This is a genomic window from Streptomyces sp. SID12488 (assembly GCF_010548275.1).
Taxonomy (GTDB): domain Bacteria; phylum Actinomycetota; class Actinomycetes; order Streptomycetales; family Streptomycetaceae; genus Streptomyces.
Genome location: NZ_JAAGLT010000001.1, coordinates 170015 through 285357, shown reverse-complemented (window position 1 = coordinate 285357; position 115343 = coordinate 170015). Strand labels below are relative to the sequence as shown.

Sequence of the window (115343 nt, the reverse complement as noted above, 5' to 3'; positions counted from 1 at the left end):
GGTGCTGTTGGTCAGGACGGACACCGACAAGTGCTGCTCGGGCACGGTCACGACGATCGCCGCCACCCCGCCCATACCGCCACCATGGCTCCGCACCAGGGGACCGGTACCGCGCGACAGACACCAGCCGAGCCCGTATCCGACGCTCGGGGTGACCGGGCCGGCGTCGAGGACGGACGCCGCCGTCTCCGGTTTCAGCAGACGGTCGTAGGACTGGGCGAACAGCGCCAGTTGGGCGGCGGGGGCCCAGCCCAGGGTCGCGCCGGGGTGACTGGTGTCGCAGTACGGCGGGTAGGTGCGGCCGTCGGTCGTGTAGCGCGTCGCGTGGGGAGCCGGGCCGGGGTAGGTGGGGCCCAGGTGGAGGGCGGTGAGACCCAGGGGCTCGAACACCTGCTCCCGTACGAAGTCCGCGAGCCCCTGGCCTGTCGCCTCTTCCAGCAGGTGGCCCAGGGCCCGGTAGCCGAGGTTGGCGTACTCGAAGTCGGTGCCCGGTGGGCGGCGGAGCATCGCGTACGGGGTCGCGTCGATCCGTTCGCCGTCCCCGTGGCCGGCGTAGTGGAAGTCGTAGTGGGCGCCGAAACCGCCCCTGTGCTGGAGGAGTTGGCGGACGGTCGGGGTCGGCCACCCGTGGTCGCCCGGTACGGGTACAGGGACGGGGGCGTCCAGGTCCAGCAGGCCCTTGTCGGCCGCGACGCAGATCGCCGTTGCCGTCATGGGCTTGGTGATCGAGGCCAGGGCGTAGGCCGTCTCGGGGGTGGCCGGGCGGGCCGAGGTGACGTCCGCGAGGCCGTGCGCCTCGGCCAGTACCACTTCGCCGTGTTCGACGACGGCCACCGAGACCGACGGGCAGTTGTGCTCGGCGAGGGCCGAAGCACAGTACTCGGCCAGCCCGTTGAGCCCCTTCGGTCCGTTCAGTGCATGTGGCATCCACGCATTCTGGCAGGACTCAAGTCAGAGGTTTACGGCCGATGTCCCTCGTCCTGATCACTTTTCGGGTACACCGCATCCGTACAGGGGGTTGGCGCGTCTATGTCGGTATGGATCTGGAGAAACCGGCCGCCGAGGCGCGGCAGCCCGAGCGGCAGCCCGAAGGGTGTCTCGTCGTTGCGATTCGCATCCCTGTGCGAATCGTGGTGCTTGTGCTGGTCGTGCCGGTGCGCATGGTGTGGGACGGGCTCGTCGTTGGCGGGCGCCTCCTGACGGACGCGGTGCTGCGGCCCCTCGGGCGGGCGCTGGCCTGGGTCGCGCGGGCCGTCTTCGTCTGGCCGTTCGTCGGACTGTGGCGGTACGTCGTCGTGCCCCTCGGCAAGGCGCTCGGCTGGCTCGGGAAAGTGCTCGTCGTCGTACCGCTGGTGTGGCTCTTCCGGCATGTGCTGACGCCTCTCGGCCAGGGGGTCGTCTGGGTGTTCCGGGGGATCGGAGCGGGGTTGGGGTGGCTCTACGCGCGCGTGCTCACGCCTGTGGGGCACGGGGTGCTGTGGGTGTTCCGGGGGATCGGCGCGGGGCTCGGATGGCTCTACGCGCGCGTGCTCACACCCGCGGGACATGGGGTGCTGTGGGTGCTCAGAGGTCTCGGGGCTGTGATCGCCGCCGTCGGGCTCGGTGTGTACGGCGTCGCCGTGTGGCTCGTGCGGTACCTGGTCGTCGTACCCGCGCGGTGGCTGTACGAGTGGGTCCTCACGCCGGTCGGCAAAGCGATCGCCTGGTGTGTACAGGGGGTCGCGTGGCTCGTGGCCATGGGGGTCACGGGGATCGGGTTCGTTCTCCACTGGGTGCTGCGCCTGCTCCTCGTGCTGCCCGCGCTCGCGCTGTGGCGCTGGGTCCTGGTGCCCGTGGGACGCGTCCTCGCCGTGATCGGGCACGAGATCGGTACCGCGCTCGGGCATGCCTGGCGCATCGCCGGGTACATCTCCCTCGCTGTCGGACGGTTCCTGGGGACCCTCCTTCGGTGGACCTTCGTGGAGCCCGTGCGCTGGGCGTACCGGGCCGTGCTGACGCCCGTCGGGCATTTCGTGCGGGACGCCGTTCTGCGGCCCGCCGCCGAGGCCGCGCGCAGTGTGGGCCGGGTCACCCGGCAGGCGCTGGCCGCGGCGCGCGACTCGGCACGACAGGCGCGCGCCGACTTCCGCCGGATGGTCTTCGGGGAGCCGCGCGAGGAGCGTCCGCAGGCGGTCCCGGCGCCCCGTCGGGAACCAGGAAGCGCCGACGGACGTACTCTAGGTAGCAGTACGACCGCACTCACGAAGGACTGAGCGACACTGGGCAAGCGACAGCCCGAAGGCCCGCCGCCCGCACCCGCGGTGCAGCGCATCAGACTGCGCTACACCAAGCGCGGCCGCCTCCGGTTCACCAGCCACCGTGACTTCCAGCGCGCTTTCGAGCGTGCGCTGCGCCGTGCCGAGGTGCCGATGGCCTACTCGGCGGGGTTCACGCCGCATCCGAAGGTGTCGTACGCCAATGCCGCAGCCACCGGCACGGGCAGTGAGGCCGAGTACCTGGAGATCGCGCTCACCGAAGCGCGCGATCCCGACAAGCTGCGTGAGCTGCTCGACGAGTCGCTGCCCACCGGGCTCGACATCGTCGACGCGGTCGAGGCCCGGACCTCCGGGCTCGCCGACCGGCTCACGGCTTCCGTATGGGAGCTGCGGCTGGAAGGTGTGGCGCTCGAAGACGCGCGCCGCGCCGTCGACATCTTCAACGCCGCCGAGATCGTCGAGGTCCAGCGCCTCGCCAAGAACGGCATGAGAACCTTCGATGCCCGAGGTCCGGTAGAGGGCCTTGAGGCATGTGAAGCAGGCGTTGAGACACGTGTCGAGACGCACAGTCCACAGACTGATAGGCCTAGCGACCAGCCTTGTGCGATACTGCGGCTGGTTGTTCGGCACGTGACGCCTGCTGTTCGACCCGACGACGTTCTGTCCGGTCTTCGCGCCGTGGCCGACCTGGCGCCGCCGGTCCCCGCAGGGGTGACCAGGCTGGCGCAGGGGCTGTTCGATGAAGAGACCGGCACGGTGACCGACCCGCTCGCGCCCGACCGCGAGGCAGCGGTGGCCCTCTCCATGGCCACTTCGACTGCCGCCGCGTCGCAGGCGCCGGCGTAAGGAAGGTCCCGCGAAGGGACGCACGTCGTAGCGCCGCCCTCGGACTCGGGAGCCACCTGGGTCGGGCAGCGTACCGACCACAAGACTTTCGCCAGGCCGTACGCAACATGGCGTACGGAACCGGCGAGACAGGACACAGAGAGCTCCCGTGCGGCGCCCGCGCCCCGGACGGCGGCACCGCGCACTGCGCGAGCCGCGGACGTCACCGGCACCCAAGCCGGACCAGGTGCGCGGCGCCCGGGAGCCTGACGGGAGAACCGCCCGCATGCTCGAACCGACCGAGACCGCTTCGGAGCCCATCGAGGGTTCCGCACACGACACCCCCAGCGACACCCTGCCGCCGCGCCGTCGGCGCCGCGCGGCTTCCCGCCCCGCGGGACCGCCTGTCGCCGGGACCGAAGCCGCAGCTGTGGCCGAGACCACAGCGCCGGCCATACCGGCCGCCGAGGCCGCAGACACTGATCAGCACGCCGGGAACGCCGAGGAAGAGGCCGCGCCCGCTCCTCGTACGCGTCGTCGGGCCACCCGGCGCGCGTCCGCGCCCGCCGGTGCGCCCGCTGAGGCCGCCGCGCCCGCCGTATCCGCCCCGACTGCCGAGGAGAGCGGCGAGCAGGGCGACAAGAGCGACGAGGAGGGTGTGGCCGTCGAGGCCCCCGCCGCCGTGGAGGAGGCCGCGCCTGCTCCACGTGCCCGTCGCCGGGCCACGCGCCGGGTCTCCACGCCCGCCGCCGAGACCGAGGCCGCGACCCCGGAGGCTCCGGCCCCCGTTGTTGTCGCGGAGGTCGCCAAGGCCGAGGTGGCAGCCGAGCCCGAGACCGTTGATGCCGAGGACGCCGCGCCGCGTCGCGGGCGTCGTCGGGTCGCCCGTACGGCCGCTGTCGGTTTCTCCGCGCCCGCGCCCGCCGTCAAGAACGGTGAGAGCGAGGGTGGGCGACGCCCCGCGCGTCCCGCGGTCGCCGTGTTCCAGGCGCCCGTCTTCACCGAGCCGATGTTCCAGACGGCCGAGCGGGCCGCTGCGGCGGCTGCCGCCGAGGCGGCAGAGGACGTCGAAGAAGAAGTGCAGGAAGAGGTCGTCGAGGCCGCTCCGGTCGCCGAGACCGTCGTCGAGGAGCAGACGCCGCGCCGTCGGCGTCGTCGCCGGGGTGGCGACGAGGAGCCCGTGGCCGCCGCGCCCGTCGTGGTGGAGGAGCCGGAGGAGACCGAGGGCGTCGACGACGCCTACGAGTCCGCCGAGCCCGACGCCGACACCGACGACGACGGCGAGGAGGAGGGCCCCGGTTCACGCCGGCGCCGCCGCCGCGGTGGCCGTCGTAGGCGCCGGGGCGAGTCCGCCGACTCCGACAGCGACTCCGGAGACGACGACTACGCCGGCGACCAGGCCGCGCAGGCCGACGAGGACACCACCGACCAGGTGGACGAGGACGCCGAGGAGGACGAGCGCGACGAGCCGGGCGGTTCCGGTTCCGCGAGCAGCCGTCGCCGTCGCCGTCGTCGGCGTCGCGCCGGTGACTCGTCCGGCGAGAGCGAGCCCGTGCTCGTCGACAGCGACCCCGAGCGCACGATCGTCAAGGTCCGTGAGCCGCGCCCCAAGAGGGACGAGCACCCGAGCGACGAGGTGCAGTCCATCAAGGGCTCGACGCGCCTCGAGGCCAAGAAGCAGCGTCGCCGGGAAGGCCGTGAGCAGGGCCGCCGACGCGTTCCGATCATCACCGAGGCCGAGTTCCTGGCCCGCCGCGAGGCAGTCGAACGCGTGATGGTCGTACGCCAGTACGGCGACCGCACCCAGATCGGTGTCCTCGAGGACAACGTGCTCGTCGAGCACTACGTCAACAAGGAGCAGTCGACCTCGTACGTCGGCAACGTGTACCTGGGCAAGGTGCAGAACGTGCTGCCCTCCATGGAGGCCGCGTTCATCGACATCGGCAAGGGGCGCAACGCCGTCCTGTACGCCGGTGAGGTCAACTTCGAGGCGCTGGGGATGGCCCACGGGCCGCGGCGCATCGAGAGCGCGCTGAAGTCCGGGCAGCCGGTGCTCGTGCAGGTCACGAAGGACCCGATCGGCCACAAGGGCGCCCGTCTGACGAGCCAGGTCTCGCTTCCGGGCCGTTACCTGGTCTACGTCCCCGAGGGGTCGATGACCGGCATCAGCCGCAAGCTGCCCGACACCGAGCGCGCGCGTCTGAAGACCATCCTCAAGAAGATCGTCCCCGAGGACGCGGGCGTCATCGTGCGCACCGCCGCAGAGGGCGCGAGCGAGGACGAGCTGCGCCGTGACGTCGAGCGGCTCCAGGCGCAGTGGGAGGAGATCGAGAAGAAGTCGAAGGGCGCCGGCGGCAGCTCGAACGCCCCGTGCCTGCTGTACGGCGAGCCGGACATGACCGTCCGCGTCGTGCGCGACATCTTCAACGAGGACTTCACCAAGGTCATCGTCAGCGGTGACGAGGCCTGGCAGACCATCCACGGGTACGTGTCCCACGTGGCCCCGGACCTGGTCGACCGGCTGTCGAAGTGGACCTCCGAGGTCGACGTCTTCGCGACGTACCGCATCGACGAGCAGCTCGCCAAGGCGCTCGACCGCAAGGTGTGGCTGCCCAGCGGCGGTTCGCTGGTGATCGACAAGACCGAGGCGATGATCGTCGTCGACGTCAACACCGGTAAGTTCACCGGCCAGGGCGGCAACCTGGAGGAGACGGTCACCAGGAACAACCTGGAGGCGGCCGAGGAGATCGTGCGCCAGCTGCGGCTGCGCGACCTGGGCGGCATCGTCGTCATCGACTTCATCGACATGGTTCTGGAGTCGAACCGGGATCTCGTGCTGCGGCGCCTGCTGGAATGCCTGGGCCGCGACCGTACGAAGCACCAGGTGGCGGAGGTCACCTCGCTGGGCCTGGTCCAGATGACCCGGAAGCGGGTCGGACAGGGCCTCCTGGAGTCCTTCTCCGAGACCTGCGTCCACTGCAACGGCCGCGGTGTCATCGTGCACATGGAGCAGCCGACCTCCAACGGAGGCGGCGGCAAGCGCAAGAAGCGCGGCCGTGGCGGCGCCGAGAACGAGCACACCCACGAGCACGATGTGATCGTGGACGAGGCCGAGGAGGAGATCGAGGCCGTCGAGGAGACCGAGGCCGAGGTCGCCGCCGAGGTCGCGGCGCCGGAGCCCTTCTTCGAGCCCGACGACGAGCTGTACAACAGCGCCGCCGAGGCGGAGGCGGCGGCCGGCCGCGGTGGCCGTTCGAGGCGACGCGCGAGCAGGCGGTCCTCGGCTCCGGCGGGGGCGCCCAGGTCCGAGTCCCGCGCGGCTCACGGACGTGGCTCTGATGCCCGTACGGCCGAGGCCCTCGTCGCCGAGGCTCCGGTGGTCGCGGACACGGCTCCGGTCGCGGTGCCGGAGGTCGTGGCTCACGCCGAGCCCGTGGCTGTCGAGGATCCGGTCGTCGAGACGCCGGCCGCCGAGGCGCAGGTCGTCGAGGCTCCGGTCGCGGTGCAGGACGACGCGGCTCCCAAGGGGCGTACGCGTCGGCGGGCCACCCGCCAGGTGTCGGCTCCGGCCGGTTCGCCGAAGGCGGCCGACGAGGCCGCGGCCGAGACCGTGGTGACGGTCGTCGCCGAGACGGTTGTGGAACCCGTGGCGGCTCCGGCTCCGGTCGAGGCCCCCGTGGACACCGCGGCGGCCGTGGCGACCGACAGCGCGGCTCCGGCCCGGCCGAGGCGACGTGCCGTGCGCAAGGCCACCGTGTCCACCTCGTCCGAGGAGGCGGCCGTCGTGGTCGTCCCGGTGGCCACCGAGCCTTCGGCGCCTGCCGATGCGGCCGAGGCCGAATCCGAGTCCGAGGACGCGGTTCCCGCCAGGAAGACGCCGCGCAAGACCGCCGCCAAGAAGGCGACCACGGCCAAGAAGACCGTCGCGAAGAAGACCGCGGCGGTGAAGAAGACGGCCGCCAAGAAGACGACGACGGCCGCCAAGAAGGTGACGGCGAAGAAGACTTCGTCGGCGGCGTCGAAGAAGACGGGTGCGGCGGCCGAGCAGTCGGCGCAGACGTCGGTCTCGGCGGGCACGGAGGGCTGATCCCCTCCCCGGCTGCCTGAGCCGGTGGTGCGGCAGTGCGACGGTCCGTTCGGGTTTCTCCGGGCGGGCCGTCGTCGTGGAAGGCTGTAGGCCGTCGGAGTGGGCAGTGGGGTTTGTGAGCCTCGTGAGCGGGGGAAAGGGGCTCGGTTTGACCCCTTCAGGTCAGGCCCGTAATCTTCAGTGTCGGCGTGTCCATAGTTTTTTCCGTGACGCGCCACATCCCCGTAAACCTCGTCCTCCTGAGCACCGGGCATTTCGGTGCGGCGGGAGAGGCCACTCGCTTTTGCCGGGCGGCTGGACTGCGGGGGTGTCGTTCCCGAGCGAGAGAGTGAGATCTGCGTGTACGCCATCGTGCGCAGCGGTGGTCGCCAGCACAAGGTTGCTGTCGGCGACATCGTTGAGGTTGACAAGATTTCCACTGCCAAGGTTGGCGACACGGTCGAGCTCTCGACCCTGCTCGTTGTCGACGGCGACGCTGTGACCAGCGACCCGTGGGTCCTGGCCGGCATCAAGGTCCAGGCCGAGATCGTGGATCACCACAAGGGCGTCAAGATCGACATCCTTCGCTACAAGAACAAGACCGGCTACCGCCGTCGTCAGGGCCACCGCCAGCAGTACACGGCGATCAAGGTCACTGAGATCCCCGCGGCTGCGAAGTAAGGGTAGGGACTGAGACATGGCACACAAGAAGGGCGCATCGTCCACTCGGAACGGTCGCGACTCAAATGCTCAGCGGCTCGGCGTGAAGCGCTTCGGCGGTCAGGTCGTCAACGCCGGTGAGATCCTGGTCCGCCAGCGTGGCACCCACTTCCACCCCGGCGCGAGCGTCGGCCGTGGCAAGGACGACACGCTGTTCGCGCTGGCCGCCGGTGCGGTGGAGTTCGGTACCCACCGTGGTCGCAAGGTCGTGAACATCGTTCCGGTCGCCTGATCGGTTCTTTCGCGAGGCGGACCTCACTTCCCTCACGGGAAGCGGGTCCGCCTTTCGCGTGTTTTACCTGAGCAGAGAGCTCGTAGTTCTCTGCCCGAAGACTTTCGTACGTAACTGGAGGCACATCCCATGACCACCTTCGTGGACCGCGTCGAGCTGCATGTCGCCGCGGGTAGCGGAGGTCACGGCTGTGCCTCCGTCCACCGTGAGAAGTTCAAGCCGCTGGGCGGGCCCGACGGCGGCAACGGCGGACGGGGCGGGGACGTGACCCTCACCGTCGACCAGTCCGTCACCACGCTGCTCGACTACCACCACTCCCCGCACCGCAAGGCCACCAGCGGCAAGCCCGGCGAGGGCGGCAACCGGTCCGGCAAGGACGGGCAGGACCTGGTTCTGCCGGTGCCGGACGGGACTGTCGTCCTCGACAAGGACGGCAACGTGCTCGCCGACCTGGTCGGGCACGGGACCTCGTACGTCGTCGCGGAGGGCGGGCGGGGCGGGCTCGGCAACGCCGCGCTGTCCTCGGCCCGGCGCAAGGCGCCCGGGTTCGCGCTGCTCGGCGTGCCCGGAGGACTCCAGGACATCGTCCTGGAGCTGAAGACGGTCGCCGACGTGGCACTCGTGGGGTATCCGAGTGCCGGTAAGTCGTCGCTGATCTCGGTGCTCAGCGCTGCCAAGCCGAAGATCGCCGACTATCCGTTCACGACGCTTGTGCCCAACCTGGGTGTGGTGACCGCCGGCTCGACCGTCTACACCATCGCCGATGTGCCCGGGCTCATTCCGGGGGCCAGCCAGGGCAAGGGGCTCGGACTGGAGTTCCTGCGGCACGTGGAGCGGTGCAGTGTGCTCGTGCACGTGCTCGACACGGCGACGCTGGAGTCCGAGCGTGATCCCGTCTCCGACCTCGACATGATCGAGGAGGAGCTGAAGCAGTACGGCGGGCTGGGGAACCGGCCGCGGATCGTCGTCCTCAACAAGGTCGACGTGCCGGACGGTCTGGATCTCGCCGAGATGGTGCGGCCCGAGCTGGAGGCTCGCGGGTACCAGGTGTACGAGGTGTCCGCCGTCGCCCATATCGGGCTGAAGGAGCTGTCGTTCGCGCTCGCCGACGTGGTCGGCAAGGCGCGGGCCGCCAAGCCCAAGGAGGAGGCGACCCGGATCGTCATCCGGCCGAAGGCCGTCGACGACGCGGGCTTCACCGTCGTCCAGGAGGAGGACGGGCTGTTCCGGGTTCGGGGCGAGAAGCCCGAACGCTGGGTGCGCCAGACCGACTTCAGCAACGACGAGGCGGTCGGTTACCTCGCCGACCGGCTCAACCGGCTCGGTGTCGAGGACAAGTTGATGAAGGCCGGGGCCCGGTCGGGTGACGGCGTCGCCATCGGTCCCGAGGACAACGCCGTGGTGTTCGACTGGGAGCCCACGGTCATGGCGGGGGCGGAGATGCTCGGGCGGCGTGGGGAGGACCACCGGCTCGACGTGCCGCGGCCCGCTGCGCAGCGGCGACGTGACCAGCAGGCGGAGCGGGACGAGGCGCAGCAGGAGTTCGACGACTTCGAGCCGTTCTAGGGGGATCGGGTGGGGGCGGCGGGGTGTGTTTCGCCCCCGCCGCCCCCACCCGTCCCATCCTGTTTCTGGGGGCTGCGCCCCCAGACCCCCGCTTCGGCCCTGAAGGGGCCTCGTCCTCAAACGCCGGACGGGCTGGATGTGCGGGCCGGTGCTGAAAAGGTGCCGGACGGGCTGGATGGTTCCGGGCGGTGCTGAAGAGATGCCGCCCGGGCTGTAACGACCCCGCCTGCGGCGACGCACGCGCCGTTCCCTATGATCTCCCCCTGGTTCATTTCTCGGGGGTCTCCTGTTCGTCCTGTCGTGGGAGCTTCCGTAGGTCCAACGGGCCCCCCACGCAACGGAGTTCAGCGATGAGCGGTGTCGTTTCGCCCGGTAGGCGCAGGTTTCTGACCACCGGTGCCGCCACTGTCGGGGCCGCCGCGTCCGGGCAGCTTCTGCTCGCGGGGACCGCCCGGGCTGCGCAAACCCCCTTGCCCAGCGGGGTGTTCAGCCTCGGGGTCGCCTCCGGGGACCCCTTGTCCGACGGTGTCGTGCTGTGGACCCGGCTCGCCCCCGATCCGCTCCACGGCGGCGGGATGCCCGACCGGCCCGTGGTCGTGGAGTGGCAGATATCCGAGGACTCCCGGTTCCGGCGGAAGCTGCGGCGCGGATACGCCTGGGCCCGGCCCGAGCTCGGGCACAGTGTGCACGCCGACATACGGGGGCTACTCCCCGACCGGCACTACTGGTACCGGTTCCGGACCAGCGGACAGCTCTCGCCGGTGGGGCGTACCCGTACCGCTCCCCGGCCGCTGGTCTCCGGCAGTCATCTGCGGCTCGCGCTCGCCTCCTGCCAGAACTGGCAGCACGGCTACTTCACGCCGTACGCCGACATGCTCGCCCAGGACCCGGACGTCGTCGTCTTCGTCGGCGACTACATCTACGAGTCGACGTCCGCGATCACCGGCGTCCGCAAGCACGAGGGCACCGGCGAGCCGTTCAGCCTCGTCCAGTACCGCAACCGGTACGCCCAGTACCACAGCGACCCGCACCTCAAGGCGATGCACGCCGCCGCGCCCTTCGTCGTCACCTTCGACGACCACGAGGTCGACAACGACTTCGCCGGTGACGTCCCGCAGGACCCCGACAAGCAGTCCCCCGAGGCGTTCGCCGCGCGGCTCACCGCCGCCTACCAGGCCTACTACGAGCACATGCCCGTACGCGCCACGGCCGTGCCCAACGGGCCCCACATACGGATGCACCGGCGGCTCGACTTCGGGCAGCTGGTGCGGCTCAACGTGCTCGACACCCGGCAGTTCCGCAGCAACCAGGCCACCAGTCAGGCCGGTGCCCAGGACCCGGCGACGACCATGCTCGGCGCCACGCAGAAGCAGTGGCTGCTGAACAGTCTGCACGGGTCGCAGGCGCGCTGGAACCTCATCGCCTCGCAGATCATGATGGCCGAGACCGACCTCAAGATCGGTGACGGCAAGCTCTGGTACTACGACGCCTGGGACGGCTACCAGGCCGAACGCAACGCCCTGCTCGCCGAGTTCGCGAACATACGTAACCCCGTTGTCCTCTCCGGGGACCGGCACCTCACCATGATCAGCGACCTCAAGCGGGACTTCGCCGATCCCGGCTCGGCGGTCGTCGGATCCGAGTTCGTCGGTACGTCCATATCCAGCGGTGGGGACCAGGACCCCGTCGCCTTCCACAAGCAGTGGGACCCGCTCAAGGGTGACAATCCGCACTGGAAGGTCATCGACAACCACCGCGGTTACCACCTCTTCGACATCCGGCGCGCCGGAATCGACGCCCAGGTCCGGATCGCAGACACCGTGACCAAGCCCACTTCCGCCTCCCGGACTCTCGCCAAACTCCATGTGGAGTCCGGAAAACCGGGAGTACGGCAGGTCTGATCGACGCCGGTGAAAGGGCTTGCGGCCGACCGTGGGCGGACCCTAAGCAGAATCGCCGAAATATTCTCAGGTGAATGACAGGTTGCGCGCGGATATGCGACGGAGGGCGCTCACCTTGCACTGCGGTAACGGCAGGTGGGACGATTTCAGGGTTCTCCGTTGCCCCGAGGTAGGTCGCCCGTGTCCCAGCGCAAAGACAAGCCCCGCACCACCGCCGTCGTCCTCGCGGGCGGCACCGGTCAGCGGGTGGGTCTGTCGATTCCGAAGCAGTTGCTGAAGATCGCGGGCAAGGCGGTCATCGAGCACACCCTCAGCACTTTCGAGCACGCGGATTCGATCGACGACGTCATCGTGCTGATGACGCCCGGCTATGTGGCGGACATCGAGAAGATCGTCGCCAAGGCCGGTTTCAAGAAGGTCGTCCGGATCATCGAGGGCGGTGCCACGCGCAACGACACCACCGAGCTGGCCATCGAAGCCCTGGGGGAGGGCCTGGCCGAGGGCGAGGACCGCAACGTCCTGTTCCACGACGCCGTACGGCCGCTGCTGTCCCAGCGGGTCATCGACGACTGCGTGGTCGCCCTGGAGCGGTACCAGGCCGTCGACGTCGCGATTCCCTCCGCCGACACGATCATCGTGACGCGCACGCACGGCGAGGACGGTGAGTTCATCACCGAGATTCCCGACCGGTCGAGGCTGCGGCGCGGTCAGACGCCCCAGGCGTTCAAGCTGTCGACCATCCGGCGGGCCTACGAGGTCGCGTCAGGCGACCCCAACTTCCAGGCCACGGACGACTGTTCGGTCGTACTCAGGTATCTGCCGGACGTGCCGATCCACGTCGTCGCGGGCGACGAGTACAACATGAAGGTCACCCAGCCCGTCGACGTCTTCATCGCCGACAAGCTCTTCCAGCTGGCCTCCGCCGCCACGCCCGAACCGATGAGCGAGGAGGCCTACCGTGCGTTGCTCACCGGGAGGACGCTCGTCGTCTTCGGTGGGTCCTACGGCATCGGCAAGGACATCGCCGAGCTGGCCGAGGGGTACGGCGCCAAGGTGTACGCCCTCGGGCGCTCGACCACCGGCACGCACGTCGAGAACCCGGAGGAGGTCGACGACGCGCTGTCGAAGGCGTACTCCGAGACCGGGCGCATCGACTACGTCATCAACACGGCCGGCGTCCTGCGCATCGGCAAGCTCGCCGAGACCGACAACGCGACCATCGAGGAAGCACTGAAGGTCAACTACCTGGCCCCCGTGCAGATCGCCCGTTCGGCCTACAAGTACCTCGCCGAGACCAAGGGCCAGCTGCTGCTCTACACCTCCAGCAGCTACACGCGCGGCCGTGCCGAGTACAGCCTCTACTCCTCCACCAAGGCCGCGATGGTGAACCTCACCCAGGCCCTGTCGGACGAATGGGCGGGCGACGGTGTCCGCGTCAACTGCGTCAACCCGGAGCGCACGGCCACACCGATGCGTACGAAGGCCTTCGGCCAGGAGCCCGCGGGTTCGCTGCTCTCCTCCGAGGCGGTGGCCCGTACGTCACTGGACGTGCTGCTGTCAGAGCTGACCGGGCATGTCATCGACGTCCGCCAGCAGGACCCGACAGCCGCGGCCGGCCGGGCCTCCGGCTTCGAACAGGCACTCGCCGGCGTCCTGGACCGGCAGAACGACGACCTGGCATAAAATCCACATCAAATTCACGAAAACCACCGGACAGACAGCCAGATAATTCTCGCAATCCCCGAGTAATTCCAGATCGTTCCCAGGTCCTTTCCCAGATACAGGTTCTCCTTGATTTCCACTGCTATTCGCGTCGCCCGGGTGGGCAGCCCGGCCGAGCTGGCCGCGGCGGTCCTCATGATGCTGGGCTTCCCCTGTCTCATGCTGGCCGCGCTCCTCCCGAGCGTGCCCGCCTTCGCCGCCGCCGCCGCAGTGACCTACCTGGCGGACCACTATCTGCACCGCCGGGGCAGCTATCTGGTCAACCGCCTCAGCAAGGTGCGGGCGGGCGTCTCCATCCGGTTCCTGGTCCGGGAACTGCTGGTCCTGTTGCTGCTGGCGCGCGCGGACCTCTCCCGCAGCATGATCTTCTACGCCGCGATCGCCTGCTTCATCGCCTTCTACGGCTTCCAGGCCCCGCACGGCGCCCTGATCACGCTGATCCGCAACCGCCGCCGGATGCCGGTCGCCACCCGGAACGTCGACCTGGCCTCGCGCATCGCCATCCCCGACGCCCCGCCGCGCTTCCTGCTCGAACGCTCCACCGAGAAGATGCTCCACCTCGACCTGGCCGCGCTCACCGGCATCCTCATCACCACCGAGACCGGCTCGACGGCGTACGGCATGGTCGGCGTCGGCATCACCCTCGGACTGGCGTTCCTGTACGTGGTCGCTCTCGCGCCGTACGTCCGGGGGCGCCGCATCCCGCCGGACGCGGAGACGGTGCTCGCCGCGACGGACGCGTGGCTGCGCGAGTACCGGCCGCAGACGGTGCTGTACTTCTCCGGCTCCAAGGACTCGGCGTACCAGGTCAACATGTGGCTGGAGACGATGGAGCAGTTGGAGACCCGGCCGCTGATCGTCCTTCGTGAACGCGTCATCCTGCAGAACCTCGCGCCCACGACCGTCCCCGTCATCTGTGTGCCCGGCGGCATCCATCTGATGAACCTGGAGCTGCGCACGGTCCGGGTCGCGCTCTACGCGGCGAACGTCGGCAAGAACATCCACCTGCTGCGCGTACCGACCATGAAGCACGTCTTCATCGGGCACGGCGACAGCGACAAGATCGCCAGCGTGAACCCGTTCAGCAAGGCCTACGACGAGGTGTGGGTCGCCGGTCGGGCCGGGCGCGACCGGTACGCGATCGCCGACGTGGGCGTGCGGGACGAGGACATCGTCGAGGTCGGGCGGCCCCAACTGGCGCCCATCCGCGGGTCCCAGGAGGCGCCCGGGGCTCGTATCCCGACCGTTCTGTACGCCCCCACCTGGGAGGGCTGGGACGACGACCCGGGCAACACCTCCATCCTCCTCGCCGGCGAGAACATCGTGCGCGAACTGGTGTCGGCCGACCCGCCGGTCCGCGTGCTGTACAAGCCGCACCCCTTCACCGGCACCCGCAGTGACGAGGCCAGGGCCGCGCACGAGCGGATCACCGCGCTGGTGGAGAAGGCCGCGGTCGAGCGGGCCGCCGACCCGCGCTTCCTGGGCGACCTCGAAGAGCAGTCGCGGGCCAAGGCCGACCTCGCGCGTATCGAGGCGCGGCTCGCTGAACTGGCCGGGCCCGCCGGTGAGAAGGGCGACGAGGCGGAGGCGACCCGGGACGGTGTCGTCGACGTGGAACGGCACGAGGAGACCGAGAAGCTGCGCACCGAGTGGAACGACGCGTACTGGCGTTCGTTCGGCCCGGGGGAGCACCGGGTCGTCACGGGCGCCGAGCCACGGCTGTACGACTGCTTCAACGTGTCCGAGGCGATGGTCTCCGACATCTCCAGCGTGGTCTCCGACTTCATCGCGAGCGGCAAGCCGTACGCCGTGACGGACTCGGCGGCGCTGGGCGTGGAGGAGTTCAAGCGGCAGAACACCGCCGTACGGGCCGCCGTGATCCTCACCAACAGCGCCGGGGAACTGGGGCAGTTGCTGGCCGCGGTGCGCGACCCGGCGGCCGATCCGCTGGCCGGTGAGCGCGCGGAGCTCAAGCGGTATCTGCTCGGGCCCGACGAGCCGCCGTCCATCGAGCAGTTCAACACCGCGACGGCGGACCTCGCGGTGAAGGCCGAGGCACGCAACGCGGGCCAGAAGCGGCAGGCGGCGACCGCGCGGACCTGAGGGTGGACAGGGGTGGGGGGTGCGCGTTGGTCCGCCCACTGGACCAACGCGCACCCCCCACCCCCGTTCGCGTAAATTGCCCGTCAGCGCAGCCGGACGATCCGAGCAGGACGATCCGGGCCGGACGACCTGAGGGGACGGGAACGCAGGTGGCAGGGGCAAGGCAGGCCGTCGAAGAGGCCCACAGGATTGTCGTCAAAGTGGGCTCCTCGTCGCTGACCACGGCGGCCGGCGGCCTCGACGCCGACCGGGTCGACGCGCTCGTCGACGTCCTCGCCAAGAGCCGCAGCGGCGGCGAGAAGGAGATCGTTCTCGTCTCCTCCGGAGCCATCGCCGCAGGCCTCGCCCCCCTCGGCCTGCGCCGACGCCCCAAGGACCTGGCCCGCCAGCAGGCCGCCGCCAGTGTCGGGCAGGGGCTCCTCGTCGCGCGCTACACCGCCTCCTGCGCCCGCCACGGCATCCGGGTCGGCCAGGTGCTCCTGACCACCGACGACACCAGCCGCCGCGCCCACCACCGCAACGCCTCGCGCACCCTCGACAAGCTCCTCGCGATGGGTGCCCTCCCGGTCGTCAACGAGAACGACACCGTCGCCACGGACGAGATCCGCTTCGGTGACAACGACCGCCTCGCCGCCCTCGTCGCCCACCTCGTGCGCGCCGACCTCCTCGTCCTGCTGTCCGACATCGACGGCGTGTACGACGGCGACCCCGGCAAGCCCGGTACGGCACGGATCGCCGAGGTGCGCCGCCCGGCGGACCTCGCCCATGTCGACATCGGCAGCGCGGGCAAGGCCGGTGTCGGCACCGGCGGCATGGTCACCAAGGTCGAGGCCGCCCGGATCGCCGCCGCCGCCGGTATCCCGGTGGTCCTGACAAGTGCGGTGCACGCCGCCGACGCCCTCGCGGGCCGGGACACGGGCACCTACTTCCACGCCACCGGCAGGCGCTCCGCCGACCGCCTGCTCTGGCTCCAGCACGCGTCCACCCCGCAGGGCTCGCTCACCCTCGACGACGGCGCCGTGCGCGCGGTCGTCCAGGGGCGCAAGTCGCTGCTGCCGGCCGGGATCGCCTCGGTCGAGGGCGAGTTCGTCGCGGGCGACCCGGTCGAGCTGCGCGACAGCGCGGGCCACGCCGTCGCCCGCGGGCTCGTCAACTTCGACGCCAAGGAGATCCCCCAGCTGATCGGCCGCTCGACGCACGAACTGGCCCGCGAACTGGGTCCGGCGTACGAGCGCGAGGTCGTGCACCGGGACGACCTCGTCGTCCTGAACCCCTAGGACCTGCGGCTCGTCACCGGTGAACCCTCTCGTCGACTTCAGTCCCGCAAAGGCCGAAAACAGGGGGAACGCCCCGCAAATCCGCTCGCCGTGAGGTGGACGTTCCGCAAAAGTGCCCCATGAAGCGTGCGTACCTGCTTCTCTCTGTTTCAGGGAGATTCCGCACGACCATCGGGTAAAGGAGGCCGCCGTGAGACGAGTGCGCCCTGGGGCGGCGGCGTCCCGCGGTGGAACCGCCTCCCGCAAGGTCGGCGAGGAGCGCGCCCTGACGAGCGTCGCGGCCGGCGCGCGCTACGAGGAGACGTACGAGGAGCCCAAGGACATGCCGCGTCTGTGGCATGTCACGCTCAGTGTTTCCGGCGCCGAGGCCCCGCTGAAGGAGGTCAGGCGCGGTCTGGAGCAGCTCGCCCACGACCATCCCTTTCTGCTGACCAGCCGGTACGCCAACGACCACGCGGAGATCCGCTACTGGGAGGAGGCCCGCGATCTGCACGACGCCGCGGCCGTCGCCCTGCGCCTGTGGGGCGAGCACCGCCAGACCGCGAAGCTGCCACCCTGGGAGATCGTCGGCCTGGAGGTCATCGACCGCGAGACCTACCACTACCGCATCGCCGAGGGCTTCGGCCCACAGCCGGCGACCCCGGTGGGCGTCCACCCCTTCTAGGGCGCCAGGGCACTGTCTGGGGGCCTGTCCGGTGGATTTGCGGGCTCTGCGGGGCTTGTCTCGGGGTTTGGGATAGCCGGTGGACGGTTCCGTCCGGCGCACTACGCTTCCCCCATGACCACGCTTTCGCCGTACGACTCGATGTCTCCGGTCACACAGGCCGCCTATCGTGCAAAGGCCGCCGCCGCCGACCTCGCCCCCCTGCCGCGGGCCGAGAAGGACGACGCGCTGCTCGCCGTCGCGGACGCGCTGGAGGTCCGTACGAGCGAAATCGTCGAGGCCAACGCCAAGGACATCGCCCGCGCGCGGGAGGCCGGCACCAGCGAGACGGTCATCGACCGGCTGACGCTCACCCCGGAGCGGGTGCGCGCGATCGCCTCCGACGTACGGGACGTCGTGGCGCTGCCCGACCCGGTCGGCGAGGTCGTCCGCGGCTCCACCCTGCCCAACGGCATCGACCTGCGCCAGGTCCGTGTCCCGCTGGGCGTCGTCGGCATCATCTACGAGGCCCGCCCGAACGTGACGGTCGACGCCGCCGCCCTCTGCCTGAAGTCCGGCAACGCGGTGCTGCTGCGCGGCTCGTCCTCCGCGTTCGAGTCGAACACCGCCCTGGTACGGGTGCTGCGCGACGCCGTCGGCGGGGCCGGCCTGCCCGCCGACGCCATCCAGCTCGTACCCGGCGAGGGCCGCGAATCCGTACGGGAACTGATGCGCGCCCGCGGCCTGGTCGACGTACTGATCCCGCGCGGCGGTGCCTCCCTCATCCAGACCGTCGTGACCGAGTCCACGGTCCCCGTGATCGAGACCGGCGTCGGCAACTGCCACGTCTACGTCGACGCCCAGGCCGACCTCGACATGGCCGTCGACATCCTGATCAACTCCAAGGCACAGCGCCCCAGCGTCTGCAACTCCGCCGAGACCCTCCTGGTCCACCAGGACATCGCCGCCGAGTTCCTGCCGCTCGCCCTGGACGCCCTCGCCGAGGCCGGGGTGACCGTGCACGCCGACCCGCGGGTGCTGGCGTATGCGAAGGACTCCAAAGCGACCGTCGTCGAGGCCACGCTGGAGGACTGGGACACCGAATACCTGTCCTACGACATCGCTGCCGCCGTGGTCGACTCCCTCGACAAGGCCGTCGAGCACATCCGGCTGTGGACCTCCGGGCACACCGAGGCGATCGTGACGACCTCGCAGCAGGCCGCCCGCCGCTTCACCCAGCTCGTCGACTCGACGACGGTCGCCGTCAACGCCTCGACGCGCTTCACCGACGGCGGTCAGTTCGGTTTCGGCGCGGAGATCGGCATCTCGACGCAGAAGCTGCACGCGCGCGGGCCGATGGGGCTGCCGGAGCTGACCAGCACGAAGTACATCGTCACCGGTGACGGGCACATTCGCCGCTGACGGGCAGGGCCGAGGGGCCGGCCGCCGGGGCGCGCGACGGCGGCCGGCGTCGGCCCGCGCTGAATGAAACGCATCTCATCCGGTAGCTGAATTTCCCTACCGCCTGCCCAAATTGACACCCCCGGTCTACTCTGGGTATGTGCCGGAGGACGTGGGGGGCACGCCGTTCTTCCCTGACGGCTGGGAGCCCGACGACGACCACGACCGCGGGGTGTCGGACGAAGAGTTCGCCTCCGTGGTCTTTGACGAGGCCTTCGTACAGGCGGCCGTGGTGCACGAGCCGACCGCCGTCGAACGCCTCCTGGCCGCCGCACAGGCGAGAGCGGAGGCCTCCGAGGCCGAGGCGCGCCGGGCGCACACCAGAGGCCTCAGAGGGGACGACGAGCGCTACGAGGACGGCTTCGGGCCCGACGACCCCGCCTATTTCGGCCACGATCCGGATCTCGACGACCTGGACGACGCCCAGCTCATGGAGAGCCGCTACGGCGCTCCTGGCACGCACGGCAAGCAGGTCTCCCGCTGGCACCGCCCGGTCGCCTGGATGCTCGCCCTCGTGATGGGGATCGGCATGGTCGCGCTGGCTTTCACGGCGGTCTACCGCGGGGCGTCCTCCAGCCGTCAGGAACAGGTGCCGCCGCCCGCCTCGACCGGTCTTGAGCAGGGCGGCGGGCGGGGGAGCGCAGCGAGTCCCTCGGCCTCGGCCGACTACTCCCAGCCGGCCGTCTCGGCCATCCCTCGGACTCCCTGACCCGAACCCGCCCGTGCCCTGTTCCTTCCTGGTGAGAACCTGTCAGAACTTGTGGTGCAGCGGGGCGTTTACCGAGGCTTCCCGAGACCTACTCTGAATGTATGGGCGGATCAGGAGACCCACCTGAGGGGACACCCGAGGCTGTCCCTGGTGGCGGCGAGGACGAGTACCGATCCGTCGTCTTCGACGAGTCGTTCGTCCGCGCTGCCCGGCTCCAGGAGTTCTCCGCCCAGGAGCGCCTGGACGACCACGCGCCCGCCGTACGCCGTCGCCAGCCCCTGCACCGGGGGCTGTCCCGGCAGGCGCTGATCCTCGTCCTGCTGATCGCTCTCGCCTTCGGCACCGCGATCTACATGGGTGTACGGAACCCCTACGAGAGCCCGGTCGCCGAGTTGGCCCCCGAGCCGCTGCGGATCACCGTGATCCCGCTCGCGCCGCAGGGTGCCGTACCCGGCGCGATCGACCCCGAACAGCTGTTCGCGCACAGTCCGGCGGCCCAGTTCTCCATAGGCGCCGAGGGCATCGCGCTGCCCGCCACGCGGCGCACCGCGCACTTCTCGGACAGCCAGGTCGTCAGCGCCCTGACCGCCGCCAAGGACTACCTGGTCGAGTCCTCGCTGTATCCGGAGGTACTCACCGGTAGCGAGGTCCGGGCCGTGCGGGTGATGCTCGCTCCGGACCAACTCGACCAGTTCGACGCGAGCTTCGACCGCCCGGCCGCCGACGGCAGACACGCGCCCACCGGATGGCTGGTGCGCTTCGACCCGGCCCGCGTCCAGCTGGCCGACGACAGGATCCGGGTACAGGGCACGCTACGGGCCACCGAGACCGACTCGGCGACCCTGGAGGTCGTCGCGGACCACACCTTCGTGTACGCGCTGCGGCCGACCGGCGCCGGTGAGCAGGCGAAGGCGTCCCTGTTCACCGTCCGGCGCGAACTGCACTTCAGCTTCGACCGCGACGACCTGCGGGCGCACCAGGTCCGGCTGGTCGTCTCCTACGTCCAGGCCGGACCGCTGTCCTGCGCGGAGGACTCCGTCGGTTACCTGAGGCCGCTGCTGGCCGGTCAGACCGCGAAGGCGGGTGGCCCCGCCGGGACGGATCCCTTTGCCACGGGCAGTGCCACGGCGTTGTGCGGGTCGCTGGCGGCGGGGGCACAGCCGAAGGTCTAGCGCTCTGCGGGACGTGCGGTACTGAACCTGCGGGCCGATGGGGGCTTGTCGCGCCCACGCGGCGGAGCCGCAAATCGACACAGCCCCGCGCCCCTCAGGGGCGCGGGGGCTGGTCCTCGGGCGGTGTGGAGTCGTCGCCGGGTGTGCCGCCGGGTGCGGAGCCGCCGTTTCCGCCGAATCCCCTTCGTACCCGGCCACCGAGGTCGCCCGCCCCGCCGGCTATGTCGGAGACCAGCTTCATCAGCGGGTCCTTGGAGCTCTTGACGTTGCTCGCGTAGCTCGCCGCCGACTCACGGAAGGAGCCTGAGACGGAGGTGTCCTTGTCCTCGGTGCGGCGCGGGTAGTGGCCGTCCATGATCCGCTGGAAGTCGCGGGACTCGGCCCACCTCTTCAGCTCGGCGGCGCGCACGGTGGTGAAGGGGTGGGTGCGCGGGAGGACGTTGAGGATCTTCAGCACGGAGTCGCGCAGGTCGCCCCCCGCCTCGTACTCCTCGGCCTGGGCGAGGAACGCGTCCACGTTCATCTCGTGCAGGTGGTTGCCGCCGGCGATCTTCATCAGGCCGCGCATCGAGGCCGTGAGGTCCTGGCCGACGAGCAGACCCGCGCGGTCGGCGGACAGCTCCGACTTGCGGAACCACTCGCGCAGGGCGGTGACGATCGCCATGATCGCGAGGTTGCCCAGCGGGATCCAGGCGACGCGGAGGGCCAGGCCGGTCAGGAAGAGCAGGATGGTCCGGTAGACGGAGTGGCCGGAGAGGGCGTGTCCGACCTCGTGCCCGACGACGGCCCGCATCTCCTCCTCGTCGAGCAGCTCGACCAGGCCGGTGGTGACGACGATGATCGGCTCGTCCAGACCGATGCACATCGCGTTGGGCTGCGGGTCCTGGTTGACGTACATCGGCGGGACCTTCTCCAGGTCCAGGATGTGACAGGCGTCGCGCAGCATGGCGTTGAGGTGGGCGAACTGCTGGTCCGAGACGCGCACGGAGTCGGACAGGAACAGCAGCCGCAGACTGCGCTCGGGAAGCAGTCCGCTGAGCGCCTTGAAGACGGTGTCGAACCCGCTGAGCCTGCGCAGGGCGACCAGGGCGGAGCGGTCGGCCGGGTGCTCGTACGCCCGCGAGGAGATCCCCGGGAAGCGGGTGCGCTGTCTGCTCGGTACGTTCTCCTGGCCCTGGGGCCCTTCCGGCCCCTGCCCGTTGCTCTCATGACTGTCGTCGGACATGTGTTCCCCCACGCGTCTGATTGCCCTATGTGCCCCCCGGAGCGGAACCCAGCCCAGGCGGAGATACCGTGGCGGGGCAGCACACCGTAAGGAGCGATCCGATGGACCACACCCCCGTAACCGACTGGATCAACGAGGCCGCGAGCGCCGCCGAGAAGCAGGGATCCGGCGATCTGCTCCGGGTCGTGCTGATCGTGATGTTCTTCGGCTGCATCCTGACCGCGTGGTTCCTGCTGCGGGGGTACAGGCAGAAGGACGACTGAGACGGGCCGGAAGTTCCCTCGCCGCCCCTTCTCCCGGGCCTGTCGGCGGAGTCGGCGTGATCCCCGTCGGCGGGCACGCTTACGATGAGCCGACGTCTTTATCCCGCCCTCACCGGATAGGTCCTGCCGAAGATGAGCATCCACAGCACCGCAGCGCAGTTGGTCACCCTCGCAGCCGAGGGCGAGGAGCACGGCGGCAACCACGAGAGCCTCAGCCCCTACCTCACAGGTGGCGGCGCCTTCTTCATCCTGCTGCTCCTGCTGTGGATCACCACCCGCTTCAACCGCGACCGCTGATTCCGGTCCAGGAGGGGCCGGATCCTGTGGCCGGTGCCCTCAGGTCGGGCCGGTAGGGTCTGCCGCATGGGAGAGCAGGACATGCCTACCGGTCCGGCGAACAACGCCGGCGACCGTCCGGCACACGACACGGAGAACCGTCCGGAGCTTCGGCGTGTGCCCGGCAACGGCCCGTCGAACCCGGGCAAGCGCCGCCTCGGCGTCATGGGCGGCACATTCGATCCGATCCACCACGGGCACCTCGTGGCGGCCAGTGAGGTCGCCGCGCAGTTCCACCTCGACGAGGTGGTGTTCGTACCGACCGGACAGCCGTGGCAGAAGACCGACCGCAAGGTGTCGCCGGCCGAGGACCGCTATCTGATGACGGTCATCGCGACCGCCGAGAACCCCCAGTTCTCGGTCAGCCGCATCGACCTCGACCGCGGCGGCCCGACGTACACCACGGACACCCTGCGCGACCTGCGCGCGCTCAACCCCGACACGGACCTGTTCTTCATCACGGGCGCCGACGCGCTCGGCCAGATCCTCACCTGGCGCGACGCCGACGAACTGTTCTCCTTCGCGCACTTCATCGGGGTCACCCGGCCCGGTCACACGCTGACCGACCCGGGACTCCCGGAGGGCGGTGTCTCGCTCGTCGAGGTTCCCGCCCTGGCCATCTCGTCCACAGACTGCCGTGCGAGGGTCGCCAAGGGCGACCCGGTCTGGTATCTCGTGCCGGACGGTGTGGTGCGCTACATCGACAAGCGCGAGCTGTACCGCGGCGAGTGAGCCGAGAGGGGCACCGGTGAACGACCCATACGACTCGGGATACGACGGCGACCAGCAGTACGAGCTCGTCGGCTACGACGACTTCGGCCGGCCTGTCTACCAGCCGGCGGCGTCGCCGCAACAGCAGTACCAGCAGCAGCAACAGGCACAGCAGCCAGAGCAGCAGTCGTACGACCCCTACGCGCAGCAGACCCCCCAGACACAGGGGTACGAGGGGTACGGCTACGACCCGTACGCGACCGGGCAGCAGCAGCCCGTCCCGTCGTACGACCCGTACGGCGCCGGGAACCCGGCCACCGGATACGACCCCTACGGGCAGGCGGCGAGCAGCGGGCAGCAGCCCCTGGTCGCCGAGCAGGCACCGCCCGCGGTACCGACGGCACGGGCCGCGCAGGCCGGACAGACCGCCTATGTCCCGCAACAGGGCGGTCCGGTCGGGGGCGACGTTCCGCAGGCCCAGGAGAGTCCGCAGGACTCGGGTGAACGCGACTACAGCACCCAGCAGTTCGCCTTCGTCGAGGAGCCCACCGGCGACTCCGAGGACGTCATCGACTGGCTGAACTTCACCGAGAACCGCACCGAGCGCCGCGAGGAGGCCAAGCGCCGCGCGCGCGGTCGTGTCATCGCCCTGGTCGTCGTCCTCGCCCTGGTGGCGGTGGGCGGGACCGGCTATCTCTGGTACGCGGGGAAGCTGCCCGGGACGTCCTCCGCGGACGCGAAGACCGGCGGGGCGACCACCGCGGGGGCCCAGAAACGGGACGTCGTCGTGGTCCACCTGCACAACACCAAGAAGGGCGGCACCTCCACGGTGCTGCTCGTCGACAACGCCACCACCAAGCAGGGCACCACCGTCCTGCTGCCCAACACCCTCGCCCTGACCGACGACGACGGCTCCACGACCACCCTCGCCAAGTCCGTCGACGACGACGGCTCCTCCGGGACACGCGACGCGCTCGACACCGTCCTCGGCACCGACATCGAGGGCACCTGGCGGCTCGACACCCCCTACCTGCAGAACCTCGTCGAGCTGGTCGGCAACATCGACATCGACACCAACGCCGACGTACCCGACCCGGACGCCAGGAAGAAGGGCACGGTGCCCCTGGTGAAGAAGGGCGAGGCCCAGACCCTCAGCGGCAAGATGGCCGTCGCCTACGCCACCTACCTCGCCTCCGGCGAGGCCCAGGACGCCCAGCTGGAGCGGTTCGGGCAGGTCATGCAGGGGGTGCTGCGCAAGCTGTCCTCCGACACCCGGGCCGCGACGATCACCGTGCAGACGCTGGCGCAGATCCTCGACCCCTCGCTGACCGACAAGGACCTCGGCAGCTTCCTCGCCAGGCTCGCCGACCTCGCCAAGGGCGGCGACTACAAGACCGCCCTGCTGCCCGTCCAGGGCGACGGCACCCTGAGCGCCCAGGCCAGCTCCTCGGTCGTCAAGACCGTGCTCGGCGGCGCCGCCAAGAGCCCCGACAAGGGTGCCGCGGTCCGTGTCTCCGTCCAGAACGCCAGCGGCGACAAGGGCGACACCGACAAGGCCCGCATCGTCCTCCTCAACGGCGGCTTCACCTTCCTGGAGGCCGGTACGGCCGACACCGCCCGCGCCACGTCCCAGGTCAGCTACGCCGACGCCGCCGACAAGCAGAACGCCACCGAGGCCGCCAAGACGCTGGGTCTGCCCACGAGCTCGGTCAGGAAGGGCACGGTCTCCTCGAACGCGGACGTGTCCGTGATCCTCGGCCAGGACTACAAGCCGGCAACGTGACGGAGTGACGGCGGGCGCGACAGCGTGCGCACCCCGGGCCCGGCGCCGATGCCCGGGGTGCGATCCGCCAATGACGTGGGGCGGTGTCGGTGGTCCGTGAGACCCTTGGGTAACCCGTACGGGTCCCTGACCGCCGACCGAAAGCCTTGTAGTGACCGCCACTGACCGTTCCATCGAGCTCATCTCCGCCGCCGCGCAGGCGGCTGCCGACAAGCTCGCGCACGACATCATCGCCTACGACGTCAGCGACGTGCTGTCGATCACGGACGCCTTCCTGTTGGCCTCGGCACCCAACGACCGCCAGGTCAAGTCGATCGTCGACGAGATCGAGGAGCACCTCAGCAAGGAGCTCGGCGTCAAGCCGGTCCGCCGCGAGGGCGACCGTGAGGCCCGCTGGGTGCTCCTGGACTACGTCGACATCGTCGTCCACGTCCAGCACAGCGAGGAGCGCGTCTTCTACGCCCTGGAGCGGCTCTGGAAGGACTGCCCCGAGCTGGAGCTGCCCGACGACGCCAAGGCCACCCGCGGCAAGGCCGCCGAGCACGCCAAGCTTCGCGTCGAGGAGGACACCGCCGACTTCGGAGGCCTGCGGTGACCGCTCCCACGGGGGCCCGTCGCAAGCCGGGCCCGGGCCGCCGCCTCATCCTGTGGCGCCACGGCCAGACGGCGTGGAACGTGGAGCGGCGCTTCCAGGGCACCACGGACGTCGAGCTCACCGGGACCGGCGTCGGCCAGGCCCGCCGAGCCGCCCGGCTGCTCGCCTCCCTGAAGCCCGACGCGATCGTCGCCTCGGACCTCCAGCGCGCGGCGCACACCGCGCGCGAACTCGCCGAGCTCACCGGCCTCACGGTGACGCACGACGAGGGCCTGCGCGAGACGTACGCGGGCGTCTGGCAGGGGCTGACGCACGAGGAGATCATCACCCGCCACGGCGACGAGTACACCGCGTGGAAGCGCGGTGAGCCGGTCCGCCGCGGCGGCGGCGAACTGGAGACCGAGGTCGCCGACCGCGCCGCCCCGGTGGTGCTGCGGCACGCCGAGAAACTTCCCGAGGACGGCACCCTCGTCGTGGTCAGCCACGGCGGCACCATCCGGACCACCATCGGGCGCCTGCTCGGCCTGGAGTCCCGTCACTGGGAGAGCCTCGGCGGGCTCTCCAACTGCTGCTGGTCCGTCCTCGGCGAGGGCGCCCGCGGCTGGCGCCTCCTCGAGCACAACGCCGGCACGCTGCCCGAACCGGTCCTCGGCGACGACGACTGAGCGCCCCTCCCCGCACCCCGTCAGGGACCGGGACCCGGATTTCACTTTCCGGCTGGTCGCAGGCTAAAGTTCTTCTTGTTCGCCCCGCGGGTCCGGGCGGAACGCGAGGGGCTATAGCTCAGTTGGTAGAGCGCCTGCATGGCATGCAGGAGGTCAGGAGTTCAATTCTCCTTAGCTCCACAGGTCAAGAACATCGTGTGACGAGAGCCTCGCTCCCCTCCGGGAGCGGGGCTCTGGTCGTTCACCCGCCGCTTCGGCAGACTCTTCCCGGACCCGCTTGAGTCACTTGGGGTCCCGGAGGCGTATACCTCTGCGGAAGCTCTACTTGGATGCGTGTTTGCGCTGGCCGCGACGGCTGCGGTGAGTGCCGTGTCCGGACTGGTACGAAGGCGTCGCTGACCGTATTGGTCCGTCCGTGGCAGAATCAAACGGCCGAAGGGGGCGCGGCCCGACGGGAGGGAGTTGCGATGCCTGCGAGCATCCTCAGGGAGGTCGGTCATCTCCCTGAAGCGGCAGTCATACGGGGCAGGAGAACCCGTCTCAGCTGCCCTTCCTGCGGTTCCGGCCATGTCGCCCAGGTGCTCGGTGACAACGGTGGCGTTTCCTACGTGTGCACGGCCTGCGGCCACAGCTGGAGCTGATCGATGGGTGCACACAGGAGGACATGCGACTGGTGCGGCAGTGGTACGCCCATCGTCCGTGACATGGAGCCGGTGAACCACGACTACCAGTACTGGTGCGAGGAATGCGCGCGGGCGCTGATCATAAAGGGCGACCCGATCGAGACCTACCGTGAGCTGGAGGGCGAGCCGATCTACGGCCGGCTCCTCGAAGAGCACTGCACCCTCAAACGGTTCTACTCGTTCGTCACGGCCTGACCCCGGTACCCCTGCCTGGCAGGTCGGAAACGATTTGGTGCTGCACCGGGGGACCGGTAATGTTGGCGTCGCCGCCGGGGAAACCCGGCGGAACGCGAGGGGCTATAGCTCAGTTGGTAGAGCGCCTGCATGGCATGCAGGAGGTCAGGAGTTCAATTCTCCTTAGCTCCACAGAAATCGAAGGCGGGCCATCCGAACAGGATGGCCCGCCTTCGGCGTTGTGCCCGGAGACAGGTACGGGGACGCGTACGGGGAACGCGGACGGCGGGCCACTCGATCGATCGAGTGGCCCGCCGTGGTTGCTTTCGCGTGTCTCAGCGACCGCTGCCGAGAGCACGTCGGCCCCGGCCGCCGCGCTGGGACAGGACCGGCAGCCGGTCGGGGGCCGAGGCCCTGGTGTCCTCCTCCAGGCGCAGCGCCAGCGCCGGGCAACGGCGCACCGCGCGCAGTGCCTTCGCCTCCGCGTACCGGGGCACCTTCGCCTGCGCGACGGTCGGGAAGCCGTCGGCGCCGAGTTCGAAGACCTCGGGGAGGATGTCGGCGCACAGGCCGTGGCCCCGGCAGAGAGTCCAGTCGACGTAGATCTTCTGGCGGCTGGGGCCGCTCTCCTCCTCCGCCTGGCCGCCCGGGATGCCCGTGGGTGTCTGACCGCCCTCGAAGAGCGGCAGAACGCCTTCTACGGGCCTTCCGCAGCCGTTTCCGAGGACGTGGGCCGCGAGGTCGTCCGTGAACGCCTTGATGGTCGACTCCAGGAACATCGCCGAGCCGTCCGGGTGTGAGCACGCGCCGCGCCGTTTCACGGACTTGGCGACCTGCTTGACGGCCTCCAGCGCGGCCGGACCGCCGCCGTTGAGGATGTCCGCCATGCCGCGCGCGGCGGCGGGCAGACCGAGGTAGCAGGGGCCGCACTGACCGGCGCTCTCCTCGGCCAGCCACTGGGCCACGCGCAGCGACTCGCCCAGCGGGCAGGTGTCCTGGCTGATCGGCAGGATCGCGCCGGCGCCGAGCGCACCGCCCACCGCGTCCAGTGAGTTGCGCGAGACGATCGCCTCGTTGACCGTCGCCGAGTCGATCCACTTGCCGTGGTAGCCGCCGGTCAGCACACCCTGCGGGACCGGCGGGGCACCGGCGAGCTGAAGGACGTACCGCAGCGGCACACCCGTGGGGACCTCGATCACCATGGGGCGGGCGACCGCGCCGGAGACGGTGAGCATGACGGTGCCCGGCTCGTCGTACAGGCCGGTGTTGCAGTAGCGCTCGGCCCCGATGCGGGCGGCGATGGCCAGCTGGGCGTACGTCTCGGCGTTGGACAGCAGGGTGGGTGCGCCGCCGACGCCGCTCTGCGAGGCGCTGATCTTGCGGCCGGGGGGGATCGCCGGGCCGCCGTCGATGGAACGGATCAGTGAGGCGGCGGCGCCGGTGACCATCCGGATCGGATTGCGCTGCACGCGCGCGCGGAGAGCCGATCGGCGGCCGTTGTTGAGGCCGCGCTCGGCGAGCGCGGCCTCCATGGAACGCTGGGTGGATTCACGTGTCACCCCGATGACGAGGGTGCGGGCGCCCATGGCTTCGGCGCAGAGCAGGGCGCCGTCCAGAATCAGGTGCGGGGCACGGTTGACCAGCACCGTGTCCTTGCGGCAGGCGGGCTCGTCCTCGCTCGCGTTGACGACGACGACCGGCCGCACCCCGCGGCGGATCGCCGTCTCGGCGACCGACCGCAGCTTCTTGTGAAAAGGGAAGCCCGCGCCGCCGCGGCCCTTCAGTGAAATGCGTTCGGCGAGCTGTGCGAGCTGCTCGCCGCCCATCGGTTCGAGCGGCCCATGCACCTTGAGGTGCATGGGCAGGTCCAGTCGTTCGACAAGGTCGAAACCCGACGTGAGCTGGGGAAGCCCGACCACGCGGACTTCGGGTACGTCGGGCAGAGCCTCGTTCACTTAAAGCCTCCGGAAGGCGCGTTCCAAGGTTCGCCCGAACCCGGTGCGTCGAAGTCATAGGAAGCACCGGGGTTTACATCAGTGGCGGGACCGCTGTTGTACGTGTCATTCGCGTTGTACGTGCCGTAGGCGGCATTCGACTCACCGGTGTTGTACACATCACCCGTGTTGTACGCGGCAGCGCCCGGATTGTCATAGACCGGGATGTTGTATCCGGTGTCGTTCATCGGGTCGTACGCCGACACGGGAGCCTCGCCGAGGGGCGGCGGGGACGGGATCGGCCAGCTGCCCGACGTACTGCCGTCCATCCGCGGCATCGCCTCGGTGGACTGGATGTCCATGCGCGCGGTCTGGTCCATGTACGAGTCCTGCGCGCGCGCGGGCGGCGTCACGGCGCGGTAGGCCGCCGCGAAGCCGTCCTGCGCGGGTTCGGGTGTCATGGTGCGGCTGGCCGGGGCGTCGTAGAGCGGCGACGCGGAGGGCGCGCTGCGCGGTGTGGGTATCCCCGAGTCCCCGCGCGCGGGCCTGCCCGCGGACTGGCTCTCGTAGCCCGGCAGGGAGGACTCCCCGAGGCGTGCCCGGCTCGCGTCCAGGCCCTCGCGGCCCGGTCGCTCCTGGGACCCCAGGATCGCCATGATCTGGGCGGCCACCCTGCGCTTGAACGGGCGGGGCGCCGAGCGCAGCGCCAGGGCCGCGATGACCGCGGCCAGGCACAGGCCGTACATGATCGTGAAGACGGGCTTCGCCTGGCGGCCCGCGTACAGGCCGTGGACCAGCGCGAAGCACCAGGCCGGGTAGGCCAGCATGTGCATCGCGCGCCAACGGGCCGCGACCGGAGCCGGAGAGGCGAACCGGCTGCGCAGTGCGCCGGTGACCGCCGTGAAGATCATGAGCAGGCCGGCCATGGAGCCCATGCCGATGAGACCTGAGGTGCCGGTGACGCCGAGGCTGAAGGGGATCAGTGCGGCGACCAGTGTGACGTGGTCGAGCGCCAGCTTCACCGAGACGTGCAGCAGCAGGAAGGCGACCGAGGAGACGGCGGTCGTCCGGTGCACGGCCTGGGCGATCAACCGCTGACGGGTGTTCAGGAAGACCCGGTCGGTCGCGACCAGGCCCCAGATCACCGAGCAGGAGAGGGCGACCAGCGACAGCACGCCGGCACCGAAGTTGAGGAAGTCCTGGACCGGGTCACCTCCGACCAGCACGACCACGGGTATGAGCAGCAGCATGGCAGCGGTCGCCATCCCGGAGGCCGAACGGCCAGTCCCGGGAAGCGAACTGTTACTACGAGGGTTCATGGGGGCAACTCCGAGCGGTTCGGGAAGGCGGTCCCGCGTCGAACTCTAAGTCGAGACATACCGAGGAGTAGGAGGTTTGAGTTATTGCGTTGTTACCAAAGGGCTGTGAGGCCGTTGTGATGTCCCATAGGGGTTGTTACGCGGAGTAAGTTTTGAACCTGGTTCAGGTTTTTCTGTGTGGCGATTCACGTTTCCTCCTGAGGCCCAGGGGGCTCACGAGGGTGTCATGTGGGGGTTCTGTGGGGACTTTCGGGACTCTCCCTGTGCGGGGCACCCGGTGCCAATCGAACCGGGAACTCCGTCGCGGCGCGCTCGACGGCTGCGGTACCCTGACGCCATGCGAGCCGTACGCCTTCTGCTTAGCGAGCCGCGCTGATCAGTCCCGACCACTGATGAATCGTGGTCGGCATCGGCGCGGCGTCCCCTCCTGTGCGAGGGGATTTTTCATTTCCAGCCGCTGGCAGAGACGATCGATGGAGCTTTGAGGACCATGAGCGAGACGAACCCCGCTGCTGCCGCCGCCGAGGGCGCGGCCCCGCACCGCTACACGGCCGCCATGGCGGCCGACATCGAGGCACGCTGGCAGGACTTCTGGGACGCCGAGGGCACGTATGCCGCTCCCAACCCGAGCGGTGACCTGGCGAACGACCCCGCGCTGGCCGCCAAGCCCAAGAAGTTCATCATGGACATGTTCCCGTACCCCTCCGGTGCGGGTCTGCACGTCGGCCATCCGCTGGGCTACATCGCGACCGACGTGTCCGCCCGTTTCCAGCGCATGACCGGCCACAACGTCCTGCACACCCTGGGCTTCGACGCCTTCGGGCTGCCCGCCGAGCAGTACGCCGTGCAGACCGGCACACACCCGCGGGTGTCCACCGAGGCCAACATCGCGAACATGAAGGTCCAGCTGCGCCGGCTGGGCCTGGGCCACGACAAGCGCCGGTCCTTCGCGACGATCGACCCGGAGTACTACAAGTGGACCCAGTGGATCTTCCTGCAGATCTTCAACTCCTGGTACGACGAGGAGGCGGACAGCGCTCGCCCGATCGCCGCCCTGATCGCCGAGTTCGAGAGCGGCGAACGCGCCGTACCCGGTGACCACGCGCGTGCGTGGAACGAGCTGACCGCCATCGAGCGCGCCGACGTCCTGAGCGAGTACCGCCTGGCGTACGCCTCCGAGGCGCCCGTCAACTGGTGTCCGGGACTGGGCACCGTACTGGCGAACGAGGAGGTCACCGCCGACGGCCGTTCCGAGCGCGGCAACTTCCCCGTCTTCAAGGCCAAGCTGCGCCAGTGGAACATGCGCATCACCGCCTACGCCGACCGGCTGCTGAACGACCTGGACGCGCTGGACTGGCCCGAGGCCATCAAGCTGCAGCAGCGCAACTGGATCGGCCGCTCCGAGGGTGCCCGCGTCGACTTCCCCGCGGGCGGCGAGGCCATCACGGTCTTCACCACCCGCCCGGACACCCTGTTCGGCGCCGGCTACATGGTCCTGGCGCCCGAGCACCCGCTGGTCGAGAAGCTGACCCCGGCCGCCTGGCCCGAGGGCACCCACGACGTCTGGACGGGCGGCCACGGCACGCCCGCCGAGGCCGTCGCCGCCTACCGCGCGCAGGCCGCCTCGAAGTCGGACGTCGAGCGGCAGGCCGAGGCCAAGGACAAGACCGGTGTCTTCATCGGCTCGTACGCGACCAACCCGGCCAACGGCGAGCAGATCCCCGTCTTCATCGCCGACTACGTCCTGATGGGCTACGGCACCGGCGCGATCATGGCCGTACCGGCGGGCGACCAGCGCGACTTCGAGTTCGCGCGCGCCTTCGAGCTGCCGATCCACTGCATCGTCGAGCCGACCGACGGGCGCGGCACCGACACCTCGACATGGGACAACGCCTTCGGGGCGCACGACGCGAAGATCATCAACTCGGCCAACGGTGACATCTCGCTGGACGGGCTGGGCGTCGCCGACGCCAAGGCGCGCATCACCGAATGGCTGGAGCGCGAGGGCATCGGCCGCGGCACCGTCAACTTCCGGCTGCGCGACTGGCTGTTCAGCCGCCAGCGTTACTGGGGCGAGCCCTTCCCCATCGTCTACGACGAGGACGGCGTCGCCCACTCGCTGCCCGAGTCGATGCTGCCCCTGGAGCTGCCCGAGGTCGAGGACTACTCGCCGCGCACCTTCGACGCGGACGACGCGGACACCTCCCCGGAGACCCCGCTGTCCCGCAACGCGGACTGGGTCAACGTCACCCTGGACCTGGGCGACGGGCGCGGGCCGCAGAAGTACCGCCGCGAGACCAACACCATGCCCAACTGGGCCGGTTCCTGCTGGTACGAGCTGCGCTACCTGGACCCGCACAACAGCGAGAAGCTGGTCGACCCGGCCATCGAGCAGTACTGGATGGGCCCCCGCGAGGGGCAGCCCCACGGCGGTGTCGACCTGTACGTCGGCGGCGCCGAGCACGCCGTACTGCACCTGCTGTACGCACGCTTCTGGTCCAAGGTGCTGTTCGACCTGGGGCACGTCTCCTCGGTCGAGCCGTTCCACAAGCTGTACAACCAAGGCATGATCCAGGCCTTCGTGTACCGCGACAGCCGCGGAATCGCCGTCCCGGCCGCCGAGGTCGTGGGGGGCGACGGCGCCTTCTACTACCAAGGCGAGAAGGTCTCCCGGCTGCTGGGCAAGATGGGCAAGTCCCTGAAGAACGCGGTCACTCCGGACGAGATCTGCGCCGAGTACGGGGCGGACACGCTGCGCCTGTACGAGATGGCGATGGGTCCCCTGGACGTGTCGCGGCCGTGGGACACGCGCGCGGTGGTGGGCCAGTTCCGGCTGCTGCAGCGGCTGTGGCGCAACGTCGTCGACGAGGACAGCGGCGAGGTCACCGTTGTCGACACCGAGGCCGACGAGGCGACACTGCGTGCCCTGCACAAGGCGGTCGACGGCGTCCGTCAGGACCTGGAGGGCCTGCGGTTCAACACCGCCATCGCCAAGGTCACGGAGCTGAACAACTACCTGACCAAGGCGGGCGGCCCGGTCGCGCGCACGGTCGCCGAAACCCTGGTGCTGCTGGTCGCGCCGCTGGCCCCGCACATCGCCGAGGAGCTGTGGCGCCGGCTGGGCCACTCCGACTCGGTCGTCCACCAGGACTTCCCGGTCGCCGACCCCGCGTACGTCGTGGACGAGAGCGTGACCTGCGTCGTGCAGATCAAGGGCAAGGTCAAGGCACGCCTGGAGGTCTCGCCGTCGATCTCCGACGACGAGCTGGAGAAGGTGGCGCTGGGTGACGACAAGGTTGTGGAGGCGCTGGCCGGCGCGGGGATCCGCAAGGTGATCGTGCGGGCGCCGAAGCTGGTCAACATCGTCACGGCGTAGACCCGGTCGCCGGTGCGGGCATCGGTACTGGCACTGGCGCGGGTGAACGCGTGGGTGTAGGCGTGGGCGGTCCGCCAGGCCGATCGGGGTAGTCCCCTACGGGCAGGTTCGGGGTTCTTTTGGAACTCCGGGCCTGCCCTTTGCGTTTACCGTTGAAGAGCGGCTCGAAGGCCGCGACCGGTACGAGGAGGAGCGTCGTGGAAGCCGCTGTCGCAGTTGTCGCCCTGCTCTTCCTGCTGTTCGTCGTGCTGGGCGTGTACGCGACGGTGAAGGTGGTCGGCGCGGCCAAGAGAGGTGTGGACCGGACGATCTCGCAGGCCCGCCGTACGGTCGAGGACACCACACTGCGCGCCAAGACGTTCGCACAGCCAGGCCCGGCCGGCGAGCTGGCCCAGCTCAGGCTCAAGCTGCGTACGTCGATGCGTGCCACGCAGGACGCGCTGCACGCGGGCGTGTCCGAGGACGAGTCCCTCAAGGAGTCCCTCGGCCTCTTCGAGCGGCTCAGCGCGCACGGCCACGAGCTGGACGCCGAACTGAAGCGGCTGGAGTCCGAGCCCGACCGGGCGACGCTCGTCGCACGACTGCCCGCCCTTCGTGAGCGCACCGACCACATCACGCAGGCGGCCGACTCACTGCGCTGGGCGGCCCGGGACCGGGCGACCCGTTTCGCGGGCGACGACCTGGACGCCCTGAGGACCCAGATAGACGTCGAGGCGGGCGCCCTGCGGCACTGGACGACTGCGGAGCCCACGCCTGCCGCGACTCGCACGCCGACTCCCACCCCGGCCCCCGCTCCGCCGCCGTGGCCCGAGGCTCCGGAGGCCGACGGCGCCGCGGCGCAGCAGACCTGGCCGGACAGCCCCGGCGCGCGACGGGCCGCCGAACCGACCCGGCCGGCCATCACCCCGCCGGTCCAGCAGCCCGTCTACCCCTGGCAGAAGAAACCCCGTCCCGAGAGCACGACTTGATCCGGCGGACCGACTCCGGTCCCGTCGCAGGTGAAAGGGGCGGGCTGCCGCCCACGAGCTACGGCAGGTAACCTCCAGCTCATGTCCCGCCATGTCGCGATCGTCACCGATTCAACGGCCTACCTGCCGCCGCGGACGATGGAGCGCCACGGCATCATCGCGGTGCCGCTGACCGTGGTCCTCGGTGACCGGGCATACGAAGAGGGCACCGAGATCTCGGCCCGGTCCCTGGCGCAGGCACTCCAGAAGCGCCGTTCCGTCACCACCTCGCGCCCCAGCCCCCAGCTCTTCGCGGAGACCTATCGGAAGGTCGCCGAGTCCGGCGCCACCGGCATCGTCTCGCTGCACCTCTCCGCCGAGTTCTCGGGCACGTACGACGCCGCTGTCCTGGCGGCCCGTGAGGCGCCGGTGCCCGTACGGGTGGTCGACACCGGCATGGTGGCGATGGCCCTCGGGTTCTGCGCACTGGCCGCGGCCGAGGCGGCGGAAGCGGGCGGCACGGTGGACGAGGCCGTCACCGCCGCGGAGAAGCGGGCCGCCGGCACGTCCGCCTACTTCTACGTCGACACCCTGGACTATCTGCGCCGTGGCGGTCGGATCGGTGCCGCCCAGGCCCTCCTCGGCTCCGCCCTCGCGGTGAAGCCGCTGCTGCAGTTGGACGGGGGCCGGATCGAGCTGCGGGAGAAGGTACGGACGGCGTCCAAGGCCATCGCCCGCCTGGAGGAGATCGTCGCCGAGCAGGCGGGCGGCGCGCAGGTCGACATCGCCGTTCACCATCTGGCCGCCCCCGACCGGGCAGCGGCCCTCGCCGACCGGTTGCGGGAACGGGTGCCGGGGCTGGCCGAGCTGCATGTGAGCGAGATCGGGGCGGTGATCGGGGCGCATACGGGGCCTGGGTTGCTGGGAGTGGTTGTCTCGCCTCGGTGAGGTGTCCCTGCGGGGCTTCTGGAGGTGTCCTCGGCCTCTGCGCGGCACTCGTGTGGGTGACGGAGTTATCCACAACCAGCGGGTAATCCACCGGAATTGAGCAAGATCATCGCGAGTGTGGTGGCTTGCTCCATCCTCGGCGCATGGCACTTCGATCGCACTCACGCGCAACCACTCCGACCAGCGGCCCGGGGCGCGGCCCGATGTCCGACGGCCGCGTCCGTCACGGCCATCGCCGTCCTCGTAGCAGGGCCCGGCAGCATCAGGAATCGGCCGACGAGATCCGCCGGCGGGCGGAGGTGCTCTTCGGCGAACAGGCACTGGAGCGAAGGGAGTTGGGCAACGGGCCGCCGGGGGGTGAGCGGAATACGGGGGCGGTGGAGGGCGGAGAGGGTGCGCGGTTCGCCAGGCCGACGGTGAGGCGTGGGGGATCTGGCAAGAGTGAGGGCGTCGGAGCCGGTGGGGTCGGCGGCGAGGGCGAAAGCGAGGGCGTCGGCGGGGTCGCCGATGGTGCGACTGCCGTTCCGGGGAGGGATGTCGGTGCTGGCGCCGGTGCGGTGGGCGCGGGCATGAGCGGTCGGGCTGCCGGGGCTTGGCAGGAGCGGGCCGGGCTTGCGATGCGGGAGCGGATGCCCGTGTGGTTGCAGGTGCGGTGCGGTCTGGAGCGGCGGAGCGTGGTGGCGCTCACGGTGGTGCTGGTCGCTGCCGCGGTGCTCGCCGCGCAGCACTTCTGGACGGGGCGTGCCCAGCCCGTTCGCGCGCCGGAGGTGGTGCGGGCGGCGGCTCCGTTCGCGGCGGCGCGGGCGGGTGGCGCGGCCGGTCCCCGGAGCGTCGCGGGAACGGCCGGGGCCCAGATCGTGGTGGACGTCAGCGGCAAGGTGCGGGAGCCGGGGGTTCATCGGCTGCCGGCCGGATCCAGGGTCGCCGATGCCTTGCTGGCCGCGGGTGGGGTGCGTCCCGGTACGAAGACCGACGGGCTCAACCGCGCGCGGTTCCTCGTCGACGGCGAACAGGTGGTGGTCGGCGGGGCTGTGCCCCTCGTACCGGGGGCGGTCGTGGGCGGCGTGGTCGGCTCGGCCGGTGGGGGAGCGGGCGGCTCCGTGGGCGGGGCGGGGGCCGGACCGGCGGCGCCTGTTTCGCTGAACACGGCCACCACGGACCAGCTCGACACCTTGCCGGGGGTCGGCCCTGTGCTGGCGCAGCACATCATCGACTATCGCACCCAGCACGGCGGATACCGGTCCGTGGACGAACTGCGCGACGTGAACGGCATCGGTGACCGCCGCTTCGCCGACCTGCGAAACCTTGTGCAGCCATGAGCCGGGTACCGCTCTCGTCGGAGTCCGAAGGCCCGCCCGGGCGTGGCGGGGCCGGGGCCGCGCACGAGGAGCCCCGCACATTCGGCGAACAGGTCACCCCCACCCGTCGAGAACCTCGCGCCCGCCGGTCCGTGCACGCGGTCTCGGGGAAACGGCTGGGGGAAGCCAACCCCCGGCAGGAAGGGCCGACGGACCTGCGGTTGGTGCCGCCCGCGCTGGCGGCCTGGTTGACGGCGGCACTGGCGCTGGATGTCCCGCCCTGCTGGGTCACCGGCTTCGCGGTCGTCTGTTCGGTCGTGGCGGGCTTGCTCCTGCTGGTCCGCCGTACTTCGGGGTGCCCCGAACTCCCGTCGGCGGGACAGCCCCGGTGGGGCAGCTGGTCGCGGGTCTCCGTGGCTGCCGTGCTGCTCTGTGTCGCCGGGGCTGCCGTCTCCGCCGGGCTGCACGGGGCCGATCTGCGGCGCGGGCCGGTGCCGGGGCTGGCGCGGCAGTACGCCACCGTGACGGCCGAGTTGGAGGTGAGGTCCGATCCACGACTCACCCGGCCCCACGTCCAGGGTGCCCACGCCCTGCCGACCGCCGTACTGCTCGACGCCGATGTCCGACGCATCGAGGAGACGGACGGAAGCACGGTGGTGACGCGGACGCCCGTGCTCGTGACCATCGACATGGGCGCGAAGCCGAAGACGACGGGACCGTTCGGACGGGCGGCGAAGGCGGCGAAGGCGGCGGACGGGCCGGAGGGCTCGCCCTGGCTGGGCCTGTTGCCGTCCACACGGCTGCGGGTGACCGGACGGCTCGTGCCCGCGTTGACGGGCGGCGACCGGGTCGCGGCCGTGCTACGGGTACGGGACCGGGCGGCGCCGGAGGTGGTGAGGCAGCCGTCGGCAGCACAGCGGTTCGCGGGGCGGCTGCGGGCGGGACTGCGGGACGCCACCGAGGACCTGCCGTCGGACGCGCGGGCACTGCTGCCCGGGCTGGTCGTCGGGGACACCTCACGTGTGACACCCGAGCTGGACGAGGCGTTCAAGGAGACCGACCTCACGCATTTGACGGCCGTAAGCGGAGCGAACTTCACGATCATCCTCGCCCTACTCCTCGGGCCGCCCGCTCTCGCCCAGCAGGTCGAACGGCGTGGCCTCGCACCTCGCCTGGGTATTTCCCTCCGGACGACCGCACTGCTCGGCGGCGCGCTCACCCTGGGATTCGTCGTGGTGTGCAGACCCGACCCGAGTGTGCTGCGGGCCGCGGCCTGCGGATCCGTCGCGCTGCTCGCCCTCGCGACCGGGCGCCGCCGGTCGCTGATCCCGGCGCTGGCGACAGCGGTTCTGCTGCTGGTGCTGTACGACCCCTGGCTGGCGCGGAGTTACGGCTTCCTGCTCTCCGTCCTCGCCACCGGGGCACTCCTCACCCTCGCGCCCCGCTGGAGCCCGGCGTTGCGCAGGCGCGGGGTGCCGCCGCGGCTGGCCGAGGCGCTGGCAGCGGCCGGTGCCGCGCAGGCCGTGTGCGCGCCCGTCGTGGCCGTGCTGTCGGCGCGGGTGAGCCTGGTGGCGGTGCCGTGCAACCTTCTCGCGGAGTTCGCCGTCGCCCCCGCCACCGTGCTGGGCTTCGCGGCGCTGGCCACGGCGCCGGTGGCGATGCCGGTGGCCAAGGTGCTGGCCTGGGGCGCGAGTTGGCCCGCGGGCTGGATCGTGGACATCGCCCGTACGGGAGCGGCGTTGCCCGGCGGGGGAGTGGACTGGCCGGGCAGCTGGACGGGCGCGCTGCTGCTGGGGCTGTGCATGGTGCTCGTCGTGTTCGTCGGCGCACGCCTGCTGAGGCATCCATGCTGGTGCGCGGCCTGCGGGGTGCTGCTGCTCCTGGTGGTGGTGCGGCCGGCGCCGCTGACCAGGGTGATCACGGGATGGCCGCCGCCGGGCTGGCGGTTCGCGATGTGCGACGTGGGCCAGGGTGACGCGACCGTGCTCGCGGCGGGGGAAAACACCGGTGTGGTCGTGGACGCCGGACCGGACCCGGCACTGGTCGACCACTGTCTGCGCGAACTCGGTGTCACCAAGGTGCCCCTCGTGATCCTGACCCACTTCTTCTTTCCGCTGTTCAGATCTGTCTCATGAGATCTGTGGTTCAGTCTCGATCCGTTGTGGTGGTACGAGACAGGTGAGCCGACGGGAGTTCCTCTCCGGGTCCCTGGGGAGGGGCCAAAGTGGATCTTGCCTTTGTGCAGTCCGGGCTGCTGGAGAGGTTCCTGGACAGTGACGTCATCTCCGCGGCGGAGGTGGAGGCGTTGCTGAAGCGGCGTGGTGTGCTCGACGGGACGCCGGTGTTCCTCGACGAGGAGACGCAGATGCCGGTGCCGCTCTTGTGCGAGTACGGCAGGTATCTGTCGACGGCGTTGTTGGACGAGACGACGCTGAAGGACTACGGGCGGGCGGTCGGCCGCCTGGATGACCACCTTGCGGGCCTGGGCAGCGACGTGCTGTCGGCGGTGGAGTCGGATCTCGTTTCGTACCGCGACCAGCGGACCCGGTGGCAGAAGAAGCCGATCGGCTGGTCGGCGTGGGGCAAGGAGTCGTTCGTCCAGGACGACCTCTACGGGTTCCTCGTCGACCGCAAGATCTTGACGCACCGGCCGGCGCGGGTGGCGGCTCGGGGACGCAATGCGCTGGCGCCGCAGGTCCGGTCCAGCATGGACATCCGGCATCTGAACTTCGAGCAGTACCGGTACTTCCGGGACGTGGGACTGGGAGGACAGCTGCCCGACGCTACGGTTGACCAGCACTTTCGCGGGTGGTCACCGCTACGTGGCCGGGCCGGTTCCGATCTCGCCCTGGGAACGGGGGGACGGTGGCGGGAGTGGTCGACGGTGCTGCTTCCCGAGATGGGGCTGTGGCCCGGGATGCCGGGCGGGGCCGCAGAGTACACGGTCCAGGCATGCGCGAAGTACGGCAAAGCCCGCACCATCTACGTCCCGGAGGATGCGGTCGCCTCCGCAGACCTCTTCTGCCTCCTGGAGCGTCCGGACATCGTCCGCAGGGCCGCCCGCGGCCTGGAGCGCAAGGCCCGCGACCTGTTCGTCATCGGTGAAGTCGACGTCGCTGGCGGGCGGGTGCGGGGCATCCTGGACGGCGTCGTGCGCGAGTTCCAGATGTCCGCCATGCCCGCCAAGATGCGGCGGATCACCGTCCACGAGGGCGAGTTCGGCCTGGAGGCACTGTCCTTGTTCGTCTGCCGCGGCGGGCTGATGCCGGGGGCGGACGCCTGGAAGGGCTACCGCCACCGGGCATGGACGCGCATGACCGAACTCGCCGACCGGACCACCCCGCACCTGCCCGCCCGGCGTTGGAGATGGCACGACCTGAGGCATACGTACGCCCTGCAACTGCTGACCTATCTGGAGAACGCCATGGACGGCGAGGAGCCGGACATGCAGGCTCGCCGCCGTCGGCACCGTTCCTACTTGACCGGGCATATCCGGCACAATCCGCTGCTGATCGTCAGCCGTCGACTCGGTCACTCCAGCCCAGAGACCACCTACCAGTACCTCCAGTACACGGACGACCTGGTCAACGAGTTCGAGGCCGCGTTCTCCAGCTGGGTCGGCGACGACCAGGCGACCTACGCCGAGATCGCCTCCCACGCCCTGGCCTCAAAGGGCGTTCGCTGATGTCCAAGCCGCGCCGGAAGTATCGGAGCAAGCAGGAACGCGAACGTCTGCTCATGGCCCTGACGAATCCCGTCCCGCCAGGGGGCATCGGTCCCCGAGTGATCTGCATCCCCAGAACGCTGTTGGCAGTGGACCCGTCAGGCTTCCACTGCACACGACTGGCCATGCAGCTGGCGGACGAGTGGGTGGAGTACGTGGCCGCCACCGCCATCACGTCCCACGCGAGGACATATCACATGGCGATCAACCGGCTCTGCGAGTACGTCGACAAGAAGCTTGGGCCTGAGGCAGAGGCGGTGAGCCTGACGGATGAGGGGCTCTTTGACCTGCTGATCGGCTGGGAACTGTGCCTGCCCGAGACCTACGCTCCCAGCTCGACCTACCCCTCGGTGATGGCCGCCGGACTGCGGCTGCTGGTCGTGCGTCGCGACGACCACTCCGATCGTGATGTTGCACCGGACCTGGCCAGGTGGGCCCGCGGGCCCGCACTCCTCGCCAGCGGCGAGAAGACGGAACGGGACGAGTTCACCCGGCCGGAGAAGCGGACCCTGGTTCGCGCCGCCTGGCAGAGCGTCCACGCCACCCGCAAGCGCCTGGACGAGGGCTGGGCTCTTGCCGAGATAGGACAGCACCCCGACGCGGGCAGCTGGACCAGCATCGCTGACCTGCTCTGCGGACTGGCCCACGAGCAGATCACCCCCGACGACATCCGCCGACACATACCACCGTCCCGAGAGTGGCCACCAGAACTGAAGGAGTTCGCCGCCGCCACCGGCAGGGCCCTCGTTCCGCAGTCGGCACGACAGCAGCTGGTGAGACAGCTGTTCGCGAGGTTGTATCCGCACACCATGGACCTGCACGCCTTCCGCGTCCTGCTGATGGACGCGACCGGCTACACCTCGGAAGAGGTCACCGGGTTCGGCGAGAAACAGGTGGAGTTCCTGCCGAAGGGAGTCCGGCTCACCCTCCTCAAGAACAGGGCCGGACTGCTGCGACACAGGGCCTTTCGAGACCAGCCCGCACCCGCCGACGGGCCGGAGCCACAGAGCGCAAGTGAGGATCAGGTCACCGTGGACTGGCCGCGTCGCGAGGCCAGCGCGGTGGTCCGCCAACTCCTGGACATCACCGCCCGGGTCCGGGCCAAGACACCTCACGTCACCGACACGCTCTTCGTCACCGGCGCCGTCTCGCCCAGCTTCACCCCCGAGTTCGGCAAATGGAATCCCCAGTCCCGGAGGACGTTCGGCCACTGGCTGGACGCCATGGGCATCGAGATCAAGGGTGACCGGAACATCGGCCGCCTGCGGAAATCGGTCAAGGTCGAGAAGGCCATCGTGACCGAAGGCCGCATCAGCGACGCGGCGGACGATCACACCGAGGAAGCCTTCGCCGGCCACTACGCGCAGGGCACCACCCTTCGGATCCTGTCCGGCCGGACGATCACCACGGCTCAGCAGCACTGGTTCGACAAGGCACTCGACCGCGTCGACGGCCCCACCGTCGTCCCGGACATCTCCGCGGCCGTCGACCACGACCTGCTCAAGGACACCGGTTTGTCCACGGCAGAGGCCGAGGCCATCATGTCCGGCCAGCTCGACATGGGCGTCTCCCACTGCAAGGACCCCTACCAGGGGCCCTACAGCCGCCCCGGCGAACTCTGCGCCGTCGCACCGCTGCGCTGCTTGGAATGCCGCAACGCCTGGATCATGCCTTCCAACCTGCCTCAACTACTGCTCTTCCAACGGCACTTGGAAAGGCTTCGTACGGTCCTGACTCCGCCGGTCTTCGCCCGGCTATGGGGGCAGAGCTGGGTGAACCTCCGAGCTGTCCTGAAGGACCGCACGCCCGAGGACATCGCCCTGGCCCTCAAGCACATCGAAGCAGGCCAGGCCGTCCTGGACCTGCCACTGGCCGCGAACACGGAGTTCGACGCATGATCGTCACACTGCCCCAGCAACGACGCCCGCCCTTGTTTCGGGACGACGAACCCGTCGTCGCGGGCCGCTCGTTGCTGCCCGGGGCTCGCGAGCCGGGCGCCTACGTCCCCCGGTTCGGCGACACGGGTTGCTGGGACTTCAACGGGGTTCTCAAGAGGCCCGCCAACATCTCCGCCAGTGGCTGGAAGGTCATGTTCAGCCTGGAGCTGGAGGACCCGTACTGGAATCTGCTGGCTCGTGAGTTCATCATGTTCGCCTTCAACCCGCGGCATCCCCAGGTCCTCAAGAGCGGCGTCGTCCTGGAAAGGACTGGCGACCCGCGAACCCTGATCCACATCGCCTCGCGCCTTCGGACGGCAGCGCGTTGGGGCCGTGACAGCGGGCTTCCCGCTTACCCCGACGCATGGACGGTGGAGGACCTGCGGCAACGCATCAGCGATCTGGCCGGCGCAGGCATCGCCTCGGGAACGGTCAGAAGCCACGTGGGCACCCTCAAGAGCCTGGCGGCGGCCGAGCCGGCCCTCAGCCTGCCCTGGCCCGCCGGAGATCCGTGGCCGGGCCAGAGTGCCCGCAACGTCGCCCGCGACATCCGGGACAGGACGGGGAAGATCTCCACCCCCAGTGTTCCTCCGCAGACCTGGTTCCCGCTGATCAGGGCCGCCTGGGCCTACATCCACGACTTCGCCCCCGACGTCCTGCGCGCTGACCGTCGCATCAGCGAGCTCCTGGCCGTCGCGAGCCACTCCGTGTTCGGCATCGACGCACGACTTGAGGAGTGGCTCGCGGACCCTCAAAACAAGATCCCGGTCCATCCCGCAGCGTCGAAGGACCCGACCCCGCAGGTCAATTGGAACCTGCTGCTGCTTCTCCTGGGCTTCGGCGCGTCCACCCGCTCGAATGCCTTTTCTCCGGACTCTCCGGCATCGAAGCGACGACGCGTCCTCATCCTGGACGCGGCGGCCGAGGGACGGATCACACCCCATGCCCTGACCGGGGAACTCCACCAGGTCGCTCGGCCGGACGGCAGCACCGGAGGATGGCACCCCGGCCTCGAACGCCGTGCCCTGACCGACCTCAAAACGGCACTACGAGATGCGGCATTCGTACTGGTCGTGGGTCTTTCCATGATGCGCGATTCGGAGATTCACGAGATCTTGCGGGAGCCCGTCGTCGAGCACTACAGCACCCCCGCGATCGCCTCCACCAAGATCAAGGGCACCACCCAGCGCCCCGGCAAGCACTGGTGGATTGCCGAACCCGTCGTTGAGGCTCTCGCAGTCGCCGAAGTGATCTCCCTGCACCCCGAACGCATCTTCTCCCCAGTCACCGCCAGCAGGCAGGACGGCACCATCCTCGGAGTCAGGATGCTGGCCGCGTTCGTGGCCTTCGCGAACGCCAACCGAGCCACGACCGGGCTCGACGAGATCCCCACCACCTACATCCGGCCCCACATGTTCCGCCGCACGATGGCCATGCTCACTGACCAGTTCCCCGGCTCCGAGATCGCCAGCGGTATCCAGCTCAAGCACATCGCCGCACGGGCCCTCGCCAACGCCACCACCCAGAGTTACGCCGCCTCCGACACCGAGTGGGCCAAATACCTCGAAGGCGCTCTGGACAACGTCAAGTTCCGCAAGATCAAAGATCTCTACCACCGTCATGCCGAAGGCGAGGAGATCGGATTCGGGCCCGGCGCCGAACGCGTCAAGGACGCCTTCGACCAGATCGCCGCGACCGTCAAGGCCCGCAACGGCGACGCCCGCACCGCCGAGACTCTCCTGCGAACGACCAGGATCCACATCCGCTTCGGCATGCTCAACAACTGCACCGCCGACCACACCAACCCCGTCGGCGCCGTCTGCCTGGAGAACGCGATCGTCCCCGAAGGACACACCGGTCCCCTCGACGAACGATGCCGGCCGGACCGATGCGCCAACAGCATGATCGGCCCCGAACACCTACCGATCTACGACTCCCACCAGCGCAAACAGCTCCAGCTCATCAACAGCCCCTCCACACCCGCCTGCCGCCGAGACCTCGCCGAACGCGAACTGGAGATCACCCGCAACGTGCTCCACCTGGCAGGCCAGCCCCAGTGACCCAACCCACCGACACCCCCGAAGACTTGGTCAGCCCCAAGACCGCCGCCGCCCTGCGAGCTGCGATGACCCGCCTCTTCGAAGGGCGTCCGCAGCGGACCGACGGCCGCCTCACGAAAGAGAACCTCTACAAAGAGGCCCAGGTCAGCCGCGCGACCATGAACCGAGCACACGCGATCCTGGCCGAATGGGACGCGCACCTCGCCGCCCACGGCAAGGCCACCCCCAGCGAGGCCAAACGCGACGCGGCCATCGCCGACCTCAAGAAACGCCTGACCACGAAGACCCAGGAATGCACGCACCTGGAGAAGAAGCTCAAGGCCGCCCACACCGCGATCGCCGCGCTCTTCCACGACAACGAAGCACTCCGGCAGCAACTCCACAAGGACACCACAACCGTGGTCACACCCATTCGCCGCCGCGGGCCCCGGCATTGACGGAGTACCAGTGATGCTCGGCTCCTCGAACTGGACACCCCGTCGCAGATTCACCCTGAGGACGGCGACCCCGAGCGGCGGGCGCATCCAATCGACGGACAGCACCTCGCTGATGTGGTGCTGTCCGTCGAAGCGGTCCTGACCAGAGACGGCCAGGACCAGGGCATCCACCTTGCTCGCAACGCCAACCAAGCGATCTCGGAGGGTCGTTGGACTGGTCCCCCATGGTGCCGTCGCGCATCGCCACAGCATGCCGTGGCGGGGCGCGAGGAATCTCAAAGCGCTAGATAAATTGACGCGCGAGAAATTCCCATGGTTTGCTGTGTGTCACCTGACCACTACCAAAGGGGGATACGTGGCACGGACCGCTACCGACCCGGCGCAGGCCGGAGCGACGAAGACCATCCGAAAGTTTCACGACGAGATCCGCGTCGGAGACCTGCACGTCGATCAGACCCTCGACTCTGCCCGCCTGTTTGGCACTAACACCGCCGAGGATGCCGGCCCGGCCGCGCAGCGGAAGAAGGACGCCGCGTGGACGGCGCGGCTCATGAAGATGTGGGATCCCTTCGCGTTGCTCCCCGCGATCGTCTCCCTCCGAGAGGACGGCCGGTACTACCTTCTCGACGGCCAGCACTCCACGGAGGTGGCGGTCGAGAAGGAGGGCCCGGACTTTCTCCGGGACTGCATGGTCTACGAGGGGCTCTCCGCCGAGCAGGAGGCGAAGCTGTTCCTCGCAGCGAACCGCGACCGCAAGGCCGTGAAGCCGTTCGACATCTTCCGCGTCTCGATCACCGCTGGCGACCCACGCAACACCCGGATCCTCGCCGAGGTCGAGAGCTGCGATCTCGGCATTTCGGGCAGCACCTCGGCGAACAAGATCGGCGCAGTCCAGGCGCTCACCGCCCTCGCGGTGATGGACGAGAAGCACGCCGCACGGGACGAGAGCGGGAACATCACCTACCCCCTAGTCCTCTCCGAGGGGCGCTCCCCGCTGATCCCGCAGGTGCTGCGGGTCGTAGAGGACGCGTGGGGCCGCAACCCCGCGACGTGGGAGGGGATCATGTTGCGCGCTGTCGCGATGGTCCTCGACCGCAACCCCGGCGCCCGGCTCGACCGCCTTAGCGGGAAGCTTGCCGGTCACGGCACGCGCAAGCCGATCACGGTCGCGCAGTGGAAGGAGTCGTCCATCTCGAACACGGTCGGCGGCGGCGGCTCCTCCTCCCGCTCTGCCCCCCTCGCAAAGCTCATCGTCAACGAGTACAACACCGGGTTGACCGAGCCGACGGAGTTCCTGATTCACCCTGGCCGGCCCGACAAGGCCTGAGCCACCATTACCGGGCCCCCGCGCGCGCAGCGTGGGGGTCCGACCTTCTCTGCGGGGCGTGACTCCGGCGCGATCTCTACAATTAGCTGTCGGGCGGGGCGGAGCCCGGGGCCGCTACCAAGGGGCCAGCCTTCCGCCGCGCGGGGCTTAGAAGGCTAAGTTTGCTTCGGCATCAGTGCCTGAGTGGCAGGGGGTTCGATGGAGAACTATGAGGCTGGGCTCAGGAGTCAGGATGTTCACCAGGGGTTGCGCAACATGGACCCTCACTCTCCGGCTCTGGTGCCGCTGACGAAGACTCGGCTGGTCGGCAGTGCTGCGGACGTCGCTTCCCTGATCCGAGGGCGGGAAGTGGTCCAAGACGTGTCCGCGCTGCAAGTGATCGCGGTCAGGGAGCTCGACGTGGCTCCGTCCTCGTTCGAGCAAGTGTTGGAGGTCCTTGAGACGGCAGGCTTTGTCGATCTCGCCCGCAACAGCCGAGGTGAGCCCGTCGGACTCACCGAGAACGTTCCTGTCTACCGGACACTCTACGAAGACCTTGGGGCGGCATGGCGAGAGAGCCGACCCCGGCAGATCGAAGAGGAAATGCTCGCCGTTGTGCGACGCCTCGCCAAAGGGCCGATTCCGGTTGAGTCGCTTGTCTCGGAAGTTGGAATCGACTCACATTCTGACGAGATCGTCATGCTGGGGCGGGATTCCAGCATTCTCAGGGTTGAGTCGACGCTCGACGGAGACATTCTGTACTCCCCTTTCTCAGCATTCGAGAATCCGTCAGTTCTGAATGACCTGTTGCTGGAGCACGGGAGCACTCAGATGCAGGACGAGTTCGAGAAATTGCATGGGCATCAGGGCCTTCCCATTACGGCAGGCGCCTATCCCATGCTCACAGATGCTGTCGCCCGTGGGCTAATTTCTGCACCATCGGTCGCGCTGCCGGACGGCAAAGAGATGGCATTTGCTGTCCTTCCTTACACCTTGGACCGGGAGTTGCTCACAGGGCGAAAGCCGGTTCTGGACAAAGCGTTGGCAATTGTGGCGTGCGTGAGGTGTGGCCAACAGTTCGGTGGCTCCACGAATGTTGCAAGTGCACTCTCGATTCTCTCGGCGTTGCTTGATCCGGCGAGGGGGAGGCTGGCACCTCACAGCTCCCACGAACGCCAGTACGCCTTGATGCGGAATCTTGGGGTTATCCGATTTGGTGCTGACCCGTACCCCGGAGGCACGTGGGTTCAGCCTGTGTTTGTCGACACTCCAGATAATCGTGAGGCGATGGTAATCGCACGCGAGTTGATTGCTTCTGGTGAGATGATGGCTGGCAGAACTCCATCTCTTGAGACGCGACAACTGCTTGACCTGGATGCCTCGTACCTGCGTCCAATTCAGACGGTGTCTCGGACGCGCGCGAGGCCGGATGTCAGTCCCACCCAGTACCGTGGCTTCTGGGACGCGCTGATGGGAAGGGGATCACTGTGAGTGAGTTGGATCTGGAGTTGAAGGCGCTTGGTCGGCGCCTTCTATGGAGCATGGGTTTCTCCACCAGGGTTGACGTCCAGATGCGCTCGTATGTCCCCGTTCGATCTCGCGGCGGAAGAACTAGCGCTGGTTTCGAGTCATACACCGACCTAGACGTCCTCGGTATCGCCTTCAGTCCTGGCTTCCAGACACAACGTGTGGTCATCGACTGCAAGACAACAAAGTCGGGTTCAACCGAGAGGATGTTCTGGCTTCGAGGTCTCGCCGATTTCTTCGAAGCTGACATGGCATACATGCTGCGCAGCAAAGCAGTCACCGATTCGGCTCGACAGTTGGCCTCGCGGTTGAAACTTGGCGCGTTGCTTCCTGTCGATGTCGACGAGATGGAAAAACTGCACAGAGTTCCGTTCGACTTCAGGACGGGGCCTCTGGCGCAACTATTTGACCCCGCCTTGGTCGCGCAGCAACTGGAGAAGAGTAGGCAAGTTGACACTCGACTCCAGCCGCTCATGGAGTATCTGGAGTTCGATTACTGGGTTTACGACCCATACCGAAATGTCACCCAGATGGTCGCCCATCTTGCTGATGTGCGAAGCATCCTCAATCCGAATAACCCGCGCCACCTGGCCATTCTATTTGATTGCATTTGGCTCTATTTGGCAACCTGTGCCAAAGCCATTGAATACGTCCGAGTTACTCATATCTCAGATGTGGACCAGAATCTTCAAGCGTACCTGTTTGGTGGACAGGTTGGTCTCAGGGAAAAGCAGCATCTAGCTGTCCGGATGCGTGACCTCGTTGGCAGTGACCCTTCTTTGGGAAGTGTTCTCCCAGACTGGTACCCGGGGCTCTTGGAGCTCGTCGGTCGACTGATCCGGAATCCGTCCATGTTCGCGGCGGCAATGCGCTATTCAGAGTGGATGAATTTTTCTCTCACGATTGGTGCTCCGCTCAGCATTCGTGACGCTTTCGGTAAGTTCTCGCAGCCTACGGCAGCGAAACTAGTGGCGGATGTTGCAGGGTTTCTAGTAGCTGCGGCAGGGCTCAAGCCCAGCTTTCGGCAAGCTGCACGGGCTTTTGTTATCGACGACTTTCTAGTTGATTCGCAGGAGCAGCTCCCAGGGCAGCTTTCGCTGGGTGATTCTGAAGATTAGTTGATGAACCGTTGTGGGAGGCGGGGGCCGACGTTGTAGGCCCCCGCCGGGTGTCATGTTCGTTTGGACGTGTCTGAGTTCAAGGCCCGGGCCAGCTCGCGGTTGGCGCCCCGAGCCGCCGCGAGTTCCTCGGTCCGCTCGCCGAGAACATTGCGCGTCTCCGCGAGTTCTTGTTCGAGCATAGAGATGCGCCGCTGGAGTTGGTCGATGTCGACGGGGGCGCCGAGGCCGGCGTCGGCACCACGGTCCTGTGCTGTCCGCCGTCGCCGGGCGTCCACTTGAGCCAGAGCATGAACAGCCCCATGTCGCGGGCCGCGGTTCGCCAGTCGCGTCCCGTACGAACGCTTGCAGCGTCACGCAACAGCTTTCGAACCCCCAGAGAACCTTCGCCTTCGCCTGTGTCAGGCAGCTGTTGAGGCGCGCTGTTCCCCTGGGCCCCGCGAGCGACAGAACTTCCCAGGCCCAGCGCTTGGCCCGTGATCGACACCATGTCTCATGAGACATGGTGAGCGCGAAGAACACTCCCACGCGGACCACGTCGCGGGGCTGCCCGGCGTACTACGCGGGCGCTCGGTGGGCGCCATCGAGACAACGGGGTTCGAGGAGCCCGAGGACCAGGCCGAGTTCGTGCTCCGGGAGGCGGCGTCCCGGCGTATCCCGGTGACGAGGGCCCTCGCCGGGGAGCGGCGACGGACAGGCGACCTCGACTGGGAGGTGTTGTGGCCGAGACCGGCCCCCGCTCCCGAGCCGGAGGGGGCCAACGACGCCAGTGTCACGCTGCTCGTACGGTCGGCCGGGCTGCGCCTGCTGCTCCTCGGAGACCTCGAACCCCCGGCCCAGCGGGCGCTGTTGAGCTCACCGGCCGCTGCGCAGGTGCGTGCCGTGGACGTCCTCAAGGTCGCCCACCATGGTTCGGCCTATCAGGACCCCGACCTCATACGGGCGGCGGCCCCGAGGCTGGCGCTCATCTCCTGCGGCGCGGACAACCCGAAGGCTCGTGACTTCCAGTTCTAGCACGTCTGCCCTGGTCAGCGCATCGACTCAACGGCGAGAAGCGGACACGAAAACGGCTACTTACGCGACCATGAAACCGCGTATTCGCGTAACCTGAGCAGGTCAAAAAGAGTGCCCCGGCGGGAAGGGTGAAGGCTTCCGCACCGGGGCTTACCGACTGATTGGAGTCGGCATGGCTGAGCCTATCGGCGCTGAGACACAGGATCCCTTGCGGCGCCTACCATGGACCGGCCCCGGAGGCATGGCGGAGTACGCAACGTCCGGGGAAGTGGACCAAATTGCCGACAGTACGGAAGCCCACATCATCAAAGTGGGGCGCAACGATGCTGCCTACGCGTTAGCCATGGCACAGCGTCCGGAAGTCTCACGCGCGGAACTCTGCTCTTTGATCGAGAAGTTGGCGGGTGCCGTGAAGGAGGTTGCCAGCGTGGCGGAACTTCGCGGAGAACGGCTCAGTGAACCTGCTTACGGTCCGGCGGCAAGAGCGCTTGAGGAAGCGTTGCGGATGGCTCTTAGCCAGCGTTGACCAGAGCAGTCTAGAAAGCCCCGCCCGTGCGCCACGGGGATAGGAGACGCACGGACGGGGCAGCCGACCGGCGCAAGCAAGATCAAGTACCCGACAACGCAAATATTGGCGTTGCCGCATGGACGACCACGGCCGACCCCTCTACCGTCGTGTTCAGCGGCTCCAACAGGGGCCAGACACAAGGGGGTTCAGCATGGCGCGCGAGGAACTGACCCGGCTTACCGGCAGTGGCAACGGTGAGTGCAATCAGAACGACTGCCCGAACGTCTACCGGAGTGCAAACGGCTCCATCATCGTTCAGGGCGGTGTGTCCGACGCTTTCCAGCCCCCGGCCGGGGAAGGGCTCGTGGAGATCCCCGAATCGGTTCTCAGGGAGGCTGTTCGTGCTCTTGGATGGTGAAGCCTGGCAAGCCAAATTCCGGGACTTCCAGAGCGAGGCATGGCGACTTGAGACCTTGCCCGCTTACAACGTTCCGCAAGAAGCAGAAGAGATCCGGGTCTTTCTCGCTGGCGAGCGCATCGACCCTCGCACGCACTCGAATGACTACACCGAGGATCTGAAGCGGGTACGCCGAGAAGGCAAGAGCAAGGGTCGCGTACACATCGTCACCCGCCCGCTTTCCACGTACCTCCGCTATGAGTTCATGTACTACCTGCCCCACGTGTGGGCTGGCGAAGACATCCGAATCATGGACGTGACCGAGCGCGCTAACCCGCTGTCTGGTGTTCAGGATTTCTGGATGTTCGACAAATCAGAAGTCGTCCTCATGCATTACGGGCCAGACGGCACGCAGATCAGCCGGGAAGTGCACGCGGGCGACGTAACACCCTTCATCGAATGCCAGCGCATCGCATTGGCCGAGTCGGTGCCCTTCGAGGAGTACGTGAAGGGCCTTGACCTATGACCCGGAAGAGCTAGGCCAGTCAAAGACTGATCTAGCCGACACACTTAAGACGCTTCGTAAGCGAGTCGGGATCACTCAGACCCGGCTCGCTCAGCGCTGCAATATGTCTCAGACAAAGATCAGCAACATTGAAGGGGCGAAGCTAACACCGAGCCTTGTTGACGTTGAACTGATCCTCAGAGCCTTGGATGCGCCACCTGAACTTGTTGCTCAGGTTGTGGCGCTAACTCGTTCTGCTAATACTGAATGGCAAGACGTTTGGTCGCAGCGCCGCACCGGCCTTGAAAAGAAACAGAACGAGCTAGCCGGGTTCGAGCAATCCTCTACAGAGTTTCGGTATTTCCTGTTGTCCATGGTGACCGGCCTACTTGCGACACCCGAATATGTGAGGGCGAGTCTCGCCCACATCTCCGGAGACCACAGCAAGGCCATTGCGAAGAAGCTGGAACGACAGTCGATCCTTTATGACACATCGAAGCACTTCACGTTCATTCTGACTGAACAGGCCGCCAGATGGCCGTTTCTCCCTGCGTCAGCGATGGCAATGCAAGTCGACCGTTTGGCGTCGATTAGCCTGCTGCCGAATATCCGACTTGGGATTATCCCGCTGGGCGGTCATATGCCGGTTGGTCCGCTGAATACTTTCACTGTCTATGACAAGCGGATAGCGACAGTTGAGACCCAGACGGGAGCAATGGTGTTCCGGGATCACCGGGACGTGCGGGCATACCTAGATGAGTTCGACACGTACGAGGGCTACGCCTTGTTCGGGGATGCAGCGAGAGAACGACTGTCCGATTGGGCAGTCCTCTTCCGTTCATGATCTTTACCCGACCACGGAAATATTGGCCGGGTCGGTCCGTACCTCCCCTTACCTTGGTTACACGACCAAAGCAGGCGGAGGGGATGGCACGTGAAGACCATTCAGGAGGAAGCCCCGGCCCCAAAGGTAATGCGCTGGAGTTGGACGCGTCACGCAAAGTGCGTCAGCCTTGCCCGCTCCCAGTTGCGCAAATACCTCCAGCGCTGGGATGCCGAGGATCTGATCGATTCTGGCACTTTGCTGCTATCGGAGCTTCTCACCAACTCCATTCGACATGCGCGCGTGTCCCCAGGGCGTGAAATTGAGACCGTATTCGAGGTCACTGAGGAAATGCTACGCATTGAGGTCTCGGACGCCTCTAACGAGCTGCCAGCGCTGCGCCACGTCAGCGAGAGCGACGAAGAAGGCCGGGGCCTGGCTCTAGTTGCCATGGTGGCAACGCGTTGGGGCACTGCTGCCCGCAAAGTGAACGGGCAATACGCGATCGGGAAAACGGTGTGGTTCGAGATCGCCAGGAAGGCTAAGGAATGACCCGCGCGGTATACCGATTCGTTGAGTACAAGGTATCTCAAGACCCGACCGGCGAACTCTCGTGGGTTGCCGTATGCGTGTCCGGTGACGAGGCAGATTGCGGAGAATCTTCGGGCGACGTGGACGAAGAGAAAGCCGTTCATTGGATGGCAGAACACACCCGCGATACCGGGCATGTGAGGTTTCGGAGAACCTTCGTCGACTATGCCACGGTCGCACCGAAGGAATAGAAGCCCCCGCCCCGGCCCTGCTTTGGTCGAGCGCCCCGGGGCGGGCCTCTCTTGCTCAGTGCCCCTCCGTACTCTCTGAGCCAAAATCTGACGTTCCATCAGAAAACAGAAAGCCCCGTACCGGCCACCGGGACGGCAGCGGGTACGGGGGCAGAATCAGAAGTGCCGGGGGCAGCAGTCGAGCGTGAACAGGTCGAGCGGCTCAGGGTCGATGCCGACTTCCAGCCGGTACAGCGCGGCGAACACGGGCCACAACGGGTGATCCGCCGGAGCTTCCCGTTCGGCCAACTCGCAGCAGATTTCCCGGAGTTCGTCACTCGCCACGGCGGTACGCCTCCAGAGCGGCGACGGCAGCCGCGCGGGCAGCGCCGATTGGGTCAGCCGAAGCGGCAGGGTCAGCCGTCTTCTCGTGCGCCGACAGGGCCGTGTCGAGTTGTCCGAGGAAGCGCAAGAGCGGGTGCGCCACGGGCACGCCGGACGAACCAGGGACCGTAACGCCCTCGGCGACGATCTGAGCCGCTACCGCGTCCCACACGGCCCGAAGTGCCGGATACCGCTGCGCGTCCACAGAGGCGGGCTCAGGGCGGCTCTTGGATGCCGTGTCAGTTGCTTTGCGGGCGCGTGCTGCCGCCTTACGGTGAGCGTCGCCGCAGTACCGGGTGCGCCGGTCGGCGTCAGCGGGAATCAGCACACCGCACGGAGCATGTGCGCATCTTCGTTTCATTCGATTCCCTTTCCTTCCTTGCGAGTTGGCGGACAGCCCGGGAAGGCGTGTCCGGGACGGACGTGTTTTCCGTGCTGGGACCTGGATTGCTGAGAGCGAATGCTCCTAACTTTTGACCGGCCTCCCCACCCTCAGCGCATTCGGCGTCGATCCTCGCGGGTCTTCTCGATGTGATGCGGCTTGCAAAGGATTTGCACGTTCTCTTCCACATCCTTTCCGCCGAGACCCAATGCAGTGCGGTGGTCAACGTCCACGGCGGAAGCCGGATACTCAAGCCCGCACTTCGAGCAAACGCCGAAGCCTGCCTTATCGACAGCCTTGCGCAAGCGTGCCGCCGCGTTCGTCCCGCCTAGCAAGCACGCTTGCCTGTTGAGCTTCCTCGTGCCATTCCACACGGCTTCCTGTCTAGCGCTGTGTTCATAGCATCTACTCTTACCGGGCTCGGCCCATGACCGGCAGTCAAGGCACCGGGTGCGCATAGCCACCCCCCTACTGGTGAAGCCCCCTATCCCGCCGAAAGATAAGGGGCCTATCCCCAACTCACTCAATTGAGTGGGTTGGAGTGTTGCGACTCGGACGGATAGACCGGTTCTTCGGCGTGAGCGTCAACCGGCCGAAGAGCATTCAGTGCGGCGAAGAGTTCGGCTCGCTGCCGAACGTCCTTCGGGACGACCGCATGCCGCTCGACGATCGCATATGCGCGCTCAAGTACGTCGTTCATTCGCTCCGCCTCACACCAGGATGATCGGGTCTATCTCGTACGGCTTCCGTGCCTCAGCAATTCGGGCGCCTTCGGGTATTGGCAGGAAGACGTGAATACCGCTGTCGCTGATGCAGCCGACGCAAGCAACCGACCAACCGTCGTCGTCGTGTTTGTGTCCCGGCTTCCAGTAGACCGCCGTGAGCTTCGCGGGTCCGCTGTAATTGCAAATTCGGCAACCGATCGGGACACGCTTGCCGAAGTGGGCAATCCGCTGACAGACACCGACGAGCGTCACGTTTCTGCGGAGTGCACGGTTGCGGAACCTGGCTACTAGTCTCATACGAGTTGCGCCCTCCGTATGTTGAGCCATTCCATACAGGGCTTGCATACCCACCCATCAGATATAAGCGGGATATCCATGAAGAGTTGCCGAGCGTTTTTCGCAATTATCCGGTCAAGCTCAGCCGGCTCGAATTGATCCGTTGCTTTGTGCGTGACGCTGACGCTGCACCTATTCACGGAAAAGTTCAACCCCTCGAATCCACCCCATGCAGTCACGGCAGATGGTGACTAGCCGCTTGTCTTTTACGTTCTCGATCAGCACTCCGCTTCGCTCTCGAATAATAGATGGCTCAGCGAATTCGACGCTGGACGGCTCGTGATATCCCGGCTTGCCGTCGACAGTGCACTTGTTCAGAGCGCACGGGAGAAGCCCCGGGTGCCCCCTTTGGGCCATGCGGTCGAGAAGGGTTTCCCGGAGCTTCTGAACGTCCCTGAGAGAAGCCATTTCACGCGCTCTTGGTGAGAGTCTGAACACGACCCACTCGCGCCACGATTGGCGAACCGATGCGGGCGCGCATGCCCATCAGGATCTGATCCCTTTCGTGAACCTCCGGCGCTTCAGTCGACGCATGGAACTCCGGCTTTTTGCGGATGACGGCAAATATGGATCGGAGATCCGCGACGAGCACTTTGCCGACGGGCATAACAACGCTGCCGTCGTTGAGGTCCGGGATCGAAAGCAGTGCGGGTAGTCGGTCGAGCTTGTCGCCGGGCACGCTCGAAAGGATCGCGGCAATCTCAGAAGGCCGCGCAACGATTGCCGACGCATCGGCCCCAGCATCCTGCACCCGGGCAACGGCGTCGAAGAGAGCAGCAGTGTCGACAGCCGAAACAGAAGTGTCAACCGCGCCGCTGAGAAGTCCTTGAAACTCGCCGTCAGTTGTGGTGCCACCGTTCAGAAGGAAGTGGTCTGCACGAGCCCCCACAGCGGCAGCCAGACCGTTTTCAGTAGCCGTCTCGATGATGGGGAGATCCGTGATCTCGTCACGATCAGCCGTTGCAAAGGCGCTGAGCTTCACGGCTTCAAAAAGACCGGCGGTCACAGGATTCTCAACGGCAGTGTCAGGGTCGTTCCGTCCGAGAAGATGAGCCGTCAGAAGCGGCGGCACGGCGACCCGACCCCGGAGCTTCCCGAACGGCTGAGTAGAGATCAGCGGCAGGAGTCGAGATCCATATCCCCCGGCATTCAGGACGGTCTCAATCAGCCCGTCGGAAGTGTCGGTGACCCACTCCGCAGAACGAAGCTCCGCCACGGTCATACGGCCGACACGAACACTGTCGAGATCCCGCTTTACGGGGGCATCAGTAAGAGTCAGAAACTCATTCATCCTCTCCGCCTCAGCACCGTTCTCGACGAGCCGACGAACCTTGCCGTCATGCTCAGCAATCTCACCCAGAAGGCGAGACTCAATGGCTCGGGCGGTCGGAGTCATCGCCCGCCCCTTCCACGTCTCTGCATGCTGCCAGAGTCGCCGTGTAGCTTCCTCGCGAGCCTCAATGTGCATGGCGGCAGAATTGGCGTTAAAGGTCATGGGAGTTCCCTTCGATCGAGAGTGCGCCCGCTCGGATTGAGGGGGGAAATGGGTGGACGGTTCCCCCGGGGAGAATTAGGCGACGGGTCCGGTATCACATAACGCGCACGCGTCGAATCTCTACTGTCTTCAGACTCGGGGCATTACTGACCCACGCAAGCCAATGACCGCGCGCTTCCTCGCGCTGATTTCGGTGAATCTCCCGCTTCACGTCAAGCTCTCTTTCCCACGCCTTGCGTGCAGCGTCGGCAATCTCTTCGGGAGAAGCTCCGCGCCGCATAAGCGCGTCAAAGGTCCGGTGCGCCCGGCGAGTCATGGGCTCATAGTGGTTAAGGTTGAGCGAGTACAGAAGCCCGTTCGGGTCCACAAGCGGATTGGGATCCGTGTGAGCAAATGCCCACTCCTCAGCGGTAACCCCGCTCCAAACACATTGATGTAACTTCGCCGGTCCACGGTTCTTCCGAAGAAGCGCATGAACTTGGTCGTATTCCTTGCTCGACGAAGTCACACGCACTCACCACCGAGAAAGCGCGAAACAGCGTGAACTCGACGCACACCCTGAGTCACTTGAGTTGCAATGCAGCGATGGCAGACCAGCGAGGAATACGGAAAGTCCTTGGCCGCTTTACTGTGCTCGCATTCGGCGCATGTCCGGTAGGGAAACGAGATAGCTGAGACCTTGCGTGGCATGGTTAAGCCCCTCGGTCCAGAAACGAAGAAAGCCAGGTACCAAAGGCGGCAACCTGGCCTCGGCCTAAAGGGCGTTACTAGACGCTTTCCTCTGCGCCCTTGGCTATTGCCTATCTAGCGAGTCGGTTGCCCGATTCCACCTTTGAGGGTCGGAGGTGGGTTGTGACTCAGGTCGCTGTGCGCGCCCCGCTGTTGCAGGGCGAGTGCCATGCGGGGGTCACGGAGGGCCGTGAGAGGGGCTGTGAGGTGCCAGAGGGGCCCGTGGTGAGACGGAGGGGCTGCCTGCGCGTCAGGCGGGCTCTGGGGGTCTCCTAGGGTTGCTGTCCGTAGGCGGCATGAGTCGGTTGCCTGGTAGGGCTCAAATCCGGGGCTGTGACGAAGTGACGAAACGGATGCCAACTTCGGAATGCTTAAGAGAATCCTTAGTACATCCTAGAAATTGATCACAATCGTCACTCCGTCACTTACCGCAGGTCAGCGCTCCGTTCAGGGAGCGCCGCTGATTTTTCCTCCGTCACTTGAGTCACGGCATGCAAAAGCCCCGCCCGGATCTCTCCGGACGGGGCTCGGGTCTTGGGCTATGCGATTGGCGCGTCCGATGAATTTTGCAGTCTGGGAACCTGTAAATCTTGTCTAGGCGTTCAACTCCACCTCAAGGCCGAGTGCTATGTCGGCAGCCTCAGCGAAGAAGGATTCCGTGAATGTGAAGCTCACTCGGTTCTCGTCAAGTCGGAAGCACTTCCCGCGCTTTGCTTTCTTGACTTCGAGCTTCGCGCCAGCCGTCAGAAGGATCTCGCGCTTTCCTGCGTCGTCCGCCGAGTGCCACTCGTTCGCGAAGGTGCGGTCAAGCTGAGTCACTTCGGTTCGGGCTTCCATTTTATCTCGACCCATGAGTTCCGTAATTCGCTTGTCGAGTGCGTCGCGTCGCTTCTCCCAAATCGTCTGAGTGACAGGGTTAGTCTGTGTTCCTTCGGATTTCATGTGCGATTCATATTCTGCTGCCGTAGCGTCGATCTCCGGTTGCGGGTCATAGCCTGGAATCGTCTTCGTCTGTGTGAGTCTGAGGGCCCCTACGGTGCGCAAGAATTCGCGCTCAACGTATTCGTCGGCCCACTGTCGTTTAACGGTTGCGCGTGCCGCACAGGGGTGACCTCGGGTGTACGAGCCGCACTTGTACGTTTCCGTCTTGCTTGTGCTCTTGCTGCTGCTGGCAGGGCGGTGCAGATACATGCGTTGTCCGCACCCATCGCAGAGAATGACGCGAAGGAGGAGAGCCACAGTGTCCACGCGGTCAGTGTTCTTGTTATCAACGGACCGCTCGGCGAAGAGAGCGCCGATAACGTCGAATTCTTCGCGGGTTAGAATCGGTTCAGCCGTAGCCATCACTGGCTTACCCTCACTGTCTCGCACGGGCATGCCGCTGGTCACCTTCCAGCCAAGCATGCGTTCCGATGTGAGAAGTTGCTTTACCGTTCCATGCCGCCATGCGAAACGCTCTCGGGTGACTGTCTCTCCTGCCCTCCCGCCGATCTTTCCGCCCGTATTGCGGCCCTTTCGGAGACTCCAATGGTCACGAGGGGAAGGGATCGCGTCTTCGTTGAGTTCGGTTGCAATGGCGGCGGCAGTCTTGCCGTCCATGAGTTCGCGAATGATTCGCTCAATTACTGCGACGGCTTCTGGATCCTGTACGAGTGTCCAGCCGCCACCTTCGAGTGGTGCGGGAATGTAGCCGTAAGGCGGTCGGCTTCCGCGCCACCGAAGCGGCATGACACGCATTGCTGCCTGAGCACTCGTAACACGCTCGCGAATGGATTGTGATTCCATCTGAGCCGCGAAGGCGAAGAGCGTGACCATGAGTTGTGCCATGGGGTCGAGCGGGTTTCGGAAGTCGAGTACGAGTCGTCCGCCGGGACCTTCGGCGAAGACGATCATCTTGCGGTGTTCGCGCGCCCATTTAGCTAGTTCATGCATGTCATCCATGGACCGGACAGCGCGATCAAAGCGCCAAAAAAGGATTGCGTCGAAATCGTCCGGCCGACGGAGCCACGCTCCAAGTTCCGGACGTTCAAAGGGAGTTGTCTTGCTGGCGCTCACACCCAGGTCAACGGCTTCCCTGTCGGCAAGGCCGATCCCGAGTTGCGCGGCGGCAAATCGGTTTGCTTCCCGCTGCCGCTCAGGGCTCGTGGTCTCGTCGGTGAGCACGGACAGACGGAGCGCGGAGACTCCACGGAGGGTGTTGGGGGGGTTCATGTACCCGGGTGAGCGAGTCGATTGCTCAGCGTCTCTGACCTGCACCGATGTGACCACGGGGGCCCTCTCCTAGAACTACTAGTCGAGAGTCTTCGGAAACACGTATGGACATCCCGCCCCCAGCACGGTGGCCGCGCTCAGGGAGGGGGGTGCCGTGGTGCTGCGGACGGACGAGGACGGGGCGTTGGCGGTTGTCGGCGCGGGCGGGGAGCTGCGGGTGGCGAGAGACTGAGGACATGGACTCCGCACAGGCTGATGCCTACCTCCGTCGGCTGGGTGCCGAGCGCCCGGCGTCGCCCACCTTCGACGTACTGCGCGAGCTGCAACTGCGGCACCTGGTGTCGGTGCCCTTCGAGAACCTCTCGATCCATCTCGGCGAGGACATCGTCCTGGAGGAGAACCGGCTGTTCGACAAGGTGGTGGGTGCCCGGCGAGGCGGGTTCTGCTACGAACTGAACGGTGTCTTCGGGGCGTTGCTCACGGCGCTGGGCTTCGACGTCACGCTGCTCGCGGCGCGGGTGTACGGCGACGAGGAGCGGCTCGGGATTCCCTACGACCATCTCGCGCTGCGGGTGCGGACGGGGGACGGCGGCGACTGGCTGGTCGACGTGGGCTTCGGGGCACACAGTCACTGCCCGCTGGCGATCGGGCAGCGGCGCGAGCAGGAGGATCCGGGCGGCACGTTCAGGATCGTCGAGGCGGGGCCGGACGCAGCGGGAGTGCGAGGCGGCGGGGTGGACGGGAACTCGGGCACGGGCACGGGTTCGGGTGACCTGGACGTGGTCCGGGACGGCAGCCGTCGGTACCGGCTGGAACTGCGGCCCCGTGTGCTCGGGGATTTCGTGGCCGGGGCCTGGTGGCACAGCACCTCGCCGGAGTCGCACTTCACGAAGTCCCTGGTCTGTTCGCGGGTCACGGCGGACGGAGGGAGGATCACGCTCGGCGGCCGGAGTCTCACGGTGACAGCGCCGGGCGGGGAACGGGAGGTGAGGGAGCTGGGGGCGGACAGCGAGGTGCTCTCTGTGTACCGGGAGCTGTTCGGGGTCGAGGTGTCCGGTGTGCCGACGGTTCGGGGATCGGCTGGGGGCGGCTGAGACACCTGGGGGCGGAGGTGGCTGAGGCGGCCGGATCGGGCTTCGGGGTAGCGGAAAATGTCTCCGTGAGCGATGTGAGACATGTGCTGGTGCTGCCCGACCGTGATGCCGCCGAGGACGTGGTGGAGGCGCTGCGTGAGCGGTTCGGCCTTGCTGAGGAGCCGCGGCTCGTGCGGGATGCGCTGGCCGGCGAGGACGACGCGGAGGACGCGCAGTGGCTTGTGGTGCTGCGGGACGAGGCGGGGCGGCTGGACCCGACGGAGCTGGACGAGTTCGCGGGGGAGTGGGAGGGATGGCGGGAGGAGCCGTAATTCGTGAGGAGCCGTAGTCGTGGACGTCGTCGCGGACGTGGTCGTGGCCGTGGCTGTCCGCCGGAGGCTTCGGTGAGCTTGGTGGGCGGTGGCGTTGTCAGTGGCTCGTGGGATGCTTTCGGGGATGGCCAAGAAGACCGCACATGACGACCCTCTCGCCCCTGTCACGCTTGCCGTGGGCCAGGAGGACCTCCTGCTCGACCGTGCCGTGCGGGAGGTGGTGGCCGCAGCCCGGGCCGCCGACGCCGACACGGACGTCCGAGACCTGTCCTCGGACCAGTTGCAGCCGGGCACGCTGGCCGAGTTGACCAGTCCGTCGCTCTTCTCGGAGCGCAAGGTCGTGGTCGTACGCAACGCGCATGATCTGTCGGCCGACACGGTCAAGGATGTGAAGGCGTACTTCGGGGCGCCTGCCGAGGAGATCACCCTCGTGCTGCTGCACGCGGGGGGAGTCAAGGGCAAGGGACTGCTCGACGCGGCGCGCAAGGCGGGGGCGCGGGAGGTGGCGTGTCCCAAGATGACGAAGCCGGCGGATCGGCTGGCGTTCGTACGGTCGGAATTCCGGGTGACGGGGAGATCCGCCACGCCTGAGGCGTGCCAGGCCCTCGTCGACTCGATCGGGAGTGATCTGCGGGAGCTGGCGTCCGCGGTGACCCAGCTCGTCGCGGATGTCGAGGGGACGATCGACGGGGCCGTGGTCGGGCGGTACTACACGGGGCGGGCCGAGGCGTCGAGCTTCGAGGTCGCCGACCGGGCTGTCGAGGGGCGGGCGGCTGAGGCGCTGGAGGCGTTGCGGTGGTCGTTGTCGACCGGGGTGGCGCCGGTGCTGATCACCAGCGCGCTCGCGCAGGGGGTGCGGGCGATCGGGAAGCTGTCCTCAGCGCGGGGTGGGCGGCCGGCGGATCTCGCTCGGGAGCTGGGGATGCCGCCGTGGAAGATCGATCGGGTGCGGCAGCAGATGCGGGGGTGGACCCCGGACGGGGTTGCCGAGGCGTTGCGGGCGGTGGCTGTGGCTGACGCGGGGGTGAAGGGGGGCGGGGACGATCCTGAGTACGCGTTGGAGAAGGCGGTTGTGGTGATCGCTCGGGCTGCTCGGTCTCGGGGGCGGGGGTAGAGGGGTGGGGTTTCTTCGCCGCCGCCCCTACCCGTCCCATCCTGTTCCTGGGGGCTGCGCCCCCAGACCCCCGCTTCGGCCCTGAAGGGGCCTTGTCCTCAATCGCCGGACGGGCTGAAAATGCGGGCCGCGCTGGAATGGGCGGCGATCGCGTTCATGCCGAAGGCCCCGTCGCTGTCCTGGGGTAGGACAGTGGACGGGGCCTTCGGGCAGAACGTTCTGCTTGGCTTCACGCCCGCGTGGCGAACGCAGTTCGTGCGTGGAGCCGGTGTGCCGGGTGGGGGCGGGAGAGAGGGCCCGCTGGGTCCTTCCGGCGGTGTGTCAGATCAAGAAGGAGAGGTTCAGCCCTGGAGCGAGGCAACCTTGGAAGCAAGCGCCGACTTCTTGTTGGCGGCCTGGTTCTTGTGGATGACGCCCTTCGCGACGGCCTTGTCGAGCTGACGCGAGGCAGCGCGCTGAGCCTCGGTGGCCTTCTCGACGTCACCGGCGGCAGCGGCCTCGCGGGCCTTGCGGACCGCGGTCTTCAGGGAGGACTTGACGGCCTTGTTGCGCAGCCGGGCCTTCTCGTTGGTCTTGATCCGCTTGATCTGGGACTTGATGTTCGCCACGAATGAGCCTTTTCAGGTTCAGGCGCACGAGGGCATGCCTCACACGCCGTTTGATTGCTTCTTTGTTTCACTGCGTTTCACCGCACGTGTGTCTCCTGCTGAGAGGGCATGAGACACAACGATCCAGGCTACCAGTCGCCCTCCGGACAGCCCAATCCGGTTGTCGGGCCCCCGGTCGGGGACTCGGCCGGACCGTGCGAAACCGACCAAACCGGTCCCTGCTCCCCGCCCGTGGGACCATGGAGCCTACGTATCGATCCGACCCGAGACCGCAGACACTGCGGACGCCTCAAGAATCAGGACCCTGCGTGCCCGCGATCCCTAGCCATGTGCCCGAGCCGAGCCGTACCGACCCGGCGCTGCTCCGCAACTTCTGCATCATCGCGCACATCGACCACGGCAAGTCCACGCTCGCCGACCGGATGCTCCAGCTGACCGGAGTGGTCGACCAGCGGCAGATGCGCGCCCAGTACCTCGACCGCATGGACATCGAGCGCGAGCGCGGCATCACGATCAAGTCCCAGGCGGTGCGCCTGCCGTGGGCCCCGACCGACGGGGACGGTCAGGGCAGGACTCATATCCTGAACATGATCGACACCCCGGGACACGTCGACTTCACGTACGAGGTGTCGCGGTCGCTCGCGGCCTGCGAGGGCACCGTCCTCCTCGTCGACGCCGCCCAGGGCATCGAGGCCCAGACCCTCGCCAACCTGTACCTGGCGATGGAGAACGAGCTCACCATCGTCCCGGTGCTGAACAAGATCGACCTGCCGGCCGCCCAGCCGGAGAAGTTCTCCGAGGAACTCGCCAACCTCATCGGCTGCCAGCCCGAGGACGTGCTCAAGGTCTCGGCGAAGACCGGCATCGGTGTGGACGCGCTCCTGAACCGGGTCGTCCGCGACGTCCCGGCCCCGGTCGGCGTCAAGGACGCGCCCGCCCGCGCGATGATCTTCGACTCGGTCTACGACTCCTACCGGGGCGTGGTCACCTACGTCCGCGTCATCGACGGGCAGCTCAACAAGCGCGAGCGCATCAAGATGATGTCGACCGGCGCCACCCACGAGCTCCTCGAGATCGGCGTCTCGTCCCCCGAGATGACCTCGGCCGACGGTATCGGCGTCGGCGAGGTGGGCTACATCATCACCGGCGTGAAGGACGTCCGTCAGTCCAAGGTCGGTGACACGATCACCAGCAAGGAGAAGGGCGCCACTGAGGCCCTCGGCGGGTACAAGGACCCCAAGCCGATGGTCTTCTCGGGCCTCTACCCGCTGGACGGCTCGGACTACCCCGACCTCCGCGAGGCGCTGGACAAGCTCCAGCTCAACGACGCCGCCCTGGTCTACGAACCGGAGACCTCCGCGGCACTCGGGTTCGGCTTCCGCGTCGGCTTCCTCGGTCTGCTGCACCTCGACGTCATCCGTGAGCGCCTGGAGCGCGAGTTCAACCTCGAACTCATCGCCACCGCGCCCAACGTGGTCTACCGCGTGATCATGGAGGACGGGAAGGAGCACACGGTCACCAACCCGAGCGAGTTCCCCGAAGGCAAGATCGACAAGGTCTTCGAGCCGGTCGTCCGGGCCACGGTCCTCGCCCCCAGCGAGTTCATCGGCTCGATCATGGAGCTCTGCCAGACCCGCCGCGGCACCCTTCTCGGCATGGACTACCTCTCCGAGGACCGGGTCGAGATCCGTTACACGCTCCCCCTGGCCGAGATCGTCTTCGACTTCTTCGACAACCTGAAGTCCAAGACCCGCGGCTACGCCTCCCTGGACTACGAGCCCACCGGAGAGCAGGACGCCCAGCTGGTGAAGGTCGACATCCTGCTGCACGGCGACCGCGTCGACGCCTTCTCCGCCGTCACGCACAAGGACGCGGCCTACGCGTACGGCGTACGGCTCGTTGCCAAGCTGCGTGAGTTGATCCCGCGCCAGGCCTTCGAGATCCCCATCCAGGCGGCCATCGGGTCGCGGGTCATCGCCCGCGAGACCATCCGTGCGATCCGCAAGGACGTCCTCGCCAAGTGCTACGGCGGTGACATCTCGCGTAAGCGGAAGCTGCTGGAGAAGCAGAAGGAGGGCAAGAAGCGGATGAAGATGGTGGGCTCTGTGGAGGTTCCGCAGGACGCCTTCATCGCCGTTCTGTCGAGCGACGAGAACGCGGGGTCGGGCAAGGGCAAGAAGTAGCCGACACCGGCCCGTGGGAATCGGGAGAACATCGGTAGAACGGGGGCTCGTCGCGTAAGAACGCGGCGGGCCCCCTTCGTGTGCGTACCGTCGGGCCGGTAGGAAGCGATCAGTCGCTCTCTGTACGAAGTGACAGGCCGTCGCCCCTTACGCGCCGGGCGGTCGCGCCTTACTCTGATCTCTGCTCGGTAGTTACTCGCGAGTCACTCAGGTTCGCCTCGTGATGTGCATGTCGGTCACACCCTGCTGACCTGCTTTTCTGCTGGGGGTCCGGGGGTCGTCCCCCGGGAAGACGAAGACGCAGTAACAACAGCCGCAAATGAGCCAGCCGCCGCACTGCCGCGGGCCCCGGAGGATGTCGTGAGCGACACACAGACCTTGATCGAGAACCGTCCGCCGTCCGTCGCCGGTCTTTTCCTGGACCGCGTGGCCGCCACGCCGGACGCCGAGGCCTACCGCTACCCGGTACCCCCGGCCGCCGGTGAGGGCCCCGACGACTGGAAGTCGCTGACCTGGGCGCAGACCGCCGAACGCGTCTACGCCATTGCCGCCGGCCTCATCGAACTGGGCGTACAGCCGGAGCAGCGCGTCGCGCTCGCCTCCGCGACGCGCGTCGAGTGGATCCTGGGCGACCTGGGCATCATGTGCGCCGGCGCCGCCACGACCACGGTGTATCCGCAGACCAACACCGACGAGTCGGCGTTCATCCTCTCCGACTCCGGCAGCAAGGTGCTGATCGCCGAGGACGTGACCCAGCTCGCCAAGGTGCAGGAGAAGCGCGCCGAGCTGCCCGAACTCACCCATGTCGTGGTCATCGACCCGGCCGGCGTCGAGTCGGGCGAGGGGGTGCTCACCCTCGCCGAGCTGGAGCAGCGCGGTGCCGCGTACCTGGAGAAGAACCCGGACCTGATCAAGGAGCGGGTCGGGGCCATCACGAAGGACCAGCTCGCGACCCTTATCTACACCTCGGGTACGACGGGCCGGCCCAAGGGGGTCCGGCTGCCGCACGACAACTGGTCGTACATGGCGAAGGCGATCGCCGCGACCGGGCTGGTCGGCGCGGACGACGTCCAGTACCTGTGGCTGCCGCTCGCGCACGTGTTCGGCAAGGTGCTGACGTCCGGCCAGATCGAGGTCGGGCACGTCACCGCGGTCGACGGCCGCGTTGACAAGATCATCGAGAACCTTCCGGCCGTGCAGCCGACGTACATGGCCGCCGTGCCGCGCATCTTCGAGAAGGTCTACAACGGGGTCGCGGCCAAGGCACGGGCCGGTGGCGCCGCCAAGTACAAGATCTTCCAGTGGGCATCCGGGGTCGCCCGCGAGTACGCCAAGGTCACCCAGGACAACTTCCGGCGCACCGGCAACGCCTCCGCGCCCTTCGCCCTCGCCGCGAAGCACAAGGTCGCCGACGCGCTCGTCTTCGCCAAGATCCGTGAGGCCTTCGGCGGCAACCTGCGCGCCTGCGTCTCCGGATCGGCCGCACTCGCGCCCGAGATCGGCTTCTTCTTCTCCGGCGCCGGCATCCACATCCTGGAGGGCTACGGCCTCACCGAGTCCTCCGCCGCCTCCTTCGTCAACCCCGGCGAGGCCTACCGCACCGGCACGGTCGGCAAGCCGCTGCCCGGCACGGAGGTGCGTATCGCGGACGACGGCGAGATCCTGCTGCGCGGGCCCGGCATCATGGAGGGCTACCACGGCCTGCCCGAGAAGACCGCCGAGGTGCTGGAGTCCGACGGCTGGTTCCACACCGGTGACATCGGTGAGCTGTCGCCCGACGGCTATCTGCGGATCACCGACCGCAAGAAGGACCTCATCAAGACGTCCGGCGGCAAGTACATCGCGCCCGCCGAGGTCGAGGGACAGTTCAAGGGGGTCTGCCCGTACGTCTCCAACATCCTCGTCCACGGCGCCGACCGGAACTTCTGCACGGCCCTCATCGCGCTCGACGAGCCGTCGATCCTGGGCTGGGCGAAGGACAACGGGCTCGACGGGAAGTCGTACGCGGAGGTTGTCGCCGCGCCGGGGACGGTGGCTCTCATCGAGGGGTACGTCAAGGAACTCAACGGAGGGCTTCAGCGGTGGCAGACCATCAAGAAGTTCCGGCTGTTGCCGCGTGATCTTGATGTTGAGCACGGGGAGATCACGCCGAGTCTCAAGTTGAAGCGGCCGGTTGTCGAGCGGGAGTACAAGCACCTGATCGATGAGATGTACGCGGGGTCGCGCGAGGCGTAGCGCGGAAACGGTTCGGGTGGCGGGGGCTGTTGGCGGCTGCGGGTTCGTTGTGGCTGGTCGCGCCCCGCGGCGGCGCCGCAAATGTCACAGCCCCGCGACCCTGACGTCAGGGCAGGCACCCCTGCCCACCAGGCGCCGTAGCGCCCGCACCCATCCGGTCGGGGTCCTGTGGGCCGTCGGCCATCGGCCGTCGTGTCGACCGCTTCGGTCGCATCCCGCCAACTGCCCGACAGGCCCCGCACCTCGGCGTGTCCGCCGAGCAGCCCCTCCATGCCCGTCTCGCGCGGGCCGGCCGTGCCGGATCCGGTTCCGTCGTACGCGGTGTTCCTCGGAGTTGACGTGCGGATCGCGGTCCACGGTCAGGTGCGCCTTCGCGAAGTCGTTGTCCCGGGCCGCTGTCGTCGCGGCGAGCGGTGGACGCAGATCGGCTGCCGGAATCTGCCCGTCTTTGAACACTTCCAGAGCACTGTTCTCGCTTATGCGGCTCACTTCGTAACTCGGCGCTTATGGGCGTGGTCGGTCTGTCACTCTGTCCGCGTCCACTGAGGTGTATTCGTACGAACTGCCCGGGGAGCTGCCCATGGGGGTCATTCCGACGCAACGGGAGACCGTGTCCCGTGCGCCGTCCCGTGCGCCCGCCACGCCCGCGCGGCAGGGCGTGGACCGGCGTGCGGTCATGCACGCCACGCTCGGTGGCGGCCCCCTCGCTCCCGGCGCCGCCCGTGGCCTCGTACGCGCCGCCCTCGCCGAATGGGCCCGGCTCGGCCTGCCCGGCGCCGTCTCACTGTCCGACCGGCTCACCGGCGACGCCATGGTGGTCGTCAGCGAACTCGTCACCAACGCCGTCGTCCACGCGGGGACGGACGTGGAACTGCAGTGCCGCCTGGAGACGCCGGACCAACCGGAGGAGGAGAGCGAGGAGGCGGAGAGGGCGGGGGAGGGGGAGAGGGGAGCGGGGGAAGTCGAGGAGGTGGGCCTCGGTGTCGCGCTCGTCGTCGAGGTGTCCGATCACCATCCCTCCCGCGCGCCCCGGGACGGCGGCGTCGAACTCCCGTACGACATACCGGAGTACGGGCGTGGCCTTCGCCTCGTCTCCGTACTCTCCGAGGCCTGGGGTGTCACCTACCGCACCGGCATCAAGACCGTCTGGGCGCGACTCCCCGCCGAAGGCATGACGGTCGACGACGACCTCGACCCGTACGCCGGCACACAGGCCCTCGGGCACGGGTTACGGGTCGCCGAGATCCTCGCCCCAGAGCCGCAGCGCGGCCCGGGTGACCAGGAGTGGCTCAATCACGGCGCCCTCTCCTTCCTCGCCGAGGCCTCCGACCTGCTCGCCGGGCAGCTCGACGAGGACCTCGTCGCCGCGCTCACCGGACAGCTCCTCGTGCCACGCCTCGCCGACTGGTGCGCGGTGTGGCTGGAGGACGAGTCCATGGGACGCGGCAGCTGGGGCGACGGAGGCGGAGGCGGGGACGGGGGGTACACCGGGCCGGGGCCGCGGCTCGCCCGGGTCTGGCACGGCAGCGAGGACCGTATCGAGGAGCTGCGCCGCGCCCTGGAGAAGGACCCGCCGCGCCCGCCCGACACCACCAGGACCGGGCCGGTCGCCGTGCCCTGGCCCGGCGAGGCGCTCGGTGGGCGCGGGGAGATCGGCTCCGCGCTCGCCTACCGGCTGGTCGCGGGCGGCCGGCCGCTCGGCACGCTGGTCATCGGGCGGGCCGGGACGATCCGCTTCCCCGACGAGGTCACCGGCCTGGTCGAGGATCTCAGCCGCCGCGTCGCGCTCGCCATCGGCGCCGCCCGCCAGTACGCCCGCCAGGCCACCATCAGCCGCATCCTCCAGCGCGGGCTGCTGCCCGGCGCCGTCGCCGAGATCCCCGGTGTCAGCAGCGCCCTCGTCTACGAACCCTGCGACAAGGGCGGGCCCAGCGGCGACTTCTACGACCTCTTCCCGGCCGGCGACGGCCGCTGGTGCTTCGCCGTCGGCGACGTCCAGGGCAAGGGGCCGGAAGCCGCCGTGGTGATCGGCCTCGCCCGCCCCTGGCTGCGGCTGCTCGCCCGTGAGGGCTACCGCGTCGCCGACGTCCTCGACCGCCTCAACCAGCTGCTCCTCGACGATGCCACGGAGACTGCGGACGCGGCGGCCCGCGCGCTGGTCGCGGCGGACGTGCGTCCAGCCGTACCGGTGGGGGCGTTGGGGGCGGTGGGTTCCGCCGGTTCCGCCGGTACGGGTGCGGTACGGCCGGGCGAGGGGCCGCAGACCCGCTTCCTCTCCCTCCTCTACGGCGAACTCGCGCCCTTCGACGGAGGTGTGCGCTGCACCCTCGCCTCCGCCGGGCATCCGCTGCCCCTGGTGCTCCGGGCGAGCGGTGAGGTCCGTACGGCCGCCGAACCGCAGACGCTGCTCGGGGTCGTCGAGGACGAGACGTACACGAGCGGGAGCTTCGAGCTGCGGCCCGGCGACAGCCTGCTGTGCGTCACCGACGGCGTGACCGAGCGGCGCTGCGGGCCCCGCCAGTTCGACGACGGCGACGGCCTGGCGAACGCCCTCGCCGGCTGCGCGGGCCTGAACGCGGAGCTGATCGCCGAGCGCATCCGCCGACTCGTGCACGAGTTCGGGGAGAAGCCGCCGGAGGACGATCTGGCGCTGCTGGTGCTGCAGGCGGAAACGCTCGGCGGGTGACCCGCGCCCGGGGTGTCGGGCAGGGCGTCGGGTCCGTCGGGCGGGCCAGCCTCGCCGGTGCTGGACAATGGAGGACATGCCCTCCGCACTCCCCGACGGCGAACCCGTCCCCGAAGACGGTGCCCTGCCCGCCCCCGCGCTCGCCGGGGCCGCGGACCGTCCCCTCGGGTTCTATCTCCACGTCCCGTACTGCGCGACCCGCTGCGGCTACTGCGACTTCAACACCTACACGGCGACCGAGCTGCGCGGCACGGGCGGTGTCCTGGCCTCCCGCGACAACTACGCGGACACCCTGATCGACGAGGTACGGCTGGCGCGGAAGGTGCTGGGCGACGACCCGCGCCAGGTCCGCACGGTGTTCGTCGGCGGCGGTACGCCGACTCTGCTGGCCGCCGACGATCTCGTACGGATGCTGCGGTCGATCCGCGACGAGTTCGGCCTCGCGGCGGACGCGGAGGTGACGACGGAGGCGAATCCCGAGTCGGTGGACGAGCGGTATCTGGCCGCCCTGCGCGAGGGCGGCTTCAACCGGATCTCGTTCGGGATGCAGAGCGCGAAGCAGCACGTGCTGAAGGTGCTGGACCGTACGCACACACCGGGGCGTCCCGAGGCGTGTGTCGCGGAGGCGCGGGCCGTGGGGTTCGAACATGTGAACCTCGACCTGATCTACGGCACCCCGGGGGAGTCCGACGACGACTGGCGGGCCTCGCTGGAGGCGGTGCTCGGGGCCGGGCCGGATCATGTGAGTGCTTATGCGTTGATCGTGGAGGAGGGTACGCAGCTGGCTCGGCGTATCCGCCGGGGCGAGGTGCCGATGACCGACGACGACGTGCACGCTGACCGGTATCTGATCGCGGACGAGGTGCTGGGGGCGGCGGGTTATGAGTGGTACGAGGTGTCGAACTGGGCTACGTCGGTGGCTGCCCGGTGCCTTCACAACGAGCTGTACTGGCGTGGCGCCGACTGGTGGGGCGCGGGGCCCGGGGCGCACAGCCATGTGGGGGGCGTGCGGTGGTGGAACGTGAAGCACCCGGGGGCGTATGCCGGGGCGCTGGCGGCGGGGCGGTCGCCGGGGGCGGGGCGTGAGGTGCTCTCGGAGGAGGACCGGCGGGTGGAGCGGGTTCTGCTGGAGCTGAGGCTGCGGGAGGGTGTGCCGTTGGCGCTGTTGCGCTCCGCTGGGCTGGTGGCTGCGGGGCGGGCGTTGGGGGAGGGGTTGCTGGAGGCGGGGCCCTATGGGGAGGGGCGGGCTGTGTTGACGTTGCGGGGGCGGTTGCTGGCGGATGCGGTGGTTCGGGACCTGGTGGACTGAGGGGCGGTTTCTCGCCCCCGCCGCCCTTACCCGTCCCATCCTGTTCCTGGGGGCTGCGCCCCCAGACCCCCCTTCGCGCTGAACGCGCTCGTCCTCAAGCGCCGGACGGGCTGGAGGGTGGTGCCGTGACGAAGTCGATCAGTTCCTCCACGCGGCCCAGGAGCTCGGGTTCCAGGTCCCGGTACGAACCCACCCTCGCCAGGATCGCCCGCCACACCGCGCCCGTGTTCTCCGGCCAGCCCAGCTCCCTGCACACCCCCGTCTTCCAGTCCTGTCCGTGCGGGATGCGGGGCCAGCCCGGGATGCCCAGTGATGCCGGCTTCACCGCCTCCCACACGTCGATGTACGGGTGCCCGACCACCAGCGCGTGTTCGCTCGTCACCGACCGGGCGATCCGGAACTCCTTGGTGCCCGGCACCAGGTGGTCCACCAGGATGCCCAGGCGGGCGTCCGGGCCAGGGGCGAACTCGGCCACGATCGCGGGGAGGTCGTCGATGCCCTCCAGGTACTCGACGACCACGCCCTCGACCCGCAGGTCGTCGCCCCACACCTTCTCGACCAGCTCGGCGTCGTGACGCCCCTCGACATAGATCCGCCCCGCCCGGGCCACCCGTGCCCGGGCCTGGGGAACCGCCACCGACCCGGAAGCGGTACGGGACGGACGTCCGGAAGACGCCGTCGACGACGGTGACCCGGCGGAGCGTACGAGGGTCACCACCTTGCCCTCCAGCAGGAAGCCGCCCGGCTCCAGCGGGAACACGCGGTGTTTGCCGAAGCGGTCCTCCAGGGTGACCGTGCCCGCCTCGCAGCGGATCACCGCGCCGCAGAAGCCCGTACCTGGCTCCTCGACCACCAGGCCCGGGTCCGCGGGGACCTGCGGTACGGGCTTGGGTTTCTTCCACGGCGGGGTCAGGTCCGGAGAGTACTGGCGCATTCGGATGACGATAGGAGAAGCGGCCGTGCGGTCAGGTCACCGGCTCTCGCGACACGCCGAAACGGCGTGCCAGGGCGTCCCGTTGGGACCGGACGAACGCCGCGTCCACCACCGCTCCGTGGCCGGGTACGTACAGGGCGTCCTCGCCGCCCAGGGCCAGGAGGCGGTCGAGGGCCGTCGGCCAGTGCGACGGTACGGCGTCGGGGCCCGCCTGGGGTTCGCCCGACTCCTCGACCAGGTCGCCGCAGAAGACGACGGTCGGGTCGTCGTCACCGGGTACGACGGCCACGAGGTCGCTGCGGGTGTGGCCAGGGCCGACGGTACTGAGGACGACGACCTGCGGGCCGTCGTGCGGCTCGACGGCGTGCAGCTCGACGGTGAGACTCCGCCGGACCCGCTGATGCGGAACCACCAGGGTGTCCGCCGCCTCCTCCGCCGCACGGGCGTCCAGACCGTTGCGTACGGCGTCCGCGCACAACGCCGCGCGCCCCACTTCCCCGAATTCGTCGTTCGGGCCCGGCGCCGCGAACACATGCGCACCCGCGAACACCGCCGCCCCGAAAACGTGATCGAAGTGGGGATGCGTGAGTGCGACGAAGTCCACACGGCGGCCGGCGAGTTCCTGAGCCTCCAGGCGCAGTCTCGCGCCCTCCGCGAGGCTCGATCCCGAGTCGATCAGCAGGGCGCCGCCCGGCCCGGTCACCAGCCCCACAGTGCAGTCCCAGACCGGGAGCCGGCACCGGCCCACCCCGGGCGCCAGGCGCTCCCAGCCCAGGTCGTCCCACCTCGGCTCTTCCCAAGTCACCTTCATACGGCGACGCTAGCCGGACACGACATCGCAGGACAGGTCGGTACACGTCGGCAGGTCGGCACGGGCCGCCCTTGCCGGGGGTGTACCAGACAGCCGTACACTGGGCCGGGGAACTCTGGCACTCGCACACGAAGAGTGCCAGGGAAGGCCAATGCGGAGTCGAAGAGCCGATGACGGCCCGGGCGGGAGACCGGGTGGCGGGTAGGCGCAACAGGGGACGACAGCAGCTGGAGGTGTGCGCGATGCTCAGTGAACGCAGGCTCGAAGTGCTGCGCGCGATCGTCCAGGACTATGTCGGCACCGAGGAACCGGTCGGGTCCAAGGCACTCACCGAGCGGCACAACCTCGGGGTCTCGCCGGCGACCGTCCGCAACGACATGGCGGCGCTCGAGGACGAGGGCTTCATCGCCCAGCCCCACACCAGCGCCGGGCGCATCCCGACCGAGAAGGGCTACCGGCTCTTCGTCGACAGGCTCGCCGGCGTCAAGCCGATGACGGCGCCCGAGCGGCGCGCCATCCAGAACTTCCTGGACGGCGCCGTCGATCTCGATGATGTGGTCGGGCGGACAGTTCGGCTGCTCGCCCAGCTCACGCGGCAGGTCGCCGTCGTGCAGTATCCGTCGCTCACCCGGTCGACCGTGCGGCACGTGGAGCTGCTCTCGCTCGCTCCCGCGCGCGTGATGCTCGTGCTGATCACGGACACCGGCCGCGTGGAGCAGCGGATGATCGACTGCCCTGCGCCCTTCGGGGAGACGTCTCTGGCGGATCTACGCGCGCGGCTCAACAGCCGGGTCGCGGGCCGCCGCTTCGCGGACGTGCCGCAGCTTGTGCAGGACCTCCCGGACGCCTTCGACGCGGAGGACCGGGGCACGGTCGCGACGGTGCTCTCCACTCTGCTGGAGACGCTCGTCGAGGAGGCCGAGGAACGGCTGATGATCGGCGGAACCGCCAATCTGACCCGTTTCGGACATGACTTTCCCCTCACTATCCGGCCGGTACTGGAAGCTCTGGAGGAACAGGTCGTACTTCTCAAACTCCTTGGTGAGGCCGGGGATTCGAGCATGACCGTACGAATCGGTCACGAGAACAAATACGAGGGACTCAACTCCACGTCCGTCGTGTCGGTCGGCTACGGTTCGGGCGGCGAGGCAGTAGCCAAGCTCGGCGTGGTCGGACCGACCCGCATGGACTACCCGGGAACGATGGGAGCGGTACGCGCAGTGGCACGGTACGTCGGACAGATCCTGGCGGAGTCTTAAGTGGCCACGGACTACTACGCCGTACTCGGCGTGCGCCGCGACGCGTCCCAGGACGAGATCAAGAAGGCGTTCAGGAGGCTCGCTCGCGAGCTGCACCCGGACGTCAACCCCGATCCGAAGACGCAGGAGCGGTTCAAGGAGATCAACGCCGCGTACGAGGTGTTGTCGGACCCGCAGAAGAAGCAGGTCTACGACCTCGGCGGTGACCCCCTCTCGCAGGCGGGTGGCGGTGCGGGTGGCTTCGGAGCCGGTGGCTTCGGGAACTTCTCGGACATCATGGACGCGTTCTTCGGAACGGCGTCCCAGCGGGGGCCGAGGTCGCGTACGCGGCGCGGCCAGGACGCGATGATCCGGCTCGACATCGAGCTCGACGAAGCCGCCTTCGGGACCACCAAGGACATCCAGGTCGACACGGCCGTGGTGTGCGCCACCTGTAGTGGTGAGGGCGCTGCGCCGGGGACCTCGGCCCAGACCTGCGACATGTGTCGCGGGCGGGGTGAGGTGTCCCAGGTGACACGGTCCTTCCTGGGCCAGGTCATGACGTCCCGTCCCTGTCCGCAGTGCCAGGGGTTCGGGACCGTCGTTCCGACGCCGTGCCCCGAGTGCGCCGGTGACGGGCGGGTGCGGTCGCGCCGGACGCTGACCGTGAAGATTCCCGCGGGGGTCGACAACGGTACGAGGATCCAGCTCGCCGGTGAGGGTGAGGTGGGGCCCGGTGGTGGTCCCGCCGGCGACCTGTACGTCGAGATCCACGAGCTGCCGCACGCGCAGTTCCAGCGGCGCGGGGACGACCTGCACTGCACGGTGACCCTTCCGATGACGGCGGCGTCACTGGGCACGAAGGTGCCCCTGGAGACGCTGGACGGGCTGGAGGAGGTCGACATCCGTCCGGGCACACAGTCCGGGCAGTCGATTCCGCTGCACGGCCGCGGGGTTACGCATCTTCGGGGCGGTGGGCGTGGTGACCTCCTGGTGCATGTCGAGGTCATGACTCCTTCGAAGCTTGATCCCGAACAGGAGCGGTTGCTGCGGGAGCTGGCGAAGCTGCGGGGTGAGGAGCGGCCCACGGGGCAGTTCCAGCCTGGGCAGCAGGGGTTGTTCTCGCGGTTGAAGGACGCGTTCAACGGGCGCTGATGGTGGAGGGCGGGGTCCGGGGGCTGAGCCCCCGGACCCCGCTTTCGCGCTGAAGGGGCCTGATTCGGACTTGTGGTGGGGACGTGACAACATGCCGTCATGTCGTCCTCCGCGCTGACCGATCTCTTCCCTCACCCGATCGTGCAGGCCCCCATGGCGGGCGGCGTCTCCGTCCCGCAGCTCGCCGGTGCCGTCGCCGAGGCGGGCGGGCTCGGGTTCCTCGCCGCCGGGTACAAGACCGCGGACGGGATGTACCAGGAGATCAAGAAGTTGCGTGGGCTCACCGGGCGGCCGTTCGGCGTGAACCTCTTCATGCCGCAGCCCGAGATCGCCGACCCCGCTGCTGTCAAGGTCTACGCCCACCAGCTCGCCGGTGAGGCCACCTGGTACGACACCGAGCTCGGCGACCCGGACAGCGGACGCGACGACGGCTACGACGCCAAGCTCGCCGTACTCCTCGACAACCCGGTCCCGGTCGTCTCCTTCCACTTCGGGGTGCCCAGCAGCGACGTACTGGACTCCTTCCGCCGCGCCGGCACCCTCACCCTGGTCACCGCGACCACCGTCGAGGAGGCCCTCGCCGTGCAGCGGGCCGGGGCCGACGCGGTGATCGTGCAGGGTGTCGAGGCCGGTGGTCACCAGGGCACCCATCGTGACAACCCCGAGGCGGACGGCTCCGCCATCGGGCTGCTCTCCCTCATCGCCCAGGTCCGCGAGAGCGTCGACCTCCCCCTCGTCGCCGCCGGCGGGCTCATGCGCGGCAGCCAGATCGCCGCCGTCCTCGCCGCGGGCGCGAGCGCCGCCCAGCTCGGCACCGCCTTCCTCGCCACCCCGGAGTCCGGCGCCCCCGCCGTGTACAAGCAGGCGCTGACCAACCCCCTCTTCGTCCGTACGGAGCTGACACGCGCGTTCTCCGGCCGGCCCGCCCGGGGACTGGTGAACCGTTTCCTGCGCGAGCACGGCCCGTACGCCCCCGCCGCCTACCCCGAGGTCCACCACCTCACCTCGCCGCTCCGCAAGAAGGCCGCCGCGTCCGGCGACGCACAGGGCATGGCGCTGTGGGCGGGACAGGGGCACCGGATGGCTCGCGAGCTTCCGGCGGGGGAGCTGGTGAGGGTGCTGGTGGACGAGATCGAGGGCGCGCGGGCCGCGTTGGTGGGCGGGGGTGCGAGCTCGTGACCGCGCCCGTGTTCGTCGTCGAGCAGCTCCCTGACGTCCGGCAGTTCGTCCTGGACGGGCCCGAGGGGCGCCATGCCGTCTCCGTGAAGCGGATGCGGGCCGGTGAGACCGTCGTCCTCACCGACGGGGCCGGGCGCTGGGCGGAGGGCGAGGTCGTCGCCGCCGAGGGCAAGGACCAGTTGGTTCTGCGACTCGGGGCGGTCGTTGAGGAGGCTCAGGAGTCTCCTCGTATCACCGTGGTCCAGGCTCTTCCCAAGGGCGACCGGGGCGAGTTGGCCGTCGAGACGATGACCGAGACCGGCGTCGACGCCATCGTCCCCTGGGCCGCCTCACGGTGCGTCACACAGTGGCGGGGAGACCGAGGACTGAAGGCGCTCGCCAAGTGGCGGGCCACCGCCCGGGAAGCCGGCAAGCAGTCCCGCCGGGTGCGCTTCCCGGAGGTCGCGGACGCCGCGTCGAGCAAGCAGGTCGCCGCGCTGCTCGCCAGGGCCGACTTCGCCGCCGTACTGCACGAGGACCGCGAGTACGGCAGTGCCGCGCTCGCGACCGCCCAACTCCCCTCCGCCGGCGAGATCGTGCTGGTCGTCGGCCCCGAAGGAGGCGTCTCCCCCGAGGAGTTGGCCCTCTTCGAGGAGGCGGGGGCGAAGGCGTACCGACTCGGCGCCAGTGTGCTGCGTACCTCCACCGCCGGTACCGCCGCGACGGCGCTGCTGCTCGGCCGTACCGGTCGCTGGTCCTGATCTCGTTCCTCCGTACGGGGGTTCGTCCTCCGGCGCCCCTTCGCGAAGTTGCTCGCGCGCATGTCCGTATACGCCCTTCCGTGTTGGGCGGGACGGTGGCAGGCTGCCCTTCCATGGTGGCTTTGAGGCGGATCAGGCTTCGGCCGCGCGGGCGCCGCAGGGCGGTCGCGGTGGCCGGACTCGTGCTGGCCGTCGCGGGTGGTGTCGTCGCCTGTGATCCCGGTGGGCTCGGTTCGACCACCGTGGCCCTCACCACCGACCAGACGATGACGAAGGAGCTGGAGCGGCGGAACGTCGGCGTCCAGTGGCTCACCTGCACGGCATCGGTCAACAACGGCAACAGCGGCAACGGCAACAAGTCTTCCGCGTCCGGGAGTTCGCCCTCGCCGAGCGAGAACACCTACGCCGACGTCGACTGTGAGGGCAAGACCACGGACGGCAAGGCCATCACCGTCGCAGGCAAGGTGACGCGCGCGGTCAACGGCAGGTGCGTACGCGGGAACCTCACCGTCAAGATCGACGGCAGGCAGTGGCTCCGCGTCAGCGGCCTCGGCAACTGTGACGTGCCCGCCACCCCGACCCGCACCACGCCAGCCACCTGGCAGCCGCCGGACAACGGACAGCCCGCGCCGACCGTGACCGTCACCGTGACGAGGACCATCTGGTGCCAGGAGAACCCGAACTGCCTGCCCGTCGAGGGCAAATGAGCGGGGTGAACAGAGCGCCGGGGTCTTTGGCGGGTTGTGGATGAAGTGATCCAAACCCCTGTCCGGGGGCGGGCTCGTTGCCTAGGGTGATCGGGTGACTCAGCCCTCTTCGCCTGCGTATCTCCGGTTTCCGCATCTGCACGGCGACCTGGTCGCCTTCACCGCCGAGGACGACGTCTGGGTCGCCCCGCTCGACGGCGGCCGGGCCTGGCGCGTCAGCGCGGACAACGTACCGGTGAACCATCCCCGTATCTCCCCGGACGGCACCCGCCTCGCCTGGACCTCCACCCGCGACGGCGCACCCGAGGTGCATGTCGCCCCGATCGACGGCGGGTCCACCAACCGGCTCACCTACTGGGGCAGTTCGAGGACCCAGGTGCGCGGCTGGACCCCGGACGGACGGGTCCTCGCCATCAGCACCCAGGGGCAGGCCAGCCTGCGCCGCTCCTGGGCCCGGGCCGTGCCCCTCGACGGCGGTCCGGCGACTGTCCTGCCGTACGGGCCCGTCGGCGATGTCGCACACGGTCCCGCGACCGTCCTCCTCTCCGCTCCGATGGGGCGTGAGGCCGCCTGGTGGAAGCGGTATCGGGGTGGCACAGCGGGGAAGTTGTGGATCGAGCGGGACGTCCGCGACGGGGAAGGTGCCGGCGAGTTCGTACGGCTGCATGCCGACCTCGACGGGAACCTCGAATACCCGGTGTGGGTCGGGGAGCGCATCGCCTTCCTGTCCGACCACGAAGGGGTAGGGGCGCTGTACTCGTCCCTGGCGGACGGGTCCGACCTGCGACGGCACACCCCGGGTGGGGGCACCTCCCGTTCGAGCGAAGCCGAGAATGGGGGAGGCTTCTACGCCCGGCACGCCGCGAGCGACGGCAGCCGTGTCGTCTACTCCTCCGCCGGTGAACTGTGGCTCCTCGACGACCTGGACGGGGCCGAGCCGCGTCGGCTCGACGTCCGGCTCGGCGGGCAGCGCGTCGACCTCCAGCCCCATCCTGTGAGCGCCTCCCGGTGGTTCGGGTCCGGCGCCCCCGACCACACCGGACGCGGCAGCGCCATCGGGGTGCGCGGGGCCGTGCACTGGGTCACCCACCGGTCCGGTCCCGCCCGTGTCCTCGCCTCCGGGCACGGCGTACGGGCCCGGCTGCCCCGAGCCTTCCGCGTGGACGGCGAGGAGTGGGCCGTGTGGGTGACGGACGCGGAGGGCGACGACGCGCTGGAGTTCGCCCCGGCGACCGGTGTCGCACCGGGGACCACTCCCCGCCGGCTCGCCGCCGGACAGCTCGGGCGCGTCCTCGGCCTCGCCATGGCGCCCGACGGCAGCCGGGCCGCCGTCGCCTCCCACGACGGGCGTGTCCTGCTCGTCGAGCGGGAGTCGGGGGAGGTGCGCGAGGTCGACCGCAGCGGCGACGGTGATGTGTCCGGGCTCGTCTTCTCGCCCGACTCCGCCTGGCTGGCCTGGTCCCACCCGGGGCCGAATCCGCTGCGTCAGCTCAAGCTCGCCAACACCACCGATCTGTCGGTGACGGAGGCGACGCCGCTCCGGTTCCGGGACTACTCGCCCGCGTTCACCGTCGACGGCAAGCATCTCGTCTTCCTGTCGGCGCGGTCCTTCGACCCCGTCTACGACGAGCACGTGTTCGACCTGGCCTTCGTCGGCGGCTCGCGCCCGCACCTCATCCCGCTCGCCGCGACCACGCCCTCGCCCTTCGGGCCGCAGCGGCACGGGCGGCCCTTCGAGGCCCCGGACAAGGACGAGACCCCGGACAGCGAGGGCGCCCCGGTCACCCGCATCGACCTCGACGGGCTCGCCGACCGCATCGTGCCGTTCCCCGTCGAGGCCGCCCGCTACTCCAACCTGCGCGCCGCCAAGGACGGCGTCCTGTGGCTGCGCCACCCGGTGCGCGGAGTCCTCGGCACCTCCCGGGCCACCCCGGACGACCCCGACCCGAAGACCGAGCTGGAGCGGTACGACCTCGCCCAGAACCGCATCGAGCATCTCGCCGGGGACGCCGACCACTTCGCCGTCAGCGGCGACGGCAAACGCGTCCTGCTGTGGACCGACGGCAAGCTGAAGGTCGTACCCAGCGACCGGCGCGCCTCGAACGACGACGAGAGCGACACGAACATCACCGTCGACCTGTCGCGCGTACGGCAGAGCGTCGACCCGGCCGTCGAGTGGCGGCAGATGTACGACGAGAACGGCCGCATCATGCGCGACAACTTCTGGCGTGCGGACATGGGCGGCACCGACTGGAACGGCGTCCTCGACCGCTACCGGCCGATCCTCGAACGCGTCGCCACCCACGACGACCTCGTCGACCTTCTCTGGGAGGTCCAGGGCGAGTTGGGCACCTCGCACGCCTACGTCACCCCGCGCGGCCGACACGGTCACGGCGAGCGGCAGGGCCTCCTCGGCGCAGACATCTCCCGCCACGGGGACGGCCCCCAGGACACGCACCTGTGGCGCGTCGACCGCATCCTGCCCGCCGAGACCTCCGACCCCGACGGCGTCTCCCCGCTTGCCGCACCCGGCGTCGCGGTACGCCCGGGCGACGCGATCGTCGCGGTCGCGGGACAGCCCGTCGACCCGGTCGCCGGACCCGGCCCGCTGCTCGTCGGTACGGCGGGCAAGCCCATCGAGCTGACCATCTCGCCGTCCGGCGGCGGCGATCCGCGGCACGTGGTCGTCGTACCCCTCGCGGACGAGGAACCGCTCCGCTACCACGCGTGGGTCAACGACCGGCGGGCGTACGTCACCGAGAAGTCCGGCGGGCGGCTCGGCTATCTGCACGTGCCCGACATGCAGGCGCCCGGCTGGGCCCAGATCCACCGCGACCTGCGGATCGAGGTCGCGAAGGAGGGGCTGGTCGTCGACGTCCGGGAGAACCGGGGCGGGCACACGTCCCAGCTGGTCGTCGAGAAGCTGGCGCGACGGATCGTCGGCTGGAACCTGCCGCGCGGGCTACGGCCGTACAGCTACCCGGAGGACGCGCCGCGCGGGCCCGTCGTCGCCGTCGCCAACGAGTTCTCGGGCTCGGACGGGGACATCGTGAACGCGGCGATCAAGGCGCTGGGGATCGGTCCTGTGGTCGGTACGCGGACGTGGGGCGGGGTGATCGGCATCGACAACCGGTACCGGCTCGTCGACGGGACGCTCGTCACCCAGCCCAAGTACGCGTTCTGGCTGGAGGGTTACGGGTGGGGCGTCGAGAACCACGGGGTCGATCCGGATGTGGAGGTGGTACAGACTCCGCAGGACCATGCCGCCGGGCGGGACGTGCAGCTGGACGAGGCGATCCGGCTGGCGCTGGAGTCGCTGGGGGAGCGGGCGGCCAAGACGGCTCCGGGGTTGCCGGAGCTGTAGGGCGCCTCGGGTTGAGGAGCCGGGCTGGTACGAGACTGCCCTCCCCGCGTCACGCCGCGGGGAGGGCAGTTCTGGCCCGGTGGACCCCGAAGGGCAGGGGCTAGGGGCGGGCGATCGTGGTTACACCGACGAAGACCGTCATGGCCCACACGGTCATGAGCGCTGCGGTGAAGGCAGCCGTCTCCAGCTTTCTCCGGCGCACACGGAAGCAACTCGATTCACAGTCACCGGAGTTCACGTGCCAGATCCCTTCGGCAGGGTGAGATCGGGGCGGTGACAGATGCAGGTGCACACCAGGTAGCGCAGTCCTGGTACACCGCTCTCACGGGGCTCGCCGTCGTGGCATCGGTTGTGAGGACCGATGATGCAGGGGCCGGATACGTAAGGGGGTTCCGACGGCCAGGCTGGTTCGTGGGCGTTGCTCACTCGGCTGTCTCCCTTTCGGCGTCGGTCGCGGGGTAGAGCGGAATCACGTACCACGTGCCGCCACGCACATCCCTGTGATCCCCGGTGTGCCCCTTGGCGAGCACGCACGCGCCGCTCTCGCTGAAGATCGGTGCGCGGTACAGCAGGGAGGAGCGGAGCATCCCGCACGTGTCCGTGTCCGCCAGCGGCGCGGTCATCGGACCCCACCCATGGCCGGGACCGTGTGAATGTTGAGGGTGTCGAGGTCGAGACGGAAGTGGGCCGACAGCACCAGCACGCGCCGCCGCCGTTCTCTCGCCGTCCAGTAGGGCCGCACCCGGGCGGTGCGGAGTGCTGCGTCCCTCTCCGGGGCTTGGCCATTGAGCGCGGGCAGGTACGGCCGTGACAGACGGGATGCCGAACCGTCCAGAGCTCCCAGGTCCGTGCTGTACGGCGACTGGAGCTGGGCCGGTACCGGCGCTGTCAGGTGAGCATGATCTTTTGCGCTCTCGCTGGTTGCGAGAGTTCGGTTGAACTCCAGAGTCGTGTGCCGTCGCCTGCCGGTGGCTGGGAGCACCCAGCGCAACAGGGGCATCAATACCCCGATCAATACAGCCGCGCTACGCTCGCGCATGTCGTCAACCTCCCAGGGTTGGTGGCCATCCCCCGGGGGTCCTGACCGACTCGCCGGGGTCTTCTGGTGACATCTGACTGTACGCCAACTTGGTACGTCTTAGTACGTCTCTACTCGTGATATCCCGACCTATGCTGGCCTGAGTTGACCTCTTACGCTCCAACCATGATCGAGATCGACCGGGAGAGCATCACCCCGATGTATTTGCAGTTGGCATCCGTCCTGCGTGAGCGCATTCGACACGGCGTCATCCCGGTCGGCCGACGCATCCCGTCTCACTACGAGTTGGAAGAGGAGACGGGCGGGGCGGTAAGTCGACGCACCAGCAAGTCGGCTATCGAAGTGCTTGCGGCTGAGGGGATCGTTCAGGGTGTCCAGGGCAAGGGTGTGTTCGTCATTGCGAAACCAGGAGTGGTGCAGTCCGCCGATGGGCCTGGGGGAAGCGAGACCGTGGGTTGACCGGGTCGGACGCACCGCAGCGGCGCACTTTCGCACATCCTGCGCCTGCTGAAGTAGGTGTTGTAGCGCCCCGATCCTGGGTGGCTGGGGGTGTCGTCCAGGCCCCTGCTGTGGAATCGTTGACTTTCTCAAGCGATGGCGTAGTCCGTTATGTGAGATGTGGCTTCTCGAGCTGGCGTTTCCGCCGCTTTATGTGGCCAAAGGTGAAGAGTGGTGAAGGTCACACTTGCTTGACGTAGAGGTTTATGAAAAATAAAGATCACCCCTTGTCTGTGAAAAATGCATGAGACCGGGGTGGGGTTTGTGTTGGCTGGGGGGTGGCGTCGAATACGTCACAGTGTGTGCGGAGCGGTGGTCGTTGTATCGCTTGCTGCGGCTGTTCCGGCTCTGGGGGGATCGGCGATGGCGCAAGCGCCCGCTGTCTCAGATGCGGCGTCCGAAGTGCCCTCTCCTGAGTCCAAGGCCGCTGAGTTGGCAGCCTCGTCCGGTGAGCGGGTGGAGATCCCCTCGGCGACTACTGAGATCTCCCAGATTTTCGCGAATCCCGACGGCACTTTCACCCAGGAGTCGAGTGCTGCGCCGGTTCGTGCGAAGCAAAGCGACGGTTCCTGGGCTGATATCGACACCACCCTTGTGCGCGCCGCAGACGGCAAGATCAGGGCCCGGTCCACAGCGACTGAGGTCGAGTTCTCCGGCGGCGGTTCTGGCGGCGGCATGGTCACGTTGGACGACCATGGGCGTGAGCTGGCCTTCGGGTGGCCGACAGCGCTTCCGGAACCCCAACTCGACGGCAGCGTCGCGACATACGCTGATGTGCTCCCTGGGGTGGACCTCAAGCTGACCGCCGTCAGTAGAGGGTTCACCCAGGTTCTGGTTGTCAAGAATGCTGAGGCCGCCGCCAATCCCGCGTTGGCGAACCTCAAGATCACTACCGAAGGCGAGGGTTTGACCCTTGCGCCGGGACCTGACGGAGGGTTCGTCGCACGCGACGAGAACGGGGCCAAGGTCTTCGAAGGCCCCGCCGGGCGCATGTGGGACTCCGCCGGTGACGCGGTGCAACGAGAAGCTCCTGCGGTCACGCGCATGCGCACAGCCGCAGTGACCACCAGCCCTGAGGTACGGGGAGACGGCGGCCCGGACGACCCTGCGGCCGGACCGGGGCCCGGAGACACGACTGCCGACGTCGCGCTGGCGATCAAGGGCAGCACCCTGGAACTCGCGCCCGACCTGTCCCTCCTACGAGGCGAGGACACCGTCTATCCCCTGTACGTGGATCCGCCGACCAAGGGCGTTGTGCGGGGCGACTGGACCGCGCTCTCCTCCGACGGGGACAAGTTCTGGGAGTGGGAGGGCGACAAGGGAACCGGCCGTTGCTCGAACTACGACGGATATCTCTGTGCTTCGTCCCCGTACACCCAGCGGCTCTACTTCGAGTACCCGCTGTCTTCGCTCTACGGCAAGAAGGTTCTTGACGTCACGTTCTCGGCCTACCAGACGTGGACCTTCACGTGTGATGCGCGCTGGTATGACCTGAGCCTTGTCAGCAAGGACATCTCTTCCTCCACCACTTGGTCGGGCCGTCCGACCGCCACTGACCTCATGGGTGATCGCAATGTCTCCTATGGCCGTGGCGGGCTGTGCAGCCCGTCGCAGCCGGCGAACTGGGTACGGTTCAGCGACAACGTGGCCGATGAGGCGGACGAGAACCTCACCCTGAAGGTCCGCGAGTTCGTGGAAGCGAAGAAAGCTGCCATCACGTTCTCCCTGACCGCTCACGACGAGTCGAACGCCGCCTCCTGGGCGCGATTCCGGGACGATGCCCAGCTTTCGGTCACCTACATCTCCTATCCGGGCAAGCCGACGACGGTCGGTGTCCAGCAGGGCAACGCGGGCCAGGCCTGCAACACATCCGCGCTTCCGCTTGCCACGAGTGACACCACGCCGAAGATGATCGCCACCGTGCAGTCGGCGGACGGCTCCAACTCCCAGCTTCGTGCGGCGTTCGAGGTGTGGAAGGCGGACGGGTCCAGCCGCGCCTGGTCTGCGGCTTCTCCCAGTGAGGCGTGGGTGGCCGACAATGCTAAACGCGATGCCTCCCCGACCTCCGCGCTGGCTCCGCAGACCGATTATCGGATGCGCGTGAAGACCCAGGCGTACTTCAAGTCGGACCGGGGTAGCACCGGCGTTCTGGACTCGGCCTGGTCCTCCTGGTGCTACTTCCGGGTGGACACCGACCGGCCGCCATCGCCCATCGTGACCAGCGCGGACGGTCTCTACCCGCCTGCCGAAACCAATCCGGCGTCGGGAGCGGTGGGCACCGCGGGCAGGTTCACCTTCACCCCGGCGGACACGAACGCGAACACGGCCGGTATCCAGTCCGACGTCGTGTCGTACAAGTGGCGCCTGAACAGTGGCGCTGTCTCCAACCCGATCAACGTGGCCAAGGGTGCAGCTACCGCGGTCTCGATCACTCCGGACCAGGCCGGCGAGAACACCATCCAGGTATGGGGATTCGACGCCGCCGCACACAGTTCACTCACCGGCTACTACAGCTTCCTGGTCAATGGGGCGGAGAAGCCCACCGGAATCTGGCACCTGGACAACAACGGCACGGACAGCACAACGGCGACACAGCACCCACTCACTCCGTCCGCCTCTCCTAGCGCCGGGTACTCACTTCTGGAACGGAGCGGAACGCGCTCGCTGACTTTTGACGGCTCCACGGGCTTTGCCCAGACAGCGACGGCCGTCCTGGACACCTCGAAGTCGTTCTCCGCCTCGGTCTGGGTGCGTCTGCGGGACACCTCGCGGAACTACACGGCGCTGTCCCAGGCGGGCACGAACGCTTCCGGTTTCCAGCTCTACTACTCAACGGCGTACAACGCCTGGGTTTTCAACCGGCACGGAAGTGACGTCAGCAGCGCGACGATCACCCGCTCCATCGGTACCAAACCGCCGGTATTGAACGCGTGGACCCATCTCACCGGGGTCTACGACGCTGCCGGCCAGACCATTCAGCTCTACGTCAACGGGCGAGCGCAGGGCGAGCCGGTCAAGTTCAGCACCCCCTGGAAGGCGAACGGGGCGCTCCAAGTAGGCAGACTGCGTTACGACGCAACCTGGGGCGAATACTTCAGCGGTCGCATTGACGAGGTGAAGGTCTGGGCTCGTGCCCTGGCCGACTCCGAGGTCGTTCAGGATGCTCGCCTGGAAGACGAGGACATCAGCGACGACACGGCAGGCGACCCGATCACTACCCTGCTCGGAGACTGGGACGCCACGGACACCACCCGCGCTCAGGGCACCACGATCAGCGACCGTTCCGAATACATCCGCCCCATGACCCTGAACGGCACGACTCTGGGCATCGACCCGGATACGGCCGACAACGCGGACCTGGGACTGCCCACCCGTCAGGTGATGAGCCTGAACGGGACCAGTTCCTACGCCACGACCGACGGACCCCTGGTCGATGACACGGGCTCCTTCACCGCCACGGCCTGGGTACGGCTCGACGGCGCCAAGCTGTCCGATACCACCAAGGCTTACTCGCTCCAGGTCTTCGGCCAGCCAGGAACCACCCAGTCCTCCTGGGGACTGTGGTACGAGCAGCCAGCAGGAGAAAGCAACGGCAGGTGGAAGTTCGGCCGTCCCAGCAAGGACGGCACCGGAGCCACCTGGACCACCCAGGACTCGTCCGTCGCACAGAAGAACACGTGGGTCCGGCTGACCGTCGTGTACGACGCGCAGTACGCCAGCGACGACGACGCGGACTCCACGAAGCGCGGCGCGATCCTGCTCTACGTCGACAGCGGCCGAGTGGCCAGCGAGGACGGCAGTGCCTACATCGCTCCCTGGCAGGGGGCAGGAAAGTTCGAAGTGGGACGTGGCCGGATCGACGGCGTCACCTCCCGCTACTTCCCCGGCCATATCGCCAACGTGCGGGTCTGGGCAGGGGCGATGGACGGCAGCACGATCGGCGATCTCTACAACGCCGAGCAGTGACCACCGCCGGTGTCCGGGCATCTGCCCGGACACCGGTCGGCTCCCCACCTCTTCAGCCATTCCGCCAGGGATACCTCCCACGTCCGGAAACGGAAAACCCACCGTGTCTGCCTCATCCCACTCCCGTATGCGGAGACCGAGCCCTCTGCTGTCGCGCTGGCTCGGCCGTGGCGCGCTCGTCGTCTCCCTCTCCGTCCTTCCCCAAGTCGTGGTTCCCTCGGGCTACGACCTGGCCGCCCAGGCCCAAACCCCGGCAGCCCGCAAGCAGTTGGAGAACCAGGCCGAGGCGAAAATTGACAAGGTGGGCGTGCTCAAGCCCGGCACGTCCAAGGCTCCGAAGGACAAGGCCGCCTCCGCCTCCCGCGCGACCAGTGAACGGCTGAAGCACGCCGCATGGCCGAAGGCCGGAAAGGTCACCGCCAACGTCACTGCGACCCGCGAGGCAGCCGCCACCGTCGGAGGGCTCGGCGTAACGATGGCTCAGGAGCCCGCTGTCCCGGTGGGCAAGCAGACGAAGAGCAAGAGGGAAGCGAAGGCCACCGGCCCGGCCGAGAAGGTGGCGCTCGGCGTCCACTCCCAGTCGACCGCGAAGAAGGCGGGCGTCAACGGAGTCCTGCTCACCGTCGACCCGGTGGGAGCTGCGTCCGGTAAGCCCCCGACTGACACCGACAACCTCCGGGTCTCCCTGGACTACTCCTCCTTCAAGGACGTCTACGGAGGCAGCTTCGGCCCCCGCCTGCGCCTGGTGACACTCCCGGCGTGTGCGCTGACCACCCCGGAGAAGAAGTCCTGCCGCACCCAAAGCCCAGTGGCGGGCGCTGGGAACGACGCGCAGTCTCAGACACTCACGGGCACCGTCTCCGCCCGCACCCTCGCAGCCGGTACCCCGATGCTGCTGGCAGCAGCGGCCGACAGCTCGGGCGGCGGAGGTGACTACAGCGCCACCTCGCTGTCCCCGACCGCGACTTGGGAGGCAGGCGGTAGCACGGGCGACTTCACATGGAACTACCCGCTGCGGGTCCCCCCGGCCACAGCCGGTCCGGCACCGAATCTTTCGATCTCCTACAACTCCGCCTCGGTAGACGGCCGTACGGCCGGCGAGAACAATCAGACCTCCGTGATCGGCGAAGGCTTCTCGATCACGGAGTCCTATATCGAGCGCAAGTACGGTTCCTGCAAGGATGACGGCCAGTCCGGCAAGGGAGATCTGTGCTGGAAGTACGCCAACGCCACCCTGGTCCTCAACGGGAAGGCGGTGGAGCTGGTCAACGCCTGCACCGACAAGGCGGCCTGTGACACCGCGGCCCTGTCGCAGGCGTCCGGTGGTTCGTGGAAGGTGAAGAACGAGGACGGCACCCGCGTCGAGCACCTGACCGGCGCCACCGGCAACGGCGACGACAACACCGAGTACTGGAAGGTCACGGATGCCTCCGGCATCCAGTACTTCTTCGGCAAGCACCGAATGCCCGCTTGGAGCGACAACGGCACCGCCGCCGACGACCCGGTCACCAACTCCGTATGGACCGTCCCCGTCTTCGGCGACGACTCCGGCGAGCCCTGCTACAAGTCGACCGGCTTCGCCGACTCGTTCTGCAACCAGGCCTGGCGCTGGAACCTGGACTACGCCGTGGACACCCACGACAACGCTTCCACCTACTGGTACACCAGGGACCCGAACTACTACTCCAAGAACGCCGACACCACCGTCAACGGCACGCTCTACTATCGGGGCGGCTACCTCAACCGCATCGACTACGGCCTGCGCAGCGACCTGATCTACGCTAAGCCCGCCGCACAGCAGGTCCGCTTCACCTACGCCGAACGCTGCGTCGTCTCGGGCGGCTGCTCCAGCCTGACTGCGGACACCAAGGCCAACTGGCCCGACGTGCCCTTCGACATGATCTGCGCGGCCAGCACCAAGTGCGCGACCCAGATCGGCCCGTCCTTCTTCACTCGCAAGCGCCTCACCGACGTCACCACCTCGGTGTGGACCGGCAGTGGAACCACCCAGCGGGACGTGGACACCTGGCACCTGGAGCAGAGCTTCCCCGACCCCGGTGACGCCTCTTCGGCGAGCTTGTGGCTGAAGTCCATCCAGAACACAGGCAAGGCCAACACCACCACGGCTGCCATGCCGCCGATCGTCTTCGGTGGCATCCAGATGCCCAACCACGTCGAGGGCAGCGGTCCGGACACCCTGCGCTACATCAAGTGGCGGGTGCGCACCATCAAGTCCGAGACCGGCTCCACCCTCACCGCCAACTATTCCGACCCCGACTGCATCTGGGGCACCAGCATGCCGTCGGCGGTCGACAAGAACACCCGCCGCTGCTTCCCGGTCAAGTGGTCCCAGTCCGGGGCGACCCCGGTCACCGACTGGTTCCACAAGTACGTGGTCACCTCCGTCTTCCAGGACGACCCCTACGGTCACGGCGACACAGGCGAGAAGTACTACGACTACCAGGACGGCGCCGGCTGGGCCTACGCCGACGACGAAGGTCTGACCAAGCCGTCCAACCGCACCTGGTCGCAATGGCGCGGCTACGGCAAGGTCGTGGAGACTTCCGGGGACTCCGAGGGCCCGCGCAGCAAGAAGTCGACGCTCTACATGCGCGGCCTCAACGGCGAGAAGGAACTCGACGGCACCGCCCGGGTGGAGAAGGTCACCGACTCCACCGGTACCGCCATCGACGACTCCCGCCAGTACGCCGGCTTCGTCCGCGAGACCATCATCTACAACGGTGCCGAGGAGCTCAGCGGCACCATCAACACTCCCTGGTCCTACAAGACCGGCAGTCACACCTACAGCTGGGGTACCACCGAGTCCCGAATCGTCCAGGCCGACGAGACCACCACCCGCACCAAGACCTCCACCGGCACTCGCACGGTCAAGCAGAAGACCACGTACGACACCACGTACGGCATGCCGATGACCGTCGAGGACAGCGGAGACGCCGCCAAGACAGGCGATGAGTCGTGCGTGCGGACCAGCTACGCGCGCAACACCTCGGCCTGGCTGGTGAACACGGTCTCACGCACCGAGACCTACTCGGTTCCCTGCGCGACCACCCCGGTGATTCCCGACAACGTCATCTCCGACATCACTACGGCCTACGACGACCAAGCGGTCGGAGTAGCGCCCACCAAGGGTGAGATCACCGCGTCCTACCGAGTATCCAATTACAACGCGGTGGACAAGACCCCCGTCTACCAGCGGGTGTCCAGCTCCACCTACGACAATCTGGGCCGACCGCTCACCGCGACCAACGCCCTTAACCGCACGGCTACGACGACCTATGTCCCCGACGACACCGGCTACGGACCGCTGACGTCCAAGACGTCCGTCGACCCCGACCCCAAGCTCTTCACCTCCATCACCGAGGTGGATCCGGCCTGGGGTACGGCCACCAAGACCACCGACCCCAACGGCAACGTCACCGAGTGGTCCTTCGACGCCCTCGGCCGCCTGCAGTCGGTCTGGATGCCGAACCGCTCACGAGGACTCGGCGATGCTGCCAGCATCGTCTACGCCTACAGCATCAACGACAACAAGGAGACCTGGGTCCGCACCGACGCCCTCAAGGCCGACGGACAGACCTACAACAGCTCCTACGAGATCTTCGACGGACTGCTGCGGTCCCGGCAGAAGCAGGCCCCCGCCCCGAACGGTGGCCGGGTGATCTCCGAAACCCTCTATGACGACCGCGGCCTGGCGTACATCTCTAACAGTCAGGTCCACGACAATGGCGCGCCCTCGGGCACCCTGGCCAACACTTTCCCAGGCTCCGTCCCTGCTTCTGCCGAGACGGTCTTTGACGCCGCTGGCCGCGCCACCGAATCGATCTTCCGGGTCTACGACCAGGAGAAGTGGCGCACCAAGACGGACGAGCAGGGCGACCGTACTGCTGTCACCGCCGCCGCAGGTGGTACCGGCACCCTGACGATGGTCGATGCCCGTGGCCGAATCACCGAGCGCCGTGAATACGGCGGCCCGATCCCGACCGGCACCGACTACACCCGCACCCTGTACGACTACACCCCCGGCGGCCAACTCAAGAAGATGACCGGACCGGACGGGGCGGTCTGGACGTACGGCTACGACCTGCGCGGTCGCAAGACCACCTCCACCGATCCCGACAAGGGCAAAGTCGACACCACCTACAACGACGTCGACCAGGCGCTGACGGCTACCGCAACTCTCGACGGCGTGTCCCGCACACTGATCACCGACTACGACGAGCTCGGCCGCAAGATCGGCACCTGGGACGGGGCGAAGGACAATGCCCACCAGCTGACCAAGTTCACCTACGACTCGCTCGCCAAGGGGTTGCCGACTGCTTCGATCCGGTATGTCGGCGGCACGACCGGCAAGATCTACTACCAGATCGTCACTGGCTACGACACCCTCGGCCGTGCCAAGGGCACCAGGACCGGCATTGCCGCTACCGACGACCTAGTTGCCATCGGCGGTGCACCGCAGACGTTCACTACGTCCACCGCCTACAACATCGACGGCACCGTCCAGTCCACCTCGATGCCGGCAGTGGCTAGCCTTCCCGCCGAGACCGTGACCAACAGCTACAACAGCCTCGGCATGGTCACCGGAACCGACGGCATGACCGACTACGTTCAGAACATCGGCTACTCCCCGTACGGCGAGATCGAAGAAACCCGTCTGGGTACCTCCACAGGCGCCAAGCAGCTCCAGATCCTCAACCGCTACGAGGACGGCACCCGTCGGCTGACCAACACCCACACCGTCGATCAGACCAACACCGGCTACACGAACGACGTCGACTACATCTACGACATCTCTGGCAACGTCAAGTCGATCACTGACAATGCCAACGGCAAGGACACCCAGTGCTTCGCCTACGACGGCTACCGCCGTCTGACCGAAGCCTGGACCCCGTCTTCCAACGACTGCGCCACCGCCCGCTCGGCGAGCGCCCTCGGCGGGCCGGCTCCGTACTGGACTAGCTGGACCTTCAAGCCCGGCGGCCTGCGCGACACCCAGACTGAGCGCAAGGCTACTGGTGACACCGCGACCGCATACGGTTACCCGGCCGTCAACGCCACCGGCGGCGGCCAGCCGCACACCCTGACCTCCGTCACCGTAGACGGCGGCACTGTCAAGACGTACACCTACGACGAGCAAGGCAACACCACCAAGCGCTACGGCAGCACCGGTACCGCGCAGATCCTCACTTGGGACATTGAGGGAGAGCTCACCCGCCTCACCGAAGGCACCAAGACCACCGACTATCTCTACGATGCCAACGGCGAACTCCTTATCCGTCGAGGCCCCGGCAAGACCGTCCTTTATCTGGGCGGTCAGGAGCTCCACTACGACACGGTCGCCAAGAAGTTCACCGCCCAGCGCTACTACCCGGCCGGTGGTGCCACCGCCGTCCGTACTGAGTCCGGTCTGTCCTGGATGGTCGACGACCATCACGGCACCGCCTCGATGACCGTGGATGCCACCACCCAGGCCGTCACCCGCCGCTACACCAAGCCCTTTGGCGAGTCTCGCGGCGTAACCCCCTCGGCTTGGCCCGACGACAAGGGGTTCCTCGGTAAACCCACCGACGCTGACACCGGACTCACCCACGTCGGTGCCCGCGAATACGACCCGGCCGCCGGGCGCTTCCTCTCTGTCGACCCCGTCCTCGCTCCTGACGACCACGAGTCCCTCAACGGCTACGCCTACGCCAACAACACCCCCGTCACCCTGTCCGACCCGACCGGCCTGCGGCCCATTACGGACTGCGAGCGCGGGTGCAGCGACGGGAACGGCGGCCGGTACCACGACTACATGACGATGGGCCCCAACGGGACCTGGGTCTACCACTCCACCCAGACCTACACCCAGACCTTCCAATACCAGAAGGCGGGCGGCGGCACCGGAAGCGGCAGCATGACCGTCACGGTTCGCACGGACGGGGGCCACAAGTCGGCGCAGGTGGTGTTCAAGAAGGGACCTGACCCGAAACCTCAGGAACGGGAGGGGTGGCAGTGCCGGTCCTGCTGGGCAATGGGGACAAATCCTAACTACGACCCGAACGCCCACGACCTACCAGACACAGGGAAGCTAGCGACCTGGCAGAAGGTCGTGCTGGGCGTCGTCGGGGCCGTGGCAGTGGTCGTGGCCGCCGCCCCTGTACTTGCAGTTCTGGCCGAGGGATGCCTGGCCACAGCCCCGGTATGCGCTGCGGAAATCGCAGAAATAGCAACCGGTGGTGCATCCGGCGGAAGTCTTGCAGTTGGCGGCGGGGCCGCAGTTGGCGTCGGTGGATACAGTGCGGCTCGTTCCACTATCCTGGGAGGTAAATACTACGCTCCCGAAACAGGACTCAAGATTCTCATTAACCCGGGCGGAGGCGAACTGAATTGCCGAGCGTGCGTGGTTTCGCTTGATCAGCTCATGGCCAACGGGGCACGTTCGAACGCTATCCCCACGCTTGAGCGTGGCTCCGAAAAGGTGATTGAGGATTTCTACGGCAGAAAGTTTCGAAACAGAAGTTTTTCGAATATCGTAACCGACATGCAAAAGGCTGGGCCTGGGGCCCGAGGTATCGTATGGGGTAAGGACTCCGATGGTGGCCACGTGTTCAACGTGACTAACCTTGATGGAAGAGTGACGTTTCTGGATGGGCAATCTGGGAACGCAGGTCATGCGTCCACGTGGGATAGCTACTCGTTCATGAGGACAGATTGATGATTTCGGAAGAGCAGGGTCGCTTGGTCGCGGAGAATTTTCTGCACGCAAGCCGAAAGTTTAGCGAGCCCGAACTGGCGATCGACTGGAATAGAGTACGGGTAAGGGAGGGTGTTCTTATCGCGCCGTACAACTCTTCGCAATTCCTGACCACTGGCGAGCACCAATTGCTGGACTGCTGGCCGATTTTGGTAGACCTCTCCTCAGGGCAGGCGCGGTTCGGGAGGTTGGAAGAGCGCGCCTTCTGGAAGGGGTCTTAGCAGGCACTCTATCTGCTGGCTTGTCGACTGGTGGGTCAGCGGAACAATGGGAACTTACCGCCACCGATACCGCACCTACCCACATCGGCACCTGCGGGTACGACCCGGTCAATGGATGTCTTCTCTCCGTTGACCGGGTCCTCGCTGCGTAGGGCGGCGAGCCTGTTCGGGCAATGTCCCCGTGGTGGCCGCGGAGATTATTTCTGTGCAGTACGGCTTCGGTTGAAGTGAACGCGGGGGCATCCGGTAGCGGGTAGGCCAGGGCATGTGATCTGCATGTTGAGGACATCGAAAGGAGAGGGACAGGGCTGACCGCCGAGTCGTGGTGCCGTAGTCGCTCGATACCATGCCCACGTACTGATCGCCGGGCGCGAGGAGGCACACGCATGCGGGACGAGGACGCGGACGAGAGCGGGGCACCGCAGGACGACTGTCTGTTCTGCAAGATCATCGCGGGGCACATCCCGGCGACGATCGTCCGGGAGACCGAAACGACCCTCGCCTTCCGGGACATCAACCCCCAGGCGCCGACGCACATCCTGGTGATCCCCAAGGTCCACCACCCCGACGCGGCCTCCCTCGCCGCCGCCGAACCCGGCATCGCCGCCGATGTGCTGCGCGAGGCCGGGGAGATCGCCGGCGAGGAGAAGCTGGACAGCTACCGCATCGTCTTCAACACGGGCAGCGGCGCCGGCCAGACCGTCTTCCACGCCCACGCGCACATCCTCGGCGGGCGCGGCCTGCAGTGGCCGCCCGGGTAGTCGGAGTAGCCGGAGTGGTCGGCACAACGAATCAAGGTCGGTAACTTCCTTTGTCCGCACGTGAACTGGTGGTCCTCGGCACCGCCAGCCAGGTACCCACCCGGCACCGCAACCACAACGGCTACCTGCTCCGCTGGGACGGCGAGGGGCTCCTCTTCGATCCCGGCGAGGGCACGCAGCGCCAGATGCTGCGTGCCGGGGTCGCCGCCCACGACCTCAACCGGATCTGCGTCACGCACTTCCACGGGGACCACTCGCTCGGGCTCGCCGGAGTCATCCAGCGCATCAACCTCGACCGTGTCCCGCACGAGGTGACCGCGCACTACCCGCGCTCCGGCCAGAAGTTCTTCGACCGCCTGCGGTACGCCACCGCCTACCGTGAGACCGTCCAGATCAGGCAGGAGCCGGTGGCGGGGGACGGCGGGGTGCTGGCGGAGGCGGGCGGTTACCGGCTCGAGGCACGCAAGCTCTCGCACCCCGTCGAGTCCTACGGCTATCTCCTCGTCGAGCCCGACGGGCGCCGCATGCTGCCGGAGCTGCTCGCCGAGCACGGGATCAAGGGGCCGGACGTCGGCCGCCTCCAGCGGGAGGGCTCCCTCGGGTCCGTCACCCTCGACGACGTCAGTGAGCTGCGGCGCGGACAGCGGTTCGCGTTCGTGATGGACACCCGGCTGTGCGACGGGGTGCACGCGCTCGCCGAGGGGTGCGACCTGCTCGTCATCGAGTCGACCTTTCTCGACGAGGATCAGCAACTCGCCGCCGATCACGGGCACTTGACTGCCGGTCAGGCGGGGGCCGTCGCCCGGGACGCAGGCGTACGGCATCTCGTCCTCACCCACTTCAGCCAGCGCTACTCCGACCCGGACGAGTTCGAGCGGCAGGCGCGGGCCGCGGGGTACGAGGGGGAGCTGACCGTCGCCCACGACCTGCTGAGGGTGCCGGTTCCTAAACGGCGGTAAACCGGTCGTACGATTCTTCGATGTCCCTGATGTCCCTCCCCAAAGCCGAACTGCACCTCCACATCGAAGGCACCCTCGAACCCGAGCTGGCCTTCGCGCTCGCCGCGCGCAACGGCGTCTCGCTGCCGTACGCCGACACCGACGAGCTGCGGAAGGCGTATCTCTTCGACGACCTGCAGTCCTTTCTGAACCTGTACTACGGGCTCATGGCCGTCCTGCGCACCGAGCAGGACTTCGCGGACCTCGCGAACGCCTATCTCGCGCGGGCCGCCGCGCAGGGCGTACGGCACGCGGAGATCTTCTTCGATCCGCAGGCCCACCTCGCCCGTGGCGTGGACATGGGGACGGTCGTCGACGGGTTGTGGCGGGCGTTGGGGGAGAGCGAGGCGGCGCACGGTGTCTCCACGCAGCTCATCATGTGCTTCCTGCGCGACGAGTCCGCCGAGTCGGCGATGGAGACGCTGGAGGCGGCCAAGCCCTACCTCGACCGGATCACCGGTGTCGGGCTCGACTCCGCCGAGGTCGGGCATCCGCCGGTGAAGTTCCGCGAGGTGTACCAGGCCGCCGCGGGCATGGGGCTGCGGCGCGTGGCGCACGCGGGGGAGGAGGGGCCGCCCGAGTACATCACCGAGGCCCTCGACGTCCTTGGCGTCGAGCGGATCGACCACGGGCTGCGCTGCATGGAGGACCCGGAGCTGGTCGCGCGGCTTGTCCGGGACCGGGTACCGCTGACGCTGTGTCCGCTGTCCAATGTGCGGTTGCGGGCCGTCGATGTCCTGGCCGGGCATCCGCTGCCCGCGATGCTCGACGCGGGCCTCCTGTGCACGGTCAACTCCGACGACCCCGCCTACTTCGGCGGATACGCCGGCGACAACTTCGGGGCGGTACGGGAAGCCCTGGGCCTGGGTGAGGAGCGGCTGCGGGAGCTCGCGCGGAACTCCTTCCTGGCGTCGTTCCTGGAACACGACGAGGAGCGCCGGGCGCGGTACCTCGCCGAGGTGGAGGCGTACGAGTTCGAGGTGTAGGAGTTCGGGCGTACGAGTTCGAGGTCTGCGTGCTCCCTCCAGGCGCCACATGCAGACTCCGGGGCGGAAGCGGCGGGCTGCTGTCAGTGGTGTGGTGCAGACTGGCCTGATCCGCACCATCGTCAGGGAGCGCACCGTGATCGCGTCCACCGCGTCCACCGGAGAGGGATCGTCCTACCGTCAGGCCCAGGTCGATCCCCTGGCCGCCCTGCGCACGCCCGGCGAACCGCCGTGGGATGTCTACCTGACGGGCACCGTCTTTCTCGACATCATCTTCACCGGGCTCGATTCCGCCCCCGTGCGCGGTACCGAGTCCTGGGCGCGCGGGATGGGGTCCAGCCCCGGCGGGGTCGCCAACATGGCCACCGCGCTCGCCCGGCTCGGCCTGCGGACCTCCCTCGCCGCCGCCTTCGGCGACGACCACTACGGGGAGTACTGCTGGGACGCCCTCGAACAGGGCGAGCACATCGACCTCTCCACCTCACGCACGGTCCCCGGCTGGCACTCCCCGGTCACCGTCTCGATGGCGTACGAGGGTGAGCGCACGATGGTCTCCCACGGCCACGAGCCGCCTCATGAGGAACCGGCGCCGGAGTGCCCGCCGCACGCCCGGGCCGCCGTCGCCTCCCTCACCCCGGGTGTCCGCGCGCCCTGGATCGCCCAGGCCGCCCGTAAGGGGGCCAGGATCTTCGGCGACGTCGGCTGGGACGACACGGGCCGCTGGGACCTCGCCGGTCTCGCCGACCTGGAGCACTGCGAGGCGTTCCTGCCCAACGCCGAGGAGGCGATGCGCTACACCCGCACCGATTGCCCCCGCAAAGCGGCCCGCGCCCTCACCGACCACGTGCCGCTCGCCGTCGTCACCCTCGGTGCGGAGGGTGCGTACGCGGTGGACGGGCGGACGGGGGAGACGGCCGAGGTGCCGGCCATCGCCGTCGAGGCCCTCGACCCGACGGGCGCCGGTGATGTCTTCGTCGCGGGCTTCGTCACCGGCACCCTCGCCGAGTGGCCGCTCGCCGACCGCCTCGCCTTCGCCGGCCTCACCGCCGCCCTCTCCGTCCAGGACTTCGGCGGTTCCCTCTCCGCACCCGGCTGGTCAGAGGTGGGGGCCTGGTGGCGCGAGATCCAGTCGTACGAGCACCAGGACCCGGCGGCGCTTCGTCGGTACGCGTTCCTGACCGACCTGGTGCCCAGGAGCGCCAGGCCGCGCCCCTGGCCGCTGCGGCGGGCCGTTCCGACGATCGGCTTCGGCAGATCGGCGTGAGCACCGGCTCCTGACCCTGCCGGACGTCGGACGTCGGACGTCGGACGTCGGACGCCGGACGCCGGACCCAGGAACATGGCCACGGACGCCGGACCGTGACCGTGTACACCGGACCGTGAGCGAAAAGCCCTACGGCGTTGTCAGTGCACCGTCGTAGGCTGGGATCGGAAGGCTACCCACGTGGTAAGCGAGCCTCATTGAGGAGGTCGTGCAGGCCTAAACGGCCGGCCCATGACTCAGACACCCACAGCTCAGCCCCCTGCGCGGGGGCAGGCACGAGCGCAGTTCACCGTCCCGGCCGCCCACCCCATGGTGTCCCTGCTGGGTTCAGGCGACTCCCTCCTGCGCGTGATCGAAAAGGCCTTCCCGGCGGTCGACATCCATGTCCGGGGCAATGAAGTCAACGCCACTGGCGAAGCGGCCGATGTCGCCCTCGTCCAGCGGCTGTTCGACGAGATGATGCTGGTGCTCCGCACCGGACAGCCGATGACGGAGGACGCAGTGGAACGCTCGATCGCCATGCTTAGAGCGAGCCGGAACGGGGAGGGCGACGGCCAGGAGACCCCGGCCGACGTCCTCACGCAGAACATCCTGTCCTCGCGGGGCCGCACCATCCGCCCCAAGACCCTCAACCAGAAGCGCTACGTCGACGCCATCGACAAGCACACCATCGTCTTCGGCATCGGCCCGGCGGGCACCGGCAAGACGTACCTCGCCATGGCGAAGGCCGTGCAGGCGCTTCAGGCCAAGCAGGTCAGCCGCATCATCCTGACCCGCCCGGCGGTGGAGGCGGGGGAGCGGCTGGGCTTCCTGCCCGGCACGCTCTACGACAAGATCGACCCGTATCTGCGCCCGCTGTACGACGCGCTGCACGACATGCTGGACCCGGACTCGATCCCGAAGCTGATGGCCGCGGGGACGATCGAGGTGGCGCCGCTGGCGTACATGCGGGGTCGCACCCTCAATGATGCTTTCATCATTCTGGACGAGGCCCAGAACACCTCCGCCGAGCAGATGAAGATGTTCCTCACCCGCCTCGGCTTCGAGTCGAAGATCGTGGTCACGGGTGACGTGACGCAGGTCGACCTCCCCTCCGGGACGAAGTCGGGTCTGCGGCAGGTGCAGGACATCCTCGAAGGCCTCGACGACGTCCACTTCTCGCGGCTCACCTCCCAGGATGTCGTCCGGCACAAGCTGGTCGGCCGTATCGTCGACGCGTACGAGAAGTACGACAGCGAGAACGGTACGGAGAACGGCACCCACAAGGGCGTCCGTAACAAGCGGAAGTAGACAAACCAGCACCATGTCGATCGACGTCAACAACGAGTCCGGAACCGAGGTCGACGAGCAGGCGATCCTCGACATCGCCCGCTACGCGCTCGCGCGGATGCGCATCCACCCGCTCTCCGAGCTCTCGGTGATCGCCGTGGACGCCGACGCCATGGAGCAGTTGCACATCCAGTGGATGGACCTGCCCGGTCCGACCGACGTCATGTCCTTCCCGATGGACGAGCTGCGCCCGCCGTCGAAGGACGACGACGAGCCGCCGCAGGGGCTTCTCGGTGACATCGTGCTCTGTCCCGAGGTCGCCGAGAAGCAGGGCAAGGAGGCGGAGACGCAGCACTCCATGGACGAGGAACTCCAGCTCCTCACCGTCCACGGCGTGCTGCACCTCCTCGGTTACGACCACGAGGAGCCGGACGAGAAGGCCGAGATGTTCGGCCTCCAGGCCGCCATCGTCGACGGCTGGCGCGGCGAGCGGGGGATGACCGGTCCGTCGCCCGCTCCGACGGTCACCTCATGAACCCCCAACTCGTCACCGGCGCCATAGCGCTGGTCGTCGTCGCCTGGCTCGCCGCCTGCGCGGAGGCGGGCCTCGCGCGCGTCTCCAGCTTCCGCGCCGAGGAGGCGGTCCGCAGTGGCCGTCGCGGCAGTGCCAAGCTCGCGCAGATCGCCGCCGACCCGACCCGCTACCTCAACGTGGCTCTGCTGGTGCGCGTGGTCTGCGAGATGGCCGCCGCCGCGCTCGTCACGTATGCCTGCCTGCGGGAGTTCGACCGGACCTGGCAGGCCCTCGCCGTCGCCATCGGCGTGATGGTGCTCGTCTCGTACGTCGCCGTCGGCGTCTCGCCGCGCACGATCGGGCGTCAGCACCCCCTCAACACGGCCACGGCAGCCGCGTACGTCCTGCTGCCGCTCGCCCGTGTCATGGGGCCGATCCCCTACCTCCTCATCCTCATCGGCAATGCCCTCACGCCCGGCAAGGGCTTCCGGCGCGGCCCGTTCGCCTCCGAGGCGGAGCTGCGCGCGCTCGTCGACCTGGCCGAGAAGGAGTCCCTGATCGAGGACGACGAGCGCCGCATGGTGCACTCCGTCTTCGAGCTGGGCGACACCCTCGTACGCGAGGTCATGGTCCCGCGTACGGACCTGGTGGTCATCGAGCGGTACAAGACGATCCGGCAGGCGCTCACCCTCGCGCTGCGCTCCGGGTTCTCGCGCATTCCGGTCACCGGGGAGAGCGAGGACGACGTCGTCGGGATCGTGTACCTGAAGGACCTCGTCCGCAAGACGCACATCAGCCGGGACGCGGAGAGCGAGCTGGTGTCGAGCGCGATGCGGCCCGCCGCCTTCGTACCGGACACGAAGAACGCCGGTGACCTGCTCCGCGAGATGCAGCGCGACCGCAACCACGTCGCTGTCGTCATCGACGAGTACGGCGGCACGGCCGGCATCGTGACCATCGAGGACATCCTGGAGGAGATCGTCGGCGAGATCACCGACGAGTACGACCGTGAACTCCCGCCCGTGGAGGAGCTGGGCGACGAGCGTCACCGCGTCACCGCCCGCCTCGACATCACCGACCTCGGCGAGCTGTACGGCCTTGAGGAGTACGACGACGAGGACGTCGAGACGGTGGGCGGGCTGCTGGCGAAGGCGCTGGGCCGCGTACCGATCGCCGGGGCCTCGGCCGTCGTCGAACTGCCCGACGGGCGCGAACTGCGGCTCACGGCGGAGACCGCGGCCGGCCGCCGGAACAAGATCGTGACGGTGCTCGTCGAGCCGATCGACCACACCGCCGCGGCACCGGAGGACGAGAAGGAGAAAGAGGGGAGCGGCGGGTGACTCCGCAGGAACTGCGTGCCTTCTGTCTGTCCTTCAACGCGGCTGTGGAGGACTTCCCGTTCAGCCCGGAGATCTCGGTCTTCAAGGTGCTGGGCAAGATGTTCGCCCTGTCCTGGACGGACAACCTGCCCCTGAGGGTCAACCTGAAGTGCGTCCCGGAGGACGCGATCCGACTGCGTGCCGATCAGCCGGGGCTGATCATCCCCGGTTACCACATGAACAAACGGCACTGGAACACGGTGACGGTGGACGGGGAGTTGCCCGACCAGCTCGTACGGGAGCTGATCGAGGACTCGTACGACCTGGTGGTGGCCGGCCTGCCGCGCGCGGAGCGGTTGCGGCTCGACCGGCCCTGACAGGCCATGACCGGCTCGGTCCTAGTACGGCAGGATGCGGCCCGAGGGCGTCCTGCGGTCGATGGGGAGGTCGCGGGGCGAAGGAGCGCTGGGCCGACGAATGACGCGGATGCGGGTCTGGCGGTTCATAACGCCTCCTCATGGCTCGCGGTTCCTGGGTCATGCCCTGATCGCCCGCACCTGATACCTGTTCTTGTGTGACTTCCTTGTGTCATGAAGCCTCAGGTGGCCTCAGCAGGGGACAAACCGCGTAAGTATGCTCATGGCATGACCGACAGCAACGCGCCCGACCTCGATCCCGAGGACCGCAAGATCGTCACCCTGGCCCGCTCCGCCCGGGCCCGCAACGGCGTCCCCGAGGGGGCAGCCGTACGGGACGAGACCGGACGTACGTATGTCGCCGGCACGGTCGACCTCGACTCGCTGAAGCTGAGCGCGCTGCAGACGGCGGTGGCCATGGCGGTGGCGTCAGGGGCGAAGTCGCTGGAGGCGGCGGCCGTCGTGACTGGTGCCGAGGGCGTGTCGGCCGCGGACCTGGCGGTCGTACGGGATCTGGGTGGGCCCGCGACCCCCGTGCACGTGGCCGCGCCGGACGGTGTGGTGCGGGTGACGGTGTCCGCCGGGTGAGGTGATGCCGGGCGCCCGGACGAGGGTCGGTCTTCGGCCACTTTCGCGGCGCCCCGGAAGAACTCGCAGAGCGTCTCTTGCAATCGCGAGCAACCCACGCCTCAATGGAACCCGCTCTTCCGACGGACCGTCAGATTCCACCGCGCGGCGCCCCGCACCCGCCTCGCGGCTGACCGCACCCGGCCGCCGTACCCCCCACATCGCAATTCCCCACATGGCAATTCCCGTACCAGGGAAGGGAATCCGATCGATGACAAGCACGACAGTACGCCGGCCCGCGCACAGGCGGCTCGGTATCGGTGCGGTACTCGCGGCGGGCTCGCTCGCCGTCGCCGGTCTGGCCTTCGCGCCGGCCGCCACGGCCGTCACCCCCACCTCCGCGACCATCACCTACAGCTGCGGTTTCTTCGGCGGTGGTTCGACAACTCTCACCGCCGTACAGGACGGCACCTCGGCCACGATCACCGTCAGCTCGAACATCAGCGCCCCACTCCCTCTCGCCGCCGACTCGATCGCCTCCACGCTGACCCTGGCGAAGGCCTCCGGCGGTACCACGGCCTTCACCGGGACCAAGAACCCGGCCACGGCCACCGGTGCCACGGTCACCGTCGGCCCGCTGACCGGCACCGTCGCCTCGGGTGACAGCCTCGAAGCGGGTGGCGGCACCCTCAAGATGGTGCTCTTCGGCATCACCGTGACCTGTACCCCGACCGGAAACCAGTCACCGGGACCGTTCGTCTTCTAGTGACGGCCCGCCACCCCGCACCGACCTCAGGCGAAACGGCCGGCGTCGCCCGCTCCACGGCGGCGCCGGCCTTTGCCACCGTGAACTGATGGATCGTCAGTTCACTTGCTGTGATCGCGCGTTATTTGGTCGGATTGCATTGACATCTCACACGGCCTGCACATCAATGGCCCCCTGTCGGCGCAGACGAGCCGCTGCGCCCGCATCCCTCAGAGGGGGCAACCATGGCCAACACGGCATCCATGGGTTCGACCGGTCGAAGACGACGACGCCTGGCCGCACTGCTCGGGGCGACCGCACTCGCGGTCACCGCGGGCGGTGCGCTGGCCGTCCCGGCCGGAGCAGTCGCCGCGGCGTCCGCCGCCGTCGACTTCGGTACGCACTGTGTGCCACCGCCGATCGCGGGCCTTCCGCCGATCGACGGCACCACCACCGCGCAGATCACGGTGGACAACACCACACCCAAGGTCGGTGACACCGTCACCGTGAAGTACAAGGTGGTCAAGCCTGCCGCCAGCAATCCCACAGATCTCGCGCTGCCCGCCGACATCATGACGCCCACCGGAAAGATCACCCTGGGCGGAGCGCAGAGCGGCGACTTCACCGTCGCGGGGCCCAAGAAGAACGACCCCGTGCCCGGCAAGGGAGCCTTCCCGCCCTTCGAGATGACCGGCACCTTCACGGTCACCGCGCCCGGTGCGATCACCCTCTCGCCCGGCGACTACAACATCCACACCAGCTACATCCTTGAGCTGGACACCCCGTGCACGGTCCTCACCCCGCCCGCGCCCGTCTCCGAGACGATCACGGCAACGGACGGGACCCAGACCAACACCCGTGCCATCACGCTGGGTTCGGCCTCCGGAGCACCCGGGGCCAACGTCACCGTGAGCGGCGCCAACTTCACCCCCGGCGCCACGGTCACACTCGCCGGCCGGTCCGGGGCCACCCAGACCGGCGACACCGCGACCGTGACCGCCGACTCCCAGGGCGCCTTCAGCGGCACCCTCGCCGTCAGCGACAAGACGACGACCGGAGTCGTGGCGTACGAGGGCAGTTCGTGGAGCGACACCAAGGGTGCCGGTCCGGCCGCCTACGTCGTCATCGACGACACGCCCATCCCCGACAACAGCCAGAAGCTCACCACCACCGTCAAGGCCGGTGACCTGTCCATGACTCAGGCCGGGGACGCCGTCCAGCTGAAGGCGGTCGACTTCGGCAAGGGCGGGCCTTCCACGGGCTCGCTGCAGACAGTGACCGTCAAGGACTTCCGCGGCGGACCCGCGGGCTGGTCCCTGACAGGCAAGGTCACCGACTTCACCGGACCCGGCGCCAAGATCGATGCCGGCAAGCTCAGTTGGACCCCGGCCTGCGCGACCAAGGCCGGAAGTCCCAGCACCTGCCAGCCCGGTTCCCCCGGTGTGGTGGGCGGGACGGGGGCCACCCTGGCCTCCGCACCCGACGGCACGGTCACCGGTGGTGAGTTCACCGTCGACGCCGGACTCTCGCTGGACGTACCGGCGTTCACCCCGCCGGGTTCCTACTCCGGCGTTCTCACCCTCACCCTCACCTGAGCGACGTCCATCCGGACAACGCTCAGCCGAACACGCTCAGCCGAACAGCCTGCGTCTGAACAACCTGCACGTGAACAGCCATTACCTGAACAGCTGTTGGTCATCCGGTGGCCGGGCGCGCACCCGCCCGCCCACCTACCTCGTCCGTGGGGGTCCGCACCCATGCGTAAGCCGTACGTCCTTCTCGCGCTCCCCATGTTCCTGCTGGCAGCGCTCGGTACGTCACTCCTGACGTCCGCCCCCGCCCGGGCCGCCGACAACGGCAGCTGGTCGGTCTTCCCCCTCGCCTCCGCCGTGGCGCAGCGCCCGTACTTCTATCTCTCCGCCGATCCCGGCACGACGGTCGAGGACAAGGTCACCGTCGCCAACAAGACCGGCAAGCCGCTCACCTTCCGGCTGTACGCGGCCGACGCCTACAACACCGTCCGCGACGGCGGGTTCGCGGTACGCACCCTCAAGGAGAAACAGCGCGGCGTCGGCGCCTGGGCGCGGCCCGCGAAGTCCCGGGTCACCGTGCCCCCGCACAAGTCGGTCACCGTTCCCTTCACGCTCCGGGTGCCCGAACGGGCCGAACCCGGCGACCACGTGGGCGCGTTGGTCGCCCTCGACGAACGGATCGACGCGGGCGACGGCTCACTGGCACTCGGGGTGCAGCGGGCGGTCGGGGCGCGGGTCTATCTGCGAGTGAACGGGCCGGCCGTCTCCGCGATCGCCGTCGAGAAGGTCAGAATCAGCCACCACCAGCCCCTCGTACCCGGCCTCGGCGACAGCACCGCCACGATCTCCTACACCCTCCACAACACCGGGAACGTCACCCTCGACCCCCGGGTGGAGGTGCGGGCGCAGGGCCTGTTCGGCCGTACGCTGCTCGCCCGCGACCTCACCAGGATCCCCTCCGAGCTGCTGCCCGGCCAACGGGTCCGGCTCACCGAACCCTGGAGCGACGCACCCCAACTCGACTGGGGAGACGTCACGTTGACGGCGTCCGCCAAGGACACCCGGGAGTCGGCGAGCGTGTCCTTCTTCGCCCTGCCGTGGCTCATGGCGGTGGTGGTCGTGGTGTTCGGCGCGGTGGGGTCCGTACTGGGGGTCAGATGGTTCAGAGCGCGTCAGGACCGCGCTCGCCCGTCCGAACCCGCACCACCGTCTCCACCGGAAGAGCCCACACCTTCCCGTCCCCGATCTTCCCCGTCCGTGCGGCCTTGACGATCGCCTCGATGGCGGTCTCGGCTTCCGCGTCGTCGACGACGACCTCGATACGGACCTTGGGGACGAGGTCGACCTGGTACTCGGCGCCGCGGTACACCTCGGTGTGTCCGCGCTGACGCCCGTACCCACTGGCCTCGGTCACGGTCAGACCGTGCACGCCGACCTCCTGGAGCGCGGTCTTGACCTCGTCGAGGCGGTACGGCTTGACGATCGCGGTGATGAGCTTCATCGGATCTCCTTCGTGGATACCCCCGGCTTCAGTCGGGGGAGGAAACGCAGCTCCTGCGGAGCAGGGCAGCGGGCTGGGATTCGCCGCCAGGGCGGATCGAAGTGCTCCGACCCGCAGATTTGATCTTAAGCCGTAGTCGCATTAGTTTGTGAGCGTGACCGCGAACCGTGTGAAGCGGGCGTTCAAGTACCGCTTCCATCCGACCGATGCGCAGGCAGCCGAGCTGTCGCGCACGTTCGGCTGCGTGCGGAAGGTCTACAACCTGGCACTGGCCGCCCGTAGTGAGGCGTGGGCGCAGCGTCAGGAGCGGGTCAACTACAACGCCACCTCGGCGATGCTGACCGAGTGGAAGAAGACCGGAGAGCTGGCCTACCTCTCCGAGGTGTCGTCGGTCCCGTTGCAGCAGACGCTCCGGCACTTGCAGGGGGCGTTCACCAACTTTTTCGGCAGGCGGGCGAAGTACCCGACGTTCAAGAGCCGCAGGAAGTCGCGGAAGTCCGCCGAGTACACCACCAGCGGCTTCCGTTTCCGTGACGGCAGGCTGACTCTCGCGAAGATGGCCGATCCGCTGGACATCGTGTGGTCCCGGCCCCTCCCCGAGGGCGTAGCACCGTCCACCGTGACCGTGTCCCAGGACGCGGCCGGACGCTGGTTCGTCTCGATGCTGTGCGACGACAGGCCGGCCATGCCCGCGCCGGTCAACACGGGCGTTGGTATCGACGCCGGTGTCACCAGCCTGGTGACACTCTCCACCGGGGAGAAGGTCACCAACCCGAAGTTCGAGCGCAAGGACCGTGCCCGGCTCGCCAGGGCTCAGCGCGACCTTTCTCGTAAGGCCAAGGGTGACGGGAGCAACCGGGCCAAGGCCCGGCGCAAGGCCGCCAAGGTCCATGCCCGGATCTCCGACCGGCGCCGGGACTTCCTGCACAAGCTGACCACCCGACTCGTTCGTGAAAACCAAACGATCGTGATCGAGGACCTGACCGTACGCAACATGGTCAAGAACCACTCGCTCGCCCGAGCCGTCTCGGACGCGAGCTGGACCGAGATGCGGTCCATGCTGGAGTACAAGGCAGGCTGGTACGGGCGTGAGGTGATCGCCGTGGACCGGTGGTTCCCCTCGTCCAAGCTGTGCTCCCACTGCGGCACCTTGCAGGGCAGGATGCCGTTGAACGTCCGTACCTGGAGGTGCGACAACTGCGGGACGACCCACGACCGGGACGTCAACGCGGCGAAGAACATTCTGGCCGAGGGGCTCTCGGTGACAGTCTGTGGAGCTGGTGTAAGACCTCAACGGAGTACTCCGGGCGGGCAGTCGGCGACGAAGCAGAAAACCCCACGGCGCGAGCCGTAGGAATCCCCCTCCTTCAGGAGGGGGAGGATGTCAAGACTGGCTCTTGGCCTTTGTGTGTGTCTGTGCGCGGAGGAGTGGGAGGAGTGGACGGCGGACGAGACCGGGGATCCGTGCCCCAGGATGCCGTGATCGTATGCCGTTTCGGCGTCCCTCCGTAAGGTCGGCGCCGGTGTGCCGAGGACCGTCGGAGGGCCGTGGAGGGCCTCGGCGTGCGATGGGTCTCCATGGATCAGGGACAATGGGCGCCATGAGTGTTCGTAACCCGTCATCCGAGCCGACCGAGCCGACCGTCCCGTCGGAGGGATCGGCCGCGCACCGCGCCGGTTTCGCCTGCTTCGTGGGCCGCCCCAACGCGGGCAAGTCCACCCTCACGAACGCTCTGGTCGGCCAGAAGGTGGCGATCACCGCGGACCAGCCGCAGACCACGCGGCACACGGTACGGGGCATCGTCCACCGACCGGAAGCGCAGCTGATCCTGGTCGACACCCCGGGGCTGCACAAGCCGCGCACGCTGCTGGGCGAACGCCTGAACGACGTGGTGCGTACGACGTGGGCCGAGGTGGACGTCATCGGCTTCTGCCTCCCGGCGAACGAGAAGCTCGGCCCCGGCGACCGTTTCATCGCGAAGGAACTGGCGGCGATCAAGAAGACGCCGAAGATCGCGATCGTGACGAAGACCGACCTGGTCGAGGGCAGGGCGCTGGCCGAGCAGCTCATCGCGATCGACCAGCTCGGCCGTGAGCTCGGGTTCGAGTGGGCCGAGATCGTGCCGGTCTCGGCGGTCGCCGACCAGCAGGTGGGCCTGCTGGCCGATCTGCTCGTCCCGATGCTGCCCGAGGGCCCGCCGCTCTACCCGGAGGGCGACCTCACGGACGAGCCGGAACAGGTCATGATCGCGGAGCTGATCCGGGAGGCCGCGCTGGAGGGCGTACGCGACGAGCTTCCCCACTCGATCGCGGTCGTGGTCGAGGAGATGATCCCCCGCGAGGACCGCCCCGCCGACAAGCCGCTCCTCGACATCCACGCGTTCGTCTACATCGAGCGGCCCAGCCAGAAGGGCATCATCATCGGCCCGAAGGGCAAGCGCCTGAAGGACGTCGGCATCAAGTCGCGCAAGCAGATCGAGGCGCTGCTGGGTACGCCGGTCTTCCTGGACCTGCATGTGAAGGTCGCGAAGGACTGGCAGCGGGATCCTCGCCAGCTGCGGAAGCTGGGGTTCTGACGGCAGGTTCGTCTCGGTCGGCGTCCTACGGGCGCCGCTGCCGCAGCACAGGCCGCGTCTCTCCCCCACCCGCCCGTTTCCGGTCCGTTTGGCGGGTGCCTGAAGTGTGCCTCCGGGAGCCCGCGCTGCTCGACGTAGATGCCGGGATGCACGCAGCCGGTCCTCGGAGCGCGCGCACTCTCCTGATCAACGGCACCGTCGGCGTGGGCAGGACAACCGTTGCCGAGGCGGTGGGCGGCCTTCTCGCTGACGCGGGTGTCTCCCATGCCGTGCCCGACCTCGACTGGCTGACAAATCGTGGCCCACGCCTCCCGGCGACCGGTTCAACTTCGGCATGCTGCTGCGGAACCTGCGGAACCTGCGGAACCTGCGGAACCTGCGGAACCTGCGGAACCTGCGGAACCTGCGGAACCTGCGGAGCGTCGCCGGTCACTACCTCGACGCGGGAGTGACCCGACTGGTAGCCCCACCCGCGTCAATCCGCCCGCATCAGTCCACGCCCCGAATCCGCCCCACCAGCACCGCCCCCGCCAGCCCGATCACCGCGGACACCAGATACAGCACCCGGTATCCGCCCAGATACGTCACGATCGGCGCCGCGAGGGCCGGTGCCATCACCTGGGGCAGGGCGTTGGCCACGTTGATGACGCCCAAGTCCTTGCCGCGGTCCAGCGCCGTGGGGAGGACGTCCGTCATCAGGGCGAAGTCGACAGACGTGAAGACGCCGAAGCCGATACCGAGGACCGCCGACGCGACGATCGCCCCCGGCCAGGTCTGCCAGGCGGCCAGCATCGCCGTCGCCACCGCCATGAGCACGCCCGACCAGAGCACGAACGGCTTGCGGCGGCACACCCGGTCCGACCAGGCCCCGCTGACGACGACGGTGGCCATCAGCATCACGCTGTACACCGCCGTCAGGATCAGGACGCCCTGCTCGGGGTCGGAGTAGTCGAGGCGGTCGCGCAGGTAGTACAGGAGGTACAGCAGCGTCAGCGCGTTGCTCAGGTTGATCAGGAAACGGGTCAGCCATGCCCAGCCCAGGTCCGGATAGCGGCGCGGGCTCAGCCAGAAACCGGTCAGGAAGGTCCGCCAGGACCACACCGGCAGATCCTCGACCGCCAGCCGCAGATCCTTGTGCCGCAGGACGTACGGCAGCACGCCCAGCAGCGTGAAAGCCGCGCACGCCGCATAGCCCGCGCCCACCCCGCCCAGCGCCGTCGCCAGACCCGTCCCGCCGACCACACCGAGGATCTGCGCGACGCCCAACCAGCCGCCCACAGAACCCCGTTGAAGCTTGGGGACACGGTCGGGGACGGCGGCGGTGATGGCGGCGTAGGCCGCGTTCAGGGTCAGCTGGACCAGGCACCACCCCGCCACCATCGTCCACAGCCCACTCGCCCCCGCCAGCAGCAGCAACGACAATGCGCCGCCCGCCGCGCCGGCCACGATCCACGGCGTACGGCGCCCCCACCGCGATGTCGTACGGTCCGACAGCGCGCCGAAGAACGGGTTCGCCGCGAGCGACACCAGGGCGCCCGCGCCCGCCACCCAGGCCAGCAGGGTCTCCTTGGACATCCCGGTGCCGGGCGCGAAGTCCTCGGCCTGGGAGGCGAGAAGGATCTGCAGCGGCCCGAACCAGCCCACCCAGATCGCCCCGTTGGCGAGCGAGAGCGAGGCCGTCCACCCTCGCCCGACCCGTTCCACCGGCTCGGCGAGCGCACTCGCCGAGCGGGACATGTCGGTCATCCTCAGTCTCTCTGCGCCTGGAGGAGGTCCCTGAACCAGCCGTACGAGGCCTTGGGCGTCCGGGTCAGAGTGGTGGGGTCCGCGAGGTCCACGTGGACCAGGCCGAACCGGCGCGCATACCCCTCCGCCCATTCGAAGTTGTCCAGCAGCGACCACACGAAGTAGCCGCGCACATCCACGCCCGCCTCCAACGCCCGGTGCAGCGCCCGGACATGACCGTCCAGGTAGGCGATGCGGTCCTGGTCGTCGAGCCCCTCGTACGAGCAGCCGTTCTCGGTGATGACGACGGGCGGCAGCCGGTCCCCGTAGCGGTCCTGGAAGGTGGTGAGCAGCTCGGTGAGGCCCTCGGGTACGACGGGCCAGCCGAAGTCCGTCACCGGGACGTCCTCGATCTCCTGGACGGAGAAGGGGAGTTCGGCCGGGATCGTCAGGCCGCCGAACTCGATGTCGGCGCCCTGCGGCGCGCCCACCTTCGTCGGGGCGTAGTAGTTGACGCCGTAGAAGTCGAGCGGCTCGCCGATCACCTTCAGGTCGGCCGCCACGTCGCCCGGCATCAACTCGCCCAGACCGTCCGGGTATTCGCCCAGGAGGATCGGGTCGGCGAACAGCCGGTTGAGGAGGAGGTCGTAGAACCCGGCCGCCTCCAGGTCCGCCTGCTCCTGCGACGCCGGCCAGGTCGGTCCGTGCGAGTTGGCGATCCCGATGTCCGTGGCGCCGGCGGCGCGCAGTGCCCGTACGGCCAGGCCGTGGCCCAGGAGTTGGTGGTGGGCGGCCGGAAGCGCGTCGAACATCAGCTGCTTGCCCGGTGCGTGCGCGCCCAACGCGTGCCCGAACAGGGTGTGTTCGGCGGGCTCGTTGAGTGTGATCCACTTGTTCACCCGGTCGCCGAGCCGCTCGGCGACGACGGACACGTACTCGGCGAACCTGGACGCCGTGTCCCGCTCCAGCCAGCCACCCTTCTCCTGGAGGCTCACCGGCAGGTCCCAGTGGAAGAGGGTCGGGACGGGGCGTACGCCCGCCGCGCACAGCTCGTCCACCAGTCGGTCGTAGAAGTCGAGGCCGCCGGGGGAGTTCACACGGGGCCAGGAGACGGAGAAGCGGTACGCGTCCACGCCGAGGCCGGCCAGCAGGGCCACGTCCTCGGGGTAGCGGTGGAAGTGGTCGCAGGCCACCGCCGCCGTCGAGCCGTCCTTCACACGTCCGGGCTCGGCCGTGAAGGTGTCCCACACGGACTGTTCGCGCTGGTCCGCCGCGCCCTCGATCTGGTGCGCCGAGGTGGACACACCCCACAGGAAGCCGGCCGGGAACTGGGGTATCGGGTTGATCGCCATGCGCCGGATCATCGGTACCGGGGGTAACGGGTGTCAACGGGCCAGGGTGACGATGCGATCACACCCTGCCCGTCGACACCCGCGACACCCGTTATGCCCCCTCTTTCAACACCCTTGAGATCAGCTTCCGCTGCTCTTCCGTGAGCCGGGGATCGGCGCAGTACACCGTCTTGCCGTCCACCGTGATCTCGTAGCTGAAACCGTCCGGCACGCCGTCCGGCGGGGTGCCCCCGCCGGACGCGATCGCCTGATCGGCCAGGGCGTGCCACTCGGCGGCGTCGGGCCGCCCCGAGGTGTCCACCTCGGCGCACCGCTCGATGCCCGCGAATCCGCCCGTACGTCGCACCTGAATAAGCATGGGTCCCTGTCTAGTACGAGAACGGTTCCAGTACGAGTGACGAGTGCCCTGACGCCGGTGTCTGATGCCGGTGTCTGATGACGAGTGCGGCCGGTGCGGGCGGGCCCGTACGGCTACAGGCGTGGCCGGGGCGTGATGGGCACTCCGACCCGCTCCCATGCCTTCAGTACGGACTGGAGTTCCTCGCCGTCGCCGTAGCGCTCGTTCGCGGTCGCGACGGTCAGCTGGGCGAAGTCGTCGAAGAACGCGTCCTTCTTCAGATCGCCGCCGGTCAGCACGTCGTACCAGATCTGCCCGGCCCGCTCCCACGCATTGCCGCCGAGTGTGGTGGCGACGATGTAGAAGGCGTGGTTGGGGATGCCGCTGTTGATGTGGACGCCGCCGTTGTCGCGGCCGGTGCGGACATAGCCGTCCATGGTCGCGGGCTGCGGGTCCTTGCCGAGCACGTCGTCGTCGTACGCGCTGCCCGGTTCCTTCATGGAGCGCAGGGCCGTGCCGGTGACGCTCGGGGCGAGCAGGCCCGCGCCGATCAGCCAGTCGGCTTCGGCGGCGGTCTGGCCGAGCGAGTACTGCTTGATGAGCGAGCCGAAGACGTCCGACATCGACTCGTTGAGGGCGCCGGGCTGGCCGTAGTACGTGAGGTTCGCGGTGTGCTGGGTCACGCCGTGGGTCAGTTCGTGGCCGATGACGTCGATGGAGCTGGTGAAGTCGACGAAGATCTCGCCGTCGCCGTCGCCGAACACCATCTGGTTGCCGTCCCAGAAGGCGTTGTTGTAGTTCTCGTCGTAGTGGACGGTCGCGTCGAGGGGCAGGCCTTCGCCGTCGATCGAGTGGCGCTGGTAGGCCTTGAGGTAGAGGTCGAAGGTGGCGCCGAGGCCGGCGTAGGCACGGTTGACGGTGGCGTCCTGGCCGGGCTCGGAGCCCTCGGCGCGCACCTTTGTGCCGGGCAGCGTGGTGCGGTGCTCGGCGTCGTAGATGGTGCGCAGCGGCTGGTCGGATGGTGCTTTCACGGCCGGGACGGCGGCCAGGCCGAACTCGGCGGTGAGGCGGCGCTCGGTCCGTTTCTGGGAGTCGAGCAGCAGCGTGCGCAGTGCGGGGCCGGAGACGGCCGGGTCCTCGTGACGGGCGAGTGTGTTGAGGATGTGTGGTGGGACGATCGTGCAGAAGACGGGCTCAGAGCCCCCGTTTGTCGTCATGCCCGGCACCCTTGCACCGCGTCATGCGGCTGTCACTACCCGCAACCATGATTGGTGAAATACCCGGACAAGGAGCCCACCGTTCGGTGACGGAGTGGTATGCGCTGAGTTAGCGGCGAGTGGTGACCGGCTGGTGGTCGATCCGCGACCGAGTGGGATGGGGCACTTTTTACGCCTTTTGTCCCCTCGCTCCCGCATACTGAAGGTCCCGCATAGTGATACAGGTCCGCGCGTCCGGCGCGGCTCGGCTACAGTGCGGAGCATCATGCGTATCGGGCTGCTCCTCCTTAGCTGCCGCGGCGAGGGCCTGTAAGTAGAGGCCGACCCCCTCCCCGCGGAGTCTGGCGTTGCGCCGTCGGCCGTCCTTCAGGACACCACGAGGAGCCCACGCATCATGGCCCACAGCGCCAATCGTCAGCAGCCCAGTTCCATGCCGATCCACAAGTACGGCCGGTACGAGCAGGTCGACATCCCCGACCGCACCTGGCCCGGAAACCGGATCACCGTCGCCCCCCGCTGGCTCTCCACCGATCTGCGTGACGGTAACCAGTCCCTGATCGACCCCATGTCGCCGGCCCGCAAGCGTGCGATGTTCGACCTGCTGGTGAAGATGGGCTACAAGGAGATCGAGGTCGGCTTCCCGGCCTCCGGGCAGACAGACTTCGACTTCGTACGGTCGATCGTCGAGGAGCCGGGCGCGATCCCGGACGACGTCACCATCTCCGTACTGACCCAGGCCCGTGAGGACCTGATCGAGCGGACCGTCGAGTCCCTGAAGGGCGCCAAGCGCGCCACGGTCCACCTGTACAACGCGACAGCCCCTGTCTTCCGCCGGGTGGTCTTCCGCGGCTCCAAGGAGCAGATCAAGCAGATCGCCGTCGACGGCACGCGGCTGGTCGTGGAGTACGCCGAGAAGCTGCTGGGCCCCGAGACGGAGTTCGGCTACCAGTACAGCCCGGAGATCTTCACGGACACCGAGCTGGACTTCGCGCTGGAGGTCTGCGAGGCGGTCATGGACGTCTGGCAGCCCGGCCCGGGCCGCGAGATCATCCTCAACCTGCCTGCCACGGTGGAACGTTCGACCCCGTCGACGCACGCGGACCGCTTCGAGTGGATGGGCCGCAACCTGACCCGCCGCGAGCACGTCGTCCTGTCGATCCACCCGCACAACGACCGCGGTACGGCCGTCGCCGCCGCCGAACTGGCGCTGATGGCCGGCGCCGACCGTGTCGAGGGCTGTCTGTTCGGCCAGGGCGAGCGCACCGGCAACGTCGACCTGGTCACCCTGGGCATGAACCTGTTCTCGCAGGGCGTCGACCCGCAGATCGACTTCTCAAACATCGACGAGATCCGTCGTACGTGGGAGTACTGCAACCAGATGGAGGTCCACCCGCGCCACCCGTACGTGGGCGACCTGGTCTACACGTCCTTCTCCGGCTCCCACCAGGACGCCATCAAGAAGGGCTTCGACGCCATGGAGGCCGACGCCGCCGCGAAGGGCGTCACCGTCGACGACATCGAGTGGGCCGTCCCGTACCTGCCGATCGACCCGAAGGACGTCGGCCGGTCCTACGAGGCCGTCATCCGGGTCAACTCCCAGTCGGGCAAGGGCGGTATCGCGTACGTCCTGAAGAACGACCACAAGCTGGACCTGCCGCGCCGGATGCAGATCGAGTTCTCGAAGCTGATCCAGGCCAAGACGGACGCCGAGGGCGGCGAGGTCACGCCGAAGGACATCTGGACGATCTTCCGGGACGAGTACCTGCCGAACCCCGACAACCCCTGGGGCCGGATCCAGGTCAGCGCCGGCCAGTCGACCACCGACAAGGACGGCGTGGACACCCTCACCGTCGAGGCCGAGGTCGACGGCGTCGAGCGCACTCTGGTGGGCACGGGCAACGGCCCGATCTCGGCGTTCTTCCAGGCCCTGCAGGGGCTGGACATCGATGCCCGTCTCCTGGACTACACCGAGCACACGATGAGCGAGGGCGCCTCCGCGCAGGCCGCCTCCTACATCGAGGTCGCCATCGGCGACAAGGTCCTGTGGGGCATCGGCATCGACGCCAACACGACCCGCGCCTCACTGAAGGCGGTCGTCTCCGCCGTCAACCGCGCGGGTCGCTGACTCACCCGACCGGTTGGTTTCCCGCCCCGTCCGCCCTTCGTGGCGGGCGGGGCGGCCGTCGTTTACCGGCCAAACCAAGGGTCGGTCATGGGCAGGTCTGGTCCTGGGTACTGACTACACATCAACAAAGTGGCTAACATCACGCCAGCGCGGCGGTGTTGCCGGTGGGGGTACCTCCCGCGCCCTGCAGGCAGTTGGGGGTAGTTACCGGAGGTGCGACGTGCTCCCAGGACAGCGACGAGACGGCCGAGTCGTGCGCGGAGGCCGGACGGCACGCGTCCTGGGCTCGCGTACGGTCTGGGCCGGTGTCGGGGACGGCGAGTTCTTCTGCCCCGGTTGCGGCGGAGACCGCAACTACCAGCGCCTGACGGGCCGTCGCCGCTTCACCTTTCTCGGCGTACCGATTCTGCCGGGCGGTGAGACCGGCCCGGTCGTCGAATGCGCGGCCTGTCAGAGCCACTTCGGCACGGACGTCCTCGACCACCCCACCACGACCCGCTTCTCCGCGATGCTCCGCGACGCGGTCCACACGGTCGCCCTCGCGGTCCTCGCCGCCGGCGGTACCCAGGCCCGGCTCGCCCTGGAGACGGCGGTGACGGGCGTTCGCGCGGCGGGCTTCGACGACTGTACGGAGGACCAGCTCGCGGCCCTGGTGGACGCCCTGGCCGCCGACACGGGCCGCCTCTTCGGCCCACCGTGCGG

Annotated in this window: 88 protein-coding genes, 2 tRNA genes and 3 pseudogenes (2 of these 93 running past the window's edge); 74 read left to right on the top strand and 19 right to left on the bottom strand. The window is 68.2% G+C overall.

Going from position 1 to position 115343, the window contains the following annotated elements:
• Nucleotides 1-927 carry the 5' portion of a serine hydrolase domain-containing protein gene (locus G3I56_RS01240; protein ID WP_164406600.1) on the bottom strand. Its footprint begins 465 nt before the window's first position, so 927 of the gene's 1392 nt are visible here — the first part of the coding sequence; the start codon lies at nt 925-927; the stop codon falls past the left edge of the window.
• Between the two features lie 110 nt (nt 928-1037).
• On the opposite strand from G3I56_RS01240, the gene G3I56_RS01235 reads away from it, so the two are divergent.
• From G3I56_RS01235 to G3I56_RS01170, 14 genes are all read left to right on the top strand, one after another.
• The gene (locus G3I56_RS01235; protein ID WP_164407202.1) at nt 1038-2252 is read left to right on the top strand and encodes a hypothetical protein; all 1215 of its coding nucleotides are present in this window, start codon (nt 1038-1040) and stop codon (nt 2250-2252) included.
• A gap of 48 nt (nt 2253-2300) precedes the next feature.
• Nucleotides 2301-3101 carry a TIGR03936 family radical SAM-associated protein gene (locus G3I56_RS01230; RefSeq protein ID WP_164406598.1) on the top strand — a complete coding sequence of 267 codons (801 nt, stop codon included), beginning with the start codon at nt 2301-2303 and terminating at the stop codon, nt 3099-3101.
• Between the two features lie 265 nt (nt 3102-3366).
• Complete coding sequence (locus G3I56_RS01225; RefSeq protein WP_164406596.1) at nt 3367-7167, top strand: ribonuclease E/G; 3801 nt, start codon at nt 3367-3369, stop codon at nt 7165-7167.
• Nucleotides 7168-7506: 339 nt separating this feature from the next.
• The gene (rplU, locus tag G3I56_RS01220) at nt 7507-7827 is read left to right on the top strand and encodes a 50S ribosomal protein L21 (RefSeq protein ID WP_006374708.1); all 321 of its coding nucleotides are present in this window, start codon (nt 7507-7509) and stop codon (nt 7825-7827) included.
• A gap of 16 nt (nt 7828-7843) precedes the next feature.
• The gene (gene rpmA / locus G3I56_RS01215) at nt 7844-8098 is read left to right on the top strand and encodes a 50S ribosomal protein L27 (RefSeq protein WP_006374707.1); all 255 of its coding nucleotides are present in this window, start codon (nt 7844-7846) and stop codon (nt 8096-8098) included.
• Between the two features lie 129 nt (nt 8099-8227).
• Nucleotides 8228-9664 (top strand): GTPase ObgE, encoded by a 1437-nt coding sequence (obgE, locus tag G3I56_RS01210; RefSeq protein WP_164406594.1) that lies wholly within the window; start codon nt 8228-8230, stop codon nt 9662-9664.
• Nucleotides 9665-10014: 350 nt separating this feature from the next.
• Complete coding sequence (locus tag G3I56_RS01205) at nt 10015-11565, top strand: alkaline phosphatase D family protein (protein WP_164406592.1); 1551 nt, start codon at nt 10015-10017, stop codon at nt 11563-11565.
• Nucleotides 11566-11745: 180 nt separating this feature from the next.
• Complete coding sequence (locus tag G3I56_RS01200) at nt 11746-13248, top strand: bifunctional cytidylyltransferase/SDR family oxidoreductase (RefSeq protein WP_164406590.1); 1503 nt, start codon at nt 11746-11748, stop codon at nt 13246-13248.
• A gap of 108 nt (nt 13249-13356) precedes the next feature.
• The gene (locus tag G3I56_RS01195) at nt 13357-15390 is read left to right on the top strand and encodes a hypothetical protein (RefSeq protein WP_203688920.1); all 2034 of its coding nucleotides are present in this window, start codon (nt 13357-13359) and stop codon (nt 15388-15390) included.
• Between the two features lie 149 nt (nt 15391-15539).
• Nucleotides 15540-16667: a glutamate 5-kinase gene (gene proB, locus G3I56_RS01190; RefSeq protein WP_164406589.1), complete on the top strand. Its 1128-nt coding sequence runs from the start codon at nt 15540-15542 to the stop codon at nt 16665-16667.
• A 199-nt stretch (nt 16668-16866) separates the two neighbouring features.
• Nucleotides 16867-17331 (top strand): hypothetical protein, encoded by a 465-nt coding sequence (locus tag G3I56_RS01185; RefSeq protein ID WP_164407200.1) that lies wholly within the window; start codon nt 16867-16869, stop codon nt 17329-17331.
• A gap of 114 nt (nt 17332-17445) precedes the next feature.
• Nucleotides 17446-18732, top strand: a complete 1287-nt coding sequence (locus tag G3I56_RS01180) for a glutamate-5-semialdehyde dehydrogenase (protein WP_164406587.1) — start codon at nt 17446-17448, stop codon at nt 18730-18732.
• A gap of 139 nt (nt 18733-18871) precedes the next feature.
• The gene (locus G3I56_RS01175) at nt 18872-19480 is read left to right on the top strand and encodes a hypothetical protein (RefSeq protein WP_164406585.1); all 609 of its coding nucleotides are present in this window, start codon (nt 18872-18874) and stop codon (nt 19478-19480) included.
• Nucleotides 19481-19581: 101 nt separating this feature from the next.
• Complete coding sequence (locus G3I56_RS01170) at nt 19582-20652, top strand: hypothetical protein (RefSeq protein WP_164406583.1); 1071 nt, start codon at nt 19582-19584, stop codon at nt 20650-20652.
• A gap of 94 nt (nt 20653-20746) precedes the next feature.
• On the opposite strand, the gene G3I56_RS01165 is transcribed toward G3I56_RS01170, so the two are convergent.
• Entirely contained in the window at nt 20747-21877 is a 1131-nt protein-coding gene (locus G3I56_RS01165) for a M48 family metallopeptidase (protein WP_164406581.1), read from the bottom strand.
• Nucleotides 21878-21978: 101 nt separating this feature from the next.
• Here G3I56_RS01165 and G3I56_RS43105 point away from each other — a divergent pair, with 101 nt between their 5' ends.
• From G3I56_RS43105 to G3I56_RS01125, 10 genes and pseudogenes are all read left to right on the top strand, one after another.
• Nucleotides 21979-22140 carry a hypothetical protein gene (locus G3I56_RS43105; protein ID WP_203688916.1) on the top strand — a complete coding sequence of 54 codons (162 nt, stop codon included), beginning with the start codon at nt 21979-21981 and terminating at the stop codon, nt 22138-22140.
• Nucleotides 22141-22272: 132 nt separating this feature from the next.
• Nucleotides 22273-22437 (top strand): hypothetical protein, encoded by a 165-nt coding sequence (locus G3I56_RS43100; protein ID WP_203688914.1) that lies wholly within the window; start codon nt 22273-22275, stop codon nt 22435-22437.
• 66 nt (nt 22438-22503) lie between these two features.
• Nucleotides 22504-23208: a nicotinate-nucleotide adenylyltransferase gene (gene nadD / locus G3I56_RS01160; RefSeq protein ID WP_164406579.1), complete on the top strand. Its 705-nt coding sequence runs from the start codon at nt 22504-22506 to the stop codon at nt 23206-23208.
• A gap of 16 nt (nt 23209-23224) precedes the next feature.
• Nucleotides 23225-24970: an LCP family protein gene (locus G3I56_RS01155; protein WP_164406578.1), complete on the top strand. Its 1746-nt coding sequence runs from the start codon at nt 23225-23227 to the stop codon at nt 24968-24970.
• A gap of 151 nt (nt 24971-25121) precedes the next feature.
• Nucleotides 25122-25565, top strand: coding sequence for a ribosome silencing factor (gene rsfS, locus G3I56_RS01150; protein ID WP_164406576.1), 444 nt, complete (start codon nt 25122-25124; stop codon nt 25563-25565).
• The gene (locus tag G3I56_RS01145) at nt 25562-26230 is read left to right on the top strand and encodes a histidine phosphatase family protein (RefSeq protein ID WP_164406574.1); all 669 of its coding nucleotides are present in this window, start codon (nt 25562-25564) and stop codon (nt 26228-26230) included. Before rsfS ends, G3I56_RS01145 begins: the two co-directional genes overlap by 4 nt.
• 107 nt (nt 26231-26337) lie before the next feature.
• A tRNA-Ala gene (locus G3I56_RS01140) sits at nt 26338-26410 on the top strand.
• A 72-nt stretch (nt 26411-26482) separates the two neighbouring features.
• Nucleotides 26483-26629: pseudogene (locus tag G3I56_RS43500) on the top strand (MFS transporter); the annotation flags it as partial.
• A gap of 245 nt (nt 26630-26874) precedes the next feature.
• On the top strand, nt 26875-27108 hold the full coding sequence (locus G3I56_RS01130; protein WP_164406572.1) for a hypothetical protein: 234 nt from the start codon (nt 26875-26877) through the stop codon (nt 27106-27108).
• Nucleotides 27109-27206: 98 nt separating this feature from the next.
• Nucleotides 27207-27279: transfer RNA gene (locus G3I56_RS01125), tRNA-Ala, on the top strand.
• 143 nt (nt 27280-27422) lie between these two features.
• On the opposite strand, the gene G3I56_RS01120 is transcribed toward G3I56_RS01125, so the two are convergent.
• Both G3I56_RS01120 and G3I56_RS01115 read right to left on the bottom strand, forming a co-directional pair.
• Nucleotides 27423-29042 (bottom strand): NADH-quinone oxidoreductase subunit NuoF family protein, encoded by a 1620-nt coding sequence (locus G3I56_RS01120; protein ID WP_164406570.1) that lies wholly within the window; start codon nt 29040-29042, stop codon nt 27423-27425.
• On the bottom strand, nt 29039-30340 hold the full coding sequence (locus tag G3I56_RS01115; protein ID WP_203688912.1) for a ferric reductase-like transmembrane domain-containing protein: 1302 nt from the start codon (nt 30338-30340) through the stop codon (nt 29039-29041). Before G3I56_RS01115 ends, G3I56_RS01120 begins: the two co-directional genes overlap by 4 nt.
• A gap of 490 nt (nt 30341-30830) precedes the next feature.
• Here G3I56_RS01115 and leuS point away from each other — a divergent pair, with 490 nt between their 5' ends.
• The 12 genes and pseudogenes from leuS to G3I56_RS01060 all read left to right on the top strand — a co-directional run bounded on the left by leuS (nt 30831) and on the right by G3I56_RS01060 (nt 49018).
• Nucleotides 30831-33716, top strand: a complete 2886-nt coding sequence (leuS, locus tag G3I56_RS01110) for a leucine--tRNA ligase (RefSeq protein WP_164406568.1) — start codon at nt 30831-30833, stop codon at nt 33714-33716.
• Nucleotides 33717-33913: 197 nt separating this feature from the next.
• The gene (locus G3I56_RS01105; protein ID WP_164406566.1) at nt 33914-34684 is read left to right on the top strand and encodes a hypothetical protein; all 771 of its coding nucleotides are present in this window, start codon (nt 33914-33916) and stop codon (nt 34682-34684) included.
• Nucleotides 34685-34765: 81 nt separating this feature from the next.
• A complete protein-coding gene (locus G3I56_RS01100) occupies nt 34766-35611 on the top strand; it encodes a DegV family protein (protein WP_164406564.1) in 846 nt (281 codons plus the stop codon).
• Nucleotides 35612-35754: 143 nt separating this feature from the next.
• On the top strand, nt 35755-36930 hold the full coding sequence (locus G3I56_RS43095) for a ComEA family DNA-binding protein (protein WP_203688908.1): 1176 nt from the start codon (nt 35755-35757) through the stop codon (nt 36928-36930).
• A 131-nt stretch (nt 36931-37061) separates the two neighbouring features.
• Nucleotides 37062-39014 (top strand): annotated as a pseudogene (locus G3I56_RS01090) (ComEC/Rec2 family competence protein); the annotation flags it as partial.
• A gap of 119 nt (nt 39015-39133) precedes the next feature.
• Nucleotides 39134-40594, top strand: a complete 1461-nt coding sequence (locus tag G3I56_RS43495) for a hypothetical protein (RefSeq protein ID WP_343239828.1) — start codon at nt 39134-39136, stop codon at nt 40592-40594.
• Nucleotides 40595-40758: 164 nt separating this feature from the next.
• The gene (locus G3I56_RS01085) at nt 40759-42531 is read left to right on the top strand and encodes a hypothetical protein (RefSeq protein ID WP_239134625.1); all 1773 of its coding nucleotides are present in this window, start codon (nt 40759-40761) and stop codon (nt 42529-42531) included.
• Complete coding sequence (locus G3I56_RS01080) at nt 42528-44630, top strand: integrase (RefSeq protein ID WP_164406559.1); 2103 nt, start codon at nt 42528-42530, stop codon at nt 44628-44630. The genes G3I56_RS01085 and G3I56_RS01080 overlap by 4 nt, the downstream gene beginning before the upstream one ends.
• Nucleotides 44627-45067: a hypothetical protein gene (locus G3I56_RS01075; protein ID WP_164406558.1), complete on the top strand. Its 441-nt coding sequence runs from the start codon at nt 44627-44629 to the stop codon at nt 45065-45067. Before G3I56_RS01080 ends, G3I56_RS01075 begins: the two co-directional genes overlap by 4 nt.
• Nucleotides 45068-45422: 355 nt before the next feature.
• Nucleotides 45423-46394: a DUF6551 family protein gene (locus G3I56_RS01070; RefSeq protein WP_164406556.1), complete on the top strand. Its 972-nt coding sequence runs from the start codon at nt 45423-45425 to the stop codon at nt 46392-46394.
• Nucleotides 46395-46592: 198 nt separating this feature from the next.
• Entirely contained in the window at nt 46593-47864 is a 1272-nt protein-coding gene (locus G3I56_RS01065; protein ID WP_164406554.1) for a hypothetical protein, read from the top strand.
• On the top strand, nt 47861-49018 hold the full coding sequence (locus G3I56_RS01060) for a hypothetical protein (RefSeq protein WP_164406553.1): 1158 nt from the start codon (nt 47861-47863) through the stop codon (nt 49016-49018). The genes G3I56_RS01065 and G3I56_RS01060 overlap by 4 nt, the downstream gene beginning before the upstream one ends.
• 53 nt (nt 49019-49071) lie before the next feature.
• Here G3I56_RS01060 and G3I56_RS01055 read toward each other — a convergent pair whose 3' ends face one another.
• Nucleotides 49072-49296: a hypothetical protein gene (locus G3I56_RS01055; protein WP_164406551.1), complete on the bottom strand. Its 225-nt coding sequence runs from the start codon at nt 49294-49296 to the stop codon at nt 49072-49074.
• A gap of 241 nt (nt 49297-49537) precedes the next feature.
• Here G3I56_RS01055 and G3I56_RS01050 point away from each other — a divergent pair.
• The 6 genes and pseudogenes from G3I56_RS01050 to G3I56_RS01025 all read left to right on the top strand — a co-directional run.
• A pseudogene (locus tag G3I56_RS01050) lies at nt 49538-50008 on the top strand (MBL fold metallo-hydrolase); the annotation flags it as partial.
• 265 nt (nt 50009-50273) lie between these two features.
• Nucleotides 50274-50558, top strand: a complete 285-nt coding sequence (locus G3I56_RS01045) for a hypothetical protein (RefSeq protein ID WP_164406549.1) — start codon at nt 50274-50276, stop codon at nt 50556-50558.
• Nucleotides 50559-50751: 193 nt separating this feature from the next.
• Nucleotides 50752-50958: a hypothetical protein gene (locus G3I56_RS01040; protein ID WP_164406547.1), complete on the top strand. Its 207-nt coding sequence runs from the start codon at nt 50752-50754 to the stop codon at nt 50956-50958.
• On the top strand, nt 50942-51463 hold the full coding sequence (locus tag G3I56_RS01035) for a DUF6879 family protein (RefSeq protein ID WP_164406546.1): 522 nt from the start codon (nt 50942-50944) through the stop codon (nt 51461-51463). The genes G3I56_RS01040 and G3I56_RS01035 overlap by 17 nt, the downstream gene beginning before the upstream one ends.
• A complete protein-coding gene (locus G3I56_RS01030; RefSeq protein WP_164406544.1) occupies nt 51453-52286 on the top strand; it encodes a helix-turn-helix transcriptional regulator in 834 nt (277 codons plus the stop codon). Before G3I56_RS01035 ends, G3I56_RS01030 begins: the two co-directional genes overlap by 11 nt.
• A gap of 90 nt (nt 52287-52376) precedes the next feature.
• Nucleotides 52377-52817 carry an ATP-binding protein gene (locus G3I56_RS01025; protein ID WP_343239827.1) on the top strand — a complete coding sequence of 147 codons (441 nt, stop codon included), beginning with the start codon at nt 52377-52379 and terminating at the stop codon, nt 52815-52817.
• A gap of 386 nt (nt 52818-53203) precedes the next feature.
• Here G3I56_RS01025 and G3I56_RS01020 read toward each other — a convergent pair whose 3' ends face one another.
• The 5 genes from G3I56_RS01020 to G3I56_RS01000 all read right to left on the bottom strand — a co-directional run bounded on the left by G3I56_RS01020 (nt 53204) and on the right by G3I56_RS01000 (nt 59240).
• Complete coding sequence (locus G3I56_RS01020; RefSeq protein WP_164406542.1) at nt 53204-53371, bottom strand: hypothetical protein; 168 nt, start codon at nt 53369-53371, stop codon at nt 53204-53206.
• Nucleotides 53372-54315: 944 nt separating this feature from the next.
• Nucleotides 54316-54492 carry a hypothetical protein gene (locus tag G3I56_RS01015; RefSeq protein WP_164406540.1) on the bottom strand — a complete coding sequence of 59 codons (177 nt, stop codon included), beginning with the start codon at nt 54490-54492 and terminating at the stop codon, nt 54316-54318.
• A 10-nt stretch (nt 54493-54502) separates the two neighbouring features.
• A complete protein-coding gene (locus tag G3I56_RS01010) occupies nt 54503-54769 on the bottom strand; it encodes a hypothetical protein (protein WP_164406539.1) in 267 nt (88 codons plus the stop codon).
• A 493-nt stretch (nt 54770-55262) separates the two neighbouring features.
• Nucleotides 55263-56348 (bottom strand): hypothetical protein, encoded by a 1086-nt coding sequence (locus tag G3I56_RS01005; protein ID WP_164406537.1) that lies wholly within the window; start codon nt 56346-56348, stop codon nt 55263-55265.
• Nucleotides 56349-57671: 1323 nt separating this feature from the next.
• Nucleotides 57672-59240: a recombinase family protein gene (locus tag G3I56_RS01000; RefSeq protein WP_343239826.1), complete on the bottom strand. Its 1569-nt coding sequence runs from the start codon at nt 59238-59240 to the stop codon at nt 57672-57674.
• A gap of 284 nt (nt 59241-59524) precedes the next feature.
• Between G3I56_RS01000 and G3I56_RS00995 the strand changes: the two genes are divergently transcribed.
• The 3 genes from G3I56_RS00995 to holA all read left to right on the top strand — a co-directional run bounded on the left by G3I56_RS00995 (nt 59525) and on the right by holA (nt 61807).
• Nucleotides 59525-60382, top strand: a complete 858-nt coding sequence (locus tag G3I56_RS00995; protein ID WP_164406533.1) for an arylamine N-acetyltransferase — start codon at nt 59525-59527, stop codon at nt 60380-60382.
• Nucleotides 60383-60447: 65 nt separating this feature from the next.
• Entirely contained in the window at nt 60448-60693 is a 246-nt protein-coding gene (locus G3I56_RS00990; RefSeq protein ID WP_164406531.1) for a hypothetical protein, read from the top strand.
• A 124-nt stretch (nt 60694-60817) separates the two neighbouring features.
• On the top strand, nt 60818-61807 hold the full coding sequence (gene holA, locus G3I56_RS00985; protein WP_203688906.1) for a DNA polymerase III subunit delta: 990 nt from the start codon (nt 60818-60820) through the stop codon (nt 61805-61807).
• Nucleotides 61808-62148: 341 nt separating this feature from the next.
• Here the strand turns inward: holA and rpsT are convergent, their stop codons facing one another.
• Entirely contained in the window at nt 62149-62415 is a 267-nt protein-coding gene (gene rpsT, locus G3I56_RS00980; protein WP_164406527.1) for a 30S ribosomal protein S20, read from the bottom strand.
• A 308-nt stretch (nt 62416-62723) separates the two neighbouring features.
• Between rpsT and lepA the strand changes: the two genes are divergently transcribed.
• From lepA to hemW, 4 genes are all read left to right on the top strand, one after another.
• The gene (gene lepA, locus G3I56_RS00975) at nt 62724-64598 is read left to right on the top strand and encodes a translation elongation factor 4 (RefSeq protein WP_164406525.1); all 1875 of its coding nucleotides are present in this window, start codon (nt 62724-62726) and stop codon (nt 64596-64598) included.
• A gap of 360 nt (nt 64599-64958) precedes the next feature.
• Nucleotides 64959-66833 carry an AMP-dependent synthetase/ligase gene (locus G3I56_RS00970; protein ID WP_164406523.1) on the top strand — a complete coding sequence of 625 codons (1875 nt, stop codon included), beginning with the start codon at nt 64959-64961 and terminating at the stop codon, nt 66831-66833.
• A 580-nt stretch (nt 66834-67413) separates the two neighbouring features.
• Entirely contained in the window at nt 67414-69519 is a 2106-nt protein-coding gene (locus tag G3I56_RS00965) for an ATP-binding SpoIIE family protein phosphatase (protein WP_203688904.1), read from the top strand.
• Between the two features lie 76 nt (nt 69520-69595).
• On the top strand, nt 69596-70828 hold the full coding sequence (gene hemW, locus G3I56_RS00960) for a radical SAM family heme chaperone HemW (protein WP_164406519.1): 1233 nt from the start codon (nt 69596-69598) through the stop codon (nt 70826-70828).
• A 94-nt stretch (nt 70829-70922) separates the two neighbouring features.
• Here hemW and G3I56_RS00955 read toward each other — a convergent pair whose 3' ends face one another.
• Together G3I56_RS00955 and G3I56_RS00950 are read right to left on the bottom strand one after the other, a co-directional pair.
• Nucleotides 70923-71762 (bottom strand): DUF3097 domain-containing protein, encoded by an 840-nt coding sequence (locus G3I56_RS00955; protein ID WP_164406518.1) that lies wholly within the window; start codon nt 71760-71762, stop codon nt 70923-70925.
• A gap of 31 nt (nt 71763-71793) precedes the next feature.
• Entirely contained in the window at nt 71794-72573 is a 780-nt protein-coding gene (locus G3I56_RS00950; protein ID WP_164406516.1) for an MBL fold metallo-hydrolase, read from the bottom strand.
• 242 nt (nt 72574-72815) lie between these two features.
• On the opposite strand from G3I56_RS00950, the gene hrcA reads away from it, so the two are divergent.
• From hrcA to G3I56_RS00920, 6 genes are all read left to right on the top strand, one after another.
• Complete coding sequence (gene hrcA / locus G3I56_RS00945; protein WP_164406515.1) at nt 72816-73832, top strand: heat-inducible transcriptional repressor HrcA; 1017 nt, start codon at nt 72816-72818, stop codon at nt 73830-73832.
• On the top strand, nt 73833-74966 hold the full coding sequence (gene dnaJ, locus G3I56_RS00940) for a molecular chaperone DnaJ (protein WP_164406514.1): 1134 nt from the start codon (nt 73833-73835) through the stop codon (nt 74964-74966).
• 99 nt (nt 74967-75065) lie between these two features.
• Nucleotides 75066-76145 carry a nitronate monooxygenase gene (locus G3I56_RS00935; RefSeq protein WP_164406513.1) on the top strand — a complete coding sequence of 360 codons (1080 nt, stop codon included), beginning with the start codon at nt 75066-75068 and terminating at the stop codon, nt 76143-76145.
• Nucleotides 76142-76885 carry a 16S rRNA (uracil(1498)-N(3))-methyltransferase gene (locus G3I56_RS00930; RefSeq protein ID WP_164406512.1) on the top strand — a complete coding sequence of 248 codons (744 nt, stop codon included), beginning with the start codon at nt 76142-76144 and terminating at the stop codon, nt 76883-76885. The genes G3I56_RS00935 and G3I56_RS00930 overlap by 4 nt, the downstream gene beginning before the upstream one ends.
• 113 nt (nt 76886-76998) lie before the next feature.
• A complete protein-coding gene (locus tag G3I56_RS00925) occupies nt 76999-77592 on the top strand; it encodes a hypothetical protein (protein ID WP_164406511.1) in 594 nt (197 codons plus the stop codon).
• A 94-nt stretch (nt 77593-77686) separates the two neighbouring features.
• On the top strand, nt 77687-80956 hold the full coding sequence (locus G3I56_RS00920; protein WP_164406510.1) for a S41 family peptidase: 3270 nt from the start codon (nt 77687-77689) through the stop codon (nt 80954-80956).
• Between the two features lie 422 nt (nt 80957-81378).
• On the opposite strand, the gene G3I56_RS00915 is transcribed toward G3I56_RS00920, so the two are convergent.
• Nucleotides 81379-81579, bottom strand: a complete 201-nt coding sequence (locus G3I56_RS00915; RefSeq protein WP_164406509.1) for a hypothetical protein — start codon at nt 81577-81579, stop codon at nt 81379-81381.
• Between the two features lie 581 nt (nt 81580-82160).
• On the opposite strand from G3I56_RS00915, the gene G3I56_RS00910 reads away from it, so the two are divergent.
• The 15 genes from G3I56_RS00910 to G3I56_RS00840 all read left to right on the top strand — a co-directional run bounded on the left by G3I56_RS00910 (nt 82161) and on the right by G3I56_RS00840 (nt 105077).
• Nucleotides 82161-82454: a GntR family transcriptional regulator gene (locus G3I56_RS00910; RefSeq protein ID WP_164406507.1), complete on the top strand. Its 294-nt coding sequence runs from the start codon at nt 82161-82163 to the stop codon at nt 82452-82454.
• Nucleotides 82455-82856: 402 nt separating this feature from the next.
• Nucleotides 82857-86459 carry a LamG domain-containing protein gene (locus tag G3I56_RS00905; RefSeq protein WP_164406505.1) on the top strand — a complete coding sequence of 1201 codons (3603 nt, stop codon included), beginning with the start codon at nt 82857-82859 and terminating at the stop codon, nt 86457-86459.
• 127 nt (nt 86460-86586) lie between these two features.
• On the top strand, nt 86587-93177 hold the full coding sequence (locus tag G3I56_RS00900) for an RHS repeat-associated core domain-containing protein (RefSeq protein ID WP_239134666.1): 6591 nt from the start codon (nt 86587-86589) through the stop codon (nt 93175-93177).
• 646 nt (nt 93178-93823) lie between these two features.
• Entirely contained in the window at nt 93824-94198 is a 375-nt protein-coding gene (locus tag G3I56_RS00895) for a histidine triad nucleotide-binding protein (protein ID WP_164406503.1), read from the top strand.
• Nucleotides 94199-94248: 50 nt separating this feature from the next.
• On the top strand, nt 94249-95157 hold the full coding sequence (locus G3I56_RS00890; RefSeq protein ID WP_164406502.1) for a ribonuclease Z: 909 nt from the start codon (nt 94249-94251) through the stop codon (nt 95155-95157).
• Between the two features lie 29 nt (nt 95158-95186).
• Nucleotides 95187-96182 carry an adenosine deaminase gene (locus G3I56_RS00885; protein ID WP_164407196.1) on the top strand — a complete coding sequence of 332 codons (996 nt, stop codon included), beginning with the start codon at nt 95187-95189 and terminating at the stop codon, nt 96180-96182.
• Between the two features lie 136 nt (nt 96183-96318).
• Nucleotides 96319-97446 (top strand): PfkB family carbohydrate kinase, encoded by a 1128-nt coding sequence (locus G3I56_RS00880; RefSeq protein ID WP_164407195.1) that lies wholly within the window; start codon nt 96319-96321, stop codon nt 97444-97446.
• A gap of 231 nt (nt 97447-97677) precedes the next feature.
• A complete protein-coding gene (locus tag G3I56_RS00875; protein WP_164406500.1) occupies nt 97678-98736 on the top strand; it encodes a PhoH family protein in 1059 nt (352 codons plus the stop codon).
• A 13-nt stretch (nt 98737-98749) separates the two neighbouring features.
• Complete coding sequence (gene ybeY / locus G3I56_RS00870) at nt 98750-99250, top strand: rRNA maturation RNase YbeY (RefSeq protein ID WP_164406498.1); 501 nt, start codon at nt 98750-98752, stop codon at nt 99248-99250.
• Nucleotides 99247-100569, top strand: coding sequence for a hemolysin family protein (locus G3I56_RS00865; RefSeq protein WP_164406496.1), 1323 nt, complete (start codon nt 99247-99249; stop codon nt 100567-100569). The genes ybeY and G3I56_RS00865 overlap by 4 nt, the downstream gene beginning before the upstream one ends.
• The gene (locus G3I56_RS00860; protein ID WP_164406494.1) at nt 100566-100925 is read left to right on the top strand and encodes an MmcQ/YjbR family DNA-binding protein; all 360 of its coding nucleotides are present in this window, start codon (nt 100566-100568) and stop codon (nt 100923-100925) included. Before G3I56_RS00865 ends, G3I56_RS00860 begins: the two co-directional genes overlap by 4 nt.
• A gap of 267 nt (nt 100926-101192) precedes the next feature.
• Complete coding sequence (locus tag G3I56_RS00855; RefSeq protein ID WP_164406492.1) at nt 101193-101552, top strand: cytidine deaminase; 360 nt, start codon at nt 101193-101195, stop codon at nt 101550-101552.
• Between the two features lie 250 nt (nt 101553-101802).
• Nucleotides 101803-102297 (top strand): hypothetical protein, encoded by a 495-nt coding sequence (locus G3I56_RS00850; protein ID WP_164406490.1) that lies wholly within the window; start codon nt 101803-101805, stop codon nt 102295-102297.
• 242 nt (nt 102298-102539) lie between these two features.
• Nucleotides 102540-103871 carry a beta-xylosidase gene (locus tag G3I56_RS00845; RefSeq protein ID WP_164407194.1) on the top strand — a complete coding sequence of 444 codons (1332 nt, stop codon included), beginning with the start codon at nt 102540-102542 and terminating at the stop codon, nt 103869-103871.
• A gap of 162 nt (nt 103872-104033) precedes the next feature.
• A complete protein-coding gene (locus G3I56_RS00840; protein WP_164406488.1) occupies nt 104034-105077 on the top strand; it encodes a DUF916 domain-containing protein in 1044 nt (347 codons plus the stop codon).
• Here the strand turns inward: G3I56_RS00840 and G3I56_RS00835 are convergent.
• The gene (locus G3I56_RS00835) at nt 104971-105309 is read right to left on the bottom strand and encodes a P-II family nitrogen regulator (protein ID WP_164406486.1); all 339 of its coding nucleotides are present in this window, start codon (nt 105307-105309) and stop codon (nt 104971-104973) included. The two genes, G3I56_RS00840 and G3I56_RS00835, sit on opposite strands and share 107 nt — an antisense overlap.
• A gap of 148 nt (nt 105310-105457) precedes the next feature.
• Here G3I56_RS00835 and G3I56_RS00830 point away from each other — a divergent pair, with 148 nt between their 5' ends.
• Together G3I56_RS00830 and era are read left to right on the top strand one after the other, a co-directional pair.
• A complete protein-coding gene (locus G3I56_RS00830) occupies nt 105458-106663 on the top strand; it encodes an RNA-guided endonuclease TnpB family protein (protein ID WP_164406484.1) in 1206 nt (401 codons plus the stop codon).
• A gap of 238 nt (nt 106664-106901) precedes the next feature.
• A complete protein-coding gene (gene era / locus G3I56_RS00825) occupies nt 106902-107885 on the top strand; it encodes a GTPase Era (protein WP_203688902.1) in 984 nt (327 codons plus the stop codon).
• Nucleotides 107886-108374: 489 nt separating this feature from the next.
• Here era and G3I56_RS00820 read toward each other — a convergent pair whose 3' ends face one another.
• The 4 genes from G3I56_RS00820 to G3I56_RS00805 form a co-directional block, all read right to left on the bottom strand.
• Nucleotides 108375-109631, bottom strand: a complete 1257-nt coding sequence (locus G3I56_RS00820) for an MFS transporter (protein ID WP_164406482.1) — start codon at nt 109629-109631, stop codon at nt 108375-108377.
• 2 nt (nt 109632-109633) lie between these two features.
• A complete protein-coding gene (locus tag G3I56_RS00815; protein WP_203688901.1) occupies nt 109634-110974 on the bottom strand; it encodes a GH1 family beta-glucosidase in 1341 nt (446 codons plus the stop codon).
• Nucleotides 110975-111053: 79 nt separating this feature from the next.
• Nucleotides 111054-111320, bottom strand: coding sequence for a protealysin inhibitor emfourin (locus G3I56_RS00810; protein ID WP_164406480.1), 267 nt, complete (start codon nt 111318-111320; stop codon nt 111054-111056).
• A 113-nt stretch (nt 111321-111433) separates the two neighbouring features.
• Complete coding sequence (locus tag G3I56_RS00805; protein ID WP_164406479.1) at nt 111434-112516, bottom strand: M4 family metallopeptidase; 1083 nt, start codon at nt 112514-112516, stop codon at nt 111434-111436.
• Between the two features lie 394 nt (nt 112517-112910).
• Here G3I56_RS00805 and leuA point away from each other — a divergent pair, with 394 nt between their 5' ends.
• A complete protein-coding gene (leuA, locus tag G3I56_RS00795) occupies nt 112911-114641 on the top strand; it encodes a 2-isopropylmalate synthase (protein ID WP_164406478.1) in 1731 nt (576 codons plus the stop codon).
• Nucleotides 114642-114861: 220 nt separating this feature from the next.
• Nucleotides 114862-115343 carry the 5' portion of a TerB family tellurite resistance protein gene (locus G3I56_RS00790; RefSeq protein ID WP_164406477.1) on the top strand. Its footprint extends 226 nt past the window's final position, so 482 of the gene's 708 nt are visible here — the first part of the coding sequence; the start codon lies at nt 114862-114864; its stop codon lies off the right edge, out of view.

Coding starts and splice junctions, on each gene's coding strand:
- G3I56_RS01235 (WP_164407202.1), top strand. CDS start 1,038: ATGGATCTGGAGAAACCGGCCGCCGAGGCGCGGCAGCCCGAGCGGCAG.
- G3I56_RS01225 (WP_164406596.1), top strand. CDS start 3,367: ATGCTCGAACCGACCGAGACCGCTTCGGAGCCCATCGAGGGTTCCGCA.
- rpmA (WP_006374707.1), top strand. CDS start 7,844: ATGGCACACAAGAAGGGCGCATCGTCCACTCGGAACGGTCGCGACTCA.
- obgE (WP_164406594.1), top strand. CDS start 8,228: ATGACCACCTTCGTGGACCGCGTCGAGCTGCATGTCGCCGCGGGTAGC.
- G3I56_RS01205 (WP_164406592.1), top strand. CDS start 10,015: ATGAGCGGTGTCGTTTCGCCCGGTAGGCGCAGGTTTCTGACCACCGGT.
- G3I56_RS01180 (WP_164406587.1), top strand. CDS start 17,446: ATGACCACGCTTTCGCCGTACGACTCGATGTCTCCGGTCACACAGGCC.
- G3I56_RS01170 (WP_164406583.1), top strand. CDS start 19,582: ATGGGCGGATCAGGAGACCCACCTGAGGGGACACCCGAGGCTGTCCCT.
- G3I56_RS01165 (WP_164406581.1), bottom strand. CDS start 21,877: ATGTCCGACGACAGTCATGAGAGCAACGGGCAGGGGCCGGAAGGGCCC.
- G3I56_RS43105 (WP_203688916.1), top strand. CDS start 21,979: ATGGACCACACCCCCGTAACCGACTGGATCAACGAGGCCGCGAGCGCC.
- G3I56_RS43100 (WP_203688914.1), top strand. CDS start 22,273: ATGAGCATCCACAGCACCGCAGCGCAGTTGGTCACCCTCGCAGCCGAG.
- nadD (WP_164406579.1), top strand. CDS start 22,504: ATGGGAGAGCAGGACATGCCTACCGGTCCGGCGAACAACGCCGGCGAC.
- G3I56_RS01130 (WP_164406572.1), top strand. CDS start 26,875: ATGGGTGCACACAGGAGGACATGCGACTGGTGCGGCAGTGGTACGCCC.
- G3I56_RS01115 (WP_203688912.1), bottom strand. CDS start 30,340: ATGAACCCTCGTAGTAACAGTTCGCTTCCCGGGACTGGCCGTTCGGCC.
- leuS (WP_164406568.1), top strand. CDS start 30,831: ATGAGCGAGACGAACCCCGCTGCTGCCGCCGCCGAGGGCGCGGCCCCG.
- G3I56_RS01100 (WP_164406564.1), top strand. CDS start 34,766: ATGTCCCGCCATGTCGCGATCGTCACCGATTCAACGGCCTACCTGCCG.
- G3I56_RS43095 (WP_203688908.1), top strand. CDS start 35,755: ATGGCACTTCGATCGCACTCACGCGCAACCACTCCGACCAGCGGCCCG.
- G3I56_RS01085 (WP_239134625.1), top strand. CDS start 40,759: ATGCAGCTGGCGGACGAGTGGGTGGAGTACGTGGCCGCCACCGCCATC.
- G3I56_RS01080 (WP_164406559.1), top strand. CDS start 42,528: ATGATCGTCACACTGCCCCAGCAACGACGCCCGCCCTTGTTTCGGGAC.
- G3I56_RS01065 (WP_164406554.1), top strand. CDS start 46,593: ATGGAGAACTATGAGGCTGGGCTCAGGAGTCAGGATGTTCACCAGGGG.
- G3I56_RS01045 (WP_164406549.1), top strand. CDS start 50,274: ATGGCGGAGTACGCAACGTCCGGGGAAGTGGACCAAATTGCCGACAGT.
- G3I56_RS01040 (WP_164406547.1), top strand. CDS start 50,752: ATGGCGCGCGAGGAACTGACCCGGCTTACCGGCAGTGGCAACGGTGAG.
- G3I56_RS01015 (WP_164406540.1), bottom strand. CDS start 54,492: ATGAACGACGTACTTGAGCGCGCATATGCGATCGTCGAGCGGCATGCG.
- G3I56_RS01005 (WP_164406537.1), bottom strand. CDS start 56,348: ATGACCTTTAACGCCAATTCTGCCGCCATGCACATTGAGGCTCGCGAG.
- G3I56_RS00995 (WP_164406533.1), top strand. CDS start 59,525: ATGGACTCCGCACAGGCTGATGCCTACCTCCGTCGGCTGGGTGCCGAG.
- holA (WP_203688906.1), top strand. CDS start 60,818: ATGGCCAAGAAGACCGCACATGACGACCCTCTCGCCCCTGTCACGCTT.
- G3I56_RS00965 (WP_203688904.1), top strand. CDS start 67,414: ATGGGGGTCATTCCGACGCAACGGGAGACCGTGTCCCGTGCGCCGTCC.
- hemW (WP_164406519.1), top strand. CDS start 69,596: ATGCCCTCCGCACTCCCCGACGGCGAACCCGTCCCCGAAGACGGTGCC.
- G3I56_RS00955 (WP_164406518.1), bottom strand. CDS start 71,762: ATGCGCCAGTACTCTCCGGACCTGACCCCGCCGTGGAAGAAACCCAAG.
- G3I56_RS00950 (WP_164406516.1), bottom strand. CDS start 72,573: ATGAAGGTGACTTGGGAAGAGCCGAGGTGGGACGACCTGGGCTGGGAG.
- hrcA (WP_164406515.1), top strand. CDS start 72,816: ATGCTCAGTGAACGCAGGCTCGAAGTGCTGCGCGCGATCGTCCAGGAC.
- G3I56_RS00935 (WP_164406513.1), top strand. CDS start 75,066: ATGTCGTCCTCCGCGCTGACCGATCTCTTCCCTCACCCGATCGTGCAG.
- G3I56_RS00925 (WP_164406511.1), top strand. CDS start 76,999: ATGGTGGCTTTGAGGCGGATCAGGCTTCGGCCGCGCGGGCGCCGCAGG.
- G3I56_RS00915 (WP_164406509.1), bottom strand. CDS start 81,579: ATGACCGCGCCGCTGGCGGACACGGACACGTGCGGGATGCTCCGCTCC.
- G3I56_RS00910 (WP_164406507.1), top strand. CDS start 82,161: ATGATCGAGATCGACCGGGAGAGCATCACCCCGATGTATTTGCAGTTG.
- G3I56_RS00905 (WP_164406505.1), top strand. CDS start 82,857: ATGGCGCAAGCGCCCGCTGTCTCAGATGCGGCGTCCGAAGTGCCCTCT.
- G3I56_RS00900 (WP_239134666.1), top strand. CDS start 86,587: ATGCGGAGACCGAGCCCTCTGCTGTCGCGCTGGCTCGGCCGTGGCGCG.
- G3I56_RS00895 (WP_164406503.1), top strand. CDS start 93,824: ATGCGGGACGAGGACGCGGACGAGAGCGGGGCACCGCAGGACGACTGT.
- G3I56_RS00885 (WP_164407196.1), top strand. CDS start 95,187: ATGTCCCTCCCCAAAGCCGAACTGCACCTCCACATCGAAGGCACCCTC.
- G3I56_RS00875 (WP_164406500.1), top strand. CDS start 97,678: ATGACTCAGACACCCACAGCTCAGCCCCCTGCGCGGGGGCAGGCACGA.
- ybeY (WP_164406498.1), top strand. CDS start 98,750: ATGTCGATCGACGTCAACAACGAGTCCGGAACCGAGGTCGACGAGCAG.
- G3I56_RS00865 (WP_164406496.1), top strand. CDS start 99,247: ATGAACCCCCAACTCGTCACCGGCGCCATAGCGCTGGTCGTCGTCGCC.
- G3I56_RS00855 (WP_164406492.1), top strand. CDS start 101,193: ATGACCGACAGCAACGCGCCCGACCTCGATCCCGAGGACCGCAAGATC.
- G3I56_RS00850 (WP_164406490.1), top strand. CDS start 101,803: ATGACAAGCACGACAGTACGCCGGCCCGCGCACAGGCGGCTCGGTATC.
- G3I56_RS00845 (WP_164407194.1), top strand. CDS start 102,540: ATGGGTTCGACCGGTCGAAGACGACGACGCCTGGCCGCACTGCTCGGG.
- G3I56_RS00840 (WP_164406488.1), top strand. CDS start 104,034: ATGCGTAAGCCGTACGTCCTTCTCGCGCTCCCCATGTTCCTGCTGGCA.
- G3I56_RS00835 (WP_164406486.1), bottom strand. CDS start 105,309: ATGAAGCTCATCACCGCGATCGTCAAGCCGTACCGCCTCGACGAGGTC.
- era (WP_203688902.1), top strand. CDS start 106,902: ATGGGCGCCATGAGTGTTCGTAACCCGTCATCCGAGCCGACCGAGCCG.
- G3I56_RS00820 (WP_164406482.1), bottom strand. CDS start 109,631: ATGACCGACATGTCCCGCTCGGCGAGTGCGCTCGCCGAGCCGGTGGAA.
- G3I56_RS00815 (WP_203688901.1), bottom strand. CDS start 110,974: ATGATCCGGCGCATGGCGATCAACCCGATACCCCAGTTCCCGGCCGGC.
- G3I56_RS00810 (WP_164406480.1), bottom strand. CDS start 111,320: ATGCTTATTCAGGTGCGACGTACGGGCGGATTCGCGGGCATCGAGCGG.
- G3I56_RS00805 (WP_164406479.1), bottom strand. CDS start 112,516: ATGACGACAAACGGGGGCTCTGAGCCCGTCTTCTGCACGATCGTCCCA.
- leuA (WP_164406478.1), top strand. CDS start 112,911: ATGGCCCACAGCGCCAATCGTCAGCAGCCCAGTTCCATGCCGATCCAC.